The 112,413-nt window shown below is 65.0% G+C and carries 109 protein-coding genes and 1 pseudogene (1 of these 110 only partly in view); 49 read left to right on the forward strand and 61 right to left on the reverse strand.

What is annotated here, in order from left to right; translation table 11 throughout:
* Both HV786_RS20185 and HV786_RS20190 read left to right on the forward strand, forming a co-directional pair.
* Nucleotides 1-598 (forward strand): hypothetical protein (locus HV786_RS20185; protein ID WP_217472124.1); only part of this gene is annotated, 598 nt, incomplete at its 5' end.
* Nucleotides 598-1,719, forward strand: a complete 1,122-nt coding sequence (locus tag HV786_RS20190; RefSeq protein ID WP_128828951.1) for a hypothetical protein — start codon at nt 598-600, stop codon at nt 1,717-1,719. The genes HV786_RS20185 and HV786_RS20190, both read left to right, overlap by 1 nt.
* A gap of 17 nt (nt 1,720-1,736) precedes the next feature.
* Here the strand turns inward: HV786_RS20190 and HV786_RS20195 are convergent, their stop codons facing one another.
* Both HV786_RS20195 and HV786_RS20200 read right to left on the reverse strand, forming a co-directional pair.
* Nucleotides 1,737-2,180, reverse strand: a complete 444-nt coding sequence (locus HV786_RS20195; protein ID WP_056325394.1) for a MarR family winged helix-turn-helix transcriptional regulator — start codon at nt 2,178-2,180, stop codon at nt 1,737-1,739.
* A gap of 3 nt (nt 2,181-2,183) precedes the next feature.
* On the reverse strand, nt 2,184-3,782 hold the full coding sequence (locus tag HV786_RS20200) for an MDR family MFS transporter (protein WP_062839582.1): 1,599 nt from the start codon (nt 3,780-3,782) through the stop codon (nt 2,184-2,186).
* Between the two features lie 357 nt (nt 3,783-4,139).
* Between HV786_RS20200 and HV786_RS20205 the strand changes: the two genes are divergently transcribed.
* Together HV786_RS20205 and HV786_RS20210 are read left to right on the forward strand one after the other, a co-directional pair.
* Nucleotides 4,140-6,638: an AsmA family protein gene (locus HV786_RS20205; protein ID WP_128828950.1), complete on the forward strand. Its 2,499-nt coding sequence runs from the start codon at nt 4,140-4,142 to the stop codon at nt 6,636-6,638.
* Nucleotides 6,635-7,021 carry an MOSC N-terminal beta barrel domain-containing protein gene (locus tag HV786_RS20210; protein WP_128828949.1) on the forward strand — a complete coding sequence of 129 codons (387 nt, stop codon included), beginning with the start codon at nt 6,635-6,637 and terminating at the stop codon, nt 7,019-7,021. The genes HV786_RS20205 and HV786_RS20210 overlap by 4 nt, the downstream gene beginning before the upstream one ends.
* 19 nt (nt 7,022-7,040) lie before the next feature.
* Here the strand turns inward: HV786_RS20210 and HV786_RS20215 are convergent, their stop codons facing one another.
* The 4 genes from HV786_RS20215 to rsmD all read right to left on the reverse strand — a co-directional run bounded on the left by HV786_RS20215 (nt 7,041) and on the right by rsmD (nt 9,754).
* Complete coding sequence (locus tag HV786_RS20215; RefSeq protein ID WP_175211656.1) at nt 7,041-8,264, reverse strand: benzoate/H(+) symporter BenE family transporter; 1,224 nt, start codon at nt 8,262-8,264, stop codon at nt 7,041-7,043.
* Nucleotides 8,261-8,512: a YfhL family 4Fe-4S dicluster ferredoxin gene (locus HV786_RS20220; protein WP_042795127.1), complete on the reverse strand. Its 252-nt coding sequence runs from the start codon at nt 8,510-8,512 to the stop codon at nt 8,261-8,263. The genes HV786_RS20215 and HV786_RS20220 overlap by 4 nt, the downstream gene beginning before the upstream one ends.
* Before the next feature lie 114 nt (nt 8,513-8,626).
* Entirely contained in the window at nt 8,627-9,130 is a 504-nt protein-coding gene (gene coaD / locus HV786_RS20225) for a pantetheine-phosphate adenylyltransferase (RefSeq protein ID WP_056558877.1), read from the reverse strand.
* Between the two features lie 18 nt (nt 9,131-9,148).
* A complete protein-coding gene (rsmD, locus tag HV786_RS20230; protein ID WP_056325409.1) occupies nt 9,149-9,754 on the reverse strand; it encodes a 16S rRNA (guanine(966)-N(2))-methyltransferase RsmD in 606 nt (201 codons plus the stop codon).
* A 490-nt stretch (nt 9,755-10,244) separates the two neighbouring features.
* Between rsmD and ftsY the strand changes: the two genes are divergently transcribed.
* Nucleotides 10,245-11,315 carry a signal recognition particle-docking protein FtsY gene (ftsY, locus tag HV786_RS20235; RefSeq protein WP_418910213.1) on the forward strand — a complete coding sequence of 357 codons (1,071 nt, stop codon included), beginning with the start codon at nt 10,245-10,247 and terminating at the stop codon, nt 11,313-11,315.
* A 113-nt stretch (nt 11,316-11,428) separates the two neighbouring features.
* On the opposite strand, the gene HV786_RS20240 is transcribed toward ftsY, so the two are convergent.
* From HV786_RS20240 to HV786_RS20270, 7 genes are all read right to left on the reverse strand, one after another.
* Complete coding sequence (locus HV786_RS20240; protein WP_128828948.1) at nt 11,429-13,087, reverse strand: CYTH and CHAD domain-containing protein; 1,659 nt, start codon at nt 13,085-13,087, stop codon at nt 11,429-11,431.
* Nucleotides 13,088-13,333: 246 nt separating this feature from the next.
* Nucleotides 13,334-14,158 (reverse strand): phosphonate ABC transporter, permease protein PhnE, encoded by an 825-nt coding sequence (phnE, locus tag HV786_RS20245; protein WP_128828947.1) that lies wholly within the window; start codon nt 14,156-14,158, stop codon nt 13,334-13,336.
* Nucleotides 14,155-15,042: a phosphonate ABC transporter, permease protein PhnE gene (gene phnE, locus HV786_RS20250; protein WP_128828946.1), complete on the reverse strand. Its 888-nt coding sequence runs from the start codon at nt 15,040-15,042 to the stop codon at nt 14,155-14,157. Before phnE (HV786_RS20250) ends, phnE (HV786_RS20245) begins: the two co-directional genes overlap by 4 nt.
* Nucleotides 15,039-15,809 carry a phosphonate ABC transporter ATP-binding protein gene (gene phnC / locus HV786_RS20255; RefSeq protein WP_128828945.1) on the reverse strand — a complete coding sequence of 257 codons (771 nt, stop codon included), beginning with the start codon at nt 15,807-15,809 and terminating at the stop codon, nt 15,039-15,041. The genes phnE (HV786_RS20250) and phnC overlap by 4 nt, the downstream gene beginning before the upstream one ends.
* A 6-nt stretch (nt 15,810-15,815) precedes the next feature.
* Nucleotides 15,816-16,814, reverse strand: coding sequence for a phosphate/phosphite/phosphonate ABC transporter substrate-binding protein (gene phnD / locus HV786_RS20260; RefSeq protein WP_056325424.1), 999 nt, complete (start codon nt 16,812-16,814; stop codon nt 15,816-15,818).
* Between the two features lie 147 nt (nt 16,815-16,961).
* Entirely contained in the window at nt 16,962-17,774 is an 813-nt protein-coding gene (locus HV786_RS20265; protein WP_056325427.1) for an IclR family transcriptional regulator, read from the reverse strand.
* Between the two features lie 12 nt (nt 17,775-17,786).
* Nucleotides 17,787-18,605 carry an HAD-IIB family hydrolase gene (locus HV786_RS20270; RefSeq protein ID WP_062839591.1) on the reverse strand — a complete coding sequence of 273 codons (819 nt, stop codon included), beginning with the start codon at nt 18,603-18,605 and terminating at the stop codon, nt 17,787-17,789.
* Nucleotides 18,606-18,754: 149 nt separating this feature from the next.
* On the opposite strand from HV786_RS20270, the gene ribBA reads away from it, so the two are divergent.
* From ribBA to HV786_RS20300, 6 genes are all read left to right on the forward strand, one after another.
* Nucleotides 18,755-19,930, forward strand: coding sequence for a bifunctional 3,4-dihydroxy-2-butanone-4-phosphate synthase/GTP cyclohydrolase II (gene ribBA, locus HV786_RS20275; protein WP_175211660.1), 1,176 nt, complete (start codon nt 18,755-18,757; stop codon nt 19,928-19,930).
* A 10-nt stretch (nt 19,931-19,940) separates the two neighbouring features.
* The gene (ribH, locus tag HV786_RS20280; RefSeq protein WP_056325435.1) at nt 19,941-20,471 is read left to right on the forward strand and encodes a 6,7-dimethyl-8-ribityllumazine synthase; all 531 of its coding nucleotides are present in this window, start codon (nt 19,941-19,943) and stop codon (nt 20,469-20,471) included.
* Complete coding sequence (gene nusB, locus HV786_RS20285) at nt 20,440-20,949, forward strand: transcription antitermination factor NusB (protein WP_056325438.1); 510 nt, start codon at nt 20,440-20,442, stop codon at nt 20,947-20,949. Before ribH ends, nusB begins: the two co-directional genes overlap by 32 nt.
* A gap of 144 nt (nt 20,950-21,093) precedes the next feature.
* Nucleotides 21,094-22,059, forward strand: coding sequence for a thiamine-phosphate kinase (gene thiL, locus HV786_RS20290; protein ID WP_175211662.1), 966 nt, complete (start codon nt 21,094-21,096; stop codon nt 22,057-22,059).
* Between the two features lie 62 nt (nt 22,060-22,121).
* Nucleotides 22,122-22,628 (forward strand): phosphatidylglycerophosphatase A family protein, encoded by a 507-nt coding sequence (locus HV786_RS20295; protein WP_128829038.1) that lies wholly within the window; start codon nt 22,122-22,124, stop codon nt 22,626-22,628.
* Nucleotides 22,625-23,191, forward strand: coding sequence for a CinA family protein (locus HV786_RS20300; protein ID WP_056325445.1), 567 nt, complete (start codon nt 22,625-22,627; stop codon nt 23,189-23,191). Before HV786_RS20295 ends, HV786_RS20300 begins: the two co-directional genes overlap by 4 nt.
* Nucleotides 23,192-23,295: 104 nt before the next feature.
* Here the strand turns inward: HV786_RS20300 and pyrF are convergent, their stop codons facing one another.
* Genes pyrF through HV786_RS20315 form a run of 3 tightly spaced genes read right to left on the reverse strand, consistent with a single transcriptional unit; the run spans nt 23,296 to nt 25,887 of the window.
* On the reverse strand, nt 23,296-24,114 hold the full coding sequence (gene pyrF / locus HV786_RS20305) for an orotidine-5'-phosphate decarboxylase (protein ID WP_062839593.1): 819 nt from the start codon (nt 24,112-24,114) through the stop codon (nt 23,296-23,298).
* Between the two features lie 5 nt (nt 24,115-24,119).
* Complete coding sequence (locus HV786_RS20310) at nt 24,120-25,439, reverse strand: NAD(P)/FAD-dependent oxidoreductase (RefSeq protein WP_175211664.1); 1,320 nt, start codon at nt 25,437-25,439, stop codon at nt 24,120-24,122.
* A 49-nt stretch (nt 25,440-25,488) separates the two neighbouring features.
* Complete coding sequence (locus tag HV786_RS20315; protein ID WP_056325453.1) at nt 25,489-25,887, reverse strand: diacylglycerol kinase; 399 nt, start codon at nt 25,885-25,887, stop codon at nt 25,489-25,491.
* A gap of 174 nt (nt 25,888-26,061) precedes the next feature.
* Between HV786_RS20315 and HV786_RS20320 the strand changes: the two genes are divergently transcribed.
* The 9 genes from HV786_RS20320 to HV786_RS20360 all read left to right on the forward strand — a co-directional run bounded on the left by HV786_RS20320 (nt 26,062) and on the right by HV786_RS20360 (nt 35,923).
* Entirely contained in the window at nt 26,062-26,775 is a 714-nt protein-coding gene (locus tag HV786_RS20320; RefSeq protein WP_128828943.1) for a FadR/GntR family transcriptional regulator, read from the forward strand.
* Nucleotides 26,776-26,914: 139 nt separating this feature from the next.
* Nucleotides 26,915-27,889 (forward strand): sialic acid TRAP transporter substrate-binding protein SiaP, encoded by a 975-nt coding sequence (locus HV786_RS20325; RefSeq protein ID WP_128828942.1) that lies wholly within the window; start codon nt 26,915-26,917, stop codon nt 27,887-27,889.
* 80 nt (nt 27,890-27,969) lie between these two features.
* A complete protein-coding gene (locus HV786_RS20330) occupies nt 27,970-28,596 on the forward strand; it encodes a TRAP transporter small permease (protein WP_128828941.1) in 627 nt (208 codons plus the stop codon).
* A 49-nt stretch (nt 28,597-28,645) separates the two neighbouring features.
* A complete protein-coding gene (locus HV786_RS20335; RefSeq protein WP_056325462.1) occupies nt 28,646-30,055 on the forward strand; it encodes a TRAP transporter large permease in 1,410 nt (469 codons plus the stop codon).
* A 12-nt stretch (nt 30,056-30,067) separates the two neighbouring features.
* Complete coding sequence (locus HV786_RS20340) at nt 30,068-30,814, forward strand: SDR family oxidoreductase (protein WP_175211666.1); 747 nt, start codon at nt 30,068-30,070, stop codon at nt 30,812-30,814.
* Nucleotides 30,815-30,845: 31 nt separating this feature from the next.
* Nucleotides 30,846-31,712 (forward strand): fumarylacetoacetate hydrolase family protein, encoded by an 867-nt coding sequence (locus HV786_RS20345; RefSeq protein ID WP_128828939.1) that lies wholly within the window; start codon nt 30,846-30,848, stop codon nt 31,710-31,712.
* 30 nt (nt 31,713-31,742) lie between these two features.
* The gene (locus HV786_RS20350; RefSeq protein ID WP_056325471.1) at nt 31,743-33,278 is read left to right on the forward strand and encodes a UxaA family hydrolase; all 1,536 of its coding nucleotides are present in this window, start codon (nt 31,743-31,745) and stop codon (nt 33,276-33,278) included.
* 59 nt (nt 33,279-33,337) lie between these two features.
* The gene (locus HV786_RS20355; protein WP_175211668.1) at nt 33,338-34,858 is read left to right on the forward strand and encodes a mannitol dehydrogenase family protein; all 1,521 of its coding nucleotides are present in this window, start codon (nt 33,338-33,340) and stop codon (nt 34,856-34,858) included.
* 9 nt (nt 34,859-34,867) lie between these two features.
* On the forward strand, nt 34,868-35,923 hold the full coding sequence (locus HV786_RS20360; protein WP_175211670.1) for an Ldh family oxidoreductase: 1,056 nt from the start codon (nt 34,868-34,870) through the stop codon (nt 35,921-35,923).
* A gap of 23 nt (nt 35,924-35,946) precedes the next feature.
* On the opposite strand, the gene HV786_RS20365 is transcribed toward HV786_RS20360, so the two are convergent.
* The 7 genes from HV786_RS20365 to HV786_RS20395 all read right to left on the reverse strand — a co-directional run bounded on the left by HV786_RS20365 (nt 35,947) and on the right by HV786_RS20395 (nt 42,217).
* Nucleotides 35,947-36,657 (reverse strand): ABC transporter ATP-binding protein, encoded by a 711-nt coding sequence (locus tag HV786_RS20365; protein ID WP_056558800.1) that lies wholly within the window; start codon nt 36,655-36,657, stop codon nt 35,947-35,949.
* Nucleotides 36,654-37,421 (reverse strand): ABC transporter ATP-binding protein, encoded by a 768-nt coding sequence (locus tag HV786_RS20370; protein WP_128828936.1) that lies wholly within the window; start codon nt 37,419-37,421, stop codon nt 36,654-36,656. The genes HV786_RS20365 and HV786_RS20370 overlap by 4 nt, the downstream gene beginning before the upstream one ends.
* Entirely contained in the window at nt 37,418-38,401 is a 984-nt protein-coding gene (locus HV786_RS20375) for a branched-chain amino acid ABC transporter permease (protein ID WP_128828935.1), read from the reverse strand. Before HV786_RS20375 ends, HV786_RS20370 begins: the two co-directional genes overlap by 4 nt.
* A gap of 13 nt (nt 38,402-38,414) precedes the next feature.
* Nucleotides 38,415-39,335 (reverse strand): branched-chain amino acid ABC transporter permease, encoded by a 921-nt coding sequence (locus HV786_RS20380; protein WP_175211672.1) that lies wholly within the window; start codon nt 39,333-39,335, stop codon nt 38,415-38,417.
* Nucleotides 39,336-39,375: 40 nt separating this feature from the next.
* Nucleotides 39,376-40,551, reverse strand: a complete 1,176-nt coding sequence (locus HV786_RS20385; RefSeq protein ID WP_056558788.1) for an ABC transporter substrate-binding protein — start codon at nt 40,549-40,551, stop codon at nt 39,376-39,378.
* A gap of 94 nt (nt 40,552-40,645) precedes the next feature.
* A complete protein-coding gene (locus tag HV786_RS20390) occupies nt 40,646-41,653 on the reverse strand; it encodes an amidohydrolase family protein (RefSeq protein WP_128828934.1) in 1,008 nt (335 codons plus the stop codon).
* Nucleotides 41,654-42,217, reverse strand: coding sequence for a 3-hydroxyanthranilate 3,4-dioxygenase (locus HV786_RS20395; protein ID WP_128828933.1), 564 nt, complete (start codon nt 42,215-42,217; stop codon nt 41,654-41,656).
* Nucleotides 42,218-42,659: 442 nt separating this feature from the next.
* Here HV786_RS20395 and HV786_RS20400 point away from each other — a divergent pair, with 442 nt between their 5' ends.
* Nucleotides 42,660-43,526: an IS110 family RNA-guided transposase gene (locus HV786_RS20400; RefSeq protein WP_252870230.1), complete on the forward strand. Its 867-nt coding sequence runs from the start codon at nt 42,660-42,662 to the stop codon at nt 43,524-43,526.
* A 315-nt stretch (nt 43,527-43,841) separates the two neighbouring features.
* On the opposite strand, the gene HV786_RS20405 is transcribed toward HV786_RS20400, so the two are convergent.
* The 3 genes from HV786_RS20405 to HV786_RS20415 all read right to left on the reverse strand — a co-directional run bounded on the left by HV786_RS20405 (nt 43,842) and on the right by HV786_RS20415 (nt 46,845).
* Nucleotides 43,842-44,828 (reverse strand): LysR substrate-binding domain-containing protein, encoded by a 987-nt coding sequence (locus tag HV786_RS20405; protein ID WP_252870229.1) that lies wholly within the window; start codon nt 44,826-44,828, stop codon nt 43,842-43,844.
* Nucleotides 44,829-44,932: 104 nt separating this feature from the next.
* Nucleotides 44,933-45,364: a RidA family protein gene (locus tag HV786_RS20410; protein WP_175211674.1), complete on the reverse strand. Its 432-nt coding sequence runs from the start codon at nt 45,362-45,364 to the stop codon at nt 44,933-44,935.
* A gap of 23 nt (nt 45,365-45,387) precedes the next feature.
* Nucleotides 45,388-46,845 (reverse strand): 2-hydroxymuconic semialdehyde dehydrogenase, encoded by a 1,458-nt coding sequence (locus HV786_RS20415; RefSeq protein ID WP_128828930.1) that lies wholly within the window; start codon nt 46,843-46,845, stop codon nt 45,388-45,390.
* 153 nt (nt 46,846-46,998) lie between these two features.
* On the opposite strand from HV786_RS20415, the gene HV786_RS20420 reads away from it, so the two are divergent.
* Nucleotides 46,999-47,484: a MarR family winged helix-turn-helix transcriptional regulator gene (locus HV786_RS20420; protein ID WP_128828929.1), complete on the forward strand. Its 486-nt coding sequence runs from the start codon at nt 46,999-47,001 to the stop codon at nt 47,482-47,484.
* A 27-nt stretch (nt 47,485-47,511) separates the two neighbouring features.
* Here HV786_RS20420 and HV786_RS20425 read toward each other — a convergent pair whose 3' ends face one another.
* The 3 genes from HV786_RS20425 to groES all read right to left on the reverse strand — a co-directional run bounded on the left by HV786_RS20425 (nt 47,512) and on the right by groES (nt 50,659).
* Entirely contained in the window at nt 47,512-48,453 is a 942-nt protein-coding gene (locus HV786_RS20425; protein ID WP_128828928.1) for a YihY/virulence factor BrkB family protein, read from the reverse strand.
* 240 nt (nt 48,454-48,693) lie between these two features.
* Nucleotides 48,694-50,334: a chaperonin GroEL gene (gene groL, locus HV786_RS20430; RefSeq protein WP_056325479.1), complete on the reverse strand. Its 1,641-nt coding sequence runs from the start codon at nt 50,332-50,334 to the stop codon at nt 48,694-48,696.
* Nucleotides 50,335-50,371: 37 nt separating this feature from the next.
* Nucleotides 50,372-50,659 (reverse strand): co-chaperone GroES, encoded by a 288-nt coding sequence (gene groES, locus HV786_RS20435; protein WP_006221616.1) that lies wholly within the window; start codon nt 50,657-50,659, stop codon nt 50,372-50,374.
* Nucleotides 50,660-51,243: 584 nt separating this feature from the next.
* Here groES and HV786_RS20440 point away from each other — a divergent pair.
* Together HV786_RS20440 and HV786_RS20445 are read left to right on the forward strand one after the other, a co-directional pair.
* A complete protein-coding gene (locus HV786_RS20440; protein WP_175211683.1) occupies nt 51,244-52,266 on the forward strand; it encodes a TauD/TfdA dioxygenase family protein in 1,023 nt (340 codons plus the stop codon).
* A 15-nt stretch (nt 52,267-52,281) separates the two neighbouring features.
* Nucleotides 52,282-53,292 carry a tripartite tricarboxylate transporter substrate binding protein gene (locus HV786_RS20445; RefSeq protein WP_128828298.1) on the forward strand — a complete coding sequence of 337 codons (1,011 nt, stop codon included), beginning with the start codon at nt 52,282-52,284 and terminating at the stop codon, nt 53,290-53,292.
* Nucleotides 53,293-53,412: 120 nt separating this feature from the next.
* Here the strand turns inward: HV786_RS20445 and HV786_RS20450 are convergent, their stop codons facing one another.
* From HV786_RS20450 to HV786_RS20460, 3 genes are read right to left on the reverse strand one after another with little or no spacing between them, the layout of a single operon-like run.
* On the reverse strand, nt 53,413-55,179 hold the full coding sequence (locus HV786_RS20450) for an ABC transporter ATP-binding protein (protein ID WP_128828299.1): 1,767 nt from the start codon (nt 55,177-55,179) through the stop codon (nt 53,413-53,415).
* A gap of 16 nt (nt 55,180-55,195) precedes the next feature.
* Complete coding sequence (locus HV786_RS20455) at nt 55,196-56,062, reverse strand: ABC transporter permease (protein ID WP_128828300.1); 867 nt, start codon at nt 56,060-56,062, stop codon at nt 55,196-55,198.
* Nucleotides 56,063-56,117: 55 nt separating this feature from the next.
* Nucleotides 56,118-57,131: an ABC transporter permease gene (locus HV786_RS20460; protein ID WP_128828301.1), complete on the reverse strand. Its 1,014-nt coding sequence runs from the start codon at nt 57,129-57,131 to the stop codon at nt 56,118-56,120.
* A 239-nt stretch (nt 57,132-57,370) separates the two neighbouring features.
* Here HV786_RS20460 and HV786_RS20465 point away from each other — a divergent pair, with 239 nt between their 5' ends.
* From HV786_RS20465 to HV786_RS20510, 10 genes are all read left to right on the forward strand, one after another.
* Nucleotides 57,371-58,234 carry a transporter substrate-binding domain-containing protein gene (locus HV786_RS20465; RefSeq protein ID WP_420809648.1) on the forward strand — a complete coding sequence of 288 codons (864 nt, stop codon included), beginning with the start codon at nt 57,371-57,373 and terminating at the stop codon, nt 58,232-58,234.
* A gap of 2 nt (nt 58,235-58,236) precedes the next feature.
* The gene (locus HV786_RS20470; protein ID WP_128828302.1) at nt 58,237-59,115 is read left to right on the forward strand and encodes a transporter substrate-binding domain-containing protein; all 879 of its coding nucleotides are present in this window, start codon (nt 58,237-58,239) and stop codon (nt 59,113-59,115) included.
* A 38-nt stretch (nt 59,116-59,153) separates the two neighbouring features.
* A complete protein-coding gene (locus HV786_RS20475) occupies nt 59,154-60,413 on the forward strand; it encodes an aminotransferase class I/II-fold pyridoxal phosphate-dependent enzyme (protein ID WP_175211685.1) in 1,260 nt (419 codons plus the stop codon).
* A complete protein-coding gene (locus HV786_RS20480) occupies nt 60,410-61,147 on the forward strand; it encodes an amino acid ABC transporter permease (protein ID WP_128830190.1) in 738 nt (245 codons plus the stop codon). The genes HV786_RS20475 and HV786_RS20480 overlap by 4 nt, the downstream gene beginning before the upstream one ends.
* A complete protein-coding gene (locus HV786_RS20485) occupies nt 61,137-61,958 on the forward strand; it encodes an amino acid ABC transporter permease (protein WP_128830191.1) in 822 nt (273 codons plus the stop codon). The genes HV786_RS20480 and HV786_RS20485 overlap by 11 nt, the downstream gene beginning before the upstream one ends.
* On the forward strand, nt 61,945-62,766 hold the full coding sequence (locus HV786_RS20490; RefSeq protein WP_175211687.1) for an amino acid ABC transporter ATP-binding protein: 822 nt from the start codon (nt 61,945-61,947) through the stop codon (nt 62,764-62,766). The genes HV786_RS20485 and HV786_RS20490 overlap by 14 nt, the downstream gene beginning before the upstream one ends.
* 64 nt (nt 62,767-62,830) lie before the next feature.
* Nucleotides 62,831-63,481, forward strand: coding sequence for a cysteine dioxygenase family protein (locus HV786_RS20495; protein ID WP_420809649.1), 651 nt, complete (start codon nt 62,831-62,833; stop codon nt 63,479-63,481).
* Complete coding sequence (metC, locus tag HV786_RS20500; protein ID WP_128827795.1) at nt 63,478-64,698, forward strand: cystathionine beta-lyase; 1,221 nt, start codon at nt 63,478-63,480, stop codon at nt 64,696-64,698. Before HV786_RS20495 ends, metC begins: the two co-directional genes overlap by 4 nt.
* 168 nt (nt 64,699-64,866) lie before the next feature.
* A complete protein-coding gene (locus tag HV786_RS20505; protein ID WP_128827796.1) occupies nt 64,867-65,217 on the forward strand; it encodes a VOC family protein in 351 nt (116 codons plus the stop codon).
* 24 nt (nt 65,218-65,241) lie between these two features.
* Nucleotides 65,242-66,177: a CysB family HTH-type transcriptional regulator gene (locus HV786_RS20510; protein ID WP_128827797.1), complete on the forward strand. Its 936-nt coding sequence runs from the start codon at nt 65,242-65,244 to the stop codon at nt 66,175-66,177.
* A gap of 75 nt (nt 66,178-66,252) precedes the next feature.
* Here the strand turns inward: HV786_RS20510 and HV786_RS20515 are convergent, their stop codons facing one another.
* The 3 genes from HV786_RS20515 to HV786_RS20525 are packed head-to-tail and all read right to left on the reverse strand — an operon-like array spanning nt 66,253 to nt 71,782.
* Complete coding sequence (locus tag HV786_RS20515) at nt 66,253-67,869, reverse strand: ABC transporter substrate-binding protein (protein WP_128827798.1); 1,617 nt, start codon at nt 67,867-67,869, stop codon at nt 66,253-66,255.
* 44 nt (nt 67,870-67,913) lie between these two features.
* Nucleotides 67,914-69,632 (reverse strand): hydantoinase B/oxoprolinase family protein, encoded by a 1,719-nt coding sequence (locus HV786_RS20520; RefSeq protein ID WP_175211689.1) that lies wholly within the window; start codon nt 69,630-69,632, stop codon nt 67,914-67,916.
* A complete protein-coding gene (locus tag HV786_RS20525; RefSeq protein WP_175211691.1) occupies nt 69,629-71,782 on the reverse strand; it encodes a hydantoinase/oxoprolinase family protein in 2,154 nt (717 codons plus the stop codon). Before HV786_RS20525 ends, HV786_RS20520 begins: the two co-directional genes overlap by 4 nt.
* Nucleotides 71,783-72,036: 254 nt before the next feature.
* Here HV786_RS20525 and HV786_RS20530 point away from each other — a divergent pair, with 254 nt between their 5' ends.
* The 5 genes and pseudogenes from HV786_RS20530 to HV786_RS20550 all read left to right on the forward strand — a co-directional run bounded on the left by HV786_RS20530 (nt 72,037) and on the right by HV786_RS20550 (nt 77,477).
* Complete coding sequence (locus HV786_RS20530) at nt 72,037-74,307, forward strand: rhodanese-like domain-containing protein (protein WP_175211693.1); 2,271 nt, start codon at nt 72,037-72,039, stop codon at nt 74,305-74,307.
* Nucleotides 74,308-74,598: 291 nt separating this feature from the next.
* On the forward strand, nt 74,599-74,814 hold the full coding sequence (locus HV786_RS20535) for a TOBE domain-containing protein (protein ID WP_056325532.1): 216 nt from the start codon (nt 74,599-74,601) through the stop codon (nt 74,812-74,814).
* Nucleotides 74,815-75,159: 345 nt separating this feature from the next.
* Nucleotides 75,160-75,336 (forward strand): annotated as a pseudogene (locus HV786_RS20540) (aspartate aminotransferase family protein); the annotation flags it as partial.
* Between the two features lie 153 nt (nt 75,337-75,489).
* Nucleotides 75,490-76,251 carry a class I SAM-dependent methyltransferase gene (locus HV786_RS20545; RefSeq protein ID WP_128828867.1) on the forward strand — a complete coding sequence of 254 codons (762 nt, stop codon included), beginning with the start codon at nt 75,490-75,492 and terminating at the stop codon, nt 76,249-76,251.
* 242 nt (nt 76,252-76,493) lie between these two features.
* Nucleotides 76,494-77,477: a Bug family tripartite tricarboxylate transporter substrate binding protein gene (locus HV786_RS20550; RefSeq protein WP_128828868.1), complete on the forward strand. Its 984-nt coding sequence runs from the start codon at nt 76,494-76,496 to the stop codon at nt 77,475-77,477.
* Between the two features lie 27 nt (nt 77,478-77,504).
* Here the strand turns inward: HV786_RS20550 and HV786_RS20555 are convergent, their stop codons facing one another.
* From HV786_RS20555 to gabT, 10 genes are all read right to left on the reverse strand, one after another.
* Nucleotides 77,505-78,836, reverse strand: a complete 1,332-nt coding sequence (locus HV786_RS20555; protein WP_128828869.1) for an amidase — start codon at nt 78,834-78,836, stop codon at nt 77,505-77,507.
* Nucleotides 78,833-79,579, reverse strand: coding sequence for an ABC transporter ATP-binding protein (locus HV786_RS20560; protein WP_128828870.1), 747 nt, complete (start codon nt 79,577-79,579; stop codon nt 78,833-78,835). The genes HV786_RS20555 and HV786_RS20560 overlap by 4 nt, the downstream gene beginning before the upstream one ends.
* On the reverse strand, nt 79,576-80,337 hold the full coding sequence (locus HV786_RS20565; RefSeq protein ID WP_128828871.1) for an ABC transporter ATP-binding protein: 762 nt from the start codon (nt 80,335-80,337) through the stop codon (nt 79,576-79,578). Before HV786_RS20565 ends, HV786_RS20560 begins: the two co-directional genes overlap by 4 nt.
* Entirely contained in the window at nt 80,334-81,227 is an 894-nt protein-coding gene (locus HV786_RS20570; protein ID WP_128828872.1) for a branched-chain amino acid ABC transporter permease, read from the reverse strand. The genes HV786_RS20565 and HV786_RS20570 overlap by 4 nt, the downstream gene beginning before the upstream one ends.
* A 6-nt stretch (nt 81,228-81,233) precedes the next feature.
* Nucleotides 81,234-82,112 (reverse strand): branched-chain amino acid ABC transporter permease, encoded by an 879-nt coding sequence (locus HV786_RS20575; protein WP_128828873.1) that lies wholly within the window; start codon nt 82,110-82,112, stop codon nt 81,234-81,236.
* A gap of 12 nt (nt 82,113-82,124) precedes the next feature.
* On the reverse strand, nt 82,125-83,366 hold the full coding sequence (locus tag HV786_RS20580; RefSeq protein WP_128828874.1) for an ABC transporter substrate-binding protein: 1,242 nt from the start codon (nt 83,364-83,366) through the stop codon (nt 82,125-82,127).
* Nucleotides 83,367-83,473: 107 nt separating this feature from the next.
* On the reverse strand, nt 83,474-84,679 hold the full coding sequence (locus HV786_RS20585) for a CaiB/BaiF CoA transferase family protein (protein WP_056325596.1): 1,206 nt from the start codon (nt 84,677-84,679) through the stop codon (nt 83,474-83,476).
* Nucleotides 84,680-84,689: 10 nt separating this feature from the next.
* Nucleotides 84,690-85,463 carry an enoyl-CoA hydratase/isomerase family protein gene (locus HV786_RS20590; RefSeq protein ID WP_128828875.1) on the reverse strand — a complete coding sequence of 258 codons (774 nt, stop codon included), beginning with the start codon at nt 85,461-85,463 and terminating at the stop codon, nt 84,690-84,692.
* Nucleotides 85,460-86,440: an aminopeptidase gene (locus HV786_RS20595; RefSeq protein ID WP_128828876.1), complete on the reverse strand. Its 981-nt coding sequence runs from the start codon at nt 86,438-86,440 to the stop codon at nt 85,460-85,462. Before HV786_RS20595 ends, HV786_RS20590 begins: the two co-directional genes overlap by 4 nt.
* Nucleotides 86,437-87,765 carry a 4-aminobutyrate--2-oxoglutarate transaminase gene (gabT, locus tag HV786_RS20600; protein WP_128828877.1) on the reverse strand — a complete coding sequence of 443 codons (1,329 nt, stop codon included), beginning with the start codon at nt 87,763-87,765 and terminating at the stop codon, nt 86,437-86,439. Before gabT ends, HV786_RS20595 begins: the two co-directional genes overlap by 4 nt.
* A gap of 134 nt (nt 87,766-87,899) precedes the next feature.
* Here gabT and HV786_RS20605 point away from each other — a divergent pair, with 134 nt between their 5' ends.
* Nucleotides 87,900-88,640 carry a GntR family transcriptional regulator gene (locus HV786_RS20605; protein WP_252870222.1) on the forward strand — a complete coding sequence of 247 codons (741 nt, stop codon included), beginning with the start codon at nt 87,900-87,902 and terminating at the stop codon, nt 88,638-88,640.
* A 136-nt stretch (nt 88,641-88,776) separates the two neighbouring features.
* On the opposite strand, the gene HV786_RS20610 is transcribed toward HV786_RS20605, so the two are convergent.
* The 5 genes from HV786_RS20610 to HV786_RS20630 all read right to left on the reverse strand — a co-directional run bounded on the left by HV786_RS20610 (nt 88,777) and on the right by HV786_RS20630 (nt 93,856).
* A complete protein-coding gene (locus HV786_RS20610; RefSeq protein ID WP_217284694.1) occupies nt 88,777-89,781 on the reverse strand; it encodes an alpha/beta hydrolase in 1,005 nt (334 codons plus the stop codon).
* A gap of 186 nt (nt 89,782-89,967) precedes the next feature.
* Complete coding sequence (locus HV786_RS20615; protein ID WP_128828879.1) at nt 89,968-91,047, reverse strand: alpha/beta hydrolase; 1,080 nt, start codon at nt 91,045-91,047, stop codon at nt 89,968-89,970.
* A gap of 2 nt (nt 91,048-91,049) precedes the next feature.
* On the reverse strand, nt 91,050-91,835 hold the full coding sequence (locus HV786_RS20620; RefSeq protein WP_128828880.1) for a carboxymuconolactone decarboxylase family protein: 786 nt from the start codon (nt 91,833-91,835) through the stop codon (nt 91,050-91,052).
* A 219-nt stretch (nt 91,836-92,054) separates the two neighbouring features.
* Nucleotides 92,055-92,948 (reverse strand): LysR family transcriptional regulator, encoded by an 894-nt coding sequence (locus HV786_RS20625; RefSeq protein ID WP_128828881.1) that lies wholly within the window; start codon nt 92,946-92,948, stop codon nt 92,055-92,057.
* A 5-nt stretch (nt 92,949-92,953) separates the two neighbouring features.
* Nucleotides 92,954-93,856: a LysR family transcriptional regulator gene (locus HV786_RS20630; protein ID WP_128828882.1), complete on the reverse strand. Its 903-nt coding sequence runs from the start codon at nt 93,854-93,856 to the stop codon at nt 92,954-92,956.
* Between the two features lie 156 nt (nt 93,857-94,012).
* Here HV786_RS20630 and HV786_RS20635 point away from each other — a divergent pair, with 156 nt between their 5' ends.
* The 4 genes from HV786_RS20635 (at nt 94,013) to HV786_RS20650 (ending at nt 96,755) form a co-directional block, all read left to right on the forward strand.
* The gene (locus HV786_RS20635; RefSeq protein WP_128828883.1) at nt 94,013-95,002 is read left to right on the forward strand and encodes an aldo/keto reductase; all 990 of its coding nucleotides are present in this window, start codon (nt 94,013-94,015) and stop codon (nt 95,000-95,002) included.
* Between the two features lie 16 nt (nt 95,003-95,018).
* Complete coding sequence (locus HV786_RS20640) at nt 95,019-95,330, forward strand: NADPH-dependent FMN reductase family protein (RefSeq protein WP_128828884.1); 312 nt, start codon at nt 95,019-95,021, stop codon at nt 95,328-95,330.
* Between the two features lie 9 nt (nt 95,331-95,339).
* A complete protein-coding gene (locus HV786_RS20645) occupies nt 95,340-96,191 on the forward strand; it encodes an aldo/keto reductase (RefSeq protein ID WP_128828885.1) in 852 nt (283 codons plus the stop codon).
* Nucleotides 96,192-96,287: 96 nt separating this feature from the next.
* Nucleotides 96,288-96,755 (forward strand): (R)-mandelonitrile lyase, encoded by a 468-nt coding sequence (locus HV786_RS20650; RefSeq protein WP_128828913.1) that lies wholly within the window; start codon nt 96,288-96,290, stop codon nt 96,753-96,755.
* Nucleotides 96,756-97,477: 722 nt separating this feature from the next.
* Here HV786_RS20650 and HV786_RS20655 read toward each other — a convergent pair.
* Nucleotides 97,478-97,774 (reverse strand): hypothetical protein, encoded by a 297-nt coding sequence (locus tag HV786_RS20655; RefSeq protein WP_128828887.1) that lies wholly within the window; start codon nt 97,772-97,774, stop codon nt 97,478-97,480.
* A 144-nt stretch (nt 97,775-97,918) separates the two neighbouring features.
* Here HV786_RS20655 and HV786_RS20660 point away from each other — a divergent pair, with 144 nt between their 5' ends.
* Nucleotides 97,919-98,080 (forward strand): hypothetical protein, encoded by a 162-nt coding sequence (locus HV786_RS20660; protein WP_175211695.1) that lies wholly within the window; start codon nt 97,919-97,921, stop codon nt 98,078-98,080.
* Between the two features lie 332 nt (nt 98,081-98,412).
* Here the strand turns inward: HV786_RS20660 and blaOXA are convergent, their stop codons facing one another.
* The gene (gene blaOXA, locus HV786_RS20665; protein ID WP_128828888.1) at nt 98,413-99,255 is read right to left on the reverse strand and encodes a class D beta-lactamase; all 843 of its coding nucleotides are present in this window, start codon (nt 99,253-99,255) and stop codon (nt 98,413-98,415) included.
* Nucleotides 99,256-99,356: 101 nt separating this feature from the next.
* Between blaOXA and HV786_RS20670 the strand changes: the two genes are divergently transcribed.
* Nucleotides 99,357-100,958 (forward strand): hypothetical protein, encoded by a 1,602-nt coding sequence (locus HV786_RS20670; RefSeq protein ID WP_128828889.1) that lies wholly within the window; start codon nt 99,357-99,359, stop codon nt 100,956-100,958.
* A gap of 15 nt (nt 100,959-100,973) precedes the next feature.
* Here the strand turns inward: HV786_RS20670 and HV786_RS20675 are convergent, their stop codons facing one another.
* Nucleotides 100,974-101,840: a LysR family transcriptional regulator gene (locus HV786_RS20675; RefSeq protein ID WP_128828890.1), complete on the reverse strand. Its 867-nt coding sequence runs from the start codon at nt 101,838-101,840 to the stop codon at nt 100,974-100,976.
* A 147-nt stretch (nt 101,841-101,987) separates the two neighbouring features.
* On the opposite strand from HV786_RS20675, the gene argH reads away from it, so the two are divergent.
* Together argH and HV786_RS20685 are read left to right on the forward strand one after the other, a co-directional pair.
* Nucleotides 101,988-103,499 (forward strand): argininosuccinate lyase, encoded by a 1,512-nt coding sequence (gene argH, locus HV786_RS20680; RefSeq protein WP_128828891.1) that lies wholly within the window; start codon nt 101,988-101,990, stop codon nt 103,497-103,499.
* Nucleotides 103,500-103,551: 52 nt separating this feature from the next.
* A complete protein-coding gene (locus HV786_RS20685; protein ID WP_128828892.1) occupies nt 103,552-104,517 on the forward strand; it encodes a Bug family tripartite tricarboxylate transporter substrate binding protein in 966 nt (321 codons plus the stop codon).
* A 10-nt stretch (nt 104,518-104,527) separates the two neighbouring features.
* Here the strand turns inward: HV786_RS20685 and HV786_RS20690 are convergent, their stop codons facing one another.
* The 5 genes from HV786_RS20690 to HV786_RS20710 all read right to left on the reverse strand — a co-directional run bounded on the left by HV786_RS20690 (nt 104,528) and on the right by HV786_RS20710 (nt 108,863).
* Nucleotides 104,528-105,253, reverse strand: coding sequence for an anti-sigma factor (locus HV786_RS20690; protein WP_175211697.1), 726 nt, complete (start codon nt 105,251-105,253; stop codon nt 104,528-104,530).
* Complete coding sequence (locus HV786_RS20695) at nt 105,250-105,819, reverse strand: sigma-70 family RNA polymerase sigma factor (RefSeq protein WP_128827540.1); 570 nt, start codon at nt 105,817-105,819, stop codon at nt 105,250-105,252. The genes HV786_RS20690 and HV786_RS20695 overlap by 4 nt, the downstream gene beginning before the upstream one ends.
* A 108-nt stretch (nt 105,820-105,927) precedes the next feature.
* The gene (locus HV786_RS20700; RefSeq protein ID WP_128827539.1) at nt 105,928-106,473 is read right to left on the reverse strand and encodes a DUF3455 domain-containing protein; all 546 of its coding nucleotides are present in this window, start codon (nt 106,471-106,473) and stop codon (nt 105,928-105,930) included.
* Nucleotides 106,474-106,665: 192 nt separating this feature from the next.
* Entirely contained in the window at nt 106,666-107,676 is a 1,011-nt protein-coding gene (locus HV786_RS20705; protein WP_128827538.1) for a Bug family tripartite tricarboxylate transporter substrate binding protein, read from the reverse strand.
* A gap of 44 nt (nt 107,677-107,720) precedes the next feature.
* Nucleotides 107,721-108,863, reverse strand: a complete 1,143-nt coding sequence (locus HV786_RS20710) for a mandelate racemase/muconate lactonizing enzyme family protein (RefSeq protein WP_128827537.1) — start codon at nt 108,861-108,863, stop codon at nt 107,721-107,723.
* 81 nt (nt 108,864-108,944) lie between these two features.
* On the opposite strand from HV786_RS20710, the gene HV786_RS20715 reads away from it, so the two are divergent.
* A complete protein-coding gene (locus tag HV786_RS20715) occupies nt 108,945-109,877 on the forward strand; it encodes a LysR family transcriptional regulator (protein WP_128827536.1) in 933 nt (310 codons plus the stop codon).
* Here the strand turns inward: HV786_RS20715 and HV786_RS20720 are convergent.
* The 3 genes from HV786_RS20720 to HV786_RS20730 all read right to left on the reverse strand — a co-directional run.
* The gene (locus HV786_RS20720; RefSeq protein ID WP_254599500.1) at nt 109,837-110,778 is read right to left on the reverse strand and encodes a DUF3829 domain-containing protein; all 942 of its coding nucleotides are present in this window, start codon (nt 110,776-110,778) and stop codon (nt 109,837-109,839) included. The two genes, HV786_RS20715 and HV786_RS20720, sit on opposite strands and share 41 nt — an antisense overlap.
* A gap of 183 nt (nt 110,779-110,961) precedes the next feature.
* Entirely contained in the window at nt 110,962-111,834 is an 873-nt protein-coding gene (locus HV786_RS20725) for a LysR family transcriptional regulator (protein ID WP_128827534.1), read from the reverse strand.
* A 30-nt stretch (nt 111,835-111,864) separates the two neighbouring features.
* Nucleotides 111,865-112,413, reverse strand: partial view of a type 1 glutamine amidotransferase gene (locus HV786_RS20730; RefSeq protein ID WP_128827533.1) — the 3' portion only. It continues 180 nt past the right edge of the window; the window shows 549 of its 729 coding nt (coding positions 181-729); its start codon lies off the right edge, out of view; it ends in the stop codon at nt 111,865-111,867.

Raw genomic sequence — 112,413 nt, forward strand, 5'->3', positions numbered from 1 at the left:
CGCGGCGGGGATCGAAATGCTGGCCTGCGGGACGGAGCTGGTGTTGAGGCACTTTAACGCCGGAAGCACGACCGGGGTCGGGGCCACGGTGTTCTTGGGGAGGTTGCGGCTGTGGGGTGGGGCGTTGGCGACGGCGGGGAGCGTCGTGCTGCTGACTTACGAATGGGACGATGGTACTGCTGCCTTTCGGGCCGATCGCGCCGTGCTTGGGGTGGCATACAGAATTCGGTTTTGGGTTGTGGCTGCGATGTCCGTCAGTCAAGCGAGCATGGCGGTCGCGGCAGCAGGCCCAATGTTCAAGATGTTGGCCGAGCGCGCGATTGGGACCAAGCTCTCCTTCATCTGGAGCTTGTTCGTTCGGATTTCGGCGCTGTTAGCGCAACGAGCGGTAACCCTCTTCTTGAGGCGGGTCTTGCTCCGCGGAACGTTGATGACCGCGGCAGCGACGGTGCTGATTGCGATATTTGATGACGACGCTTTAGAGAAGTGGTGCAAGCGCTCTATCTATCGCGGCCCAAAGTATAGGGACGAAAAGGCTTTTGATGATATCGCAGATGAATTGGCGGGTTTGTACGGCGCGCTCTCGGAGGTTATTTGATGTACGTCGCTGAATGGACAGTCTGGTTCGGATGTCTTAAGTCCGATGCCTGGCTCACGAAGAATCTTGGTAACGGCAACACAGCGTCAGTTCCGATTGTTCAGCCGGCCTACGAAGACAGTGTTATAGAAGACCGTGCCCGCCAAGCTGCCAAGCGGTTCGACAATGCCAGATCAATGGGGCCAGTCTACGCGTGCAACGATACGTACCTCGAGATGCGCTGCGGCGGCATGGAGGATAAAAGGGGATTCATTTCGCTCCTCACAATTGTGTTCATGTATCTTGGTATCGGCTCCTGGCTAGATTTTGATGGAAGAATTGTTTGGGCGGTCGTATCGGGCTCGGGAGCTGTATACGATCGAGCGCTTTCGATTGGAGATCTGTTTATGTTCCTCGTGGGGACTGGCCTTACGGGGGGAGCGCTCTGGCTGTACTTCAAGTATGCATTTCGCTTCACGCGCCTTGAAATGCTCACATCACGGCACCTCCTGATTCGCTTCAACCGGATCACCCGTCAAGTCTTTCTTCATCGGCCGGCGAGCTGCGGGGGGATTCTGGTTTTGCCTTGGGAGGGTGTGCATACAGAGGAAATACCTGGATTGAGGCTGGTGATGGGTTGGTACCCAGGAGATAGCACGGACTTGCCTTTTCCGACCATCGTGTTTATCGGAAGGCAGAGCAGCCGTCTATCCGACCTACAGTCCGAATGGGAATTTATCCGCCGGTACATGGACGAAGGCGGTCTGCAAGCAGTCGAGAGACCGCGCATCAGCTCGCAGCTGCCTTTGCCCTGGCCAGCCTTCACGGCGCAGTTCGAGGCGCTAGGTCCGTTTCTGCGCAATAGCGGCCCGTTGACGTGGCTGGGTTGCGTGCTGATCTCTCCAGCCTTCGTCATTGTTGGCTTAGCGCATTGGGCTTCTTTGCTTCTGTGCTGGCGTCCACGTTGGCCGCGCGTTATTCGTGAGGCAGGCCAGCCGGGAAAGCCGGCGCCCGCTTTCACTACCGTCGCTGACTATCCGCCGGACGTTCAGGCACAGTTGCTGGCCAATGCGCACCGCTGGAAATTGCGGCCGGGGCGGGCCCCTGTGAATTCGTCGCGCGTGGGAAAGCGCCGTGGGTGAGAGGCGACTCGCGGCTTTTAACCGCCCCGATCCCCCGCCGCCCTGACAAAATTCTCCTCCAACACGCTCAACACCCGATTCAGCGTATCCACATCCGCCGCGGACAACCCCTTCAGCGACTCCTCAAAGAACTGCGCCCGCTTCGGCAGCGCCTCATTCACCACCGCCTGCCCTTCAGCTGTCAGCGTCGCATTCGTCAGCCGGTTGTCGTCGGCATCCACCGCCCGCGAAATCCATCCCAGCTTTTGCATCGCCTGCAATTGCCGCGTCAATGACGCCGGATCCAACCGGCAACGTTCCGCCAGATGCTTCTGCGAACATTGCCCGTTCTCATGCAACGCCAGCAATATCCGCCAGCGCGGCAGCGCGTGGCCGACCTTGCTGCTGAAGGCGCTTTGCATCACGCGGTAGGTTTGGCCCATGTGCTGGATGACTTGCAGGCCTTGTTGTTGTTTGGGCAAAAGCTACTCTCCGACGCCGGCGGGCTCCGGTTTGGATGGCCGGACCAGTTGCACCAGGGGCACGCGCCGCACGCACCAGATTGCGAAGACGGCGACGGCGAGGGCGATGAGTTGCCCTTCGTGGATGGCGCCCACCAGCGCGATGCGCGCGATTTCGATGAGCGACGTTCCGTCCTGGCCTTGATGGGCCAATTGTGCCAGGAACTCGGTCTGGGCCGCGGGGTTGACCAGCATCTGCGGGTCGTTGAGTTTGGGAAGCCATTGGGCGGAGGCGCCGCGCAGCGTGGATTCCACGCCGTTGAAGTAGCTGTGGCTGACCATGGTGCCGACAACCGCGGTGCCCAGCATGCCGCCGATCATGCGCAGGGATTGCAGCAGCGCCGTGGCGATGCCCAGGTGGCTGCGGCCGGCGGTCTGTTGGGCGAAGACGGTGAGGTTGGGCATGATGAAGCCCATGCCCAGGCCGGCCATCAGCATGTAGCCGGCAATCAAGAGGTGCGAGGTGTAGTTGTGCGTGGTGACGATGCCCAGGCACGAGAACGCCATGAGGATGAAGCCGGCGTACAGCATGCGATTGGGGTTGCGGATGCGGGTGATGATGCGGCCGTTGACGATGCTGCCGACGGTGATAAAGACCACCATGGGCGTGATGAGCAGGCCCGCCTGCTGGGGCGACAGCCCGAAGCCGCCTTGCAGGAGCAGCGGGGCGTAGAAGAGCAGGGAATACATCGTCACGCCGACCAGCAGGGCCAGGGTGAAGAGCGTGGCCAGGCCGCGGTTGCGGAACATGTCCAGGGGCAGAAGGGGATGCGGGCAGCGGCGCTCCCACCAGATCAGGGCGGCGAAGGCGGCGATGCTGCCGGCGCCCAGCAGCATGAGTGAGGGCGTGAAGCCGTCCTTGGGCAGGAGCTCGACGAGCAGTTGCAGGGCGCCCAGCGCCACGGCGATCAGGAGCGCGCCCTGCCAGTCCAGCCGGACCTTGCCGGGGCTTTGGTTGCGCAGGTGCGGCAGATAGCGGGCGACGAACCACAGGCCCAGGATGCCGATGGGCAGGTTGACGTAGAAGACGGAGCGCCAGCCGTAGTGCTCCGTCAAGGCCCCGCCTAGGGTGGGGCCGACGGCGTTGGCGATGCCGAAGGCGGCGCTGAGCATTACCTGCCAGCGCAGGCGCACGTGGGGATCGGGGAAGAGATCCGGGATACAGGCGAAGGCCGTGCCGACCAGCATGCCGCCGCCGATGCCTTGCAGTGCCCGCGCCAGCACCAGTTCGAGCATCGTGTCCGCCGCGCCGCACAGGACCGAGGCCAGCGTGAACAGCACGATGGCGGCCACGACGAAGGGTTTGCGTCCGTAGTAGTCGCCCAGCCTGCCGAAGATGGGCACGGTGATGACGGAGGTGAGGAGGTATGACGTCGCGACCCAGGCGTAGAGTTCGAAGCCCCGCAGCTCCGCCACAATGGTGGGCAGCGCGGTGCCCACCACGGTCTGGTCGATGGCGACCAGCATCATCACGAAGCACATGCCCAACATGGCCAGCAGGGTTTGCCGGAAGGGCAGGATCTGGCCGGGCGAGTGTGGAGAAGTGGGGGCGGGGGCGGTCATTGTTGGACGCATCAATAATTGATCGATCAACCATTCTAGTCCTACAATCCGCCGGACAGGAAGCCGTCAGCTTGGCCGATCCCGCTGACCGGCCTGATTTGTTACGATAGCGGTTATCTGCACGCTGGGTTACCGGCGTCTTCAGCAGGCCTTCCTCGGTAGCACCTTCCTTTGGCGCCCATGCCGCAGGCTCGGCAGGCGCGAGGACACGTCCTGAAAGGCAAGCCCTTCGTGGCAAGCCCTGGAATGCAGACAGTTCAATAGGCCGGCGGACTTGCGCCGGCAACGCACCTTCCCCCGCGCTTGGCGCGGTGGTCGGCATCAAGGATTTCCAGTCGAGGTACCGACGGGGCAGCAATGAAAACGTGGTTCAAGCGCATTTTGATAGGCCTGGTAGTGTTGGTTGTCGTGGCCGTCGTCGGCCTGGCCATCTTCTTGCTGACATTCGACCCCAACGCGTACAAGTACAAGCTGGAAGAGCTTGTTCAGGAACGCTATCAGCGCACGTTGACGATCGACGGCGAGATCGAGCTTTCGCTCTTCCCGCGGATCGGCCTGTCGGTGCAGGGCGTGTCCCTGTCCGAACCCAATAGCACGGACACCTTTGCCTCCATCGAAAGCACGCGGCTGGCCGTGGCTGTGTGGCCGCTGCTGTCCAACAGCTTCGTTGTGGACCACGTTGCCATCAGCGGCCTGAAGGCGCGCGTGGTGCGCGACAAGCAGGGCCAGTTCAATTTCAGCAATCTGGTGGGCGGTACGCCGCCCGTCACCGATGCCCCCGGCAATCCGGCCGAGGCCCTGGTGGGCGCGGCCCAGACCGCCGCTCAGGCGATCACCGGCGGCCCCGTGCCGTCGTCGCGCAACAACATGCAGATCGACATCGCCGGCCTGGACCTGAAGGACGGCGAAGTGCAGATGCAGGACGCGATCACCGGCATGGCGGTCGCGGTGACCCGTATCAACGCCAACACCGGCCGCGTCACGTTCAACCAGCCTTTCGATGTGCGGATGTCGGCCCGAGTCGAAGGCGGCTATCCTCGCGTTGACGCCAACCTGACCGGCCAGGCGTTGCTGACGCTGGACCCCTCGGCCAAGCGCTATGCCGCGCAAAAGCTTGATTTGCGCATGGACGGCAAGTTGCCCGGCGCGGAGGCCAAGAGCCTCGTGATGCGCGGCAACCTGGCCTTCAATGGTCAGAAATCCGCACTGGACGTGGCCAGCCTGGAACTCCTGTTCCAGGGCGACGTGACCGAACCTTCGGCCAAGGCGACCAATGTGGAAGCCAGCGTGGCAATTCCCAAACTGGCGATCGACCCGCACAAGAGCCAGCTCCAGATCGAAAAACTGGCCGTGCGCGCCAAGGGCGGCGTGGCCGATGGTCCGTTTGAACTGGCGGTCGATGCGCCGGCGCTCAATATCTCGCCCGCGTCCGCCACCGGCGAGGCCCTGACCGGCCGCGTGCGCATCAGCGGCCTGGACGCCAGCTTCGGCCTGAACGGCATCAGCGGCAATGCCGGCGAACTGGACATCAAGGAAGCCAAGCTGGACAGCACGTCCAAGAAGGGCGAACGGGTGGTGAAGCTGAATTTTGCGTCGCCGCTCAGCCTGAATCTCTTGATGCGCAGTGGCGCCATGTCGGCGCTGCGTGGCGACGTGAACATCACCGATCCGGGCCTGCCCAAGGGCAGCCTCCAGATCCCTGTGATCGGCAGCCTGACGGTGGACCTGCTCAAGGACCAGGCCACCAGCAAGATCAACGCGGTGCTGGAAGGCGGCAAGTTCGACCTGAGCGCCGACATCACCAAACTGTCTGACACGCCGCAGATGAAGTTTGCGCTGGCCGTGGACACGCTGGACCTGGACAAGCTGGTGCCGCCGGTAGTGGCCGCGCCGCCCAAGCCGCCTGCGGACGGCAAGAAAGACGACAGCAAGCCCGCGCCGGCGCCCGCACCGGCCGCGCCCCCCGACGACACGATCAACCTGTCCGCGCTGGTGGGTCCCAGCGTGAACGGCACGCTGAAAGTGGGCAAGCTGGTCGTGCGCGGCCTGAAGGCCGACGAAGTGTCTGCGGCGGTCAAGCTGGACAAGGGCAAGCTCGACATCTCCAACCTCGCGGCAGGACTTTACGGCGGCAAGCTGGCCGGCGCCCTGTCGGTGGACGCGGCGCAGGGCAATCAGATCGCGACCAAGATGACGCTGGCCGATATTGCCATCGAGCCGCTGCTGATGGACCTGGCCAAACGGAACGTGCTGAGCGGCACGGGCAATCTGATGCTGGACCTGAAAACCGGGGGCGCCAACGTCTATGCCATGAAGAGCGGACTGGCGGGCGCGTTGCAAGTGCGCCTGCGCGATGGCGCGGTCAAGGGCATCGACCTGACGCAGACGCTGCGCGACCTGAAGGCCCGGTTCTCGCCGGACGCGCAGAACGAGACCGTGGCTGCCGACACCAGCAAGCAGACGCAGTTCTCCGAAATGGATGCGGACCTGGCCATCGCCAAGGGCGTGGCAACGGTCAAGCGCCTGAGCTTCGTGTCGCCGCTGCTGCGCGTCACACAGGGCGAGCCGGCCACCATCGACTTCGTCAAGAGCGAGCTGGATCTGGTGGCGCGCGCACGTGTCATCAACCCGGCGGCCAATCCCGACGGCAAGGAACTGATCGACCTGAAGGATGTGACCATTCCCGTCCATTTCAAGGGTCCGTTCGACAACCCCTCGTACACGCTGCTCTGGAAGGACGCCATCGGCGGCATCCTGAAGCGCAGCCTGGAGAACAAGCTCAAGGAAGCGGTCTCCGGCAAGGGCAAGAGCGGCGCCGCGGTGGACAAGGCCTTGAAGGGACTGTTGGGCAAATGAGCGACGACCAATTCCAGCCCATCGCCGAATGCGGCGTGACGGCGCAGGAGCAGGCGGCTGCCTACCATCGCCAGTGGCTGGTCGCCAATGATTCCGGGCAGTGGCTGAACCGCGAGCTGTGCCCCAGGCTGGCCGACGTGTCGGTGGAACTGCGCCTGGGCTACCTGGTGCTGAAGGCGCCGGGCATGCTGCGCATGGATATCCCGCTGGACGTGATCGAAGACGACGACAGCGTGCGCTACAGCATGCTGGTGGGCGAGCAGACGATCGACGTCGTCGACGAAGGCGAGCTGGCCGCGGCCTGGATTTCGAACTTCGTGCAGGTGCCTTGCCGCATCATGAAGGTCCACCCGGACACACCCGTGACCAACTGGCCGGCCTGAAGGCGGCCAGCGCCGGTTTTCAAGCGCCCGCGCGGGTGCGCTTGTACTCAAAGGCGGTGTGGGCCACGAGGCCCGCCGCCAGGCCCCAGAAGGCCGAACCAATTCCCCAGAAACTGAATCCCGAGGCCGTCGCCAGCAGCGTGATGAGCGCGGCCTCGCGTCTTTGCGGGTTAGCCATGGCAGCGGCCATGCCGCCCATGATGGTGCCCAGCAGCGCCAAGCCGGCCAACGCTGCCAGCAGGGCGGCAGGTAGCGCCTGGAAGAAGACGGCGACCGCGCCCGCAACGATGCTGAGCGCGACGTAGCTGACCCCGTAAGTGGCGGCGGCGATGTAGCGCTTGCCCGGATCGGGATGCGCTTCGGGCCCCGTGCAGATGGCCGCGCTGATCGCACCCATGGTGACGCTGTGCGCGCCGAAGGGGGCGGCCACGAGGCCCAGCAGGCCGGTGGCAGCTACCAGGCGTGACGCCGGGGGACGATAGCCTGCGGCTTGCAGGATGGCCAGGCCGGGCAGGTTTTGCGAGGCCATGGCGACGACAAAGAGGGGAATGCCCAGGCTGACCGCCGCCTGCGCGCTGAAGGCGGGCGTCGTCCACACGAATTCGGTCAGGCGCCAGTCCAGCTGGTCGACCTGCATGAGGCCCATCGCGGCCGCCATGGCCACTGCCACGGCCATCACCACCAGCACGGCGTAACGCGGCGCCCAGCGGCGGCACAACAGGTAGGCGGCGCACATGGCCAGCACCAGCGCGGGCTGTTTGTTGATGTTGCTGAAGATGCCCATGCCGAAATTGAGCAGCACGCCAGCCAGCATGGCAGCGGCGACCTCGCCCGGAATGCGGCGCAGGATGGGATCGATCCAGCCGAACAGTCCGCATGCAAGCGTCAGGCCGGCTGCCAGCACGAAGGCGCCCACGGCTTCATTGAACGGAACGCCGGCCAGCGCGGTGACCAGCAGCGCCGCGCCGGGCGTGGACCACGCCATGACCACGGGCAGGCCCGTGCGCAGGCTGTAGAACGCGCCGCCCAGGCCCAGTACGAGGCTCAGCGAGCCGATCCATGAGCCAATACGCGCCGCGTCCAGGCCGGCTGCGTGGCCCGCCTGCACCATCAGCACGGCGGTGCCGCCGAAACTGACCAGGACGGCGACCAGTCCCGCAGCGACCGCGGACGCGGAGAGATCGCGTCGGGCGTGGTGTGGGGAGGGGGAAAGATTGATGCTTGGCGGCGCCGTGTCGCTCATGCGGCACCGGTCAGGCGTCGATATTTGGCCATGAGCTGCTCCTGGCCTTCATTCCATTGCGGGTGCAGCTCGATGCATTCCACCGGACAGACCACCTTGCACTGCGGCTCGTCGTGATGGCCGACGCATTCCGTGCACCGGTCGGGGTCGATGACGTAGTAGTCCTCGCCCATGGAAATCGCTTCGTTCGGGCACTGGGGCTCGCAAACGTCGCAATTGATACATTCTTCGGTGATGGTCAGGGCCATGATGGGCTACGGAAAGGCGAGGGGCCCGGCCATTGTAGCGCCGGGCGGCCGCGGCCCGGAAAGCGCGAAAAGGGCGCCTTCGCGCCCCTTTGGGGATGGTGCGGGCGGGGCGCCTCAGCCCGGCCAGGACTGTTCGCGGCGTTCCTTGGCCTTTTCCTGGAGCCAGCGCTCGACGGAGGGGAACACGAACTTGCTGACGTCGCCGCCCAGTTGCGCGATTTCGCGGACGATGGTGCCCGAGATGAACTGGTACTGGTCGGACGGCGTCATGAACAGCGTCTCGACGTCAGGCAGCAGATGGCGGTTCATGCCGGCCATCTGGAATTCGTATTCGAAGTCGGACACCGCGCGCAGTCCGCGCACGATGACGCGGCCATTCTGTTCGCGAACGAAGTCCTTCAACAGGCCGCCGAAGCTTTGCACTTCCACGTTGGGATAGTGCCCCAGCACTTCGCGCGCGATGTCCACGCGCTCGTCGATGCTGAAGAAGGGCTTCTTGTTGCGGCTAATGGCGATTCCCACCACGACTTTGTCGAAAAGCGTGGCTGCACGGCGAACCAGGTCCTCGTGGCCCCTGGTCAGCGGGTCGAAAGTGCCGGGATAAACAGCGATGATCATGCGAGCTCCGTACCGTTATTAGTGGTCTACACCATCCTCCGAAGCCGGATTATTGATCGATTTGCGCATCGCAGCAAATTCCAAAAGATGGAAGTGGACCGCGCCGGCCTTGTCCTGCCGCAGAATCTGGAATCCTTCGGGGGCTTCGATGGCGGATTCCGCCTCGACATAGACTAGCCCGTGATCGGTCAAAATGCCTGGCAGGATCGGCCACAGGCGCGGCAGCCAGCCCTGTCCAAAGGGCGGATCCAGCAGGATGAGGTCGAACCGCGAGGCATCCATCCGTTCGGCGACCTGCATCGCGTCGCCCACATGGATGCGTATCATGTCGGCTTTGAGCTTGTCGCGCAGTGTCCGCAGCGCGGACGCGGCGGTCTTGTCCCGCTCGACCATCTGCACATGCGCCACGCCGCGCGAGGCCGCCTCGAAGCCCAGGGCGCCGCTGCCGGCAAAAAGATCCAGCACCTGCTTGTCGGCGAACTCGCCGCCCCACAGGTGCGTAAGCCAGTTGAACAGCGTCTCGCGGACCCGGTCGGGCGTGGGACGCAGCGTCTCCACGTCGGGCACGGCGATGGGGGTGCGCCTGTATTGGCCCCCGACGATACGAATATACTTGTTACCCATGTTTAGCCGCTTCTTCAAGAAAAAATCCCCTCCGCCCGCCACGCCGGCTCAGCCCGCGTCGCCGCCGGAGGTTGCCGACGCGCCAGTCGCGCCCGCGGAGCCGTCTTCTGCCCCGTTCAGCCCGTCGCCGGCGTCGTCTTCGCCTGAGCTTCGGCCGGAACCTGCGGCGCCGGTCGCCGCGCCGGTCAGCGCGCCTGTGACGGCGCCTGTGACGGCGCCTGTGACGGCGCCTGTGACCCCGCCTGTAACCCCGCCCGCGGCGCCGCCAGCTCCGGCTGTGCCTGCGCCTACGTCTACGCCAGCGCCGTCCGTCTCATCCGCGCCTGCGCCAGTGGCGACGCCCGCCCAGCCTGCGCCGTCCCCGGCACCGGCCGCGCCGTCCCTCACGCGCACCGCGCCGGCTTCCGCGCCGGTCGCTGCGCCTGCGGCAGCAGCTTCCGCCGCGCCAGCTGTCGAGCCATTCCACGCACCGCAGCCGCCCGCACCCGTCATCGCGCCCGCGCCTGCACCCGTGGTCCCGGCGCCTGCGCCGGTATCAACGCCTGCGCCTGCGTCTGTACCCGCGCCAGTATCAACGCCTGCGCCTGTCGCAGCACCCGCACCCGTCGTTGCAGCCGTCCCGGAACCCGCACCCGCCGAGGCGCCCAAGAAAGCCTCCTGGCTGTCGCGCCTGAAGCAAGGCCTGTCGCGCACCGGTCAGAGCATTGGCGGCATCTTCGTCGGCGTGAAGGTCGACGAGAACCTGTTCGAAGAACTCGAATCGGCGCTCATTATGGCCGATGCGGGCCTTGAGGCCACCGAGAAGCTCCTGACCGCGCTGCGCGCGCGCGTCAAGAAGGAACGCATCGAGGACCCGGCCAAGGTGAAGACGGCCCTGCGGCAGTTGCTGGCCGATCATCTGCGCCCGCTGGAGCGCGCGTTTGACCTGAAGCGCACGCAGCCGCTGGTGGTGATGATTGCCGGCGTGAACGGCGCGGGCAAGACGACTTCCATCGGCAAGCTGGCGCATACGTTCCAGCGCCAGGGCGCCAGCGTGCTGCTGGCCGCCGGCGACACCTTCCGCGCCGCCGCGCGCGAGCAACTGGTGGAATGGGGCAGCCGCAACAACGTCAGCGTGATTTCGCAGGACGGCGGCGATCCGGCCGCGGTGGCGTTCGACTCGGTCAATGCCGGCCGCGCACGCGGCATGGGCGTGGTGATGGTGGATACCGCCGGCCGCCTGCCCACGCAGCTGCACCTGATGGAAGAACTGAAGAAGATCCGCCGCGTCATCGGCAAGGCGGATGCGTCCGCGCCGCATGAGGTGCTGCTGGTGGTGGATGGCAACACGGGTCAGAATGCGCTGGCGCAGATCCGCGCGTTTGACGCTGCCATCAACTTGACTGGTCTGGTCGTGACCAAGCTGGACGGCACGGCCAAGGGCGGCACGCTGGCTGCCGTTGCCGCTGGCAGCCAGGGCGTGCGTCCGGTGCCGGTGTATTGGATTGGCGTGGGCGAAAGCCTGGAAGACCTGCAGCCCTTCGTGGCGGACGAGTTCGCGGCAGCATTGCTGGCGGATTGAGGCCGTTCATTCGGCGGGCTGAAACGCCCCTCTGAAGTCCCTGGCGGGACGACGCGCAAGCGCCGTCCCGCAGTCGTTTGCGCGTCAGCCACAAGGCCGGCGCGCGATACGTGTCACTTCCAGAACGGCTTGCTGCGGGCCAGATCATCGAAGGCCTGCTGCGCCTCGATGACCAGTTCGTCCAGGCGCGCGCTGATCCAGCCCAGCGCAAACCAGGCCTGCGGATGCGTTGCCGTACACGACTGGTAGTAGTCCTTGGCCATCGCCAGGTCGTTGATCTCGCCCAACACGTCCTGCACGCGGGAAAGCAGCTTGCGATAGCCGCGCAGCTTGCTGGCGGGCAGCAGCGATTCGGCGAAAGACAGGCCATAGCGCAGGCGTTTGCCGCGCTTGCGCAGCTCGTGGCGGGTGGGGATGTCCAGCGAGGCGAAGTGCGTGCCTTGCTCGGCCACCTTGCTGTGCCATCGGTGCAGGCGGCGGGCGAGGAGCTTGTGCAGACGCTGCGGCTGCGGCTCGGTCGTCAGCATCGGGATGATGGTGGGCTTGACGACGGGACCGGCCATGCCGCCTTCAAGCCGGATGGCAGGTTCGGGCGCGGCGTCGCTGGGCGTGCCGTTGGCGATCGTCTGGCCGTCCGCTTCTGGCTGGACCGCCGGCACGTCGAGCGACCATTCCAGCAGTTCCAGCAGCCAGGCCTGAAACGGCTGGCCGCCCGCAATGGTCTGCGCGTCCGCCTCGGGCGGTGCGGCTTCGATCGGGATCACGGGCATGCCGGCGCGCAGCAGGGCGGGGGCGACGGTTTCGTTCAGCACGTCCTGGTCGCGGTTGGCGCCGAACGCCGCAAAGTGGGTGCGCACGCCTTGCAGCAGAGAACCGGGCACCGGCGCGATCCAGCCATCGAACAGCTTCCAGGCCGACCGCAGCCGGCGCACGCCCACGCGCAATTGATGCACGTGTTCGGAATTGCCCGCGCGGTACACGCCTTCGGTGTCGACTTCGGCTAGCACCGCGGCATTGTGGCAGATCTGATCCAGGCATTCGGCCGCGATCGCGCCCATGGCCCGAGACGGCGTCATGTCGTTGCGCAGCTTCACGGCGGCGGCGCCGCGCGGCGCCCAGAACTGGGCGATGGCCTGCGCACGCCGCGCTTCGTGATCATCGCCGGCGGCGGCGTCCACCTCGGCCAGACGCTGTGCAAGCTGGGCCAGGGTGTCGCCGCGTTCGGACTTGCTGCGCGGATCCAGGATCAGCGCATGCCGCTGCTGCCAGCCCCGCGCGGCGGCGAAGATGGCGGCGGGGCGCCCCGACACCAGTTCGAATTCCAGTTCGGATATCGGCAATTCCAGCGCGCCCGCGCGCAGGATGCCGGTGTCGTAGGCCAGTTCCACCGTACCGTGACGCGTGCGGATCTTGCGCAAGAGGCGCTGCACGTCGGTTTCGTAGCGCAGGCCCAGTTCGCCTTTGATGGAAGACAGCGGGCCTTCGACCTCGGTGCCGGCATAGACCGACAGGTCAAGCACCGGACCGGGACGAGGGTGGTTCATCTCGATGCGCGAGATCGCGTCGGCGCCGGGCATCTTCAGCGTCTGCACCCAATCGGGCCCTTCCTGCCGCAGCCGGATGGCGATGCGCGCCCGCGCAAGCTCGCGCTCCGGCGTGTCGAAATACATGGCATGCAGGCGAAGGCGCGTGGCCTCTCGCTGCTTGACTTCACGCAACACGGCCTGGCGCGAAGCCGTGGGCACGTGCAGTTTCAATTCCTGTTCCGACATGGCAGCGGGTGTCCAACGGCAAAAGCCGAGATCTTAATCAAGGCGCGGGTGCGATTTGATGACCGGTCATATTTTGTTCACATGGAGGATAGACGTGATCGCGCCGCAAAAACAAGGCGGCTGATCAAGGACGCTGACGCGCTTTTGCGTTGCTTGCGAACAGAAAGGAACCGCCCATAGAAAACGCCGCCCCACAGGGGGCGGCGAAGGAGCGCTGTCAGGGGAAACCGACAAGCGTAAAACGGGCTACAGGATGCGTTTGCGCGCCTGCGTGATGATGACTTCGGCCAAGACGACGACTACGAAGATGGCGGCCAGCACCAGGGCAACGCGGTCCCACTGGAACAGGTTCAGCGCGGTGTCCAGCGCCATGCCGATGCCGCCGGCGCCAACCAGGCCCAGCACCGCGGATTCGCGCACGTTGATGTCCCAGCGCAGCAGCACGATGGACCAGAACGCCGGGCGAATTTGCGGCCAGTAGGCGTACCAGATCACCGATGCCTTGCTGGCGCCCGTGGCCGTGACGGCTTCGATGGGGCCGCGCTGCGCTTCCTCGATGGCTTCGCCAACCAGCTTGCCGACGAACCCGATCGAGCGGAAGGCGATGGCCAGCGTGCCGGCCAGTGCGCCCGGTCCGAAGATGGCGATGAACAGCAGCGCCCAGACCAGCGAATTGACCGACCGGCTGGACACCAGGATCAGGCGGGCCAGCATGTTGATGGTCTTGTTGGGCGTGAGGTTGTTGGCCGCCAGCAGGCCCACCGGCACGGCCATGAACACCGACAGGATGGTGCCAAGGGTGGCGATGTGCAGCGTTTCGATCAGCGCCGCGTGCACGCCATCCGGGTAGTAGGCCCAGTCGATCGGCCACATGCGTCGAAAGAGATCGGCCATCTGCTCCGGCGCGTCATACAGGAACTCCGGAATGATCTCCACGCCGCGGATCGCTTGCACGACGGCGGCCACCAGCAGCAGGTACAGCGCAAAGCGCAGCAGGCGCTGGCCCATGCTGTAACGCTGCCAGACACGCGGCTGGCCAGCGGGATTCAAGGGGGAAACGTGGGCGTTCATTCTTCCACCTCCGCCTTGCGCGCCGCCGCCGGCTTGCTGGTGCCCAGGCCCCGCGCGCCAGCAAAGCGGCTTTGCAGGATGCGGTCGAAACCCAGGTTGTCCAGGAACACCGCCCGCACGAAGCCAGCCAGGATTTCGCCCAGCATGATGATCGCGATCAGGGTCAGCAGGATCGCGCTGACGAAGTCGTAATCGAAACGCTGGAAGGCCGAGAACAACGTGCCGCCCACGCCGCCCGCGCCCACGATCCCCACCATGGTGGAGTTGCGCAGGTTGGAGTCGAATTGGTAGGTGGCAAAGCCGATGAAGCGGGCGAACACCTGCGGCAGCACGCCAAAGACGATGACGTTGGAGAACGACGCGCCGGTGGCGCGCACGGCCTCGACCTGCTTGAGCGAGATTTCCTCGATGGCTTCGGTGAAGAGCTTGCCGATGAAGCCGATGGACGCGACAGTCAGCGCCAGGATGCCTGCCAGCGCGCCAAAGCCCACGGCCTTGACGAACAGGATGGCGACGATGACCGGGTGCAGCGCGCGGCACAAAGCGACGATCGACCGCGCGGGCCACGAGATCCACGCGGGCATCAGGTTGCGCGCGCCCAAAAGGCCGACGGGCAGGGCAAGAAAGATGCCCAGCATCGACGCCAGGACCGCGATTTCAAGACTTTCCGCGATGCCCTTCCACAAGGTGGCGGGCTTCTCGAAATTGGGCGGGAACATGCGCGCGAGAAACGTCGAGGCGTGCCCCATGCCGGCCTCGAAACGCGACCAGCTGAAGTCGAGCTGTGCGGCCGCGTAGACGGTGTAGAGCACCAGCAGCAGCAAGCCCAGCTTGGCGCGTCCGGACATGGCGAAGGGGCGAATGGCGCCCCGGGGTTGCGTCATTCCAGCCAAGACTCGCCTCCGTAGATGGTCTTGAGCATGGTGGCGTCCAGGCCCTGTCCGTTGCCGTCATAGACCACGTGGCCGCCCGACATGCCGACGATGCGCGTGGCATAGCGGCGGGCCAGTTCGACGTCGTGGATGTTGACGATGACGGGGATGCCCGTGGCGCTGCCCTGCGCGGACAGCAGCTCCATGATCTCGACGGAGGTCTTGGGATCGAGCGACGACGTCGGTTCGTCGGCCAGCAGCACCTGCGGGCGCTGCATCAGCGCGCGGGCGATGCCCACGCGTTGGCGCTGGCCGCCCGACAGCGCATCGGCGCGCTGGTCGGCAAACCCGGCAAGGCCTACGGTATCGAGCAGCTTGTAGGCGTGCTCGATATCCTCGGGCTCGAAGCGGCGCATCCAGGCCTTCATGGCCGAGGTATAGCCCAGCCGGCCGGTCAGCAGGTTTTCCATCACCGTCAGGCGTTCGACCAGGTTGTATTCCTGGAACACCATGCCGATGCGGCGGCGCGCGCGGCGCAGCGACGCGCCGCGCACTTGCGCCAGATCGACGGTGCCGTCTTCTGACTGCAGGATGATCTCGCCCTTGGTGGGTTCGATCAGCCGGTTGATGCAGCGCAGGAGCGTGCTTTTACCGGTGCCCGACGGCCCGATGATGGCGGTGAGCCCCTGTCCGGCGATCTGCAGGTCGATGCCGTTCAGTACCGGCCGGCCGGCCCGGTATTCCTTGACCAGGCCGGAAATGCGTAGCGACGTCGTCATGCTGGATTACTTCTTGCTCTTGGCGGATTCGCGGTCGTAGGCCGCGCGGTTGAAGCTTTCGCCACCGGACTCGGCGACCTGGCGGACGATGGCCCAGTCCTTCTGGTAGGTCACCGGATAGAAGCGGTCAGCGTTGTCAAAGGCCTTGGACATCTCCGGCGGGAAGCGGTAGTCGTAGAAGCACTTGAGCATCTGGTCGCGGAACTTCGGCTCCAGGTCGTGCGCGTAGGCGAACGACGAGGTCGGGAATTTCTCGCTGGTGTAGATGATGCGGAAATCGGCTTCCTTGACCTGACCGCGTTCGACCATGCGCTTGAAGACGTCGGATGCCACGGCCGCGGCGTCGTAGTCGCCGGAGTTCACGCCCATGACCGATTGGTCGTGCTTGCCCGAGAAGATGACCTTGTAGTCCTTGTCGGGCGTCAGGCCTTCCTTGGGGAACAGGGCAACGGGCGCCATGTGGCCGGAGTTCGACGAGGGGGCGGTGTGCGCGAGCTTCTTGCCCTTCAGGTCGGTCAGCTTCTGGTAGGGGCTGTCCTTCTTGACGATGACGATCAGGTTGTAGCCCTGGAAGCCGTCGGCGTAGCCCTTGACCGCGAACGGCACGGCGCCCGCGATGTTCACGGCGAAAGCGGTGGGGCCGGTCGAGAAGCCGCCGACATGCAGGCGGCCCGAGCGCATGGCTTCGATTTCAGCCGCATTGCTCTGCACTTGATAGAACACGACGCGCTTGCCCGTGCACTCGGACAGGTGCTTGGTGAAAGGCTTGAAGATGTCTTCGTACACGGCCGGGTCTTCCACGGGCGTGTATGTGAACACCAGCGTGGAGGGCGTCTTGAGCTTGGACGGATCGGTCGGCGTGTCGGCCACCAGGTCCTTGTTCGAGTCGCAGTACATCTGGTCCAGGTCGCCGCGGTTGGAGCAGGTGTCGGCGGCCTGGGCGGCCGACGCTCCAAACGCGAATGCGGCCAGCGCGGCCGCCTGCATAAGACGCAAGGCTTGCATCGTGTGTCTCCTCGTGTAGGTATTAATTGAATGTTTGCTGAATTCAAACACACAACCGGGGACGGCACACTCGGGAAAGTCCCTGCCTTTCTTTTCGTCTTTTGTTCGGTTTGTTCGCTTTGTTTTCGTTTTTGCGCGAAAGTGCGCTCAGCCGCGAAAGCCCAGTTTGCGGGAGATTTCCTGCGCGCAGGCCAGCAACGGCCGCGCGATCGCGCCGTCCCACGACACGTCGAACAGGCCCGTGGGGCCCAGGCTGGTCAGCGCCAGCACGATGCTGCCCGTGTTGTCGAAGACCGGCACCGACAGCGCGTCCACGCCCGGCAGCGGATTGCCCAGCGCGCGGGCCATGCCGTGCACGCGGATATCGGCCAGTTGCGCGTCGATGTTGGCGCGGGAGGCTTTGCGTGGCGGCGGCACGCTGGCGATGACGGCGGTGTCGCCTTCCTCGCGCGCGATGTAGTGTTCGCTGACCTTCGGGGGCAGCCAGGCCGCGAACACCAGCCCCGTGGCGGTGTGCAGCATGGACATCACCGTGCCCTTGCGCATGTTCACGTGGACCGGGTAGCTGGCTTCGGTCATGTGGATCATGGTGGGACCGTGCGAGCCCAGCACCGCGATGCCCAGCGTGTGGCCGATCTCGGATTGCAGCTTGGCGATCTCGGGCATGGCCACGCGCACGGGATCCAGGCGCTGCAGGCTGACCAGCCCCATCTGCAGGGCGAAGGGGCCCAGTTCGTACTGGCCGGTGGTGGCGTCCTGCTGCACCAGTCCGACGCGGATGAAGCTGACCAGATAGGGGTGCGCCTTGGCGGACGTCATGCCCGCGCCCGCCGCGAGGTCGCGCAGGGTCAGCGGCTTGCCGGCGTCGACCAGGGCGGCCAGCAGCGGCACGCCCACTTCGATGGACTGGATGCTGCGGCGGCCGTCATTGGCGGGCGCCGCGGTCTTGGAAGTTGCCACGGTGTGCTGACCTCAGGCCGGCTGGACTTGGGAGGGCTGGCGCGCGGCGAGCAGCCGGTCGGCCATTTCGACGAAACCGCCGCCGCCATGGAAGGCGGCCACGAAGGCGGGGCGGTGCGTCAGGCGGTGCAACTGGGCCTGGATGTTGGCCACGCCGACCGAGATCGGGAAGTAGGCGAACATCGGCTCGTCGTTGGGCGAATCGCCAATGAACAGCGTGCTGTCCAGCGCGTCCGCCACGTCCTGGCCGAACTCGCGCTGGAACATGGTGCGCGTCATCGTGAGCTTGTCGTAGTCGCCGAACCAGCCATTGACGTGGATGGAGCTGACCTTGGCCTGCGCGCCGGCGTCCTGGAAGATCTGGACGATGCGGCTGATGGCGGCGTCGGGCAGGGCGGGCACGTCTTCGCAGAAATCGATGGCCAGATCGGCTACGCGATAGTCCTGGTCGCTGGCGACGGCGCTGCCGGGCACCTCGGCCAGGACGCGGTCGCGGATGGCGTCCAGCCGCTTGCGGCTTTCCTGGCGCGAAGCCGCGTCGGTCCAGTAATGCGTGGTCATGCGGCGGGCCTTGCGGTCGTAGGCGTAGTAGAACGCGCCGTTCTCGCCGACCACGGCGCGCACGGGCCACATGCGCGCGATGTGGTCGCACCAGCCGGCCGGGCGGCCGGTAATGGGCACGACCTGGATGCCGGCCTGTTCCAGGCGTTCAAGCGCGGCGTACGCGTCGGCCGGCAGGCGGCCTTCGGTGGTCAGCGTGTCGTCGATGTCGGTCAGGACGACGCGGACGGCTGCCGCGACGTTCAAAGGCATGGCCGCAAGGGCTTGCATGAGGTTTTTCCTTCGTTTTTCTGGGGGGATCTCCGGGCGAAAGTTTAACCGGACGGCCCCATTCGGACGGGCCGTCCAGACACTAATAGGGGTTCGGCCCAGAGGGGCGGTAAAATCCGGGCTTTCCCGCCTGGTTTACGCGTCACGCCATGTCCGTCCAGTTGTCCTCCCTGCCCGGCTCCGAGCCGGAATCCTTCGGCATCGCTTCGGTTGCCGAGATCATCGCCGAGCTGCGCGCCGGCCGCATCGTCATCCTGGTTGACGAAGAAGACCGCGAAAACGAGGGCGACCTCGTCATGGCCGCCGAATTCGTCACGCCCGAAGCCATCAACTTCATGGTCACGCACGGCCGCGGCCTGGTCTGCCTGACCCTGACCGAGGAACGCTGCCGCCAGCTCGAGCTGCCCATGATGGCCGCCCGCAACGGCACGCGTTACGGCACCAATTTCACGCAGTCGATCGAAGCCGCCGAGGGCGTCGAGACCGGCATCTCGGCCGCCGACCGTGCCCGCACCATCCAGGTGGCGGTGGCGCGCGACGCCAAGCCGGCCGATCTGGTCCAGCCCGGCCATATCTTCCCGGTGCGCGCCGTTCCCGGCGGCGTGCTGGTGCGCGCTGGCCACACCGAGGCCGGCTGCGACCTGACCGCCATGGCGGGCCTGACGCCCGCCGCCGTGATCTGCGAAATCCTCAAGCCCGACGGCACCATGGCCCGCCTGCCGGACCTGGTCGAATTCGCGCGCCAGCATGGCCTGAAGATCGGCACCATCGCCGACCTGATCCAGTACCGCAGCGAACACGAATCCATCGTCAAGCGCGTGGGCAAGCGCACCATGCAGACGGCCTGGGGCACGTTCGAGGCCGTGGCCTACGAAGACGCCGCCACCGGCTCCGCCCACTTGGCGCTGGTGCATGGTAATGTGACTCCCGATGCCGAGACGCTGGTGCGCGTGCACGAGCCCGCGTCCGTGCTGGATGTGCTGGATACCGGCGCAAGTCCGCATAGCTGGGGCGTGGCCCAGGCGCTCGAGGCCATCGCCGCCGCGCCGGCCGGCGTGCTGGTGCTGATGAACTGCCAGTCTTCCACGGAACACCTGTTTGGCCAGATTGCAGGCTGGAACGACCCGAAGGCCCAGGCCAATTCCGCCAACGCCGACCGCTTCGGCCTGCGCACCTACGGGATCGGCGCCCAGATTCTGCGCGACCTGAACGTGGGTCAAATGAGGCTCCTGGCCCGGCCGCGCAAGATGCCCAGCATGGCGGGCTTCTCGCTCACCATTACGGGTTACGATTGCGACCCGCAGAACACTCCCGCAACACACTGAAGGCCGACACATGAACCCTTACATCCTTACCCCCGACCTGAACGGCGAAGGGCTGCACATCGGCATCGTACGCGCCCGCTTCAACGAAGAAGTCGGCCAGGCCGAACTCGAAGCGTGCCTGAAGGAACTGGCCGAACTGGGCGTGGACGAGCGCGACGTGATGGTCGCCACCGTGCCCGGCGCGCTGGAACTGGGCGTGGCCCTGTCCCACATGGCCGAGACGTTTGAATTCGACGCTCTGATCGCGCTGGGCGCGGTCATCCGCGGCGAAACCTATCACTTTGAAGTGGTCAGCAATGAAATGGCCACGGCAATCACCCGCATCTCCCTCGAAACCGGCATCCCCGTCGCGAACGGCGTGCTGACCGTCGACACCGACGAGCAGGCGCAAGCCCGCGCCGCCGGCAAGGGTCGCGATTGCGCCCAGGTGGCCGTCGAAATGGCCAACCTGGTGGCAGCGCTGGAACCCGAGGAAGAAGACGAAGACGAAGACGACGAGGACGAAGATTTTGACGACGAAGAAGACGACGACCAGCGCTGATAGCGCGGCGCAGGCCCGCGCCAATGCGCGCAGCGCGCGCCGCCGTGCGCGCGAATTCGCGCTGCAGGGCGTGTACGCGTGGCTGCTGCGCGGCGGCGAAGGCACGCAGGACGCCGGCGAGATCGACGCCCATCTGCGCGACACCGAGGACTTTTCCGAGGCCGATGCGCAGTGGTTCAAGACCTTGCTGCACGGCGTGCTGCGCGAAGCGCCCGCGCTGCGCGAACGCTTCACGCCTTACGTCGACCGTCCGCTGGCCGAGTTGTCGCCCGTTGAGCACGGCATTCTGCTGATCGGCAGCTTCGAGCTGATCCATCACGTCGAAGTGCCGTACAAGGTCGCCATCAACGAAGCCGTGGAACTGGCCAAGTCTTTCGGCGGCACCGATGGCTTCAAGTTCGTCAACGGCGTGCTCGACAAGCTGGCTGCCGATGTCCGCGCGCACGAGGTCCAGGCCGCGGCGCAGCAACGGCGATAGCTAGACCCCGCAGCGCTTTGCGCTTCCCCCCGAGGGGAGCGCCGCTGCGGACCGGCGGAGCCCGGATCCGCGCGGCCCCGATCTGGGCCGCACGGCGGCCATGCAGACAATGGCGACCATCGGGCGCCGCTTAGTGGAGGCGCGGTGGCGTCCGAATTTGATCTGATTGCGCGCTATTTCACGCGTGCCGCGCCTGCTGGCCTCTTGGGCGTTGGCGACGACTGCGCGCTCTTTCCTGTTCCTCCCGGTGAGCAGGTGGCCACCAGCACGGACTTGCTGCTGGAAGGCCGGCATTTCTTTCCCGACGTAGACCCGAAATCGCTGGGCCACAAGGCGCTGGCGGTGAACCTGTCCGACCTCGCGGCCATGGGCGCGCGCCCGATAGGCTGCGTGCTCGGGCTGGCCTTGCCGCGCCTGGACGAGCCTTGGCTGGCTGCGTTTGCGGAAGGCTTTCATGCGCTGGCCGCGGCCCACGGGTGCCCCCTTGTCGGCGGCGACACCACGCGCAGCGCGCATGACCTGGCGATCAGCGTGACCGTGTTTGGCGCCGTGCCTCCCGGCCAGGCACTGCGCCGCGATGGCGCGCGAAGCGGCGACGACATCTGGGTGTCCGGCGAACTGGGTGCGGCCGACGTGGCCTACCGGCTGCTCGACGGGCAATATCCGGCTAATGCCGCACTGCTGGCCGCCACGCGCGGCGCGTTGGAGTGGCCCGAGCCGCAAGTGGGGCTGGGCACGGCGCTGCGCGGCATCGCGAATGCAGCCATCGACCTGTCCGACGGCCTGGTGCAGGACCTGGGCCACATCCTGGCCGCCAGCCGCGTCGGCGCCCGCCTGCGGTTCGCGGACCTGCCGATGGCGCCCGCCCTGGCGAGCCTGGAAGCGGCGCTGCTGCAACGCGCCCTGCTGGGCGGGGGCGATGTCTATCAACTGTGTTTCACCGCGCCGCCGTCCCGGCGCGACGCCGTGCTGGCGGCAGCCCGCACCGCCGGCGCCCGCGTGACCCGGGTGGGCGAGATTCTGCCGCAGCCGGGCATCGCGGTTCTCGACGCGCAAGGCCAGCCGCTTGCCGACCTGCCCGCCGGCTTCGATCACTTCCCCGCGGACTGATCCGCGGCTTCCTTTTTGCAGACCCTTTCCCCATGTCTTCCGCTGATCAGCACTCCACCTCCATGCGCGACCGCCGCCGCGCCGCGTACCCGGCGCTCTCCTGGGTCTGCCGCGATCCGGGCCGGCTGATTGCGTTTGGCTTCGGTAGCGGACTGATCCGTCCGGCCTCGGGCACGTGGGGCACGCTGCTTGCTTGGGCGATCTGGGTGGCGGCGGCGCCTGCGGCGTCGGACCTGGCCATCGGCGTGTTCCTGGCGGTGGCATTTCTGTACGGATGCTGGGCCTGCCATCGCGTCGGCCGAGAACTCCAGCAGCCGGATCATGTCGGAATGGTCTGGGACGAGATGGTGGCGTTCTGGCTGGTGCTGTGGCTTACGCCGGCTGGTTGGTTGTCGCAGGCGCTGGCGTTCGTGCTGTTCCGCACGTTCGACATCGTCAAGCCGCCACCCATCAAGTTCTTCGACGCCCATATCAAGGGCGGTTTCGGAGTCATGTGGGACGATATCGTGGCCGCCGGCTATGCCTTGCTGGTAATGGCGCTGGTGGCCCGCACAGGAGTCTTGGAATGAACGATCAGCATGAAGGCGCGCGGACCAACATGACGGCCGCGCAGTTGTCGGAAGCGACGATACTCGGCCTGTCCGAGCGGCTGGGCGATGTGCTGCGCCAGCAGGGGTGGATGCTTGGCACCGCCGAATCCTGCACGGGCGGCCTGCTGGCAGGCGCCGTCACCGCGGTGGCCGGTTCCAGCGAATGGTTCGAGCGCGGCTTCGTCACTTACAGCAACGACGCCAAGGTTACCGAACTGGAGGTGTCGCCCGAAACGCTGCATCACTTTGGCGCAGTCAGCGAGCCCGTGGCGCTGGAGATGGCAAACGGGGTGCTGCTTGCCGTGCCAAACGCGCATGTGGCCATGTCGACCACCGGCATCGCCGGACCGGGCGGCGCCACACCGGGCAAGCCGGTGGGCATGGTGTGCTTTGGCTTTGCCATGCGGGTGGGCGACGGCATCAGCAGTCGCGCGGTGACGCACGTGTTCCAGGGCGACCGGGGGCAGGTGCGGCAGGCGGCGGTGGAGTTCGCGCTGCGGGCCGTGCTGGAATTCGCAGGCGCGCCGATCAACCGGCGATGAATCCCGACGCGAAACGCCCGCGCTGAACTGGCGGGCGTTGAAATGAAAAAAGCCGCTGCACCGTGCATTCGCACATGGTGCAGCGGCTTTTGCGCAATGTGGCGTCAGCGCACCGCGTTGATCGCGTCGCGCAGGCCCTTGGCGGCCTCGGCGGCGGCTTGGCGCCAGTCGTCGCCGCCGCTGGCGTAGATGATGGCGCGCGACGAGTTGATCATCATGCCGTTGCGCGCCGCGTTGGCGCCGGCGTTGACCGTTGCCGTGATGTCGCCGCCCTGGGCGCCGATGCCCGGCACCAGCAGGGGCAGGGCGTCGCCGATGCGCTGGCGCACCGCAGCCAGTTCGTTGGGGAACGTGGCGCCGACCACCAGGCCGCACTGGCCATTGGCATTCCACTTGTCCGCCACCAGCCCCGCCACGTGCAGGTACAGGGGCTCGCCGTTGTCCATCTTCAGGAATTGCAGGTCCGAGCCGCCGGGATTGGAGGTGCGGCACAGCACGATCACGCCGCGGTCGCGCCACGCCAGGTAGGGCTCGACCGAGTCCAGGCCCATGTAGGGGCTGACGGTGAGGGCGTGGGCCTGGTAGCGCTCGTAGGCTTCGCGGGCGTAGTTTTCGGCGGTGGAGCCGATGTCGCCGCGCTTGGCGTCCAGCACGATGGGCAGGTCGGGATGGTTGTCGCGGATGTGCTGGCACAGTGCTTCCAGCTGGTCTTCGGCGCGGTGCGCGGCAAAGTACGCGATCTGCGGCTTGAAGCTGCAGGCGTACGGCGCCGTGGCGTCGACGATGTCGCGGCAGAACTGGAAGATGGCGTCCGGCTTGTCCTGCAATTCGCGCGGGAAGCGCTGCGGGTCGGGATCCAGCCCGACTTGCAGGAGCGAGTTGCTGGTGGTCCAGGCGTGTTCGAGTTTTTGCAGGAAATTCATGGGATTCAGTGCAGTTTGACCCGCGGGCGCGTGCGCCGCATGAGCAGGCGAGCCAGGGCGAGGGAGACGGTACGCGAGGCGCCCAGCACCGCGCGGTGGTGCATCAGGTGCAGGCTCATGTACATCAGGCGCGCCAGTGTACCGCTTACGAACAGTCCCCGTCCGGCAAGCTTGCCCATCAGGCTGCCCACCCCGGCGTCCTGGCCCAGCGACACCAGCGATCCGTGGTCCTGGTAGACATAGGGCTCGGTGGGCTCGGGGTTGTTGCGCAGCCGGGCCGTCAGCTTCTTGGTCAGGTAATCGGCCTGCTGGTGCGCGGCCTGGGCCCGGGCGGGCACGGTGCGGCCGTCGCGCCACGGCGCCGCGCAGCAGTCGCCCAGCGCCAGGATGTGCGGATCGGGCGTTTCAAGCCGCTCGTTGACTTCGACCTGCCCCAGCTTGTTCAGCGGCAATCCCAGGTCGGCCAAGAGCGCCGGCCCCTTGATGCCGGCGGCCCACATGCACAACTGCGCGGGAAACTCGCGGCCATCGGCGGTGCGTACCGTGTTGTCCGTCACTTCGGACACGCGGCAGGACGTCTCGACGCGGATGCCCAGTTCGGTCAGGCGCTTGGTCGCCGCCACCGAGATCTTTTCGGGCAGCGCGGACAGGATGCGCGGCGCGCCTTCGACCAGCGTGATGGCCAGGTCGCGGTCGGCGCGGAAGTTCGGCAGGCCATAGGCGCTGACGACGTGGCTGGCTTCGGTCAGTTCCACCGCCAGTTCGACGCCAGTGGCGCCGCCGCCCACGATCACCAGGTCCAGCCGCGCGGAAGGATTGCGCACCTTGGCCTGATCCACCAAGGCCATTGCCTTGAGCATGGTCAGGCGGAATTGCTCGGCGTTTTCGGTGGTGTCCAGCGTGACCGCATGTTCGGCCGCGCCCGGCGTGTTGAAGAAGTTGGAGGTGCTGCCCAGCGCCAGCACCAGCGTGTCGTACGCCAGTTCGCGGCGGGGCAGGACTTCCTGGCCCTGGGCGTCATTGACGGCGTCCACAGTGATGAGACGGCGTTCGCGGTCGACGCTTTCAAGCCGGCCCTGGGCGAACGAGAACCCGTCCATGTGGGCCAGCATCAGGTACGACAGGCCTTCCTGGTGAATATCCAGCGTGCCCGCCGCCGCTTCATGCAGCGAAGGCTTCCAGATGTGAAAAGGGCGACTGTCGACCAGGGTGATGTATTGGCGGCCGTGGATCCGGCCCAATTTGGCGGCCAGTTCAAGGCCGCCTGCGCCACCGCCGACGATGACGATGCGCTTGGAGGGTGCTGACGTCGATTGAGGCATCATGGCTCCCAGTATAAATAGAGTCGCATCCCCGTCGCGATGCGAACCCGTATCAGTGCATGACGAAACGGCTGATGGCCACTCCCACCCAGACCGTTCCGGCAAATATCAGCAGCAGCATCACCGCCGCGCTGCCCAGGTCCTTGGCCCGCCCCAAGAGGGGGTGGCGTTCGACCGACAGCGCATCGGCAAGCGCTTCGATGGCGGAATTAAGCAGTTCCGCCGCCAGCACCATGACCACCACGCCCACCAGGAAGAACACCTCGACCGTGGTGCGGCCCAGAAAGAATGCCGCTGGAATCATCAGCACGGCCAGCGCCAGTTCCTGGCGGAAGGCCGCCTCGTATTTGACGGCCGCCTTCAGGCCCTGCCAGGAATAGCGCAGCGCATTGAGGATACGGCGCGCGCCGCCGGTGCTCTTGAAGGGCGAGTGTTGCGGATCGTGGGTCATGGAATCGGAAGAAAGCCGTGGTGGCGGCTTTTTAACAGATAAGGGTTGCCCGCGTGGCACACCGCGTGCCTATGGGCAAACCCTAATTGTGACCCAACGGCAGCAGGCGCAGGATTCTGGTCAATTGGTAAGGCCACTTTACCGTTTCGTCCTGTCATCGAGCTGTCTTCTTTCATGCCGATTCAGACCATTGAACCTCGCCGCCTGTATCGCCAGATCGCCGATCAGCTTCGTCTGCTGATCGAGGCCGGCGAATTTCCGGCCGGTGCGCGCCTGCCGCCCGAGCGCGACCTTGCGCTGAAGCTGGGCGTGTCGCGGCCATCGGTGCGCGAGGCGTTGATCGCCCTTGAGGTCGAAGGCTGGGTGGAAGTGCGCATGGGCTCGGGTGTGTATGTGCAAAGCCCGGGCGGCGCGCCGCGCGCCAGCCTTACCGCGGAAAGCCCGCTTGAAACCATCCGCGCGCGCCGCACCATCGAGAGCGAGCTGGCCGCGCAGGCGGCGCTCAATCCCGTGCCCGCGTTGGTGGAAGGCCTGCGCGAAGCCGTCGACGCGATGGAAGACGAGGCGCGGGCCGGCAGTGTGCCCATCCGCGGCGACCGGCTGTTCCATCTGCGTGTGGCGGAAATGGCCAATAACGCCGTGCTGGTGCGCGTGGTGGGCGAACTCTTTGACGAACGCCACAACCCGCTCTCCGTGAAGCTGGGCGATTACTTCGAAAATTCCGACAGCTGGGCCGTCGCCATCACCGAACACCGCCGCGTCATCGACGCCATCGCGGCCGGTGACGAACAGGGCGCGCGGGCCGCCATGCGTGAACATCTTTCCTGCTCGTACGACCGCCTGATGGCCAGCTGGCCCGGTGCGGCCGACGCCTTGCGCGCTGAATAGCAACAGGCCGCCGGTCCCTCCCGGGGCGCCGGCGGCAACTCGCAGTCGCAGTTGGTAGGTGCAGCTCCAGTAGGTGAACTCCATATGTAAAACATGACGCGAGGCCGCCGAGCCCGCCACCTCAAAGAGAGGAGACAACATGAAGCCAGGCAACGCCATCAAAGTGCTCTTTGCCGCCGTCGCGATCGCCGTCAGCGGCTCCGCGCTGGCGCAGACCAAACTGAAGTGGGCGCACGTCTACGAGACGTCCGAACCGTTCCATACCTCGTCGGTGTGGGCCGCTCAGGAAATCGAGAAGCGCACCAACGGCCGCTATCACATCGACGTCTATCCGGCCTCGCAACTGGGCAAGGAAAACGACATCAACCAGGGGCTGACGCTAGGCACGGTCGACATGATCATCTCCGGGTCCAGCTTCGCGGCCAAGAGCTTTCCGCGCATCGGCGTCACGTACTATCCCTACACCTTCCGCAGCCCGGAGCACCTGATCGCCTACACCAAGAGCGACATCTACAAGGAGCTCACCCAGGGCTACGACGAAAAGAGCGGCAACCACATCGTCGCGACCACCTACTACGGCACGCGCCAGACCACATCCAACAAGCCGTTCACCAAGTGCAGCGAGATGAAAGGCCTGAAGATTCGCGTGCCGGACGTGGCCGCGTATCTGGCCATGCCGCGCGCCTGTGGCGCCAACACCGCGCCCATTGCCTTCGCCGAGGTCTATCTGGCCTTGCAGAACGGCACGGTCGAAGCCCAGGAAAACCCGCTGACCACCATCGAGGCCAAGAAGTTCTACGAAGTGCAGAAGAACATCATCCTCACTGGCCACATCGTCGATCACCTGAACACGGTGATCTCCGGCAAGCTCTGGAAGAGCCTGTCCGACGAGGACAAGAAGATCTTCGCCGAGGTCGCGCAGCAGGCCGCGGAAAAGGCGTCGGCCGAAGTGGCCGCGTCCGAGAAGAAGATGGTCGACGTCTTCAAACAGCGTGGCCTGTCGGTGGCCGAGGTCAACATCGACGACTTCCGCAACACCGTGCTGGAGAAGGTGCCGTTCAAGCAATACGGCTACGAGAAGTCGGACTGGGAAAAGATCCAGGCGGTGAAGTGAACGCCGGCGCGGCGGGCCGCCACGTCGGTCCGCCGCGCCCGATCTGATCGCCACACCGATCCCGCACGAGGGGAGATTCCATGCACTCCAACGCGAAGGCCGCGCCGATGGCGGCCGTCAGCCATCCGCCGGACAAGCCGCCCGGCGCCCATCACGTTTCCTCGGTGGACGAGATCGTCCAGAGCTTCGAGGAAGCCGATCATCACGTGGTCAGCCTGGCCGGCTACCAGCCGGAAGACTGGATTTGCCTGGCCATGTTCTGGGCGATGGCGCTGCTGGTGTTCCTGCAGTTCTTTTCCCGCTACGTCCTGAACGACTCGTACGCCTGGACCGAGGAGCTGGCGGTGTATTGCCTGATCGGCGTGGTGTTCTTGGGATCCGCGATGTGCGTGCGCGCGTGCCGCCATATCCAGGTGGACTTCCTGTACCGCTACCTGCCCAAGCCTGCCGGCCGCGTGCTGTCCACGCTGATCGATATCCTGCGCACCGCGTTCTTCGGCTATGCCGTGTGGCTGACGTACCGCTACATCGTGCTGGTGGGCGACGAGCCCATGACGACGCTGTTCTGGAACAAGGCGTACGTCTATTGGGTGGCGCTGGCGGGCTTCGTCATGATGTTCTTGCGGTCTCTGCAGGTGTCCGTGCAGAACTGGCGGCAGGGCTACTCCATCCTGGAGAACCCCGCGGCCTATGAGTCGCTGGACTGAAGCGCTGGACTGAATTCCCGAATCCGCAGTGCCTTTGCCAGGAGCGAACATGGGCACCCTGATTGGAACCTTTCTGCTGTTGATGATCATGGGGCTGCCGGTGGCGGTCTCGATGGCGGGCGCATCCCTGCTGTACATCCTGATTTCCGGCAGCGTGCCGGACGTCGTGATCGCCCAGCGCATGATTGCGGGCGTCGAGTCGTTTCCGCTGCTGGCCGTGCCGTTTTTCATCCTGGCCGGCAACCTGATGAACATCGCGGGCATCACGGGCCGCATCTACAACTTCGCAGTCGCGCTGGTGGGCTGGATGCGCGGCGGGTTGGGGCAGGTGAACATCATCGGCTCGGTGGTGTTTGCCGGCATGTCCGGCACCGCCATCGCCGACGCCGCGGGCCTGGGCACCATCGAGATCAAGGCCATGAAGGACCACGGCTACCAGACCGAGTTCGCGGTCGGGGTGACGGCCGCGTCGGCCACGCTGGGCCCCATCATTCCGCCGTCGCTGCCGTTCGTCATCTACGGCATGATGGCCAACGTGTCGATCGGTTCGCTGTTCCTGGCGGGCCTGATTCCCGGCCTGGTGCTGACCATCCTGATGATGCTTACCGTGGCGTACTACGCGCGCCGCAACAACTGGGGCGGCGACGTTGCCTTCAACTGGAAACGGCTTGGCGGCGCGGGGCTGGAAGTGCTGATCGTGCTGGCGTTTCCGATGTCGATCTGGCTGATGACGCTGGCGGGCGTGTCGCCCAACGTCGCCACCGGCATCTCGTTCGCGGCCTTGCTGCTGCTGGACTGGAAGTTCAACTTTTCGGCCGTGATGGCGTTGATGGCGCCGGTGATCCTGATCGGCGGCATGACGCTGGGCTGGTTCACGCCCACGGAAGCCGCAGTGGCGGCCGTGATCTGGGCGCTATTTTTGGGACTGGTGCGCTATCGCTCCATGACGTTGCGCACACTGGCCAAGGCGTCGTTCGACACCATCGAGACCACCGCGTCGGTCCTGTTCATCGTGACGGCAGCCTCGGTGTTCGCCTGGCTGCTGACAACGACGCAGGCCGCGCAGGCGCTCACCGACGCCATCCTGAGCGTGACGCAGAACAAGTGGGTGTTCCTGCTGATGGCGAACGTGCTGATCCTGATCGTCGGCTGCTTCATCGACACCATCGCGGCCATCACCATCCTCGTGCCCATCCTGCTGCCGATCGTCCTGAAGCTGGGCATCGACCCGATCCACTTCGGGCTCATCATGACGCTGAACCTGATGATCGGCCTTCTGCATCCGCCAATGGGCATGGTGCTCTTCGTGCTGGCGCGGGTGGCCAAGCTGTCGGTCGAGCGCACCACGATGGCCATCCTGCCGTGGCTCGTGCCGCTGTTCGTGGCGCTGATCGCCATTACCTACATTCCTTCGATCACCCTGTGGCTGCCCACCGTAATGGGCATGACCGGCAAATAAGGACGCACGCCCATGTCAGCAAGACTGCAAGGCAAGACCGCCATCGTCACCGCCGCAGGGCAGGGCATTGGCCGCGCCGTGGCCCTGGCCTACGCGCACGAGGGCGCCGACGTGCTGGCCGTGGACCTGAACGGCGCCGCGCTGGAATCGCTGTCCGGCTGCCGCACGCACGTGCTGGACGTGACCGACGCCCGCGCCGTGCGTGCGCTGGCTCAGGAAGCGGGCGGCGTCGACGTGCTGTTCAATGGCGCGGGTTTCGTGCATGCCGGCACCATCCTGGATTGCGACGAAGACGCCTGGGATTTCTCGTTCAACCTGAACGTGCGATCCATGTACCTGCTGATCCGAGCCTGCCTGCCGGCCATGCTCGCGCGCGGCGCGGGGTCCATCGTCAACATGGCTTCCGTGGCGGGCAGCATCAAGGGCGCGCCCAACCGCTGCGCCTACGGCGCCACCAAGGCGGCCGTCATCGGCCTGACCAAGGCGGTCGCCGCCGACTATGTGGGGCAGGGCATCCGCTGCAACGCGATCTGCCCCGGCACGGTGGAGTCGCCGTCCCTGCGCCAGCGCATCGACGCGCAGGCGCTGGCCAGCGGCCAGTCCGTCGCGGCGGTCGAAGCCGCCTTCACCGCGCGCCAGCCAATGGGCCGGATCGGCCGCGCCGAAGAGATCGCCGCGCTGGCGGTGTATCTTGCCAGCGACGAATCCGCCTTCACCACCGGCACCGCGCAGGTGATAGACGGCGGCTGGTCCAATTGAATTCTTCTTTTCCAGTAACCAGGAAACCGCTATGAAACTGATGCGCTATGGCGCCAAGGGCTCGGAAAAGCCCGCCTTGATCGACGCAGAGGGCCAGGTCCGCGACCTGTCGTCCGTCATTTCCGACATCACCGCCGAGTCGCTCGTGCCTGCCAAGCTGGCGCAGTTGCGCGCGCTGGATCCGGCGTCGCTGCCGCTTGTCGCGCAGCCCGGCCGCGTGGCGCCGCCGTGGCGCGGCATGGGCAAGTTCATTTGCATCGGCCTGAATTACGCCGACCATGCCGCCGAGTCCGGGCTGCCCGTGCCGGCCGAACCGGTCGTCTTCATGAAGACGACGTCCGCCGTGGTGGGCTGCAACGATCCGGTCGTGCTGCCGCAGGAATCGGTCAAGACCGACTGGGAAGTCGAGCTGGGCGTGGTGATCGGCGAGAAGGCCCGCTATGTCAGCGAGGCCGACGCCATGAAGCACGTGGCCGGTTACTGCGTGGTGAACGACGTGTCCGAGCGCGAATACCAGATCGAACGCGGGGGCACGTGGGACAAGGGCAAGGGCTGCGATACCTTCGGCCCCATCGGTCCTTGGCTGGTCACGGCCGACGAAGTCCCCAATCCGCAGGACCTGGAGATGTGGCTTGAGGTCAACGGCAAGCGCTACCAGAACGGCAGCACCCGCACGATGGTGTTCGGCGTGGCGCAACTGGTGTCGTACGTCAGCCGCTTCATGACGCTGTATCCGGGGGACCTCATCAGCACCGGCACGCCGCCCGGCGTGGGCATGGGCCAGAAGCCCGCGCCTGTCTACCTGAAGGCGGGCGACGAGATGAAACTGGGCATCGCGGGCCTGGGCGAACAGCGCCAGCGCGTCCATGCCTGGGATCCCGCCCTGATCGACGGCTGATCCGCACCCCCCTTGCATTCCGGAGTTCTCATGTCGCAGACCGATACGGCAGTCATCCGCATTCACCCGGCGGACAACGTGGTGATCGCTAGACGCCAGCTTGTCAGCGGCACGCGCCTGGAGGGCGAGGGGGTGACCATCGTGGGGCTGGTGCCGCCCGGCCACAAGGTGGCCGTGCGTGCCATCGCGGCCGGCGAACCGGTGCGCCGCTACAACCAGATCATCGGTGTGGCGCGGCAGGACATTGCGCCCGGCCAGCACGTCCATACCCAGAATCTTGAGTTCTCGGATTTCGAACGCGACTATGCCGTGGGGCAAGATGCGCGGCCCACCGACTACGTGGGGGCGCCCGCCATGTTCGACGGCATCGTGCGTGCCGACGGCCGCATCGCCACCCGCAACTACATCGGCATCCTGACCAGCGTGAACTGTTCGGCGACGGTGGCGCGCGCCATCGCCGATCACTTCCGCCGCGACATCCGGCCCGAGGCCCTGGCAGCCTGTCCGAACGTGGACGGCGTGGTGGCGCTGACGCATGGCGCGGGCTGCGCCACCGGCAGCGACGGCGAACCATTGCGCGTGCTGCGGCGCACGCTGGGCGGCTACGCCCGGCATGCCAACTTCGGCGGGCTGATGGTCGTGGGGCTTGGCTGCGAGACCAACCAGATCGGCGGGCTGATGGAGCAGGAGCATTTGCGCGAAAGCGGCATGCTGCACACCTTCAACATCCAGGACACCGGCGGCACGCGCAAGACCGTGGCGCGCGGCATCGAACTGGTCGAGCGCATGCTGGACCAGGCCAATCGCGTCCAGCGCCAGCCCGTGCCCGCCAGCCACCTGACCGTGGGGTTGCAATGCGGCGGGTCGGATGGCTATTCCGGCATCAGCGCCAATCCTGCGCTGGGCGCCGCGGTGGACCTGCTGGTGCGCCACGGCGGCACGGCCATCCTGTCCGAGACACCGGAAATCTACGGCGGCGAGCACCTGCTGACGCGCCGCGCGCAATCGCCGGCCGTGGCGGACAAGCTGCTGGCGCGCGTGCGCTGGTGGGAAGACTACTGCGCCCGCAACGACGCCGAGATGGACAACAACCCCTCGGCCGGCAACAAGGCGGGCGGCCTGACCACCATCCTGGAAAAATCGCTGGGCGCCATCGCCAAGAGCGGCACGACCAATCTCACCGACGTCTACGAGTACGCCGAGCCCGTGCATACACGTGGGCTGGTCTTCATGGACACCCCGGGCTACGACCCGGTCTCGGCCACCGGGCAGGTGGCCGGGGGCGCCAACCTGATCTGCTTTACCACTGGCCGCGGGTCCGCGTATGGCTGCGCGCCCGCCCCGTCGCTCAAGCTGTCCACCAACACGGCGCTATGGCAGCGCCAGTCCGACGATATCGACATCAATTGCGGTGAAGTCGTCGACGGCGCGCAGAGCGTGGCGCAGATGGGCGAGCGCATTTTCCAGCTCATGCTGCAGACGGCGTCGGGCCGGCGCACCCGCAGCGAGACGCACGGCTACGGACAAAATGAATTCGTCCCGTGGCAACTGGGCGCGGTGATGTAGCGAAGACGGCTCGGGGCATGCTATACCCTGGCGTCTCCCCTTTTAGGCATAGCGCACCCATGCTTGAACGTTTGAATTCGGAGTCATTGCCGCGTCTGCCCGCCGACGTTGAAAAGCCCAGCTACGACCGTAGCCGGCTGACGCCGGGCATCGTCCATCTGGGGCTGGGCGCCTTTCACCGGGCGCATCAGGCGTTTGTCACCGATCAGGCGATGCAAGCCAGCGGCGACCTCACCTGGGGCATCCTGGGCGTCTCGCTGCGCCACCCCGCCACCCGCGATGCGCTAACGCCCCAGGACGGGCTTTACACGCTGGCCGTGCGCGACGCCGGTCCGGACGGTCAGGACCGCGAACACCTGCGTATCGTGGGATCCGTGCTGCGCGTGATGGTGGCCGAGGAAGACCCCAACGCCGTCCTCGAACGCATCGCGTATCCGCAGACCCGCATCGTCAGCCTGACCGTGACGGAAAAGGGCTACAGCCACGAACCGGCCACGGGACATCTGCGCTGGGACGATCCGGACATCGTGCACGATCTGGAAAACCCCATCCGGCCCCGCAGCACCATCGGCATCCTGGTCTACGGCCTGGCGCTGCGGCGCGAACGCGACCTGCCGCCGATCACGCTGTTGTCTTGCGACAACCTGCGCGGCAACGGCGACACGCTGCGCAGCCTGGTGCTGGCCTTTGCGCTGCGCGTTGACGTGACCCTGGCCGACTGGATCGACCGCCACTGCACGTTTCCGAACTCCATGGTCGACCGCATCGTGCCGGCCACCGAAGACCAGGACCGCCGGCGGATCGCCGAACGCCTGGGCGTCGAGGATGCCTGGCCCGTGCTGGGCGAGCCCTATCTGAACTGGGTGATCGAAGACCGGTTCGCCGCCGGCCGCCCCGCCTGGGACGCGTACGGGGGCGCCACCTTCGTGCGCAATGCGGCGCCCTACGATCGTCTGAAGCTGCGCATGGTCAGCGGGCCGCATTCGGCGCTGGCCTATCTGGGCGCGACGCTGGGACTGCATACGGTGGCCGATGCCGCCAACACGCCCGCGCTGCGGGCGTTCGTCGACGCCATGATGCGCGAAGAGATCGCCCCGACCCTGCGCGGCATTCCCGACACGGGGCTGGTGGAATACCGTCTGCGGTTTCTGGAACGGATCTCCAACCCGGCGCTGCCGCATCCGCTGTCGCAGATCGCCATGGACGGATCGCAGAAGCTGCCCCAGCGCCTGCTGGACACCATTCGCGACCGGCTGCGTGCCGGCCACGGCATCGATCGTCTGTGCCTGGCGGTCGCCGCATGGCTGAACTACCTGCGCGGCGAGGACGAGCAGGGCAGCGCCTACCCCATCCAGGACCCCATCGCCGCGCGCCTTGACCGCCTATTGGCGCGCGCCGAGGTGGCCGCGCATGCCGCCATGCCGTCGCAGGCGGCTCAGCGGCGCGCGACGGTGCTGGCGCGCTTTAAACCGGTGTTCGGCGACCTGGGCAATTCGGCCGAGTTCGTGGGCGCCCTGACCAAGCATCTGGAAGCGCTGCGCGAGCACGGTGTGATCCATGCCGTGCAGGCGGCCACCTAGGAGACAAGCATGGACGCCGAAAGCCGCGTGACCGCCGACGAATGGGAACGCTGGGCCGAGGCGTGCCTGCTTGCGCAGGATTTTCCGGCCGATGACGCGCGCTGTCTGGCGCAAAGCCTGGCGCAGACCAGCCTGTGGGGCATCGATTCGCACGGCATCGCGCGGCTGCCGCATTACCTGAATCGCGTGGCGTACGGCTCGATCCTCGCCAGGCCCGACGTCCGCATCGTGCGCACGGGGCCGGGCACGGCACAGGTCCACGGGGGCCGGGGGCAGGGCATCGTGGTGGCGCATCGGGCCAATGCGCTGGCCGTCGAGCTGGCCCGCGACGCCGGCGTGGCGGCGGTCGGCGTCAGCGACTCCTCGCATTGCGGGGCGATTGGGCTCTACAGCCGCGCGGCAGCCAGGCAGGGTTTGATCGGCATCGCCTTCACGCATTCGGACTCGGTCGCCGCGCCCTTTGGCGGGCGCGAAGCCTTCTTCGGCACCAATCCCCTATCGCTGGCATTTCCGCGCGCGGACGGGTCGCCGTTGTGCCTGGACATGGCCACGACCTCCATTCCTTGGAACCGCGTCATGAACGCGCGGCGCGATGGCTTGGCGTTGCCGGCGGGCGTGGCGCTGGACGAGAACGGAGCGGACTGCACCCACGCGCAGGCCGCGCGCGCATTGCGGCCGCTAGGTGGCGAGGAATACGGCTACAAGGGGTATGGCCTTGCGATGATGGTCGAGCTGCTGTGCGGACCGCTCAACGGCAATCCATTCGGCCCGCATATCTCGTCGATGTACGAGGCGCTGGACCAGCCGCGCGAGCTGGGCGCGTTCTTCATTGTCATCGACCCGGCGCGCTTTGCCGGTGGGGCGGCGCTGGCCGCGGTGGTGGCGGGGATGGCGGTCGAGCTGTCACAGGCGCCGGGCGCGCCCCGCATGCCTGGCGATCCGGAGGCGGTGCATGAGCGGGAACGGCAGCGGCTTGGCCTGCCCGTGCCGCCCGCGCTGTGGGACGAGATGGCGGACTGGAGCCGCCGGCTGGGCGTGGCGCTGCCGGCGACTCGTCAGGCGTAGCTGCGCAATCCTTGGGCCTGCTCCTACACCCCCAGGTACTGCAGCAGCCGCGCCTCGTCGTCCAGGAATTCCCGCGACGTACCCGTCCACGCAACGCGACCCTTTTCCACGATGGCGTGGCGGTCGGCAGTGGCCAGCAGCGGCTCCAGGTTCTTATCGATGCACAGCACGGCCAAACCGGTCTGCTTCAGCGTATCCAGCGCGGCCCAGATTTCTTCGCGCACCACGGGCGCGAGCCCTTCGGTGGCCTCATCCAGAATCAGCAGCCGGGGATTGGTGAGCAGTGCGCGGCCGATGGCCAGCATCTGCTGTTCTCCGCCCGACAAGTGGCTGCCCAGGTGCTTGGCGCGTTCGGACAGGCGCGGGAACAGCGCGTACACGCGTTCCAGCGTCCAGGGCTGCGCCGCGCCTTGCCGGTTGTGCGCGGTGGCCACCAGGTTCTCGCGCACGGACAGATTGGGAAAGACATGGCGGCCTTCAGGCACCAGCCCGATGCCGCACTGCGCTACCTTGTAGGACGGTAGGCGGCTGATGTCCGCGCCGTCGAAGCTGATGGCGCCGCGCGAGGCGGGGTTCAGGCCCATCACCGCCTTGACGGTGGTGGACTTGCCCATGCCGTTGCGTCCCAGCAGGGTCACAAATTCGCCGGGCGCGATGTCCAGGTCGATGCCGAAGAGCGCCTGGCTGGCGCCGTAGTGCGCGGTGACACCGCGCAGCGAGAGCAGGGCGGTCATGCGCGCGCCTCCCGGGTGCGGCCGCGCTCGCTGCCCAGATAGCATTCACGGACCTGGGGATCGTCGCGGATCTGGTCCGCAGTGCCGCACGCGAGCGCGCGGCCGTACACCAGCACGGTGATGCGGTCGGACAGGGCAAAGACGGCCTGCATGTCGTGCTCCACCAGCAATATCGAGTAGCGGCCGCGCAGCGACAGCAGCAACCGGGTCATGGCCTCGGACTCGTGCTGGCTCATGCCCGCCATGGGTTCGTCCAGCAGCAGCAGCGACGGCTGGCATGCCAGCACCATCGCCAGTTCGAGCTGGCGCAGTTCGCCGTGGGCAAGGTCGCTGGCCGGCGTGTTCTCACGCGCCGACAGGCCGGCCAGGGCCAGCGCCTCGCGGGCGGGGGCGGTCAACGCCGGTGTGGACAGCACGGGCCGCCAGAACCGGAAGCTGTGGCCGCGCCGCGCCTGCACCGCCATCGCCACATTCTCCAGCGCGGTGAAGGGCTTGAAGACCGAGGTGATCTGATAAGAGCGCGCCAGCCCGTGGCGCACGCGCTTTTCCACCGGCATGCGCGTGACGTCTTTGCCATCGAGCAGCACGCGTCCGGCGTCGGGCCGCAGTTCGCCGCTCAGTTGCCCGATCAGCGTGGTCTTGCCGGCGCCGTTGGGGCCGATCACGGCGTGCAGCTCGCCGCTGGCCACGTCCAGCGATAGCTTGTCGGTGACCGTCAGCCCGCCGTAGCGCTTTTCCAGGTTTTCGATGCGCAGGGCGCTCATTGCGGCTCTCCGGAGGGATGGCGCGCCGCCCGGCGAGGCACGCACCACGGTGTTGCCGACAGACTGCCGTAGACGCCGCGCCGCGAGGCGAGCACCACGCCGACGATCAACAGGCCCATGACCAGCATCCAGTGATCGGTGATGAGCTTCAAGCCTTCTTCCAGCAGCAGAAACGCCAGCGCGCCGGCCACCGGACCGAACAGCGTGCCCAGGCCGCCCAGCGCGACCATCACAATAAGTTCGCCGGACGTGGTCCACGCCAGGTAGGACGGCGAGACGTACATGGTGAGGTTCGCCAGCAGCACGCCCGCCACGCCGCAGATGACGGCGGAAATCACATAGGCGGCAAGCCGGTAGCGCAGCGTGGGAAAGCCCAGCGCGCGCATGCGGCGCTCGTTGGCCTGGCAGCCGCGCAGGGCCATGCCGAAGGGCGCGTGGATCAGCCGGTGCATCAGCCACAGCACCAGCAGCAGCAAGCCGAAGGCCGTGCAATACAGCGCGAGCGGCGTGTCCAGCCGGAAGAGGCCAAAGTCGCTGCCGGCAAAGAGCGACATGCCGTCGTCGCCGCCAAAGCCTTCCAGCCCCGTCGCCAGAAAATAGAACATCTGCGCAAAGGCCAGCGTGATCATGATGAACGCGATGCCGTTGGTGCGCATGACCACATAGCCGCTGACCAGCCCGACGGCCGCGCACGCGCCGATGGCGCCGGCCAAATGCAGCCAGCCGCTTTCGATGCCGTAGTGCGACAGCACGCCGACGGAATACGCGCCCAGGCCCAGATACAGCGCATGGCCAAAGCTCACCATGCCGCCGTAGCCCAGCAGCAGATTCAGCGCCAGCGCCGCGATGCCGTAAACCAGCACGCGGCCGAACAGCGCAAGCAGAAACGGTTCGCCCTGCCACTGCGCGTACACGGGCACCAGGGCGAACAAGAACAGCAGCGCGGCGGCGGCCAGCGTGCGGGGAGATAGCGTGAACATGGCGTCGGCGTCCTTATCCGTGCCTGACAGGAAAGAGGCCCTGCGGCCGCATCGCCAGCACCAGCGCCATGACGATGTAGATCAGCATCGACGCGATGGCGGGGCCTGCGGCATTGGCCGCAGCCGGGGGCAGGGCGGCGCGCAGCAGCGTCGGCAGCAGCGCGCGTCCCAGCGTGTCGATCAGCCCGACCATCAACGCGGCCAGGAATGCGCCGCGCACGGAGCCGATGCCGCCGATCACGATGACCACCAGCGTCAGGATCAGGATGGGTTCGCCCATGCCGGTCTGCGCGGACAGGATGGGGCCGGCCATCAGCCCGGCCAGGCCCGCCAGCACGGCGCCCAGCACGAACAGCAGCGTGTTCAGGCGCGCGATGTTCACACCCAGCGCGCCGACCATCATGCGGTCGGTGGACCCGGCGCGGATCAGCATGCCGAGCCGAGTGCGATGGATGAGCAGGTAACACCCCGCCGCGACCACCAGCCCGACCACGATGATGAGAAACCGGTACAGCGGATACGTGACGCCCAGGATGTCGATGGTGCCGGACAGCCAGGACGGCAGCCCCATGCTGATCGGCGCGGGTCCCCACAGAATGCGGGTGAGCTCGTTGAAAAACAGGATGAAACCGAACGTGGCCAGCACCTGGTCCAGGTGATCGCGCGGATATAGCCGCGCCAGCGCGATCCGGTCCAGCAGCAGCCCCAGCACGGCCATGCCCGCGACGACCGCAGCGGCGGCCAGCAGGAACGAGCCGGTGTGCCGGAACACGGTGGCCGCGATGAACGCACCCATCATGTACAGCGACCCGTGCGCCAGGTTGATGAAATTCATGATGCCGAACACCAGTGTCAGACCGGCGGCCAGCAGAAACAGCAGGATGCCGAGTTGCAGGCCGTTCAAGGCCTGCACCAGCAGCAGCGTCGTGGACATGGCTACACCCCCTTGCTGGCGGCCGGCTGGGCCGCCCGCTTCACTTCATGACGCACTGGGCGGCGTACTGGTCGGAGACCTTGGACAGGTCGGGGAAGATGGGGCCCTTGTTGACAAACGCGACCTTGCCGTCGGCGTTCTCGGCCACGTCTGCCCGGAAGAATCCGGCCACGGGGAAGTGGTTGGGCTGATAGCGGAACTCGCCGCGCACCGATTGGAAGTCGGCGGCTTCCAGGGCCTTGCGCAACGCGTCCTTGTCGTCGGTCTTGCCGCCCGTCTTCTTGAGCGCCGAGCCGATCAACTGGGCGGCGTCATAGGACTGCGCGGCGTAGCTGGACGGCTCGCGGCCGTATTTCTGGCGGAACGCTTCAGCGAAGGCCTTGTTGGCGGCGTTGTCCAGGTCGGGCGAATACGGCACGTTGGTCACGGCGCCCAGCGCGTCCTTTTGCAACGCGGGCAACGTGGCGCCGTCGATGGTGTCCACCGACAGCAGCGGGATCTTGCCGAAGAGCCCTGCCTGGCGATACTGCTTGATGAAGTTCACCCCCATGCCGCCGGGAAAGAACACGTAGGCGGCGTCGGGCTTGGCGTCGGCCAGCGCGGCCAGTTCGACGGAATAGTCGGGCTGGTTGACCTGCGTGAATACTTCGTTGACGACATCGCCCTTGTAGAAGCGCTTGAAGCCGGCCATGGCGTCCTTGCCGGCCTGGTAATTGGGGGCCAGCAGATAGACCTTCTTGAAGCCCATCTGGTTGGCCATTTCGCCGCTGCCTTCGTGGCGCTGGGTGTTGTTCCAGGACGTGGAGAAGAAATACGGCGAACAGTCCTTGCCGGCGAGGTTGGTGGGACCGGCGTTGGAGCCAACCAGGAAGACGCCGGCGCTGGTCACGGGCCGCACGACGGCGAGCATGACATTGGAGTAGACGACGCCGGTGATGATGGGCACCTTGTCGCTTTGCACGAGCTTGCGCGCGGCCTGGACGCCGACTTCAGGCTTGAACTGGTCGTCTTCCTTGATGACCTGCACGGCCACGCCGCCGAGCTTGCCGCCTCCTTGTTCGACGGCGAGCATGAAGCCGTCGAGCTGGTCCTGGCCGAGCACGGAGCCGGGGCCGGTCAGCGTGGTCAGCAGGCCGATCTTGACGTCGGCTTGCGCGGCCGCGTTCAGCGACAGCCCGAGCACCGCGGCGGCGGCCAGCGTATGGATGCGTTTCATGGTGATTCCCCTTGCTATGCCGTGTGTCACGGTCGTGGATGTGATGCGCGCGGTGGCGTGGATTCGCTGGCGCGTTGGTTCACTGCAGCGCGTGTCATTGCTGCGCCTGCAAGCCAAAGAAGGTCATCGTGTTGCGGAACAAAATCTTCTGCTGCACGCCGGGCACGAGGTCGGCGTGCGTGACGAGCTTGCCGACTTCTTGCTCGCCCAAGGGATAGGGATAGTCGGAGCCGAGCAGGACGCGGTCTTCGCCCATGACGTCAATGAGCAGACGCAGGGAGCGGGGGTCGAAGACGGCGCTGTCGGTGTAGAAGCGGTCGGTGTACGAGGAGGGCGGATGCGGGCAGTCTTCGCGGACGATGTCGCGATGGCGCCAGGCGTTGTCGACTCTGCCGAGCAGGTACGCAAAGCTGCCGCCGCCGTGAGCGAAGCACAGCTTTAGGCTGCGGGGAATGCGTTCGAAGGCGCCGGACAGGATCAGGGACAGAATGCCGAGCTGGGTTTCTGCGGGCATGGCGACGAGCCACGGCAGCATCCATTTCTTCATGCGGCCGTCGGTCATCATGTCCCACGGATGGACGAGGACGGGAATGTCGTCGTTGGCGCAGTGGACGAGGAACTGGACAAGCGTGTCGTCGTCAAGGTCGCGCGGGCCGACGTGGTTGCCGATCTGCACGCCCAGGTGGCCGGCCGCGCGTGACCGCGATGCTTCGCGGCAGGCGAGGTCGAGGTCTTGCAGGGGGACCTGGGCCAGGGATTTGAGGCGCGTGGGCGCGTGGGCGCAATGTTCGAGCGCAAGATCGTTCATGCGCGCGGCCCAATCGGCGGCAGCCTGCGCGGGGTAGGTGTAGCCGAACATGATGGGCGTGGCGCACAGGATCTGGACATCGACGCCGTGACGGTCCATCTGTTCGATGCGCAGCGCGGGGTCCCAGAGGGTGGCATCGACGGGGCGGAACGGATGGTCGCCTGCCATGATCTGGCCGGTGGAACCGTTGTCGTCCGGACGCAGCCAGGGCGCGTTGGCGGGGTCAAGCGCGGCGGCTTCCTGCCGGGTGATCGGCGGGAAGAAGTGCGCGTGCATGTCGATTTTCTGGATCATCTAATTGGATGCCTGGGCGGGTGTGGGCTGCGCGGTCGGGGCTTGGCCCTTGCCCGGATGGATTTCGCCGCAGCCGGGGCAGGTGCGTTTTTCCTGGCTTTCGTAGAAGGCCTGGAAGAGGGGAGGCAGGTCGGTGACGATGCTTTTGAGCTGGACTTCGACGCGATGCACGAGGTGGCCGCAATGTGGGCAGTACCACTCGAATCCGTCGAGCAGGCCTTGGTGGCGCTGGCGTTCGATGACGAGACAGGCGCTGTCGGTTTCGGGGCGCTGGGGGGAGTGGCGGACGTGCGGGGGCAAGAGGAAGATGTCGCCTTCCTTCAGGTCGACGCGTTCGGGTTTGCCGTCGATCCACAGGGAGAGCCAGGCGTTGCCGCGGACTTGATAGAAGAATTCCTCAAGCGGATCGTCGTGATAGTCGGTGCGGTGATTGGGACCGCCGACGACGGTGACGATGAAGTCGCTGTCCTGCCAGATTTGCTGGTTGCCGACGGGGGGCTTCAGCAGATGAGCGTGGTCTTGGATCCAGCGCTGGAAATTCAACGGCGGGCCGTAGGCAGGCATGAGGAACTCCGTGGGTGTCGCTTGATGAGGGAGAGTCTAGGCGGGCGAGTGGGGGGCTGCACAATAGAAATTGTGGGGGTGGATATGCGGGTTATCTATCGCGGGGTTTCCCTTGTTTTCTTTTGGGGGGGGGCTGGTTCTTAAGGCGCCGGGCGCGTCGTCGGCCTGGGGTGCGCGGGGCTACGATTGCGGTCCGGAGCCTTCGCTCCGGACTGGCCTAGGCGGCCCCCCCATCCTCATTCTTGTATGGTGTGGATGCGTCTTTCGAAGAAGAAAGGCGCTGAGGTAAGGGACGTCCTCAACCATCAGCCGGTTGCACCCGGACTGCCACTACGAGAGCATCCCACCTCGCCTCACGTGTCGATAAGGAATCTAGCGGCCGAGACCGCCGATTGATCGCAAGGTAACGCCCGAGGCGTGGCTACCCCAGCGGACTTGCGTCTTGCCCAACAATCGCTCCAGCATCGTGGGCTGGTTAAAGCGTCTGCCGGCCACTAGTGTGATCGCCATGGAAGCGACAGGAGGCTATCAAGAGCTCCTGGCCCGTACGGCGCATGAGCGCGGATTTGAGGTTTATGTCCTTAATCCGACCCACGTCCATCATTACGCCATCTCTTTGGGGAACCGCGGCAAGACAGATCGACTGGATGCCGCCGTCATCGCGCAATACATCGCGCAGCATCACAAAAAACTGCATCGTTACGAACCGATATCTCCAGAATTGCAGGAAGTCAGAGCACTTCAGGCGCTGAGATCGACGGTGGTCCGTGTGGGCTCATTTTTGCGATTGTCGGCTCAGCGACATGGTCGCGTAAGCAGCCATCAGAAGAAGGCTCTCGCAAGTTTGACGGCGTGGTCAGAGCAGCTCGAACGGGAAATGATTGCCAAGATCAAGGCCCAGAGTGACTGGGCCAAGACATACGGTCTGCTCACCGGCATATGCGGCATAGGACCGATAACCGGCGTTGCCCTGACGAGCTTGTTCAGCCGGATCGACTTTGCCAGCAGCGATGCGGCGGTCGCCTTCTGTGGCCTGGATCCGAGGCCGAACGAATCCGGAAGAAAAGTTGGCCGGCGCCGGCTAAGCAAGCAGGGCGATAAAGCCGCGAGGACATTGCTCTACAACGCGGCCAGCTCAGCGGCGCGCACGGAACAATTCAAGGATTACTACGCCATGCTCAGGGCTCGAGGGCTGGCCTCGACTGCGGCCTTGGTCATAATCGCCCGCAAACTCTTGCGGATCGCGTACGCGGTATGGCGAATAGGCCAACCCTTTGATCCAGAGAAATTGCGACCGGCAATTGCTTGACCAAGACCATAGAATCTCGTCCGCCTTCGGCTCCCTTCGGTTTCCCTCGGGCGCATCTACACGCCCCGCGCACCCCAGGCCGACGCCGCACCCGGCTGCGATGAATTCAGCTTGGCGGCCTGGTGGGGCTTACGCAGCGTCTTGCGTCGTCGTGATGACGCTTCGCGTGTGGTTGCGCTTAGGAGTGCATCGGTGTCGCATACGTAAGGTGTCTGACACCCCAGCATTGCCCTGCCGCACTGAGCCGACGCCTCCCCGGTGTCTGACACCGGCCTACGAAGCTCGGTCTTCATCAGCCATCGCGCGGCTCCAGTCTTAGACGCCGGTCGACGGATCTTCCGCGGGCGCTAGCCGCTCCCTCGTAATCTGCTTCAAGTAATCCACCAGCCGCTGACATGCAGGCGTCAGTGGACGATCAGCTCTGATCGAATACCCCACGTCGCCAAACGCGCCAAACACATTCGTAGGCAATCGGGCCAGGATGCCCATCGAAAGAAACTGCGCCGCAGCGTCATAGGGGATGAGCGCCAGCGCGTCGCTATGCATCAGCACGCCGATGTTGGTCAGCAAGGACAGCGACTCGACATGCCGGACAGGCAAACGCAATCCGGCGTCAAAGAACGTGCGTTCTATCGACGCTCGCAGCGGCGACGTCGGCGCGGGCAGGATCCAGATGTGATCCATCAGGTTCGCCAACGCGACGTCGGTTGCACAAGCCATCGGGTGACGGGCGCCGACGACCAAACACAGGTCTTCGTGGTAGAGCTTGTGATGATCGACAGCGACGCCGGAGATCGAAGCCATGTCGGCGCCGGGCAGGCGGCCGACGACGATATCCACGTCGCCGGTGGCGAGCGCGGGCAGCAATTGCGCGGAGGGGCCTTCGCGGACGGTGACCTGGATGCCGGGGTGTTCGGTCATGAGGCGAGCGATGGCTTCGGGCAGGAGTTTGGCGGAGGCGGCAATCAAGGTGCCGACGACGACGTGACCGCTGGCGCCGCCAAGAACAGCGTCGATGTCGTCGGCCATGTAGCGCACTTCGGCCATCATGGCGTGTACGCGCCTGCCCAGCACGAGGGCAAGTTCGGTGGGTGTGACGCCGCGGTTGGAGCGTTCGAACAGCGTTGAGCCGAAGAAGGCTTCGAGGTCGTGGATGGCCTTGGTGACGGTGGGTTGCGTCAGGTGCAGTTCGCTGGCGGCGCGCGATAGCGAGCGGCGCGCCAGGACGCGTTCGAAGATCTGAAGCTGGTGCAGCTTGAGCTTGTGGCTCAGCGCGTTGGGCGTTATGCGGAAGTTCGACATCCGTGCGGCCGCCCCGGCGCGTGGCCGCGGACGATGGTCCTGTTCCCTGGGTGAGTCCGACATGCCGCCGCCCATGGTGCGCTGTCCGGATCGCCGGGGATCGGCTAGCGGGCGGCGGGCTTGTAGGCTACGGCCTTTATTTCGATCAGCAAATGCGGGTGCGGCAACTGGTGCACCGCACCCGTGGTGCGCGCCGGACCGTCGGCGTCGAAGAACTCGCCGTAGACCTGATTGTATCCACCGAAGTCGTTCATGTTGACCAGGAAAGTGCTGATCTCGACGACGTCGGCAAGCGTGGCGCCGGCGGTGGCGAGGATGTCGCGGATGTTCTCGATTACGGCGCGGGTTTGTTCTCGGATGTCTAGCGTGGTGGTGCCCATGGCGTCGACTTCGGCCCCAGCGATTCGGTTGTCGGGCAGGCGCGAGCTGGTGCCGGAGACGTACAGGAAGTCGCCGGCGCGTTTGATGTGGGGATACTTGCCGCGGGGCGTGGCCTTGCTGGGGACAACGGTGGCGCTGGCGGTGGGCTGGTTCATCGTGCGGTCCTTGTGTATAGGTGTCAGAGCTTGATGCAAACGTTGGTGGGTTCGGTGTAGAAGTGCAGCGAGTGGCGTCCGCCTTCGCGACCGATGCCGGACAGGCCGCTGCCGCCGAACGGCGTGCGCAAGTCGCGCAGGAACCAGCAGTTGACCCACGCAAGGCCGACCTGCATGGCCTGGGCGACGCGGTGGCCGCGCGTGAGGTTCTGGGTCCAGACGGCGGCAGCGAGGCCGTAGCGGGTGTCGTTGGCCAGGCGGATAGCTTCGTCCTCGGTGTCGAAGGGGGCGATGTGGCAGACGGGGCCGAAGACTTCTTCCTTGATGCAGCGGGCGCCTTCGGGCAGGCCGGTCCAGATGGTGGGCTGCACGTAGGCGCCTTCGTCGCGCGCGTCGCCGAAGACGGGTATGCCGCCGCCGGTGACGACGGTGGCGCCTTCCTCACGGGCGAGGGCGAAGTACGACAGCACTTTTTCGCGGTGCTCGCGCGAGACGAGCGGTCCCATCTCGGTGTCGGGGTCCAGCGGCCAGCCGATTCGCAGGGCGCGCGCGCGTTCCGCCAGCGCGGCGACGAAGCGGTCGTAGATCGGGCGCTCGACGTAGACGCGCTCGGTGCACAGGCAGACCTGCCCGCAGTTGGCGAAGACCGAACGCGTGACGCCGTCTACCGCCGCGTCGAAGTCGGCATCGGCGAAGACCAGCGCGGCGTTCTTGCCGCCGAGTTCGAAGGACAGGGGTTTTACGCCGGGCGCCACGGCGCGCATGATGGCGGCGCCGGTGGAGGATTCGCCGGTGAAGGTGATGCCGTCGATGTCGGGATGCGTGGTCATGAATTCGCCGGCCGAATTTGGGCCGAAGCCGTGCGTCAGGTTCAGGACGCCGGGCGGCAAGCCGGCGTCGTGCGCGACTTCCGCCAGCAGGGTGGCGGTGGACGGCGTGACTTCGGACGGCTTCATGATGACCGTATTGCCAAAGGCCAGCGCGGGCGCGACTTTCCAGGTCAGCAGCAAGAGCGGCAGGTTCCAGGGCGAAATCACGCCGACCACGCCGAGCGGCTTGCGGTAGGCGTAGTTCAACGCCTGGCGGCCGTCGGGCGTGTCGGTCATGTAGCTTTCCATGTCCAGCGTGCGCGCCAGTTCCGCGAAGGTGCGGAAATTGGCCGCGCCGCGCGGGATGTCGATCTTGCCGGCCCAGCCGATGGGCTTGCCGGTGTCGCCGATCTCGGCCTGCAGGAAGTCGTCGAACCGGCGCTCGATGCCGTCTGCCAGCGACAGCAAGTAATCGGTGCGCGCCGCCACGGGCAGCGCCGCCCAGGCGGGCAGGGCGCGCCGCGCCGCGATGACCGCGCGGTCGACTTGATCGCGGCTGGCTTCATGGACCTCCGCGATCAGTTGCCCATCCACCGGGCTATGTTTGTCAAAGGTGGACGCGCCGTCTTCGAAGCGGCCGTCCAGGTAGTTGCGCAGTTGGCGAGTCGGCATCGGCGTCGTTCCCGTGAAGTCAGTTAGGGCGGTTCAGATAAATACGTATACGTACTATATTGGCGGATATTAGGCAGTGGGCGAATCCAAGTCAATGCGCATTTGCGAGAACGGCTGCGCCTACAATCGCCAGGCACATTCCATGGACGCCAGATGACCGCCGCTTCCCGATTCGCCCGCCCGGCTTCCGCCCGGACCCTGAAGGAATTCGACCTGACGCACGTGGCGTCCCACCTGCTGCGCCGCGCCCATTTCCGGGCCGAGGCGCTGTTCACACAGGCGTTTCCGGACGAGGATCTGACCCCGCGCCAGAAGGCGTTGCTGGTCACGGTCTATCAGAATCCCGGCGCGACGCAGAACCGCATCGCCGAGTTGATCGCGCTGGACCGCAATTCTTTTGCGGAAATGATCGCGCGTATGACGAAGAAGGGGTACGTGCGCCGCACGCGGTCGGTGGAGGATGGACGCGCCTATGCGCTGGAAATCACGCCGGAAGGGGCGGCGCTGCTCGCACGCATTCTGCCGCGAGACGCTGAGGTCGAGGCGCAGGTGCTGGCTCCCATCCCGGAGGAATTGCGGCCTGTGTTCCTTCAGTGCCTGCGTCTGATGGCAGGTTTGGAAACCCCGCCCGCGCCTTGACGCTGCCGCCGCCGGTATTGAAGCGGGTCAGCTCTCGCTTTTGGGTACTGCCGCAGGCGGGGGCGTTTGAGCAGACGGTTGCGAAGGCCGTTCCACCTTTCCAAAGCGCAACGCAAATTGGCGCGTAAAAACGGCGCCAAAGAAGAAGATCTGCGCGGAATACCAGATCCACAGCAGCAGCGCGATCAGCGAACCCGCCGCGCCGTAAGCGGACACCGCGGCGCCGCGGCTCAAATACAGCCCGATGCCCCACTTGCCCAGCAGGAACAGGGCGGCCGTCACGACGGCGCCCGGGATGACGTCCGGCCACGAGATCCTGGCGCTGGGCAGCAGCTTGAAGATCACGGCAAACAGCGCTGCCACCACGGAAAACGAAAACAGGTTGGACGCCCACTCCGCCACAATCGAGAAGGTCGAGCTGGCCCAGAGCGAGCCATAGATGCCCCGCGCAGCCGCCAAGCCTGCGTTCACGGTCAGGGACACCAGCAGGAACAGCGCCAGCACCAGCACCAGCCCGAACGACAGCAGGCGGCTTCGCACCAGGCCCTTTATGCCGCTTTTCTGATTGGCCCGCACTTCCCACAATTCATCCAGGCTGGCCTGCAATTCCGCAAAGGCGGTGGTGGCGCTGAAGATCAGCACGCCGATCGAGACCATGGCCGCTATCCAGCCGCTGCCGGATTCGTGTGCGCTGGCAAGTACCGTCTGGATCACCTCGGCGCCGCGCTCGCCGATCAAGTCGCGCAACTGCGCAAACAACTCGGACCGCACGGCCTCTTCGCCAAAGAACGCGCCCGCCACCGCGATCACCAGCAGCAGCATCGGGGCCAGCGAAAACACCATGTACAACGCCAGCGCTGCGCCCTTGCTGGAGGCGCGATGGCTCGACCATTGCTTGGCGGAGTCCATCAGCAAACCGCCGATCTGTGAGGGTCGCAGTACTTGCAGAACGGTTCTGGGCAATCGCATGGGGCAATGTCTCGGTAGGGCGAGCCTTCATTGTAGGGACGCGTACAAGCCCAGATACGGCCAGATTGTTGGCAAACGTTTTCAAACGCCGGAAAATTTGCCGCTACTGAAACAACACGCAAAGTTTCGGGCACCGTTTCCGGGCCTCAAAAAGAAAAACCCCCGGGGCGAAGGACCGGGGGTTTTTGGATACTGCATTCCCCGGCCGAAGCCGGGGAGGCCTTGCAAGAACAGCGGGACTTAGAAGTCCATGCCGCCCATGCCGCCCATGCCGCCGGGCATGGCCGGAGCAGCGGGCTTGTCTTCAGCCAGTTCAACAACGGCGGCTTCGGCCGTCAGCAGCAGGCTGGCGACGGAGGCAGCGTTTTGCAGGGCGGTGCGGGTCACCTTGGTGGGATCCAGCACGCCTTGCTCGACCAGGTCGGTGTACTCGCCGGTCGCGGCGTTGTAGCCGTAGTTGCCCTTGCCGTTCAGCACGTTGCTGACCACGACGCTGGCTTCTTCGCCGGCATTCGTGACGATGGTGCGCAGGGGCTCTTCCACAGCGCGCAGGATCAGCTTGATGCCGGCGTTCTGGTCAGGCGTGTCGCCCTTCAGGTCAGCGATGGCTTGCTTGGCGCGCAGCAGCGCAACGCCGCCACCAGCCACAACGCCTTCTTCCACTGCAGCGCGGGTGGCGTGCAGGGCGTCTTCGACGCGAGCCTTCTTTTCCTTCATTTCGACTTCGGTGGCAGCGCCAACGCGAATCACGGCAACGCCGCCGGCCAGCTTGGCCACGCGTTCTTGCAGCTTTTCACGGTCGTAGTCGGACGTGGCTTCTTCGATCTGCACGCGCACTTGCTTGACGCGGGCTTCGATGGACTTGCTGTCGCCAGCGCCGTCGATGACCGTGGTGTTTTCCTTGCCCACTTCGATGCGCTTGGCTTGGCCCAGCTCAGCCAGCGTGGCCTTTTCCAGCGACATGCCGGTTTCTTCGGAGATCACCGTGCCGCCCGTCAGGATGGCGATGTCTTCCAGCATGGCCTTGCGGCGGTCGCCGAATCCAGGCGCCTTGACGGCGGTGGTCTTCAGGATGCCACGGATGTTGTTCACAACCAGGGTGGCCAGCGCTTCGCCTTCGACGTCTTCCGCGATGATCAGCAGGGGACGGCTCGACTTGGCGACTTGTTCCAGCACGGGCAGCAGGTCGCGGATGTTGCTGATCTTCTTGTCGAAGATCAGGACATACGGGTCTTCCAGGACGGCGACTTGCTTGTCCGGGTTGTTGATGAAGTAGGGCGACAGGTAGCCGCGGTCGAATTGCATGCCTTCGACGACGTCCAGCTCGTTTTCCAGCGACTTGCCGTCTTCGACGGTGATGACGCCTTCCTTGCCAACCTTGTCCATCGCGTCAGCGATGATCTGGCCGATGGAGGAATCGCTGTTGGCCGAGATGGAACCGACTTGGGCGATTTCCTTGCTGGTCGTGACCGGCTTGGATTGCTTTTGCAGTTCGGCGACGGCAGCGGCGACAGCCTTGTCGATGCCGCGCTTCAGGTCGATCGGGTTGAAACCGGCGGCAACGTACTTCAGGCCTTCCTGAACGATGGCCTGGGCCAGCACGGTGGCGGTCGTGGTGCCGTCACCGGCGTTGTCGGAGGTCTTGGACGCGACGTCCTTGACGAGTTGGGCGCCGATGTTTTCGAACTTGTCCTTCAGTTCGATTTCCTTGGCGACGGACACGCCGTCCTTGGTCACGGTCGGGGCGCCGAACGAGCGCTCCAGCACGACGTTGCGACCCTTGGGGCCCAGGGTGGTCTTGACAGCGTTGGCGAGAACGTTCACGCCACGGACGATGCGCACGCGGGCGTCATCACCGAACAATACTTGCTTGGCAGCCATGTTTTAGCTTCCTTCGAAAATTCGTTTGAGGCGGGGTTTACTGGACCACGGCGAGGATTTCGTCCTCGCGGATGACGAGCAGTTCTTCGCCATCAACCTTCACGGACTGGCCGGCGTACTTGCCGAACAGAACCTTGTCACCAGCCTTCAGGTCAACCGGCAGGATCTTGCCATCTTCGGTCTTCTTGCCGGGGCCGACGGCCACGACTTCACCTTGGTCGGGCTTTTCGGCGGCGCTGTCGGGGATGACGATGCCGGAGGCAGTCTTGCGCTCGTTTTCGAGGCGTTTGACGATCACGCGATCGCCCAGGGGACGCAAGGCCATGAGGAACTCCTGTTAACTAAAAGTAAGTGAATGGTCGGTTTGCCCCGGGAGGTGTTAGCACTCACCGGTGTCGAGTGCTAATTATAGGGATGATGTTCTGAGGTTCAAGGGGGGAAGGGGCGCTGTTACATATTGGGGCGGGCCGGGATCCGCTGCGTCAAAAGAAGCTTGCCATTCCTCGTTCTGGTGTTCCAAAGGGCAACCACCAGTCCTACAAGGCGGCTCTGGCGCCGCCAAGCTTCCTGCGCACGTAGCCCGAAAGGCACGCCGCGGACAGGCCTGGGATCAGAAGACCGAGCTGGCGGTGCAGCTCGCGTGCGCCATCGCCTACGCGGCGGTGACGATCAGATCGGCGTCCTGCAGTTGAGCCGTGGCGGCACCCGTGGCGAACCGCGCGGCGGGCGGCAGTGATATGGGCTGCATATCGATATCCGGTTTCCGAGAATGCGGCGTTGTGCTGCGTGAATGCTGGCTTTGCGCGTTGTGACCCCGCGAGGTCATGACGACATTGCGCATCGGTATTTTGTCCGGTGCGCGGCCCGATCCTATCCTGCCCGCATGACAACTCACCATTGAGGTGCAGCATGGGCAGTCACAACAGTCGCACACAGGAAGCAGCGGTACGCCCCGCGCTTCTGGACATAAGGCCGCTTTCGGTCTTCACCGGCGCGGAAATATATGGGGTGGATCTGCGCGAGCCGCTCACGCCGGCGCTCGTGGCGGCCATCCGCGCCGCGCTCGACCGCTGGAAGGTCGTGTTCTTTCGCGACCAACATATCGATCACGCGCAGCACCTGGAGTTCGCGCGTCATTTCGGCCAGCCGACCAGCGCGCACCCGTACGATGCCAACCCACCGGAAGGGTATCCCCAGATCCGCACGATTTCATCGGCATCGACCAGCGGCCGTCGAGGCGAGCGCTGGCACACCGACGTGACCGGCGTGGTCAATCCGCCGTCCGCCTCCATCCTGCGCGCGGGTGACCAGGTGCCGCCTTATGGCGGTGACACGCTGTTCACGAACCTCGTCGCGGCCTACCGCCATCTGTCGCCCGCCCTCCAGGCGCTGGCCGATGGGCTGTGGGCACGCCATCAGTTCGGGGGCTACAACGGCGACTTCGACAACGAGACGGTGTACGCGCAACGCGTCCGTGCCGAGCCGCGTGTGGCGGATCATCCGGTGGTACGGGTGCTGCCCGAGACCGGCGAGCGCGCGCTGTTCGTGAACCCCGGCTTCACGCGCCGCATCCTGGGCCTGAGCGAAGTCGAGTCGCGGCACGTGCTGAATCTGTTCTTCGAGGCGATCACGCAGCCCGAGTACGTTGCCCGCTTTCGTTGGGCGCCGGGCAGCATCGCCTTTTGGGACAACCGCGCTACTGCGCACCAGGGCCCCGGCGATTTCGCCTATCTCGATCGCGAACGTGTGCTCTATCGCATCACGCTGGCAGGCGAAGTGCCGGTCGGCGTGGACGGCCGCGAGTCGGTCGCCGTGGCGGGCGGGCGCTTTGCGGCGCACGACGACAGCGGCGCGCCTGCGGCCGACGGCCTTGCCAGGCAAGGCTTGAGTCAGGGCGTCGGCCAGGACGCGATCCAACCCGAATTGGTTTGAAGCAGGAGAAGTCTCATGAACCGCAAGACCTTTTTGAAGAGCGGCCTGGGCGCCGCGATCGCCGTTGCCGCCGGGCTCGCGCTTTGGTCCGGATCGGGCGCCGCGCCCGTGGCCACCGAGGAAGCCGCGCGCTATCCGAACCGCCCCGTCAAGATCATCGTGCCGGTGGCGGCGGGCGGCAGCGCGGACAAGCTGGCGCGCACGGTGGCGCAGCGCCTGGGAGAGAGATGGCAGCAGAGCGTCGTGGTCGAGAACCAGCCAGGCGCCAGCAGCGCGATCGGCAACGCAGCGGTTGCGCATGCCAAGCCAGACGGCTATACCTTGCTGCTCAGCGGCGACGCCCTGTCGCTCAATGCGCTGCAAGACACGCGGGCCTACGATCCCGAGCGCGATCTCGTGGGCGTCACCAAGGCCGTGACCAATCCCCAGTTGCTGGTGGTACGGCCCGGGCTGGGCGTGAAGACGTTCCAGGAGTTCGCGGAACTCGTGCGAAAGCGCCCCGGCGAGATCACGCTGGCGTTGCCGGGCGGCACGGGCAGCCTGCAGCACCTGGCCGTTGAATTGCTCAACGAGCGGATCGGCGCCAAGACCAACCAGATTCCGTATCCGGGCGGGGGGCCGGCGTCGCTCGATGTGCTGGGCGGACACGTGGACGCGATGCTGATCACACTGGCCGCCGCGACCGAGAACGTGCGAAGCGGAAAACTCGTGGCCCTGGCGGTCACGACGACATACCGGTCCAAGGCGCTACCCGACGTGCCGACCTTGCAGGAAGCTGGGTTGAAGGACTACGAGGTGGAGAGCTGGCAGGGCCTGTCCGCGCCGGCCGGCACGCCCAAGGCGGTGATCGACCGCATCAACCGCGACGTCGTGGCGGTGCTGCGCGAGCCGAAGACCGCAGCCTTGCTCGAGAACCTGGGCTTCACGCTGGCCGCGACGCCGCCGCAGGACGTCGACCGGACTGTGTCAGAGGATATCGCGACCTATCGGCGTGTGCTGTCCGGCACGGGCGTGGCTTTGAAATAAGGGCCGAGGCGTTCACGCCGCGGTACGCCCACAACAGCGCGCCGCGTTGGCCACGACGCCGCTTACGGCCTTGTTTGTACTGAAGACCGTGGGCCGCGTGGTCATCGCCCTCTCGAGGGCTCAGGCGCGTAGACGCTGAGGCGTGGTGTCGGACAGGATGCCAGTCCCGTCGCCGCCGGGTACCGATGCCAGCAGCTCGCGCGTGTAGGGGTGGCTTGGCGATTGCCACAGCGCGTCGGGCGTGCCGCGGTCGACGATGCGGCCGGCCTGCATTACCAGCACGCGGTCGCAGAAGTACCTGATCACCGACAGATCGTGCGAGATGAAGAGATAGCTCAACCCTAGCTCGGCCTTGAGATCGGACAGCAGGTTGAGGATCTGTGCCTGGACCGAGACGTCCAGCGCGGAGACGGGCTCGTCCAGTACGAGCAGGCGTGGGCGGGCGATCAGCGCTCGCGCGATGCCGATGCGCTGGCGCTGTCCGCCCGAGAACTGATTGGGGTAGCGCCGCGCGGCGTCGGCGGGCAGTCCGACCTGGCGCAGTATCGCTTCGGTGCGCGCGGCACGCTCGTGTCGGTCGCGCACGCCATGCGCTTGCTGCACCGCCCCGAGGATACTGCCGACGGTGTGCCGGGGGTTGAGCGATGCATACGGATCCTGGAACACCATCTGCACGTGGCGGCGCCACGGTTTGAGCGCGCGCTCGCTCAGGGCCAACAGGTCGGTGCCATCGAATCGGACCGTGCCGGCATGTGCCGGCGTCAGGCGCAGCAGCGTGCGCGACAGCGTGGATTTGCCGCAGCCAGATTCGCCCACGAGTCCGAGCGTTTCGCCAGGCAGGATGTCGAAATCCACGCCGTCGACGGCCGTGACCGCACCGCGCGGACCGGGATAGCGGGTCTGCAGGTCGTGCACCGCGAGCAGGGGCGGGGCATCGGCCGGGATGGTTCGCGAGATGCGCACGGGCTCGGGCCGCACGACCTCGAAATGACGTGCGATGCCTTGCGCATCCCGCTGCACGCGGATCTCAGGAAGGCGGCCGCCGCCGCGCGCGAGCTCGGTGCGTGCAGACGCGCCCGCATGCAGGGACGCGGCCAGCAGGCCGCGGGTGTAGGGGTGCGCCGGCGCCGCGTAGAGGCGTTCGACAGGCGCGCGTTCCACGGCGATACCGTCGTGCATCACGATGACCTGATCGGCGCGCTCGCGCACCACGCCCAGGTCGTGCGTGATCAGGAGCAGCGCCATGCCGAGTTCCTGTCGAAGGCTGTCGAGCAGGGATAGGACCTGCGCCTGCACCGTCACGTCGAGCGCAGTCGTGGGCTCGTCGGCCACGAGCAGCCGGGGGCCGCACGCGATTGCCATCGCGATCATGACGCGCTGGCGCTGTCCGCCCGACAACTGGTGCGGATAGTCGTGCACGCGCTGGGCCGCGCGCGGGATGCGCACGCGTTCCAGCAGCGCGATGACCCGTGCGTCGAGTTGCGCCTTGGGCACGTCCTCGTGGCACCGGATGGCCTCGGCAATCTGCTGCCCGATGGTGTGTACGGGGTTCAGCGAGGTCATGGGCTCCTGGAAGATCATGGCGATCTCGCGCCCGCGCAATCGCCGGAACGCGGGCTCCGGCAGGGCCGTGAGCTCCTCGCCGTCGAGGCGCACCGATCCCGCCACTGCGGCGCCCGGCGCGAGCAGTCGCATCAGTGCGAGCGCCGTGGTGGATTTGCCGCAGCCGGACTCGCCGACCAGCGCCAGGGTCTGTCCGGCGGCAAGATCGAAATCCAGGCCGCGCACGGCGTGGTGGACGCCGCCCGGTACGGAAAATCGCACGTTCAGGTCGCGCACGGAAAGCAGGGGCGTGGACGACGCCAGGGGGGAGGAAAGCGTGGACATGCGGGCAGAACTCCGATCAGCGCGCCAGCCGGGGATTGAAGGCGTCGTTCGCCGCGTCGCCCAGCAGATTGAGTGCGAGCACGGTTGCGACGATGGACAGCCCCGGCAGCGCTGCGAGGTACCAAGCGGTGCGCAGCATCTCGCGCGCATCGCCGATCATGCTGCCCCATGAGACCACGTTGGGATCGCCCAGGCTCATGAACGACAGCGCCGACTCCATAAGGATGGCGTTGGCCACCAGCACAGAGGTGGTCACGATGATTGGGGGCAGCGCATTGGGCAGGATTTCTGCCAGGACGATGCGCAGATGCCCATAGCCCTGGGCTCGCGCCGCCTGCACGAATTCGGCATGGACCAGGGAACGGAACTCCGCGCGGACGAGGCGCGCGACGACGGGCCATGACGAGACACCGATCGCCAGCGCGATCACGCCCACGGAGGGCTGGGCAATAGCCACGATCACGATCACGAGCAGGAATGATGGAATGGTCTGGAACAGTTCCGTGAGCCGCACAAGCACGCGATCTGCCCAGCCACCGAAATAGCCCGCCGCGGCGCCGACGCTGACGCCGATCGTCAGCGACAGGGCGGCCGCGGCCAGGCCCACGAGCAGCGAGACGCGCGCCCCATGGGCCAGACCGGCCGCCACGTCACGTCCCATCGTGTCCGTGCCGAGCGGGAACTCGGGGTCTTGACTGGGCCACAACAGCGGCGTGCCCACCATGTCCAGCGGGTCGTGGGGAAAGAGCCAGGGCGCGCCCAGCGCCGCTGCCGCGATCACGGCGAGAAGCACGAGGCCGGCCAGCGCGGCAGGGTTGGCAAGAAATCGGCCGAGCGTGCTGGCACGCCAGGCGGCGGGATGGGGCAGGGAGGACGTCGTCATGCGGGGGCGGGGTGGGGCAAGGATCGGAGAATCGGCGAAGGGCGGAGCGCGCGGCTCAACGCGCCCGCACGCGGGGGTCGAGCGCGGCCTGGGCCAGGTCGACGACGATGTTCGCCACGATCACCAGCAGCGACGACAGGATCAGGATGCCCATCAGCACCACGTAATCGCGCGCCATCACGGACTCGTAGGCGAGCCGGCCGAGGCCGGGCCAACTGAACACGGTCTCCACCACGACCGCGCCGCCGAGCAGGGTGCCGAAGTTCAGGCCCGCGACGGTGAGTACGGGCATGAGCGCATTGCGCAACACATGGCGCAGCGTGACTCGCAGCGGCGCGGCACCTTTCGCGCGGGCGGTGCGCACGAAGTCCTGGCGGCTCACTTCGAGCATGGCGGCGCGGGTGAGGCGCGAAAAGATGGCGACGTAGAAGCCGGCAAGCGCCAGCGTCGGCAGGACCAGGTGGCGCGCCACGTCCAGCACGTGCGCGAGTCCGGTCTCATCGGTGCCCAGGGTGCTGACGCCGCCGGGCGGCAGCCAGCCCAGATGCACCGACAGCAGGATGATGGCCATGAGGCCGAGCCAGAACCCGGGCGTCGAGTACAGCAGCAGCGCGGCGAGCGACAGGACCCGATCCGGCCAACGACCCACGAACGAGGCCATCACCGTGCCGAGCATGACGCCGGCGATCAGCGCGGCGGCCAGCGCCGTGCTCATGAGCAACGCCGTGTTGCCGATGCGGCTCGCGATCAGGTCCACGACGGGGGTGTTGTAGCGAGGCGAGAGGCCGAGATCGAGCCGCACGAGGTGCTGCAGATAGTTGCCGAGCTGTTGCAGCACGGGCAGGTCCAGCCCGAAGTGCCGGCGTGTGGCGGCCATGCTGTCGGCCGTGGCCGAGCCGGACTCCGCCGCGATGACGTCCGCCGCGTCCCCGGGCACGGCCTGCATCAGGAAGAAGCTCAGGAGGATCACCCCGGCCACCGTGGGAAGCGCATGCAGCAGGGCGCGCGCGGCGGTGCGCCCCAGGGCGGGCAGGCGCGAGAAGCGGGAAGGGGAAGCGGTCGATGACATGGCGGTCGTGAAGCGAGGATGGGCCGATCGTAGCGGCGGCCCGCGTTCACCGGCTACGAAGCAAAGCGCATATGCAAAGTCGGAATCGCAACAGGGGCGAGCGGCGGCGGGTTGGGTGGCCCAGTCTCATATCCATAGTTGAAAGGCTTCTTTGCCAGCAGGCATGGCGACACGCACGATGACTGCACTTTCCGGCTGGCGAAACGCCGCCTTTCTCTACTCATCAAGGTGATGGTCCTATGGCACGACAAGAACTCCAACGCCGCGTCTCGCGCCATGCGCGCCGCTTTGCCCTGCGTGCGGGCGCCGCTCTCGGCCTGCTCGTCTGCATGGGGCTTGCCCACGCCGACGCCACGCAGGACAAGATCCGTGAACGCGGCAAGGTGACGATCGGTGTCCTGGCCAACGGGGGCGTGTTCGGCTCGCTCGATCCCGCCACGCAGCAACTGGTGGGATGGAACCCCGAACTGGCGCGCAAGCTGGGCGAAGACCTCGGCGTGCCAGTGGAACTGGTGCAGGTGCAGACGCCGACCCGTGTGCAGTTCCTGATCTCTGGCAAAGTCGATCTCCTGATCGCGTCGATGGAGCTCAATCCCGAGCGCGCAGATATCCTCGGGTACGCGCCCACGCCGTTCTATCGCGTGGGCGGCGCGGCTGCGACGCGCAAGAACAGCGGCGTGGCGCGGTGGGAAGACCTGCGCGGCAAGCCCGTATGCGTGTCGCAGGGATCGAGCTACGCCAAGCCGCTGGCCGCCGAATACGGCGCCGACGTGAAGGGCTACAAGACTTCCTCGGATTCGCTGCTGGCGCTCAAAGGTGGCCTGTGCGTGGCGGCGGTGCACGACTCCACGCTCATCCATCCGCTACTGAAGAACAACCCTGAGTGGACCGACTTCCATGCGCCCATCGCGACGGATGTGTTGCCGGCGAACTCGGTGGTCTGGACCCGCAAGGGCGAGGCGGACACCATCGCCGCCGTCGACAAGGTGATCCAGGGCTGGCATCGCAGCGGCTGGCTCATCCAGACCGAACAGCGCCTGGGCATCACGCCGCCGCAGCCCTTGCTGCAAGAGCTGCACGACAAGGCCGTCAAGGGGAGCTGAGCATGGGGCTGCGTTCTATCCCCTCGAACCGTATGGTGGCCGTGGTGGCCGCCGCGGCAGCCGCACTCTGCATGGCGGCGCCCGCGCACGCCGATGCCACTCTGGAAAAAGTGCGCCAGCGCGGCAAGCTCGTCGTGGGCGTGGACGGGGCGAGCCCCCCTTTCGGCGTGCTGGATCCGGCCACCGGCAAGGTGGGCGGTTTTCAGGCCGAACTCGGCGCGGACATCGCGCGGCGGCTCGGCGTGACGCTGGAGACGGTGCCCGTCACCGCCTCGACACGGGTGCAGTTCCTGCAGGCGGGCAAGGTCGACCTGCTGATCGCCAACATTCAGTGGACGCAGGAGCGCAGCGAGATCCTGAGCTATGCGCCCACACCCTACAACCTCGTGGGCGGCGCGGCCATGGTCTCGAAGAAGAGCGGAATCAAGCGCTGGGAAGACCTGCGCGGCAAGGTGGCCTGCGTGTCTCAAGGCAGCAACTTCGCCAAGCCCTTGCAGGAGACGTACGGCGCGGTGGTGAAGGGATTGCGCAACATTCCCGAATCGCTGCTGGCCCTGAAGGGCGGCACCTGCGACGCCTCCGTGCATATCCAGCCGGCGCTCTATGAAACGCTGCACGGCAAGAGCGCCTCGGAGTGGACGGCGTTCGAGCTTGCCACGCCGGACCAGCTCATTCCGTCGCCCACCGTCATCTGGACGCGCCGCGGGGAAGCCGACACGCGCGCCTTCGTCGACGGCGTGATCCGCGACTGGCACCGCACCGGCCTGCTCGTCACACAAGCCGAGAAGTGGAACGTCCCGGCTGACTATCTGCGCCAGGCGCGCGAGAAAGCGCAGCGCGGCGAATTCGAGGCCGCCCCGCCCGAATCCGCCAAGCCCTGATTCCGCATCGATCCCCGCACCTGTCCCGGAGCCATTCCATGACTGCCAGCCTGTTTCCTGCCTTGCTGTCGCAACGTGCCCGCGCTGCCGACGTGTCGCCCATCGCGGCGGCCAGCGCCCAGGCCGCGCGCCTGCGGGCCGAGGGGCGCTCCATCGTCACGCTCACGTCGGGCGAGCCTGATTTCGACACGCCGCCCGAGCTCAAGCAGGCAGCGGTGGCCGCATTGCAGGCCGGCCAGACCAAGTACACGCCCACCGCCGGTACGTCGGCGCTGCGCGAGGCGGTCGCGCGCGGCTATGGCGCGCGTCACGATCTGCGCTACGAAGCCGGCGACGTGCTGGTCTCCAACGGCGGCAAGCAGGTGATTTACCTTGCGTTCAACGCCACGCTGGACCCGGGCGACGAAGTCATCGTGCCCGCGCCTTACTGGCCCACCTTTCCGGACAGCGTGCGCATCAATGCCGGCACGCCCGTGATCGTGCCGACCCGCGCGCAAGAGGGCTTCAAGCTCACGCCAGCCGGGCTGCGCCAGGCCCTGTCGCCCCGCACGCGCTGGCTGGTCCTCAACTCGCCCGCCAATCCGACGGGCGCGGTCTATAGCGCGGCCGAGCTCGCAGCGCTGGCGGCGGTGTTGCGCCAGCATCCGGACGTGCTGGTACTGTGGGACGAGCTTTACGAAGAGGTCTGGTTCGGTGAGCCCCCCGCGCACTGGCTAACCGTGGCGCCCGACTTCCAGGGGCGCACGCTGCTGGTCAATGGGGTGTCGAAGGCGTACGCCATGACCGGCTGGCGGATCGGTTGGGGAACGGGCCCGGCCGGCCTTATCGCCGCGCTGGAGGCGGTGCAGTCTCAAGTGTCGTCCGGACCGAGTTCGGTAGGCCAGGCCGTTGCGCTTGCCGCCCTGGCGGGTGCGGCGGATGCGTTCGTGGCAGAGGCGCGCGCGGCCTATGGACGCCGGGCGCGCCTGGTGGCGCAGGGCCTGTCGGCGGTGCCCGGCCTGGACGTGCACGCGCCGGCTGGCGCCTTCTTTGCCTGGATCGGCGTGCAGGGCGTGATCGGCGCGACCCGTCCCGACGGCAAGGTCATCGCCGACGACGGCGATTTCACCGGTTGGCTGCTGGATTCCGAGGGCGTGGCCGTGGTGCGCGGCGCTGCGTATGGGCTATCGCCCTATATCCGCCTGTCCTTCGCCACATCGGACGCGCAACTCGAGCTGGCGGTGGAGCGGATCGCGCGGGCCGTGAAGGCGCTGCGGCCGGCGACGGTCGTACGCCAGGTTGCGCCGGAGGCCGCATGACCGAGTCACTGCTCGAAGGGTGGGTGGCGTTCGCCCGCCCATTCGGACTGAACTACGCATTCGTGCTGGATGCGGGTGAACGCGTGGCGTTTGTCCGCGGCCTGTGGGTCACCCTGCAGCTATGCGCTGCGTCGATACCCGTGAGCCTCGTGTTCGGCGTGTTGATCGCCGCCGGTCTCACGAGCGGACGGGCGTGGCTCACACGGCCCCTCACGGCCTTCGTCGAACTCACGCGCAACACGCCAACGCTGGTTCAGCTCTACTGCGCGTTCCTCGTGCTCAACATGCTGATCTCGCAGAAGCTCGAGGGCGGCAATCCGATCACCCCCTTTATGTGGGTGGTTCTGGTGGTGGCGCTGCATAAGGCCGTTTTTCATGCCGAGGCCCTGCGCGCGGGCATCGAAGCGGTTCCAGGCGTAACGCTGGAAGCCGCGCGGTCGCTGGCGTTCTCGCGCGGGGAGATCCTGTGGCGCGTGCAACTGCCGCTCGCCTTGCGTTTTGCCTTGCCTGCCCTGGTGAACAATCTGGTGGACCTGGTCAAGATGACCGCCATCGCGTCGGCGATCGCCGTGGGCGATGTGACGTACGAGTCGATCATGATCTGGTCGCAACGCGACAACGTGCTGGAACTCCTGCTTCTGATCCTGCTGTATTTCGGTCTCCTGACCTGGGTCGTGAGCGTGGCGGGCCGCTGGCTCGAGAACCGGCTGAGGATGCCCGGCTATGGACAATGACCTGACGCTGGCGCCGCTGGGGCGCTCCGGGTGGACGGCAGGGGCCGCGGCCCTGCTGCGTGCCGTGGCGCGGGACCCCTGGTTCATCACGCTGCTGATCCTCGCTGTGCCAGCCCTTTACTGGACGGCCTCGGGAACCACGCCGGTGGCCGTGGAGCGGCTCTGGTATTGGTGGCCCGCGCTGATGCGCGGACTGGGGATGAACGTGCAGATCAGCCTGCTCGCGATGACGCTGGGCACGATGCTCGGGCTGGTGGTTGGCGCCATCTCGCTCTCGCCGCTGCGTGCGCTGACGCGTGCCTATGTTCTGGCGTTCCGCAACGCGCCGATTCTCGTGCTCGTTTACTTCACCACCTACGTCTTTCCGTTCGAAGTGCCGGTGGCGGGCTGGGTGCTGCCGTTTCCGGACTGGATCAAGGTGGTTATCGGCTTGGCGCTGCCCGCGTCGGCGAATGTGGCGGAGATATTCCGCGGCGCGGTGCAGTCCATTCCGGCCGCGCAATGGGAGGCGGCGCACTCGCTGGGTTTCGCGCGCACGCAGATATTCCGCATGGTGATCCTGCCGCAGTGCCTGCGCCGCATGCTGGCGCCGTGGATGAACCTGTACGCAAGCATCACCATGAGTACGGCGCTCGCATCGCTCGTGGGCGTGCACGACCTCGTCGACACCGCGACCGTGGCCAGCAATACCGTCGCGCGCACCGACTTCACGATTCTCATCTATTTCACGCTGTTGGCGCTGTTTTTCGCCTACTGCTATCCCATTTCGCGCCTGACGCGCTACCTGGAGCGGCGCCATGCCCGACACTGATTCCCTCGTCCACCTGTCCAACGTGCACCTGGCGTTCGGCGACACGCCCGTCCTGAACGGCATCGACATCTCGGTGCGGCGTGGCGAGGCGGTGTCGATCATCGGCCCGTCCGGGTCGGGAAAGTCCACGATCCTGCGCTGCATCACCGGATTGCTGCGACCGCAACAAGGCGGGATCCGCGTAGGGGATGTCGACGTACAGGCCCTGCGGCGCGAACGCGACCTGATTGCGCTGCGCAAGCGCGTGGGATTCGTATTCCAGCAGTACAACCTGTTTCCCCATATGAGCGTGCTGGAAAACCTGGTGGCCGCGCCGATCAAGGTGGGCGGGGTGCCCCGTGCGCGGGCGCTGGCGCGCGCGCGCGCGCTGCTCGCCCGCGTGCACATGGAACACAAGGCGGGCGCCTACCCCGGCGAGCTCTCGGGCGGCCAGCAGCAGCGCGTGGCGATTGCCCGCGCGCTCGCGCTTGAGCCGGAGCTGATGCTGTTCGACGAGGTGACCTCGGCGCTGGATCCCGAGATGGTGGGGGAGGTGCTGACCGTCATCCGCGACCTGGTGAGCGAGGGGTTGACCTGCGTGCTGGTGACGCACGAGATGCGCTTTGCCGAGGAGGTGAGCGACACCGTGTATTTCACCGAGGCGGGCCGCATCGTCGAGTCCGGCCCGCCCGCGCAGCTCTTCGGCGCGCCGCGCAACGAGCGCACCAGCGCATTCCTGCAACGGGCGGCGGGCGGCGTGCCGGCCCGCCGCCGCAGCGACCCTTTCGATTCCCTGTTTTCCTTCGACCCGATGCGTCTGGCGGTATGACGGCCCGGCGCCGCGCACCCAGACGTTCTCTCACGACGTCCCATTCGAACACCACGAGGAGTCCATGATGACCCTAGCCCGATCCCCCGCGCAGTCCCCCACGGCCCGCCGCGCCAGCGTCGATGCCGCGCTGGCGGACATCCGCCTGATCCTCGCCGCGCGCGCCGCCGGCGGTGAGGCGCTAGACCGCGCCACGCTGGCGCAGGTCTCCCGGCGACTGGAGGCGCTGGCGACCGAACGCCATCTCTTTCCGTCCGAGGCGTTTCCCGCGCCGGCGCCTGGCGCCCGGGAGTCGTCGACGCGCTACCGTCTCAATCCCGACGATGGCGATGACGATCTCGCGCTCTATCTCAACGCGATCAACCCTGGCAAAACCACGGTGCCGCACAACCACACCACCTGGGCAGTGATCGTGGCGCTGTCCGGCGCCGAACTCAATCGCGTCTACCGGCGCACTGACGATGGCGCGACGGCAGGGGTGGCCCGGCTGGAGCAGGTCCGGGAGGTGCTGGTGGAACCGGGCCAGGCCATCGCCTTCCTGCCCGACGACATCCACAGCATCCACGTGGTTGATGGCGGCCCCACGCTGCACTTCCATCTCTACGGGCGGCCGCTAGAGACGCTCGACGGCCGCATCGGAATCCAGCCGGAAACCGGCGAGATCATCAACTACAACGCCAGTCAGTTGACGCCCAGCGTCGAGGTGCGAGCATGAGCCACGATCCCATATCGCATGACGACGCCGACCTGCGCACGCGCCTGATCCACGTCGGCTCGCCGGCGCTGCGCGACGGGGCCGGCCCCGTGAACGTGCCGGTGGTTCGCACGAGCACCGTCCGGTTCGCGGATAGCGCGGCGCAGCAAGCCTTGCAGGCGCGGCGCGGCGCGGGTGAGCGCGTGGCGACCTATGGCCGGCATGGCCTGGATACGCACGCCGCTCTGGAATCCGCGATCACGACGCTCGAGGGAGGCTATCGCACGCTGCTCGCGCCGTCCGGCCTGTCCGCCATCTCGCTGGTGTTTCTTGCGCTGCTCAAACCCGGCGATCACGTGCTGGTGAGCGACAGCGTCTATGCGCCGGTGCGCAAGGTGGACCAGGTGCTGCTTCAGCGGCAGGGCATCAGGGTGGAGTACTTCACCCCGGGGCGTGATGCGCTGCCCGACCTGCTGCGGCCCCAGACGCGCCTGTTGTATGTCGAATCGCCGGGCTCGCTGCTTTATGAAGTGCTCGACCTGCCGGCGCTGGCGGCCCAGGCACGCGAGCGCGGCGTCGTGGTGGCGATCGACAACACGTGGGGCGCGGGCCTGTACCACCAGCCCCTGGCGTTGGGGGCCAACATCTCGATCCAGGCCGCCACCAAGTATCTGGCCGGGCATTCGGACGTGATGATGGGCTCTGTCACCGCCGATACGCCCGACCTCTTCGACCGCCTCGCGGCCACGCACGATGGCCTGGGGCTGTCCGTGGGAGCCGATGACGCGTATCTCACGTTGCGCGGCATCCGCACGCTCGATGTGCGGCTGGCGCGGCACCAAGCCAATGCCACGGCGGTGGCCGCTTACCTGTCGGCCCATCCGGACGTTTTCCAGGTGTACTACCCGCCGCTGCCGCAGGACCCAGGCCACGCGCTCTGGAAGCGCGATTTCAGCGGCGGCAACGGCCTCTTGACGTTCGCGTTCGCGCAGAACGATCCGCGGGCGGCCGGCGTCTTCGTCGATGCGTTGCGCTACTTCTCGATCGGCGCATCGTGGGGGGGGTACGAGAGCCTGGCGCTTGAGGCCGCACCGCAGCGCCTGGCCGAGCATACGGGCTGGCCGGGCGGGCGCAGCGCCGTGCGCCTGCATGTGGGGCTGGAGCATCCGGACGACCTTATCTCCGATCTGGAGCAGGGCTTCGCCGCCGTGCGCGATCGGCTGCGGCTGAGCGCCTGAGCGACGACCGGGGCGGCGCTGGCAGCCGCGCCGACCCCGGCTTCGAGCTATATGCAAAGGCCGATTCATCCTTAAGTCTCGCGCTCATGTAGACCGGATTACATCCTCTTTGTTTTTCATTGGCCTGCGTGCCTATCATGTGCCTGGTTCATCAGCGGGAATCCAGGCATGTCCTTCATTTTGTCCATCGAATCCGTCCAACTTTCGTTTCTCGATCGGCAGGCCGGCGCGATCCGTGACTTCTATCGGCACATCCTCGGGCTGAACGAGGTGGCGGGCGAGAGCGGCGCACGTCTCACGTTCGCGCTGGGCAACGCGACCCTGTCGTTGTCGCCCGTGGCCAGCCTCGCGGCGGGCGTCAAGGCTGATTACCTTGCCCTGCGCACCGACGCCTTCGAGGCGGTACGCGACCGACTGCACGCGGCCGGCCATCACCCGGTGTGCTCGGCCGACAATGCGCCTGAGCGCGTGATGTACGTGAAGGATCCCAGCGGCAACCAGCTTGCCCTGCTGGGTTGAGACGAGCACCGACGGACGACCCCCATGAACTTTCAGCAACTGCGCTCCGTGCGCGAAGCGGTGCGCCGCGACTTCAACCTCACCGATGTGTCGGAGAGCCTGCATACCTCGCAGCCCGGCGTGAGCCGGCAGATCCGTGAACTCGAGGAAGAGGTGGGCGTCGACATCTTCGTGCGATCCGGCAAGCGCCTGATCGGCCTCACGCCGCCCGGCGAGCTGATCCTGCCGCTCGTCGAGCAGATCCTGCAGGCTGCCGACAACATCCGCCATGCTGGCGCGGAGTATGCCGGTGCGACGACGGGGGTGCTGTCCATCGCGGCGACACACTCGCAGGCGCGCTACGCGCTCCCGCCCGTCATCAAGGAATTCCGCGCGCGTTATCCGGAAGTGGTATTGCACCTGCACCAGGGCTCGCCCAAGCAGGTCTCCGAGATGCTGCTCGAAGGCGAGGCGGACATCGGTGTGGCCACGGAGGCGGTGGCCGATTACTCGGGCCTGGTGAACCTGCCTTGCTATCGCTGGACGCACAGCGTCATCGTGCCGCCGCACCACCCGCTGGCCGGCACCGTCGCGCCCACGCTATCGCAGCTCGCCGCCTATCCGATCATCACCTACGGACATGGCTACACGGGCCGCGCGCATATCGACGAGGCGTTCGCGCGCGCCGGCATTACGCCGGATATCGTCATGACGGCCATGGACGCCGACGTGATCAAGACCTACGTCGAGCTCGAAATGGGCGTGGGGATCGTGGCCTCGGTTGCGTGGGATGCGGAGCGCGATACACGCATCACGGCCATCGACGCGCGGCATCTTTTCGAGATCAACCTGACGCGGCTGGCCGTGCGCCGTGGCGCGTGGCTGCGCGGTTACGCCTATCACTTCATCGAGCTTTTTGTGCCCACGCTGACGCAGCCCATCGTCGAAGCGGCGCTGCGCGGCGAGGACATCGGCGAGTGACGACGCGCGCAACCCTGGCGCCGCCGAAGCGGCGGCACGCGCGTCCATCAGGCTAATCCCGTCGAGCCAATCTTCTTAGCGCCCGGCCGGCGGATCGAGATACACGTCCGCCAGATTCGACTCCACCCCGTCGGCGGTGAGCGAATGATCGTGAACGCGCTGGTTTGCGATCGTGATGAACTCCGGCTGATAAAGGTTCAGATCGGGCACTTCGCGAGCCACGATCTCCTGGAACTCCTTGAACAGCGCCACGCGCCGAGCTGGGTCGTTTTCCACTGCCGCAGCCTCAAGCAGGGCATCGACCTTCGGGTTGCTGTAATGCGTGCCGTTGGAGAAAGGCACACCCTTGATGAAGTTCTTTGACCAGTACAAGCGCTGCACGCCCACCGTCGGGTCGAACAGGTTGCTCGCGCCGTTTGTGGTGAACGCGAAGTCGCGGTCGGTGTAGACGCGCTTGATGAACGCCGAGGCGTCCTGGGCGCGCACGTTGACGGCGATACCCACGCGGCCAAGCGTGGTGCGCAGATAGTCCGCCAGCCGCGCACCGTCGGCGCCGATGGGATTGAAGTCGAGCGGGACGGAGAAGCGCACATTGTTTGCGCCGCGCGGGTAGCCTGCTTCGTCGAGCAGGGCGTTGGCGCGCTTCAGGTCGAAGGGATACGGTGTCGGGGCGGGGTCGTTGTAGGCCTTCAGTCCCGGGGCGATTGGCGAGTAGGCCACCTGCCCGACGCCATAGTTCACTACCTTCAGGATCACGTTGCGGTCGATGGCGTGCGCGATCGCCTGGCGCACCTTTTCGTTCTTGAAATAGGGGTTGTCGAGATTGAACTCGAGGCGCGTCACGTTGAACGAATAACTGTTGCCCTTGGTCTCGAAGCGCAGGCTGGGCACCTTGCGCAGGCGTTCCAGGTCGGCGAGCGGCACCGGTGTGCGGTAGCCAAGGTCGACCGTGCCGGTTTCAAAGGCGATTGCCGCAGCGGCCGGATCGGCGACCACGCGCACGATCAGGCGGTCCACGTAAGGCTTGGGCTTGTCCCAGTAGTCGGGGTTGCGCTCGTACACGATGTGGCTGCCGCGCACCCATTCCTTGAACTTGAATGGGCCCGTGCCGATCGGGGCCGCCGTCGCCGGGTTGGAGAGCGGGTCGGTTCCCTCGTAGATATGTCGGGGAACGATCGGCGTTTCGGTGGCCACGAAGGCGCGGATCAGATAGGGCGCCGGCTTGGACAGGCGCAGGACCACGGTGTGTTCGTCCGGCGTCTCGATCGCCGTGACGTTGGCGAAAGTGTTGCGTCCGCGCGGGTGGATCTTCTTGAGCAGGTTGAGCGAATAGGCGACGTCCGCCGAGGTGAACGGCTTGCCGTCGTGCCAGCGCACGCCCTGGCGCAGCGTGAACGTGTACACCGTGCCGTCGGGGCTGATCGTCCAGGCCGTGGCGAGCTGCGGTTGCGGCGTAAGGTCGTAGTCGTATTTGAGCAAGCCTTCCGTAACCTTGGCGCTGACGCTCAGGATGGGCGTGGCGACGTTGCCGACGGTCACGAGCGCGGTGGGTTCGGACGGCAGCAACAGGGTCAGGGTGCCGCCCTTGGGCTTGGCGGCGGCTTGGGCTGCGGCGTTGCTGGGCAACGCGAAGGGAGCGGCCAGCGCGGTGGCGAGGGCGGCGTGCAGAAGCGTACGGCGGGTCAGGGTCATGGCAATGGCTTGTGATTGAGTAGGAAAGAGGTGCCGGCAGGGTTTCAGGAGGCGCGATAGCGGTCGCGCGATTGTTCTGGGCTCACCAGGCCTAGCCGCAGGTCTTCCCGCAGCAGCGCGGGCGCGCGGTCGGCCGGATCGCCCAGGCCGCCGCCGCCCGGGGTGTGGACCACCAGGGTCTCGCCGGCAGGGATGAGCTGGCGTCCTTTGGCCCGCAGGACCGCGCCCGAGGCAAGGCCGAGGTGGCCGGGCGCGCCGTCTTGGCCGCCCAGCGCGCCGCGTGCGGGATGCACGACGCGGTCGAAGGCCGCGGCGATGATCATGCCCGCCTGCGGATCGGCGTGGCGCACGGCGATGGTCTGTCCCAGCCCGCCTCGCAACGCGCCCGGACCGCCCGAGTCGGCGCGGTACTCCTTGCGCTCAAACACCAGCGGATTGGCGGCCTCAAGGATTTCGACCGAGACGTTGCGCACGCCGCTCGGGTAGGACGTGACGGACAGTCCGTCCTTGCCCGGGCGGGCGCCGGTGCCGCCTGTCGAGAAACTCACGGCATTGAAGCGCTGGCCCCGGATGAGCGCCTCGTTCTGCTCGGCGCTGGCGCCCGCGAGCGGTTCACCGCCCACCAGGTGCAAGTTCCACAGCGACGAGCTGCCTTCCGCGGGCACCTGATCGGGCCGCGCCTGGCGCAGCGCGCCAAACACCACGTCGGGCAGCATCTGCCCGATGATGTGGCGTGCCGTTACGGCGGCGGGGAAGCGGGCATTGAGAATGGAGCCTTCGGGCGCGCTCACCTGCACCACGGACAGCGAGCCTGCATTGTTTGGCACGTCGGCGCCGATCAGGCAGCGGATGCCAAAGGAGGTGTAGGCGTCGGTGTAGGCCTTCACCACGTTGATGCCGCGCGCGACCTGGCCGGACGTGCCGTCGAAGTCAACCAGGATGCGCTCGGGCTCGACCGTGACGCGCGCGGCGAGCTCGATGGGCGCGTCATAGCCGTCGATGGTGAGCCGGTTTGTCCAGCTACCCTGCGGCCAGGCGGCGATTGCATGCAGCATCGCGAGACGCGATTGCTCGATGATCGTGTTGCCCAGCGCGTCGAGATCGTCGAGTTCGAACTCGCGCAGCAGGTCCTTCAAGCGGCGGCCGCCGACCTCGTTGCACGCCACCAGCGCATACAGGTCGCCCTCGACCTGCTCGGGCTCGCGCACGTTGGCACGAATGATGGCGAACACGCCGGGATCGGCCTGGTGCGCGTGGAAGAGCTTCACGATCGGCAGGAACAGACCCTCGTGATAGACCTCCAGGCCATCGGCGCTGCTGCCGATTCCGCCGATGTCGATCACGTGCAGCGTCGACGCGAAGAGCGCCACCAGGCGGCCCGCATGGAAGACGGGCGAGACCATGGTCATGTCGAACAGATGGCCGGTGCCTTTCCAGGGATCGTTGGTGAGCAGCACGTCGCCATCGCGCAGCGTGTCGGCGGGAAAGACGCGAAGGAAATGCTTCACCGATTCCGCCATGGCGTTGACGTGGCCGGGCGTGCCGGTCACGGCTTGCGCGATCATGCGGCCGTCGGGGAGAAACACGCCCGCGGACAGGTCGCCGGCCTCGCGCGTGGCCGTGCCGAAGGCCGAGCGGATCAATACCTGCGCCTGTTCCTCGACGACCGAGAGGAGGCGGTTCCAGGCGAGCTGGTGGCGGATGCGTGCACGCGCGGCGGTGGCGCGCGCCTGCGCGCTGGCGGGGGAAGAGGTCGACGTCATGCCGTGGTCTCCAGGAGCGGGGAAGGCGTGGCGGGAACGCGTTGCTGATCGTGCAGCACCAGCGAACCCTGCGGGCTGCGATGGGCCACGAAGCCATCGGGAACGTGGGTGGTGGTCTCGTCCTCGACGACGAGGGCCGGGCCGCGCACCAACTGGTCGGCCGCCAGGGCGCCGCGCTCGTAGACCGGCACGTCGCGCCAGCTTGCGGTAGCGAGGTCATAAAGCGAGCGCTGCCCGGCTGGGGTGGCCGGTTGGGGCCCGGCCGCGTCGATCACGTCCGCGGTGATGTCGCGGCGGGCGCCGGCCTGCGCGGCGACCGACCAGCTCACCGTCTCGGCGGGCACGTGCGGCAGGCTGCGGCCGTAGATCTGCGCGTAACGCAGCGCGAACTGTTCTCCCAGCGCCTGCGCGGCGGCCGCGTCGAAGGGGCCGGGCGCAAGATCGATCGCGATCTCATGCCCCTGGCCGGCATAGCGCATATAGACCTGGCGCTTGATCGAGATCGGCTCGTCCGGCGCGGCACGCTTCACCACGGCCTGGACCTGCGCGGTGAGATCCTCGAGCAGACCGGTGGCCAGCGCCAGGTCGATGCGATCCAGCCGCTGATGCAGGCTGCGCACGGCCTGGTAGGCGATGGGCGCCCACAGGAAACCCACCGCCGAACCCACGCCGGCCGATTGGGGGACGATGACCGTGCCGATGCCCAGCTTGCGCGCGAGCAGCGCTGCGTGTAGCGGCGCGGCGCCGCCGAACGCGATCAGGGTGTGTTCGTCTGCCGTCTTGCCCAGCTCGGAGGCGTGCACGCGGGCGGCATTGGCCATGTTCTCGGTCACGACCTCAAGCACGGCCTGAGCCGCCTCCGGATCGGTGAGCTGGGCCGGGCTGGCAAGATGGGCCTGCACGGCGAGCCGCGCGAGCGCGGGATCGAGCGAAACCTTGCCTACGGCGAAGCGCTCCGGCGTGATGGTGCCGAGTACCGCGTGGGCGTCGGTCACGGTGGCATGCTGGCCGCCCAGCCCGTAGGCCGCGGGCCCGGGCGTCGAGCCCGCGCTGTCGGGCCCGACCTGGATTACGCCCAGGTGATTGACCCGGGCGATCGAGCCGCCGCCCGCGCCGATCTCGATCATCTCGATGACGGGAATGCGGATGGGCAGGCCCGAGCCCTTGAGGTGGCGATGCACGCGGCCGAACTCGAAGCTGCGGCTGATCTGCGGCTGGTAGTCGTCGATGTAGCAGATCTTGGCGGTGGTTCCGCCCATGTCGAACGAGAGCGCGCGTGCCGCGCCGACCTGCTCGGCGATGTGCTGGGCCAGGATGGCGCCGCCCGCGGGCCCCGACTCCACGAGCCGCACGGGCTCGTCCACGCCGGTTTGCAGCGTGGCGATGGCGCCGCCCGAGGTCATCAGGAACGGCTCGGCCCGCAGCCCGCGTTCACGCGCGGCCGCTTCGAAGCGGCGCAGATAACCCGACACCTGGGGCTGCACGTAGGCGTTCGCGCATACCGTGGACAGGCGCGGATATTCGCGGATCTCGGCGCACACGTCGGAAGACAAGGAGATCCAGAGCGCGGGCAGCTCGGCGCGGAGCAGGTCGCGGATGCGGCGCTCGTGCGCGGGATGCGCGTAGCTGTGCAGCAGGCACACCGCGACGCTCTCGATACGGTCCTCGCGCAGGCGGTCCGCCAGCGCGCGCACACCGTCCTCGTCGAGCGGCGTGAGCACGCGGCCCTGGGCGTCGACCCGTTCGGTGACGCCGTGGCGCCAGTCGCGCGGCACGAGCGGTTGCGGCTTGTCCAGGAAGATATCGTATTGGGCGTAGCGGTCCTCCAGGCCGATCTCGACCAGATCGCGGAAACCGGCGGTGGTGACGAGGGCCGTGCGCGCGCCCTTGCGCTCGATGAGCGCATTGGTGGCGAGCGTGGTGCCCAGCACCAGGCGATCCACGTCCGGCCAGCTCAGTTGCGCTGCGATCAGCAGTTCGTCGATGCCGGCCAGGACGGCCTGTTCGGGCGCGGCAGGCGTCGTGAGCAGCTTGGCCGAGCGCCGCGTCTCGCCCTGCTCGAGGACGATGTCGGTGAATGTGCCGCCGACGTCGACGGCTACCCTGACGGTGGCGCGCCGCGCGGCGGGCGTTTGAGGTGTTGCGGGCATGGGGACAATCCTGTTCGTGGTCTGGGAGACGCCGCGCGCCTCGGACGCGACGATGGAGAAGGCCACGATGGTAGGGAGCGGGGTCCGTGCGGGGAAGGTCGTTTTTCGTATGTCCTTATGCGTCGCAGCGGGGCTTGCAGGGCGCATATGGATAGTCGGATTTCTGCGTTGCGCCGCCCGCGGAGGGCGCCGTAGTCTGGCTGGCATCCGGCTCGCGGCGATTGCCCGGGCCTCGTACCGAACCCGGAACCGCCATGACGCAACTGCCGCCTACCGCCGACCTTTCCCTCCAGACCCAGCGTACGCAAGCCGTCGCCGCGTTCATCCGCGATGTGCGAGCCATCCTGCCCGATCCGCGACGCGCCACGCCGGCGCAGCTGGAGTCGGCGGCGGGCCTGCTGCGCGCCCTGGCCACGCGCACCGAGCTGTTCGATGCGGAAACCTTCGCATTGCATCCGGAGCGGCCGGCCACGATCTATCGCCTGGCCGAGGACGTGGACGGCGCCTATGCGCTATACCTCTCGCTCGGCGAAGCCGGCAAGGCGCAGCCGCCGCACGACCATACGACGTGGGCAATCATCGCCGGCGTGCGCGGTGAGGAGCGCAACGAGGTGTATGCGCGCAGCCGAAGCTCGGACCCCTTGCGCGACACGCTCACGCACGTGCGCCGCGTTGACGTCGCGCAGGGCTCGTCCATCGTGCTGCAGCCCGACGACGTTCACACCATCGAACTCATCGGCGCGTCGTCCGGCGCGCATCTGCACTTCTACGGTCTGGCCCTGGACCGGCTGGCCGGACGTGTGGTGTTCGAAAGCACGGCCGGGGGCACGTACCGGACCTTCGGTCCGCCCGCGGCGATTCTCCATGCGCGTGTGGCGCCGGCAGAACTGGAGCGTGCCCTGCGCGGCCCCTCCGAAATCGCGCTGCTCGACGTGCGCGAGGCGGGCCGATACGCCGAACGCCATCTCCTCGAGGCGGCCAACGCGCCGCTCTGGCGCATTGAGCAACGCATCGACCGTCTCGTGCCGCGCCGCTCGACCCGCATCGTGCTGGTCGATGAGGATGAGTCGCTCGCTCACGAAGCCGCCGGCAAGCTGGTGCGGCTGGGCTACGCCGATGTGGCCGTGCTGGCTGGCGGCACGCGCGCCTGGGAGGCGTCGGGTCGCGAGGTCTTCTGGGGCACCAATGTGCCCAGCAAGGCATTTGGCGAAGTGATCGAGCATGAAAAGCACACGCCATGGATCGACGTTGATGAGCTGTCCGCCCGCGTGGCGGCCGGCGAGGACATCGTCGTGGTCGACAGCCGCACCACGGAGGAATTCCACAACTTCACGCTGCCGTTCTCGCATAGCCTGCCCGGTGCGGAGCTGGTCTACCGCATCGGCGAACTCGCGCCCAATCCCGACACGTTCGTGGTGGTGAATTGCGCGGGACGCACCCGCTCGATCGTGGGCGCGCAGACGTTGATTGACGCGGGCATCCCGAACAAGGTGGCGTCGCTGCGCAATGGCACGATGGAATGGCTGCTGTCGGGGCGCGAGCTGGCCTATGGCCGCCATGCGGCATTACCCGAGCCTGGGCCACAGACCCTGGCCCATGCGCGCGAGCGCGCGCGGGCCGTGGCCGCAGCGGCGGGCGTGGAGCACATCGACGCCGCGCGGCTCGCCAGGTTCGAGGCCGATGCCGCCGCTGGCGAGCGCAGCCTCTATCGCTTCGACGTGCGCACGCGCGAGGAGTACGAAGCCGGCCATCTTCCCGGCTGGCGCTGGGCTCCGGGCGGGCAACTGGTGCAGGCCACCGACGAATATGTCGGCACCCGGCGCGCGCGCGTGGTGCTGGCCGATCACGACGGGGTGCGCGCACTGACCACCGCGGCCTGGCTTCGCCAGTTGGGCGTCCTCGAGGTGTACCTGTATGCCACGCCGCTGGCGCCGCACGCCGGCGAGCCTGGCGAACCGGTGCTCCCGGTCATTCTGGAGAGCGGGCCGGAGCGCGTGCGCGTGATGCGCCATCGCGATCCCGCGCCGGTGGTCCGCGCCGCCGTGCTCGAAGGCTGGCTGGCCGAGCGCGGCCCCACGCGAGTGTACGACGTGGATCGCCGCCAGGCTTATGTGCGCCGCCACATCCCGGGCGCGCGCTTCGCCGCGCCGGACCGGCTGCCGGCGCTCGTTGCCGAGGATGGCGCGAACGCGGCGCGCGTGGTCATCGTGTCGGAGGACGGCGTGCTCGCGCAGACCGTGGCCGCCGAACTGCAATGGCGGCTTCGCCGTGAGACACAGGCGCCTGAGGTTTACGCACTGCAGGGCGGCACTGGGGCCTGGCAGGCGGCCGGGCTGCCACTGGAGCGCGGGGACGAAGGTGTGCTGACGGGCGACGACGACCAGGACATCAGCCCGTACCTCCTGGACGATCTGGCGGCGCGCGACGCCGGGTTTCGTGCCTATCTCGACTGGGAACTGCAACTCGTGGCGCAGCTCGAACGCGCCGCCGCGCAGGATTTCCGCCTCATCGGGGTCGACCGATGAGTGGCGCGGGCGGCCAGGGCGGCGTGCGCGCCGCGTGGGCTGGACTGCGGCGCCGGCTGCGGCGCATCTGCCGGCGGGAGTGGGTGAAATGGGCACGGCAGCCGGTGTCGTGCTGGGTAGCCGCGCCGTTTGCTGTCGGACCCGCCCCAGCCTTCCCGCGCGGTGACCGGCCGCGCTCGGCCACGGATATGTGCAACGCGCTGATTGTCAGGGACGCCGCGCCAGCGCGCTGTCCTGCCCGCGGCGCCGCCTGAGCGGCGTCGTATTACCTATCTCATACTGGAGTCATGCATGGCCATTCAATCCATCAACGCCCGCAATCAGTTCCGCGGCAAGATCCGCGAAATCGTATTGGGATCCGTGGTGTCGGAAGTCGACATCGACACACCCGCGGGCATCGTGACCTCGGTCATTACGACGCGCTCGGTCAAGGAACTGGATCTGCAGGTCGGCACCGAAGTGCTCGCCTTTGTAAAGGCCACGGAGGTGTCCGTGGCCAAGCTCTGAAACGCCCACCGGGCTTGAGGGGACGAACGGGCTGGTGGTTGCATGCGCAACGGCCAGCCCGTTCCTCCTTATATGGTGCGTTTACCAGCCACGGCGCCAGATCGCCAAGCACCTCGATCAGCGTCGAGCGGCCCGCGCCGCAAATAATCCTGTCTGACTGTTGGAAAGGAGCAGGGCGGCAGAGCTCATGCACTCTAAGTTTCCAGCGTACTTTCAAGTTAAACGGACCGCTGGGAAAAAAATCTCATCTTGAATGAACCAAGCGCTTCAATCTCGCTGAAGCAAGAAGTTCTAACTCATTGATTTTTAGTGGGTCGCGTTTCCAGTGTCACTGAACTTCGACATTCAGGCTGCGAAGGCAGCTACATGTACAACGAATCGTGCACGCCATATCTGGATCTGCAAATGCGGTATTCGGCCGTCAACTTTGGCTATCGAAACGCCCGCCCGGAAGACACCATGCGGCGCCAATTCGATACGTTGCCGCAAATTGCCAGCCAGTACCTGCACCCGACCAAAATTTGCTGTTTTCTCGAGGCGATCATACGAAAATTGTATGGCATCGCGCAGCCCGACTTTAGTTTCCGCCGTTGCGCCCCAAGTTCTTTAACGTGAATGAACATCGACATCTCGCTGGTAAGGTAGGCGTGCCTGCTTTGGCACGGAAGGATAAACATGCAGAACACGTACGGAAAACTCGCTTCCTGGATCTATCATCTGGATAAACCCATCGGTCATTCCTTCGGGGATCTGGAATTCTATCGGCAGCGTCTGACTGGGTGTGATGGCCCCATCTTGGAACCCGCAGTTGGCAATGGCCGGATCCTGATACCGCTGCTTGAAATGGGGTTCGCTATAGAAGGTTTCGACGCGTCGCAAGACATGCTCCAGCACTGCAGGCAGGAGTGCCGGAAACGAGACCTTGCCGCCACGCTGACATGTCAGACGTTCGAGCAGTTCAGCTACGACCGGCGCTTCGCGGCGATCATCATGCCGGCCGGATCATTCCAATTGATTACCGAGACCGCCTCGGCGGTGGCTGTACTTAAGCGGTTTTGGGAACATCTGCAGCCCGGTGGAAGGCTGATCTTGGACATCGATCCCATCGAAAGCGTCATCTCAGAAGCGATGCCCGCGCGCAGGTGGCCAGTCGAAGGCGGCGATCTTCTCACGATGACCAGTCATCGAGCCGAGATTGATTACGTCAAGCAGACAACGCTTTCCCATCTGCACTACGAACACTGGCGAGATGGGGCATTGCTGGTGTCTGAGCTTGATCTATTCCATCTGCGTTGGTGGGGGGTTGACGAATTGACCTTTGCATTGCGGGAAGCGGGTTTTGCAGACGTGGTGGTGTCAGGCGACTACCAGCACGGACGCCAACCCCGCCAGGGCGATCAGATCATCAGCTTCGAAGCAAATCGTCCGACCATTTGAACATGTGACCCAACACTGAGGATGAGGCAGAGGATCCCGGCGTCGCGCCAACGGACGGCGGCGGCTCGGATATCGGGTCGGCAAGGTAGGGTTATCCGGGATTCTTTATGCTTAAACTTTTGTGAAGAATGAGCGGCAAATGCAGGGCCGCCGCGATGGTGCATCGAGGCGGCTGACCGCGGTGCGGCATGTGACGCGCCGTGCGCGGTTTTGCGGGGTGGCCCCCCAACAAGGAGAATTGCATGCTGCTGCGTAGACGTTGTCTGGCCGTGATGATGCTGGCGTTGGCGGGTTGGGCGACGGGCAGCCATGCACAAACACCGTCTGCGGCGTGGCCCACCAAGCCCGTGCGTCTGGTCGTGGGGCTGGCGCCCGGCGGGCTGGTCGACGTGCTGGCCCGCACCGTGCAGCCGCACTTGGCCGAGGCCTTGAAGCAGACCGTCATCGTGGAAAATCGTGGCGGTGCGGGCGGCAACCTGGCGGGAGCCGAAGTGGTCCGCAACGGCCGCGACAACCATACCTTCCTGCTCAATCCGTCGACGACGGAATCGGTCAACCCGCTGATGTTCGCCAACATGCCGTTCGACCCGCAGCGGGACTTGCGGCCGGTTGCCCTGCTGGCCAACAGCCAGTTGTTCCTGTTTGTCCGGGCTTCGCTTGGCGTCAATACGCTCGAAGAGTTCGTGGAATACGCGCGCAAGCGGTCCGATCCGCTGAATTACGGTTCGGCCGGCAATGGCACGACACCGCATCTGGCCGGCGAGCTGCTCAAGCAGGCGACTGGCATGCAGGCCACCCATGCACCGTATCGCGGCGTGGCGCCGGCGATACAGGACCTGGCCGCGGGCCAGATCGACTTCGCGTTTGGACCCGCCACGGTATTTCCCATGGTGCAGGCGGGCAAATTGAAGGTGCTGGCGGTGGCAAGCCGGCAACGCGCGGCCGTGGCGCCCGACATCCGGACCTTTACCGAGGCCGGCATTGACGGTGTGTTCGCGGACAGCCTGTTCGGCGTGTATGCGGCCGCGGGCACTCGCGATGATGTGGTCGATCGCATGAATGCCGAAATCAACAAAGTGCTGGCGCGGCCGGAGATCAAGGCGCGCTTCCTGGATGCGGGCGCGGAGGCGATTCCGCTGAGCGTGGCCGATTACGCCACGCGCGTGCAGGACGAAAAGAAGCTGTTCGCGCCGTTGGTGAAATCGTTGGGGCTGAAGGAGCAGTAGATAAAACAGCGACAGCAGCCCCGCCTGCTACGTTTCCCCGGCCCGGTTTCCGAGAATGGATTCCACGCGGCGCGCATGCTGCAGCAGTTTGGGATCCTCCTTCTGGAATCCCACGAGCTGCACGGCAAGGGGCAATCCTTCCGGGCTGCGTCCGACCGGCAGTGAAATCGAGGGGTTGTGCAGCAATGACCACGCGCGGATGAACACCGAGCTGCCCGTGCTTTCGGCGGGCGTGGCCACGCCCAACGTGGCAGGCATGATAATGGCGTCCACGTCGCGGGCAATGTCATAGAACGCCCGCCGGCATTTGTCCGCTGCGTCCAGTGCGGATGCATAGTCGGCGTCGGTGTAAGTGTCGCCCAGGGCCAGGTAGGCAAGCAGCTCAGGGTCGCATAATGCGGCGTGATCGCGGCGGATATGCGCGTATTCGCGCGCCAGGTCATAGGCCATGATGACATCCTGAATGTCGCCGATGTCTTCATAGGCCGCAGGCATGGACAAGACCTGCAACGAAACGCCTGCGGCCGTCAGGCGGCTCAGGCAGTCCTCGAAGACGGCTTGCGCTGCGGGTTCGGCTTCGGGCCAGGCGCGGGGGCGCCACACGCCAAGGCGCAGCGCGTTTCCGCTTTCCAGCGACGGTGCAAAACGCGGATCGCCCACGAACGCATGCATGAAGAGCTGCGCATCTTCCACGGACCTGCAAAGCGGACCAATCACATCGAGCGGCCGCGAATAACTTCTGATGCCGACATACGGGATGGCGTCAAGGGTGGGCTTGAATCCGACGGCGCCGCAGAAGGATGCGGGTCGCAAGATGGAGCCGGCGGTCTGGGTGCCGATGGACAACGGGGCCATGAAGTCTGCCACGGCCGCGCCCGAACCCGCAGAGGAGGCAGCCGGGCTACGGGTCAGGTCATGGGGGTTGCGGCACGGACCGGGCAGCATGATCGCGTGGCGTGACACGGTGTTCTTGCCCAGCAGCACGAACCCTTGTTCGCGCGCGCGCGTCACCACCGGCGCGTCCTGCTTAGGTTGACGCCCAGTGAAGATCTCGGGTTCGCCCAGTTCGGTGGGCATGTCCGCGGTGTCGATGGTGTCTTTAATGCCGATCGGCGCACCCTCGTAGCGAGAGCGGCGGCCGCGCCGGTCGATGGCGCGCGCTTGCGCCAACGCGGCTTCGCCCGCCACGTGCACCCACGCCTTGACTTCCTGGTTGCGCTGCGCAATTCGTTCCAGGCAAGCCTGCGCCCAGGCTTCGGCGCTGAGCGTGCCCTTGTCCAGGGCGCGCAGCCCCTCTGCCAGGGTGAGATGGGCGCGCTCCGAGGGGGCAGGGCGTCCGGGCGCCTTGGTTGCGGTCATACGGGTTCTCCTTGGGAGTCGTGACGGTGCCCGATGTAGAGTTCCGCCATTTCTTCATTTGCGAGCAGGTTGGGGCCGGTATCGGTCAGGACAATGCGGCCGGAATCCAGGATGTAGCCGCGGTCACTGAAAGCCAGCGCCTGGCGGGCCCGCTGTTCGACCATCAGCACGGCGATATCCAACTGGGGCAGGCGTTGCACTTCCTCGAACACCTGGGAAGTCAATGCGGGCGACAATGCCGCGGACGGCTCGTCGAGCAGCACCATGCGAGGGGAAGGCATCAACGCGCGAGCAAACGCCAATTGCTGGCGTTCGCCGCCGGAAAGATTTGCGGCGTGGGTGCGGCGCCGCTGCGCCAACGCTGGGAAGAGTTCAAACATTTCCTCAGTGCGTCGACGGGCATCGCTTACGTGTTCGACGACCTGGAGGTTCTCCAGCACGGTCAGCTCGCCGAACACGTTCTGCACTTGCGGAACATAAGAGATGCCCAGGCGCACGCGATCTTCCACGGCGGACCGGCGCAGGTCGTTCCCGTCGAAGGTGATCGATCCCGACAGCCGCGGCAGCAGGCCCATTACGGCTTTGATGACCGTGGACTTTCCAGCCCCGTTCGTGCCAGCGATCGTGACGATCTCGCGCGGCTTCACGTGGAGGTCGATGCCACTGACGATATCGACGTCTCCATAGCCTGCGGCCATGTTTTCTATGGTCAGGATCGGTGCGGCGTCATTGGTTACGTTCATATCACACCCCCCATGTAAGCCTCGCGAACCGCATCCTGGGAGAGCACGTCCCGAGGCTTGCCCTCTGCAATGACCTTGCCGCGGTCCATCACATACATGCGCGGCACGATGCGCGAAAGTTCTTCGAGGTTGTGCTCGATAATCAGCACGCTCATGCCGCGTTGGTTCAACGCCACGATGCGTTCTGACAACTCGCCGATCAACACCGGATTGACGCCAGCGAAAGGCTCGTCAAGCATGATGCAGCGGGGCTCCAGCATGAGCAGCCGTCCCAGCTCCAGCAGCTTCTTTTGTCCGCCGGAAAGTTTTCCCGCCTGGGTATCCGCGACCCGCGATAGATTGAGAAATTGCAGCAAGTCGCGGGCACGATCGGCCACCTGTTCCTCTTCTCTTTGCACTTTCCCCGGATTGAAGAAGATGGACAGCAACTTCTCGCCCTGCGCGTCTGGTGCAGCCGCCATCATGTTGGCCATGACGGTGAGCTGCGAGAATTCCCGCGGCACCTGGAATGTGCGCGCCAGGCCTTGGCGCACGCGGGTGTGCACGGCCATGTGAGATATGTCGCGGCCGTCGAACTGAACGACGCCTGCCCGGCTGGGCACATACCCCGTGATCACCGAGAAGAGCGTGCTCTTTCCCGCGCCATTCGTGCCGATCAGGCCCAGAAGTTCGCCCTGGTTCAGGTCCAGGCTGACATTGTCCAAGGCGAGCATTCCGCCGAACCCGGCGCTAACGTTTCTTACAGTCAAAAGGCTCATGTCGACTTCCCCGCCTTTGTTCCCAAGATCCCTTGCGGCCGATACAGCACGATAAGAATCAACGCCATGCCGATGACCCAAATTCGCACACTGGCCATCTGCACTTCGGAGATTCCGCCCACGAAGTCTCGGACGAAGCGAGACCCTTCGAGAAAGCCGACCATGATGACGGTGCCCAAGGCGACCCCCAGCAGGCGGTTGGCGCCTCCGACAAAAATGGCGATCCAGATATAGAACGTAATGAGCGGAACGAACTGCTCGGGGCTCAGGAACGTGAGGTAGTGCGCTTGAAATGCGCCCGCCAGGCCGGCCAGGCCCGCGCCCAGCATGAGCGAACGGGTCTTGAAGCGAGCCGGGTCTTTGCCCAGCGCCCTTACCGCGACTTCGTTGTCGCGAACCGCTTCAATGACCCGCCCGAACGGGCTTTTGACGACGCGCGTGACCAACCAGAACACCGCCCCGTTGACGACGAGCAAGGTCAACATGATGGCCAGATCAATCTGGGCGGCGGGGATCCAACCCTCATACATACGGGGTATGCCCGGCAGACCGTGCATGCCTCGAGTCAGCCATTCCTCGCTCTGGAGCATCATCCGGACGGACTCCGAGAAGCCAAGCGTCACGATGGCCAGATAATCGCTTCCCAGCCGTAAGGCGACGATCCCCAGCGGCCAAGCCGCCAGTGCGGTGAGCAGCGTTGCGCCCACCATCGCCAAGGGGATGGGTACGCCCTGAAGCGCGAGCAGCGCAGAGGTGTAGGAACCGATGGCAAAGAAGCCGACATGCCCGAAGTTGACCAGGCCGGTAAAGCCATAGTGCAGCGACAGACCCAGAGCCATCAGCATGTAGATAAGAATGCCGATGGAGATTGCAATCAAATAGGATTCCATCTCTCTTTACCTCGCCATGATCGGGCGGCCAAACAGACCCTGCGGCCGGAACAACAACAGCACCAGCAAGACCAGGAAGGCGATGACAATCTTGTAGGAGGGGCCAACGTAAAGGGTGGCTATTTCCTGCGAGATCCCGAATATCAGGGAACCGACGACGGCCCCGATGGGATTGCCAATGCCGCCCAGGATCACTGCCGCAAACATCGGCATCAGTAGCTCAAATCCGAGTTCGGGGACGACCACCGCCTTGATGGCCAGCAGAACCCCGCCCAGCCCGCAGAAGAAGCCGCTCAACAGCCACAGATAGAGCATGACGCGACGTGAGCGGATGCCGCTGGCGGCGGCGAGGTCGGGATTGTCGGCCACCGCCCGCATGCGCCGTCCCAGTGGCGTGGCATGCAAGATCACAAATGCGATCCCCAACGCACCGATGGCCGTAAGCAGGATGTAGACGTCCATTGGCAGGATGCGAATGCCATGCCAGTTCCACGCACGCATGATCCGGCCCATTTCCAGGTTGTATTGGTCCTGGCCCGCGAAAAAGGTGATCGTCGTGCGTACGACGAACGCCACGCCCAGCGAGGCGATAAGACGCGCCACGTTGGAGCGTTTAGCGAGCGCGCGGAAGACCCACAGATAGAAAAATACGGCTATCAGCGCGGTCACCACGCTGGCGCTCACCACGGCAAGCACGAGTGAGCTGCCGATCCACGCCTGGGTGGCGACGGCTGTATACGCGCCAAGCGTCATGTAGTCGCCCGTCGCCGCGTTGGGAAAGCGAGATATGCCAAACACCATGGTGATCGCCAGGATTGGCAGTGACAACAAGGTGCCTAGCACGGTGCCATTGATGACGGCGTTCAAGATTGGGATGAGTTCCATCGTTGCTCCGCTTCAACGCGTACCCGGCACGGTCTCTTTCAGTACCAGTTTGCCGTTTTCGATTTCCGATACGCCGAAATCTGGCACGGTCTCGCCATGCGCGCCGAACTCCAGGTTTGACGATGCACCGTCGTAGTCCACCGCCTTGCCGGCACGGATGAGATCACGGCCCTGCGCAAACGAAGAGATCTTTTCTCCGCCATGCCGAGTGACCGCCTTGACCTGGCCGTTGATGGCGGCGATGTCGGCTGTTGGTCCGGCGGCTTCGATGGCCAGGGCCAGGGCAATGACCATGTCGTAGCTCTGGGCCGCAAACACATCGGGCTCGTGCTTGACCTTGGCACGGAACCGCTCGGAGAAGCTCTTGTACGCCGGGTTTCCGCTTGCAGCCACGTTGGAAATCGAGATGATGCCCTCGGTGACCTCCTTTCCCAGCGCCTTGACCAGCGCTTCGTTGGCGGTCCAACCCGGCATGATGAATTTGCAGTCCTGACCGGTCTGGTACCACTCGCGCAGCAAAATCGTTGCGTCGGGGCGATACGAACCCATTGCGATCACATCCGGATTCGTTGCAAGGACCCGGTTCAATTCGGTTCGATAGGTGGTCTGATTGGGTTCGTAGATCACCATGCTGCTGACCTTGCCGCCGTCTTTCTCCCACGTTTCTTTGAAATAGTTGGCCAGCCCAACAAAGGTGGAGTTGTTGAAGGCCATGACTGCCGGGCGCTTGAAGCCGCGCTGGCGTGCCACTTCAGCAAAGGCGCGTCCAAAAACCGCGTTCGATGCCTGGAACATCCAGGCAAGGCCTTTGCGGTTCTCCGTCAGCATTTCCGGGGCGCCGCAGGTGTTCATCATGATGAGACCGGCGTTGTTGGTGATGGGCATGACAGCCAGACCCACCGAGGAGGGCCAAATTCCGACCACCGCCTGGACCTGATTCACCTCGATCAGCTTTTTCGCTGCGAGGACTGCAGCGTCGGGCTTGGTCTGATCATCTTCGGCGAAAAGCTGCAGCTGGCGCCCGGCGGCGCCGCCAGCGGCGTTCACCTCGTCGACAGCCAATCGAATGGCTTCGAGCATCGGCACCCCATACGGGCCGCCCACGCCGGTGATGGAATTGAGCGCGCCGAGGCGAAATGGCTGCCCCGCAGGCGCGGCGCGCAGGCTCCAGGGTGCCAGGCTTGCGCCAGCCAGCACCAGGCCAACCGATAAAAAGTCGCGGCGGGACGTGTTCTTGGGTTGCTGCGTTTTCATATTCGTTCCTTGATTTCGCGTGAGACGCGATTCTTCACTTCGAATATGCCGGCTGACTGCCCGGCCCCTTGACTGCTTTTTTTTGTGCTGTGGAGATATCTGCTTCTTTACTGGACGATGCCGTGTTCGCGCCATTGCGCGATAGTTTCTGGCGACGCGCCAAAGCGAAGCAGGACTTCATCGGTGTGCTCGCCGTGCAGGGGCGCAGCCCGCCGGATCTGGCCCGGCGTACGAGAAAATTTAGTGGGTATGCCGACCGTTTTCATGCGGCCAAGCTTTGGGTGGTCCAGTTCTTGAACCATGCCGCGAGCCGCATAATGCGGATCCTGCATCGCCTGGTGGAAATCGTTGATGGGGCCGCACGGCACTTGGGCCTTTTCGCATCGGGCGATCCAGCTAGCCGCGTCGGCGCGCGCGAATTCGGCTTCCAGCAGTGGCTCCAGTTCGGCGATGTTGTCCAGACGGTCGCTATTGGTCAGGAATCTCGGGTCGTGGATCAGCTCCGGGCGACCCAGGACGTCGGTGCAGAGCTTTTCCCAGGTGCGTTGGTTCGCGGCGCCAATGACGATGTAGCCGTCGCCGGTGCTAAAGGCTTGATAGGGCGCGGACACGCGGTGGCGGCTTCCGGTAGCCTTGGGTACCGTGCCTTCCGAGAAGTAGGCCGCGGCCTCCCAGATAAACCAGGGCAGTCCACATTCCGCGAGCGAGATGTCGATGTGCTGGCCTTCGCCGGTGCGCTGCTGGTGAATGCAGGCGGCAAGGATGGCGTAGGTAGCGGTCAGTCCGGCGCCTACGTCATAGATGGCGATACCCGACTTGAGGGGGCGTCCGTCTGGCTCGCCGGTCATGCTCATGATGCCAGTCATGCCTTGCGCCACCAGGTCAAATCCCCCCTTGCCGGCATACGGTCCGGTCTGCCCATAGCCCGAGATCGAGCAATAGACCAAGCGGGGATTGATGGCGCTGAGCGTTTCGTAGTCAAGTCCCAGCGCGGAGGCGACGCCCACCCGGTAGTTCTCGATCAGCACATCGGCCCACCGCACCATTTCCAGCACGGTTTCGCGAAGTTCCGGTCGCTTGAGGTTGAGTGAAATGCCCAGCTTGTTGCGGTTGATCTGGGCAAAACAGCTCGATTCTCCGTTTACATAGGGCCCCATCTCTCGGGAATCGTCGCCCGCGCCAGGCTTTTCGATCTTGATGACTTCGGCGCCCAGGTCGGCCAGAACCATGGTGCAGTATGGCCCGGCCATGATTTGGGACAGGTCCAGAATTTTGATGCCTTCCAGCGGCATCGCGGCAGTGTTCTGCTTCATGTCTTTCCTTTCAGCGACCTGCAAAGACAGGCTTTTCCTTGTTCAGGAAGGCGCGCTGCCCGTTGCGGTAATCCTCGGTGTCAAAGCAGGCATAGGCCTGAGCCAGTTCGTGTTCGGCCAGTTCGCCGCCCGCTTGCAAGCGACGCACGAATTGTTTGTGCCAGCGGTTGACCAGGGGAGCGCCCGCCGCGATACGTCGTGCGGCCTCATAGGCCTCATCGCCTACCTTGTCGTCGTCCACCACTCTTGTGACGAGGCCCTTGTTCAGCGCCTCGTCTGCGCCAAAAACGGCGCCTTCGAGCAGGATTTCCAGCGTGCGCGTGCCACCGATAACAGCCAGCAGATCAGCCAGTTCCCGGTAGTCCAGGGTCAATCCGATGCGGTTGATCGGCACGCCAAAGCGGGAGCCCCGGCCCGCAATGCGGATATCGCACATGGCCGCGATCTCCAGCCCGCCGCCCACGCACGCGCCTTCGATGCACGCGACCGTGGGATGCGGCGTGAGCTTGAGCCGGTCGGTCATGGCCAGCGTGAACTCGGCGTACTCTCGCGCCTGTTCCGCGCCGCTGCGGGTTTCGTCGAACCCGCCGATATCGCTACCGGCACAAAAGGCGCCTGCCGCGCCGCGCACCACGATGCAACGGACACTGTCATCGGCGTTTAGCGTGTCGAATGCATCACCGAACTCACGGTACATGTCGAGCGTGAAGGCATTGCGCTTGGCAGGCCTGTCCATCAAGACGGTCACGATTCCGTTCTGGCCGCGGTCCATTCGAATGCTCATCGCGCGTCCCCAAGGTGCAGCGTGGTGCCGTCGAGCACCAGTTTGCCGTCCAGCCAGAGTTGCGCATCGGTCACGATGGTGTCGTAGTGGGCGGCCGCCTTGACCGTTCCGCCGATGTAGGCGCTGGTGCCGAGCGCCAGCTGGATGGACCCGTACACGCTCTCATCGGAAAGCATGGTTCCGTCCAGCTGGCAGCAGGGGTTCATGCCGACACCCAATTCGCCCAGGTTGTAGACCAGCGGGTCGTTGAACCCGGCAAGCAGATCGCGGAATTTGGCAGCTTCGGCCCCGCCCTCGATGGACACGGCCATGCCGCGCTCAAATGTGATGCGAACCGATTGGTCTCGGATCAGTGACACGCCAGGGATACTGGCGTTCACCACGATGACGCCTTCGGCAGTGCCTTCAACGGGGGCCAGACTGGATTCGAGGCAATAGCCCGCCGAGATGTCTTCCGTATTTGCAAATCCATGCAGCGCACGGCCACGACGACCCGCAATGCTCATTGTGATATCGGTACCCGCGGCGCTGGTAACCCGTGCCGTGTCGGCGTGGGTGAGCGCATCAGCCAGCCCCTGGATTTGCGGACGCAGGGCTTGAAAGTCGGCGTTCCAGCCCTCGGCCATGAAGAAATCCGGCAAATCCGATTCGGGCAAGACAATGACCCCGACGCCGGCGCGAGTGGCTTTTTGCCGCGCTTCGGTATGGGCGGCGTTGGCGCGCGTAAGCGCAATCACCAGGTCCGCGCCGCACATGGCGTCGGCCACGATGGGCGAAAACGGGCGCCCATGCTGGCGACTGCCAGGTATCTGGAGCATGTGGGGAATGGCGCCGCACTCGTTGATGGCGATGGCCAGCGGCTGGACATTCTGCTCGGTGAAGTAGTCATACAGCACCAGCACATTCATGCCGGGGCGCGCGTCTCCCAACAGATGCACGACCTTACGCGCGTTGTCCAACTTCAATAACGTATTCATGCGCGCACCTCGGCGATGATGGATTTTTCAAGGATGTCCAAACCCCGCTGCAGTTGCTCGGCACTCATGTTCAGCGGGCCCAGAAAGCGCAGCACGTTTCCATGAAAACCTGCCTTCACGAGGATCAGACCGGCTTCGTAAGCGCGCCGCACGATGCGCGCGGTGGCCTGGCCGTCCGGACGGTGGGTGGCTTTGTCCGTGACGATTTCCACGGCGCGCATCGCGCCCAGCCCGCGCGCATCCCCCACGATGGGAATGTCGCGTTTCCATGCCTCGAATCGTTCGGCCAACTGACGGCCCAGCGCCTGCGCGCGGCCCGCATAGTCGTCGCGTTCCATGACGGCAATTGCGGCCAGCGCCGCTGCGCAGGCCAGGGGATTGCCCGCGTAGGTTCCGCCCAGGCCGCCCACATCGGGCGCGTCCATGAGTTCGGCGCGGCCGACCACGGCGGCGATCGGCATGCCGCCGCCCATGGATTTGGCCAGGGTGTAGAGATCGGCGGTAATTCCGCTGTGCTCGATGGCGAACCAGCGGCCCGTGCGGCAAAAACCGGACTGGATCTCGTCGGCGATCAGGACGATGCCGTGGCTTGTGCAGAATTCGCGCAGCCGGCGCATGAAGCTGGCCGGCGCAGCATGAAAACCTCCCTCGCCTTGCACCGGTTCGATGATGACCGCGGCAACTTGCCTTGCGCCGATTTCGGTTTCGACCATGCGTTCGAAACGCTCAAAGGCCTGGCGGGCCGCGGTTTCTTCATCGGCGCCAGTGCGATAAACGTAGGGGAAGGGCGCCCTGTATACCTCGCTGGCAAGGGGGCCAAAGCCGGTTTTATAGGCGGGCGCCTTTGCGGTGAGGGCAAGGGCCATGTTGGTGCGCCCATGGAACGCGCCCTCAAAAGCCACCACCGCCTGACGCCCCGTTGCGCGTCGGGCGATCTTTATCGCGTTCTCGACGGCCTCTGAGCCGGTGCTTTGCAGCATCACCTTCTTGGGCCAGTCGCCGGGCAGCCTTTTGACCAACATTTCGGCGAGGTCGATGTAGCCGGGATACATGACGATGTTGAAGCAGGTATGCAGATAGTCGTCTGCCTGGCGCTTGACCGCGGCAACGACCTCCGGGTGCGCGTGGCCCACGTTCAACGTGCCGATGCCCCCTGCGAAATCCAGGAAGGTATTGCCGTCGAGGTCGACCACTTCGGACCCGCTCGCGCGGGCCGCAAAGATGGGCGCGCCATTGGCGACTCCGCGAGCGACAAGCGCGTCCCGCTTTATTTGGTATTGCTGGCAAATCGGGCCCGGCAGGGATGCAAGCACGGCTGAGGACAAGGCACTCTCCTTCGGAAATCGGCGTCGGGTGATGCGATGTGGGGTATCTTGCGCTGGCACAAATCATTGTGTCAATAAGAAAATACGAGCATGAGCGCAAGATTGTGCACAATCGTGAGTGCGATAAGAGTGCTATGATCGACGGCGTCAAAACCTTGCCTCGACCTGCCCAAAACATGGCCACTTCTCCGAAGAAACCAAAAGCGCAATCCGCCCCTGCAAAAGAGCGCAAAAGCATGCCGTCCACCCAGGCAGTCGTGTTGGATGTACGACAGCGCATTGCTTCCCAAGCGTTGCTGCCGGGTTCGCGCCTGCCGGAAGAAGATCTCGTGAAGAACTACGGAATCCCGCGCGCCAAGGCCCGTGAGGTGCTGGCTACGCTGGAAGACCGCGGCCTGATCGAACGTGTTCCGAATAAGGGCGCGGTGGTGGTTCCCGTTGACATGGAAACCACCTATCGCCTCTACCAGGTTCGCGAGACGCTAGACAGCCTGTCCGTTCGCCTGGCCATGGAGAATGCTTCGGCAACCGACTACGAAGCGCTTCAGCAGATGCTCGGTCCGCAGTTTGAAGAGACGTTGAGGGACGGCGACATCGAGTCGCATGTCGATACCATCGTGCGGTTCCGTAATCGCGTGAACGAAATCGCCAACAACCCCGTGCTCAGCGATCTGATTGAACGAATTTACGAACGCATGCAAGTGACGATGCGGCGCGTGGCGTTGTTGCCTGGGCGCGCCGAGATGGGGATCAAGCAATACCGGACGCTGCTTGACGCCATGATTCGCAACGATGTGGACGAGGCGGATCGCTGTGTGCGCGAGCTGAACCAAAGCGCGCGCGAGTACATTCGCCGATACAAAGATTATCTGTAGGAAGTCGATGGGCGTTTGGCGCCCGGGCCAGGCAGCGCGGCTGGAGATCCCGGCGCGCGATAGGAAGCATTTGAAAATCGCCTCAGATCGCTCGCGCGTGGATGAATCGGATCTCCTCACCTCGTGCTGTCAATGATCACAGGGTTCGAGCGTAGAACGGCTTGAGCTGGCCGAGCGCGGCGTCCACATACTTGGGAACCCAGTAGGTCTCGATGTGGGTCGCGCCTTCGATCAGGAACAGTTGCTTGTCGTTGGTTCCCGTGGCCTTCGGGAAGGCTTCTTCGGTCATATACAGGCTGTCCGCTTTGCTGCCGGCGATCATCAGCAGAGGCTGGTCTATCAATTCGATCTGCTCGGTTGCATCCCAGCGCATCAGATCCAACAGGCTGCTGGTCGTGTACTTGAAGGTCGAGCCGGGGTGGGCGTGCGTCCTCCAGTAGTACTCGTAGCCCTGCCGGTACATTTCGAACGGCAGCGCGGCAATCTGAGCATCTGTCATGTCGGCGTCGCCGGAGTACGGGATCTTTCCTCCTGCTTTTTCCTGGGCGCGTGCTTCGGACGCCTGCTTCAGTCGCTGTTGAATGGTGTTCAGTTGAGAATCGGCGAAGCCATTCCGACGAACCCGGCCGGAGTTGAACATGCTGAGGGTCGCGATCGACTTGAAACGCTTGTCGGACTTTGCCGCGGACAACGAGTAGCCGCCTCCGCCGCAAATGCCGAGTAGCCCCAGGCGCGTGGCATCAACACCCGGGTACTGAGTGATGAAGTCCGCTGCACCGTGGATGTCCTCTATGCGGAATTGCGGCTTGTCCGTGCTGCGGGGCTCGCCGCCACTGCCGCCCTGATAGGCGGCATCCATCGCGATCGTAATGTAGCCAAGTTCGGCCAGGTGCTGGGCATACAGGCCAGCGACCTGCTCCTTCACGCCGCCATTGGGATGGGCCACGACGATCGCGGGATATTTCTTCTGCGCATCGTAGTTCGACGGGGTGTAGACGTTGGCAACGATAGCCAGGTCGTTCAGCTTGTACTTGACCGGATGAATATTGACCTTGCCCGGTTCATTCTTCGAGAGGGCGCCGGCGTAGACCAGCGTAAAGGGATTCTTCTTGTAGTCGGCTGCGGCGGCGGCGGCGCTCATTATTGGCACTCCTATGATTGCACTGGTGACAGCGAACGCGGATGCGCCGAGAAAATCGCGTCGGGTTCTGCTGATAAATGGATCTTTCATCTCAATTCCTGTTGTTGATTGCGGCGGCTGGTGTTGCGGTAGCTGGGCCGATTTCCCAATGTCTAGGCGATGCATCAGGCTGCACTTGCGCGCTTGTCAATCCAGACCTTTCGCGGCAAGAAACCGTGACACCAGATCGGCGATCTGGATGTTGTTGAGGTCGGACATCAGAAAATGCGTGTTGCCCCGAATGCCGACTTCCGGCTGGTGCACGAGCTGCGCGTCGCCACCATGTTTGTTGATGGCAGCGACCCAAAGGCGGGCCATGGCCAGGCGCACCCGCCAGTTGTCCTGTCCGCGCTCCGTGGTCGGCTCGGTCGGAAAGTTGTCGCCGTAATAGATGATGATCGGGATACGCGTGAGCTTCTCGAAGTCTGCCAGCGGCACGCCCTCGGGCGTAAGCGTCCCTGCCGCGCTTGGCATCGCGGCGGGAAGCTCCCCTTCAGGGAAGATGAAGCCGCTACCGGGTTCCAACGCGACGATTCCCTTGACGTTCTTGCTTTTGATCGCGGTCAACCACCCCGGTCCGCCTGCCTGAGAATGCGATATCAGGATGCCGGGCCCCGTTTTTTCGAACAGTGCCGCCATGGCGTCCGAGATCACCCCGGCATCGAAGGGACCGGTATTGGGCGTGACCGAACGGAAGAACTGATCCAGCGTTTCAGGCTTGCGGTCGAACTGCACGTTGTCGAAGTAACTTGGCCATTTGCCGATCCGGAATTGATCGAAGAACAGTTGATCAAAGGGGATGGGCTCGACCGTGGTTGCCACGGTGCTATTGCCGGCGCGACCGCGGCGAGGCTGATCGACCAGATAAACCGGAAAGCCACGACGCAGAAAGAGGGTCTGAAAACCTTCACGGCCGTCTGACGTCGTTTCCCAGCTACGCGCCGATTGGTAAGCACCATGCAGCATGACCAGGGGCAGCGGTCTGGGTTTCTGCGGGACTTGATAGAAGGCGTAGAGGTGGTCGCCGTGGAATGTCTGCCCTTCGGCGGTTGGCTTGTTGTTGTCGTACAGCCCAGGCTTCTGCACGACGCGTCCGCCGACAGCGAAGCTGCCTTGCTCCTGGATGACAAGCGGACCGCTGGCATTGCGTGGGCTGCCGGGAAGGGCTGTGCAAGCCGTCATCGAGCTCAGCGCGATGCACGCGAGCAGGGTTTTGGTGAGGTTCATGTTCAGCGCCCCGCGGTCGCGGCAAGGGCCTGAGTCAAGGCCGCATCCGCACGCTCCGCGGCCTGTTTGCCGCCGCGCTCAGCCAGAATCTGGGTCAACTGGCGCAACTGCGCTGCCGTCAAGCCCACACGCATGCTGGCTCGCATGTGCGAGCGCAACTGCGCGTCCACGCCGGGCGTAGCCGCCAGCGCCCCGACAGTGGCCAATTCGCGGCTCTGCCAGTCGAGGTTGTCGCGTTCGAAGATGTCGCCGAACAAATGGGCTTGCAGGAATTGATTGATGATGGGGGTAAATTCCATGACGGGGCCGGTGACTGGTGCGCCTGAGATGCGGGTCTGATTGGCCTTGCCTACCGCTATCAGTTCGTCCCCGGTGGGAATGGCGCGGCTGGGTTCGCGTCCCGGTGCGTCTTGAATCCCGCGTTGCTTGCGTGCCTCGACCACCTTCAGGAGTTCGCCAAGCGCGTTAAGGCTTTTAGGAAAGCCGACATATGCATACAGCTGCACCAGGATTTCCTTGGCCTCGCTGATGGTCATGCCGGCGTCAAGCCCTTGGTTCAAGGCCGTGTTCAATTGGGGCATATCGCTTGCGGCCATGAAGGCGGCGATCAGGGGCACGGCCTGCTGTTTTGCGGACAAGGTATCCGAGGTGGCTTGTGCAGGCATCGCTTGCGTTGCCTCAGTTTTTGCAGTGGCATGACCGTGTGCGAGCGTTAGCCCGCAAGTCAGAGCCATCACAACGCGCAACGTGCTGATCGCAGGCGTGTAAGCAGGCTTTTTTTGAATCATCGGTGACAGCTCCATCCCGTTGCTCGGTTTGGCCGGCATGCATATCGGCCAGGGTGGCGGCATGGTGTCGGCGAAAGGCAAAACGCCGGATGAGGGCTTGGGTTTGCCTTTCCTTTCTGGGAGCTGAAAATGCTACGTGATGCGGACGCTTCGATTAAGCCCCTGATTCCGCATTCACTACTGAGGTGAACTCATAAATAGCGCGGAGCCGCGATCTGGCTATGCGCGATGCCGCAAGGCATCGACAATGACGGCCAAAGCGCCGGACGACTGGCGTCGGCTTGGGTAGTACAGGTGGTACCCCGGATACGGGCTGCACCAGTCCTGCAGCACACGAATTAGCCGCCCCGCGGCGATATCCTCCAACACCATATCCTCCGGAACGTAGGCCAACCCACAGCCTGCCAAGGCTGCCCGGGCAATGGAGGAGCTGTTGTTGAACACCCATTGGCCGCTGACGGGGTACTTGGCCTCTTCGCCATCCCGGTCAAGATCCCAAGGAAGGAAGCCTCCGTGCGTCGGAAGTCGCAGCCGGATGCAATCGTGTCGAGTCAGTTCCTGGGGCGAGCGGGGGGTGGACCGTGAGGCGAAGTACTCGGGCGAGCCCACCACCGCCATGCGCAGGTCCGGGCTGATGCGTACAGCGATCATGTCCTTGGCGACTTGGTCTCCCACTCGAACGCCGGCGTCAAAGCGTTGGGAGACGATGTCCGCCATCGTGTAGTCGATGCTGATCTCGACGTTGATGTCGGGATAGTCGCGCATGACCTTGGACAGCTTGGGCCAGAGAACGCTGGTTGCTGCATGTTCGGCGGACGTGATGCGGATGGTTCCCACCGGCTTGTCGCGTAGATCCTTGACGGCCGCCACCTCGGCATCGATGTCGTCGAAACGGGGCGCCACACTGTTGAACAGGCGTTCGCCCGATTCGGTGGTCGCAATATTGCGAGTGGTGCGCGTCAGCAGCCGGACGCCCAACCGGGTTTCGAGGCCGCGAACGGCATGGCTCAAGGCAGAGGGCGATACGCCAAGCAGGGCGGATGCCCGAGTGAAACTGCCTTCACGCACGACATGAACAAAGGCGAGAACATCGCTGAAAGTCTCCAGGGCCATATCAGTCACACCTCATTCTCGGGGTGACGCAATGCGTCGATCAGCACGGTCATTGCTCGGGACAGATGCCGGCGGCTGGGGTAATAGAGATGGTATCCGGGAAGCGTCGGACACCAATCGGCGAGGACCGTTCGCAGGCGGCCCTTCGCGATGTGGGGGGCAGCCATCTCTTCGGTCAGGTATCCAAGGCCAAAGCCGGCCAGCGCCGCCTGAAGGATGGGCTTGGTCCGGTTGAAGACAAGCGGCCCATCGACTCGAACGCTGATCTGCTGTTTGCCCTTCTTGAACTCCCATGCGTAGAGTTCCCCGTGGCTCATCAGCCGCAGATTGATGCAGTCGTGGTCGGCCAGGTCCTGCGGTTTCAAGGGAAGGGAGCGCTTGGCGAAGTAGGCGGGTGAGCCGACGATCACGAAACGCAAGTCGGGGCTGATGCGCACCGTGGTCATGTCCCGGGCTAGATCGCCGCCGAGGCGCACGCCCATGTCGTAGCGCTCCGCGACGAGATCGACGAAGCGTGATTCCGCGTTGATCTCGACCTTGATCAGGGGGTAGTCGGGAAGCACTTTCGCAAGCCTGGGCCAGAGCACGGTGTCGGCAGCGTTCTCGCTGGCCGTGATGCGGATCGTGCCGGCCGGCTTGTCCCGCAGTTCTCCAACGGCCAACAGCTCGGCCTCGATTTCCTGGAAACGGGGAGCGATGTTCTGCATCAATCGTTCCCCAGCCTCCGTGGGCGAAACGCTCCGGGTGGTGCGCGTCAACAGGCGAACGCCCATCTTGGTCTCAAGGGCCCGAATCAGATGACTCAATGCCGATTGGGAGACGCCGAGTTGCGCCGCGGCACGCGTGAAGCTCTGTTCACGCGCGACCGCAATGAACGCCAACAGGTCGTTGTAGCTGTGTTTCGCCATCTATGAGTTCACCTCATAAGTATTTGCGGATTTTACTCTCTAGTGCTGGCTAGACGTGATGGCTACATTGGCTTATGTAGCGATGCCGCCAGCTATCCCGCCGTATGGCGAACGCTGGCGGGTCACTGGACGGGCGCGTTTGATGGAGTAAGACATATGCATAAGCGGAAACTTGGAAATAGCACGTTGGAAGTTTCAGCCCTCGGTTTAGGGTGCATGGGCCTGAGTCACGGTTATGGGCCAGCCACGGACACCCGGCAAGCGATATCGCTGATTCGGGCCGCGGTCGATCGCGGGGTGACCTTCTTCGACACGGCGGAGGTGTACGGGCCCTACCTCAACGAGGAGGTCGTGGGCGAAGCGCTGGCCCCCGTGCGCGACCAGGTCGTAATCGCCACCAAGTTCGGTTTTACCTTCGGCGACGACAACAAGCAGCAGATCCTCAACAGTCGCCCCGAGCACATCCGTTGGGCCGTCGAAGGTTCGCTCAAGCGTCTGAAGACCGACGTGATCGATTTGCTCTACCAGCATCGCGTCGACCCCGACGTGCCCATTGAGGAAGTCGCTGGCACAGTCAAGGACTTGATCGCCGAAGGCAAGGTCAAGCACTTCGGCCTGTCGGAAGCGGGCGTACAGACGATCCGCCGTGCGCACGCTGTGCAGCCGGTCACTGCCTTGCAGAGCGAGTATTCGCTGTGGTGGCGCGAGCCGGAACAGGAAGTCTTGCCGACCTTGGAAGAGCTCGGCATCGGTTTCGTCCCCTTCAGTCCATTGGGCAAGGGCTTCCTGACGGGCGCCATCAAGGAAGGCGCGACTTTCGGCAGCGACGATTTTCGCAGCAAAGTACCGCGCTTCTCGCCGGAGGCGATCCGGGCGAACCAGGCCTTGGTTGACCTGCTCGGCCAGATTGCCAGGGACAAGGGCGTAACGGCGGCGCAGATCGCACTTGCCTGGCTGCTGGCGCAAAAGCCCTGGATCGTGCCTATCCCTGGAACCACCAAGCTGCATCGCCTGGAAGAGAACCTGGGCGCCGCCTCCGTCGAACTGTCCGCCACCGATCTGGGCAGGATCGCGCAGGCCTTGGCGGACGTGAAAATTCAAGGCGACCGTTATCCGGCCGCGTTGCAGGCCCGCGTGGGTCGATGACATCAAGGAGGGGTGGATGACTGTCGACCATGATTCGACTCGACGCACGGTGATGGCTGCGCTTGTGACACTTCCGCTGGGAACCGCAGCGACGGCATCGAACGCTCAGGGCGGTGAGATGCGGCAGTTGTCCGCGCACGACCTGTCCGGAAAGGCCCTGATCCCCTTCATTACCCACGGCGGCTACGGGCCAGGGAACAGCAAGTCAGTGCTGGCAAGCGATGCGCCGAAGGCGCGGTTGCTGGATGGTCTCGTCATTGAAATGGACCAGGAGCGGCGGACGATGGAACGTGTGTCGAGCTGGCTTAGCGGCGTCCCGCAAACATAGGAGCTAACCATGCAACAAGTTACTTTGAACAATGGCGTCGTGATGCCCATTCTCGGCTATGGCGTTTTCCAGATTCCTGACCCGCAAGAATGCGAGCGCTGCGTGGTCGAGACCATCGACACCGGCTATCGGCTGATCGATACCGCGGCGTCGTACCTCAACGAGGAAGCGGTGGGCAGGGGCATCAAGAACGCCAGCGTGCCGCGGGCTGATCTCTTCGTGACGACGAAACTCTGGGTGCAAGACACTGGATATGAGCGCACCCAGCAAGCTATAGACAAATCGCTGCGCCGTTTGCAGATGGACTATCTCGACCTCTACCTCATCCACCAGCCATTCGGTGACGTGCATGGGTCGTGGCGCGCAATGGAAGACGCCGTGAAGGCCGGCAAGGTTCGAGCTATCGGCGTCAGCAACTTCCATCCCGACCGGTTGATGGACATCATCGGCTTCAACGATGTCGTGCCGGCGGTGAACCAGGTGGAGGTCAATCCGTTCCTTCAGCAGGAGACAAGCGTGGCCTTCATGCGTGAGAACAATGTGCAGGCTGAGGCGTGGGCCCCGTTCGCCGAAGGTCGCAACAACCTGTTCCAGAACGAAGCGCTGGTGGACATCGGCCGCAAGCACGGCAAATCGGTGGGGCAGGTCGTGCTGCGCTGGGTGACGCAGCGCGGGATTGTGGCGCTGGCCAAGTCGGTGCGCAAGGAACGGATGGAAGAGAACCTGCGAGTGCTCGACTTCACCCTGGATGAAGCTGACATGGCCCGCATCGCCCAGCTCGAGACCGGCGAAAGCAGCTTTTTCTCGCACCGGGATCCGGCCATGGTGAAGTGGATGAGCGAGCGTCAGCTCGACATTTGACGGGCCGTGGTCAGCCCTGTTCTGAAGAAAATGAATGGAACAAGGCAATCAACCAATCACCATGAAGCAATCAAAGAGATTTCAGAAAGGATGAACATGAGACTCCCCGCAGCAGCCCTTGCCTTGTCGCTGGGCGCGTCAGCCGTCTATGCGGCCGAACAGGAGCCGATCACCGTCACGCGGGTCGGTTCCAACCCAAGCAGCGCGGGTGCGGAGCAAAACTTCACCGGATCCGTGTTTGTGGATTCGCGCTTTCAAGCCGCTGCGCCCGCGCGCGTGGGGGGAGGCGTTGTTACCTTTGCGCCAGGCGCACGAACAGCTTGGCATACACATCCGTTGGGCCAGACGCTCATCATTACTTCAGGTGTGGGGCGAGTACAGAAATGGGGCGATACCGTGCAGGAGATCCGCCCGGGCGATGTCGTTTGGATTCCACCGGGCGTGAAGCACTGGCACGGAGCCAGTCCGTCAGTCGGCATGAGCCACATTGCAATCGCTGAATCCCTAGATGGGAAGTCGGTGGATTGGATGGAAAAGGTCAGCACGGACCAGTACGGGCAATGAATTTGATCGACTTAAGCATTGGCTGGTGGAAAACTGGGACCTGCTCGAAAGAAGGGGACTCGACCTGATGCCTTGGGCTTTGTGGTTGGATCGCCCGGGATGCGAGGGCGCCGGCGCTGGGAGTAAAAGCAGTCGCTGAAACGACAGTTGTGGGCGACCGCTACCTCATCGGCCGCGGAGTAAACGCTTAGTACACGCGATCCATTCGTTAGGCGTCTGACGCAACAAAGTCGGCTCGCCTCGGAGAAGACATTCGATGTCAGCGATTAGATCCGTCCAGACAGATATCGGGCCGATTTCTCCCACGACGGCCCGCATACGCTGCGTTTGGCGCGTTAGGGTATCTCGATCTTTGGCATCCAAGAATTGAGCCCGGGCGCCGAGCTCATGATGACGGCCAACAATAGATTTTCCGACCACGACAAACCTCGTACGGGAATTGCGGCTGTCATAGCATCGGCCGTTGCCGGCCTCGCAGAAATCCGGCCACTTGCTGTTTTAAAGCGGAGGCGTCATACGTCGACGTGCTGAGCGCAGTTTGCAGGATCGTTCGTCGTACGTCCGTGGGCAAACGGTTCCAAGTGCTAATGACGGACGCCCCAAGGCAAGCGATTACCCGTCTTTCCTCCTCATCCAGCACGCTGGGATCCAGCACCTCCGTGGAAATGGGCAAATGAATGCCGCCTTCGTTAAGCCATCGTTCGATATCAGAATCGCTGAGGTCATGGTTCATGATGGTCCACCCATGGCGGAGGTTGGCCGGTCAGCTGAGCTATACGCTCTCTCAGCACAGTTTTGTCGAACGACGCTCGCGCCATCTCAGCGTTAAGTACACGTTGCCGGGCATCCTTCGGGAGGTCCTCCCACAGACTTAAAACAGACGCACCAAGAAAGGCCAAGATGCGTTTCTCTCGGTCTTCCAGCTCATCGAGCGGCAGATTTTTTAAGAGCGCATAGATTTGTGCACCCCCTTCGTTGTCCCACCTTTCCGTGGCACTTACATCTTTTCGCTGAGACATGGTTGCCTCCAGAGTTGACGTCTCAAGCCAGTGTAGGCTAGTACGCCGCACACCGCTTGTTTCCAATGAGGTGTAGGTGTGGCTCGAGACTAGGCGTACTTTGAGTACGTGGCATCTTCCACAACGACCCAAGAGGTACCTATCATGACATTCCCCACTCGCTTCAGCGCCGCTGGCCCTCCTGCGCCATCCACCCAGCAGGATCAACCTAACAAGCAGCAAGAGCAGCAGACGCAGCAACAAAAAGAAGAGGCCGCGCGCAAACAGGCCCAGGGCGATCCGTCTAAACAGCGAACGCCGCAGTAGCACTAAGTCATCCCGATTCAGCGTGACCGGGCGGTGTGGCGACCCGACGCATTGCGGGATGGAGAATTCGATGGATTCCCTGCATTTTCCAGGGCGCTCGTCGATGGACGAATTCGGCCATGTAAAGCTGTTGACCGGCTTGGCAAGCGCATTGTCCCAACGGTCGCCACGACGGCCCACTGACGGCTCGTGGCTAGTTGCGGCCGTTGATCAACGGCCGCATCCGGCCCGAAGGACTCGAGGCCAACGCTGCGGGAAAAACGGGTGAGCCGTGCCCGATCCTTCCCCTAACTGGAAACGCCAGACCTCTCAGATTTGGCGGGCTGCGGAGATCACTTGGGGACGGCGTCCAGCAACCCCAGATCCCCAAACACCGCGCGCACGATCTTCATGCGCGCAGCGGCATCCTGTTTTTTCTTGACGTCCACGTTAAGCGCGAAATAGAAAACCTTGCCCTCGCGCTCCAGATAGCCCACCAGCCAGCCCGTCTGCGCCGCGCCTGGTTCGCCAAGTCCGGCCCAACCCGTCTTGCCGCTCAAACGGTAGTCAGGTGTCTCTTCCAGGACGAGTATGTCTTTGGTCATCTGCACGGTCCGCTCGGACAGGCCGAATTGATTGACATAGAACCGGCGCAAGAATTCCACCTGCTCGTTCGCGGAGATTCTGAGCGCACCGGTTAGCCAGAATTGATCGATGCCACCAGAAATGTCTCGATTTCCGTAGTTGAATCGGTCGACATAGGCCTGCATACGTTCGGCGCCGATGCGCCTGGCGATTTCCTGGTAATACCAGACGGCGGAGTTTTGTAGCGCCGATTCAAGCGTATGGTTTTGCGCCCATGCCGCCGGCCACCATGGCTGGCGAGGGTTGCGCTTGCTGTCCCACTCGATTTCGAAGTCCTTGCCTTTCGCGACGCCTGTTTCCAGCGCGATGAGCGAGTTGGGAATCTTGTAGGTGGATGCAGGCAGATACCGCTTATCGGCCCTGGCCTCGTCGTAGCGCTGAAACGCTCCGGTTTGTCCGTCAAGCAGGACAAACGTGCCCTCAACTTGCTCCTCCCGGAATATCGCACCGATATCGACCTGCGGTAATTCGGCATGCGCGCCCGCGGACGCGAGCAACGTCATCAGCAGCGGCAAGGCGACCTTGGCAAACCGACGAAATTTCGAATTCATGTTATCTCCGTGATTGTCATGCGGGATGCATGTGGCCGCCAGAATATGCGTGGGGTTCATGAGCGCCAATCAAGGTGCCGTAACGCCTGTAACATGGCGGAATGACTCAGAACATCCATATCGATTTGGGCCGTCCACTGCTTGTGGACGGCAAGCCTGCGCGGTATCAGTCGGTTTGGCTGCTGCTAAGGGTCTGGTACGCGCAGCAGACCGGTGAGGGGGCTGTGCCCGGGTCGTCATTGCAGGCCCGATATCCGGGCAACGCCAATTTGCGCATGTTTGTTTCCCGCGCGTTTCGGGATTTCGCAATGTGGGGCGTGGAGGTGGGGTGGGGAAACGCCATTGACTTGCCGCCTGCGCTGCTCAATGCGTCACGGCGCAGCCAGGGACCATTCTGGATGACGCAGGCGCAGGCAGATAGGGTGCTGTGCCGCCATGGTGCGGCGCCGGCAAGCCTGGACCTCGTGGCGAACTTTCTGGGATTGAGTGGGCATGTGCCCCCGCGCGCAGATCTGCTGCAATACGTGACCCAGGAGGGGGATTACTGGAATCACCTGACCCAGGCCATGCGGCTGGCGCGAGATGGCATGGCGACGACGGGTATGAATTGGGCGGCGAGTTATCGGGCCGCCGACCGAACGGCGCTGGACGACTTTCAGCGAGCGTTGGCCATACTGAAAGAGAGTCTGGCATGGCGTCGTCACGGTAACGTAAGGCGCAGCGAGGCCGCGTTGAACAGGCTGGGAAAAATTCTCCAGTCAGAAGCCGTCGGTCCATCCATGCCGACCTTGTCGGCAATGGCGTCGGTTGCCACAGCCTGGAATAGCTATGCGCGCGGGGATATCCGGCAATCTCATGCCGGGCTGGACCGTCTGGTGGCGGACCAGTTTCTGGCGCCGGTCATTCGCTACAACCCCCGTGTGCGATTTGAGTATCTGAATCTGCGTGCCCTGCTGCACAAAGGCAGCGCTCTCGAAGACAAAAGCGCGGATCGAGTCATGAGAATGAACGAGGCGGAGAAGGCGATTAGCGCCTTGTCGGAAGCGCTGCAGGCCGCTTACGAGGCGGACTCTGTCGAGGCTGCTCAGGATGTGGCGGCAAACATCGGATGGACGTTGTGGTTGTTCTGGCAGCAGAGATTGCTTGCTGTCATCAACGACCAGGACGTTCATTCGGTACAAGGAACATCGCTACGCTGGCTGGGGCTGTCGGAATGGATATGCGACCGCTTTGGCGTCGGCGGCAGTTCTGCCTGGAATACGGTATTCGTGCTCCGCATCGCGCGTGGGGGCTGCGACGACAGAAGCGGGGACCTGAAGCGATTTCAATCGCAATCGCCCCTTCCAGTGGACAAAATGCTGGAGGCGGTCAAGCCGTTTGAAGCCGCCTTTTCGCGCGCCAAGGGCTACGCAGACTGGTCGAATGTCGCGGCCTTTACGCTTGAGGAAAATGATGCGGGCCGGGTTTTCTATGGGGCTCATCAGGTGGCCAACCTGCTGCTTGAATTTGTCTGGTTTCGCACGCACAGCAAGGGGCTGACTCGTGAAGTGTTTGCGGCGGTGGAGCGGCTGGCACACATCGTCCAAGGGTTGGGTCCCGGCCAACGACGCTTTTTCAGGGAAAGCCTCAAGGCTTTGCCGGAGCCGCTCCAGATCGCAGCAAAGGATGCGGCGGCTTCACGCAGGGTCAAGAAGCCGGCGTGATTGACGTTCCTCGCGTTACTCCTCGCGCAGGCACCCCAGAAATGCCGCCGTCAAACTCGACTCGGCCTGTTGCTGCGCGGCAAGGATATAGCGAGAGAACACGATCGTCGGCGAAAACGGCAAGCTGGTGACGCCGGGAATCTTCAAGGTGCGCATCACAAGAGGATTGACCACGCTTACCCCAAGCCCCATCGCCACCATGCGGCAGATCGTGGCTGCGTAGGGCGTATCCAGGATGAGCTTGCGGCGATCGGGAACAAATGCGGCGTCGATCGCCGCGCGCGTGCCGTCGCCCTGGGTAAGCGAGACGAACGGCTCATCAACAAGGTCCCCGGCATTTACCCGCCGCTTGCGCGCGAGACGATGCCCATTGGGAACGATGCACACCCCTTCATCCTCCGCCCAGAGGTTGACGGCGACACCGGGCGTATCGGCCAGATACGAGACCAGGCCCACGTCGCAATAGCGCGTTGCGGTCCATTTGGCGACGGTGGGCGAGTCGCCCGTGTGAATCGATACCGGCACGTCGGGGAAGTGTTGCCGGAACTTGCGCATCACTTCCGGCATGACGCTCATGGCGATGGATGGCACGGCGCCGATACGCAACGTGCCGGGGCCCACTTGCCGAATCAGACGCGCAGCATCTGCCAACGCATCCATGCCGAGAAACGCGCGTTGCACCTCCCGGTAGAACGCTTCGGCTTCCGGCGTGGGAATCAGTCCGCCCGGCCGGCGTTCAAACAATCGAAATCCGGTAGCGGCTTCCAGTTGCCCGATTACCCGGCTGATATTGGACTGCGAGGTGTGGAGTTCACCCGCAGCCAGCGTCATGGAGCGCGTCAGCATCACCACGCGAAACGTCTCGATGTGTTTGAACTTCATCCGTGAATCCCCCGTATGTGAGTCGCAGCATATCAAAACTGCATGCGTAAGCCGAATACTGTCATTTGACGTAATGTCGATCGATTTTCATACTCCAGCCATACATCGGATCGGGCGCCTTGCACGGGCAACAGGAGCAGGAAGATCATGGAATCGAAGGTCAGTCGCAGATTGCAGCAAGCTACCGCGCAGGAAGTCTGCGACCACATTTATCTGCCGCGGTTGAATCGCGAGTTCGTTAGTGGCTTTGACTACCTGTCGGATATCAATCAAGCCCATTTGCTGATGCTATTGCGCGCGGGCCTGATGCCGCGAGAGCCGGCCATCAGCCTGGCTCGCGCGCTGCAGCGAATGGAGCGCGATGGCGCCGCTGCGGTGCCGCTGGACCCGCAGCGGGAAGACGCGTACTTCAATTACGAAGCCCACCTCATGGGCCTGGCGGGATCGGACGTGGGCGGCCGCCTGCATGTGGCGCGCAGTCGCAATGACATCCTTGCCACGCATGACCGGTTGCGAGCGCGCGACGCTGGATTGAACGTCCTTGACGGGCTCAATGCCGTGCGAGAAGTGGCGATATCTCGCGCCGAGCAGTACGCCGGCGTGGTCATGCCCGGCTACACGCATCTGCAATCCGCGCAACCCATCACCTATGGCCACTACCTGGCCGCCGCGGCCGATGCCATCGCCCGCGATGCGGCCCGCATCGAACAGGCGTTGGCGCATATCGATGCATGCCCGCTGGGCGCTGGTGCGCTGGCGGGAACAACGTTTCCCATCCAGCGCGAAGAGACGGCGCGTCTGCTGGGCTTTGACCGCTGCGTCGACAATTCATTGGATGCCGTGGCGTCGCGGGACTTTGCCTGGGAACTGATGTCGGCGATGACCATCGCCTCATTGACCTGGGGCAGAATCGCGCAGGACTTCTATGTGTGGGCTACCCCTGAGTTCGGGCTTGTCAATTTTCCCGATCGCGTGGCCGGCACGTCCAGCATCATGCCGCAGAAGAAAAACCCGGTGGTGGTCGAGTATCTGAAAGGTAAAACCAGCCACCTGATCGCCCTGTTCACCGCGTCGATGACCGCGGTGAAGGGCACGCACTTCACGCATAGCGGCGATGGCAACAGGGAGAGCATGCGCAGCTTCTGGGAATCGGCCGACGAGTGCGTTCGCTGCCTGGCGCTTTTCCGGCTGGTGCTGGACGCCGCAGAACCCGTCGAAAAGACCATGCTGCACAGGGCAAAGACCGATTTCTCCACGGCGACCGATCTGGCGGATGCGCTGGTGCGTGAATCGGGGCTGTCGTTCCGGGAAGCGCATCACGCGGTGGGCGCCGTGGTGTACCAAGCCATTGAAGCCAAGCTGTGTGCCGATGAAATTACCGTCGAGATGGTGAACGCCGCGGCGTCGGAACAGACGGGACGCGATATCCATCTTGACGCGGCAACCGTTCAACGTTGTCTGGATCCACAGGCGAGCGTGCAGGCCCGTTCCGCCTATGGCGGCCCCGCGCCTGCGCAATTGTCGAAGCGCATTGAAGACCTGCGCCGCGCGCTGGCTGGCTCCCGGTCCCTGGCGGCGTCCCGGCGCGAGGCGATTGCCGCGGCAAGGTCCACGTTGAAGAAAGAGATCGCGGTGCTGGCAATGGCGCCGCTGGACTAAGGCCAAGTCGGGATCACGGCTTTCCTATTCTTATTACACAAGGGGTTCCACCATGAAGCTTGCCATCACGATTGCCGCCGCCTCGGCGCTGGCATTTTCTTCCGCTGCGATTGCGGATGCCTATCCGACAAAGCCGATTCGGCTGATCATTCCATTTGCCGTGGGCGGCAGCACGGACAACCTGGGCCGCGTGCTGGCGGCGCGTTTGTCGGAGAAGCTTGGCCAGCAAGTGGTGGCCGACAACCGTCCGGGCGCGGGGGGCAACATTGGCACGGACCTCGTCGCCAAAGCACCCGCCGATGGGTACACGCTGTTGTTCGCCACCGAGGGCACGTTGGGGATCAATCCTTCCCTCTACAAGAAGCTGCCGTTCGATCCGGAGAAGGACTTTACCCCTATCGCGCAATTTGCCAGTGTGCCCAACATCCTGGTCGTCAATCCCAAGGTGCAGGCCAAGACAGTGGAAGAACTTGCGGCCTATGCCAAGCGCAAGCCGGCCAGTCTGAACATGGGCTCGGCTGGCAACGGTACGACCAATCATCTGTCGGGTGAGTTGTTCCAGTCGATGACGGGCGCGTCCTTCACGCATGTGCCGTACAAAGGAAGCGGCCCCGCGATGGCGGATCTGTTGGCCGATCAGATCCAGCTGATGTTTGACAATCTGCCCGGCTCGTTGCCGCACGTGAAGGCCGGCAGCCTGCGAGCGTTGGCCGTGACCAGCGCCAAACGCTCGCCGCTGCTGCCGGATGTGCCGACCATGGCCGAGGCGGGCGTGCCCGGCTATGACGTGGAAGTGTGGTTCGGCGTAGCCGCGCCCAAAGGCCTGCCGGCGCAGACTTTGGCCACGCTCTCCAAGGCCATCACCGAGATCTCCCAGGAGCCGGCGACGATAGAGAAAATCCTGAACATTGGCGCCACGCCGCTTACGTCCACGCCTGCTGAGTTCGGCAGCCGGATCCAGGAGGCCCGGCTCAAATGGGCGCCGATCGTGGCGCATTCTGGCGCCAAGATCGACTAGGACCCCTTGGCTACATCACCTTCACCGCCCGGCCGATGAACTGGATCGGACCGGTCGGCTTGCCGGTGGGCGAGCCATTGGGCGGTTCCAGCGTCAGTTCAAACAACTGGTTCGCTTCCAGCGGGGGCAGCTTGTCCAGGGCGATGCGCACCGGCTCGCCGGGTTTGATCAGGCCCAGTGACACCGGGCCGGCCCAGCCGTCCGCCTTGGTCCAGAATTCCAGCGCACGATCGGCTGGGACCTGCATGGCCGCGATCGGCACCAGTTGCACCTCGCGTTGACCCGCGCTGGCCTGCACCACCCAGCCCGGCGTCTGCGATTGAGGCGCGACCAGCACCACCATGTACTGCACGGGACCTGGAGTTTGCGCTGGCCGTAGCGCCAGCGTGCCGGCCAGGACCAATGCGGCGGCCAGGCCGCTGGCGGCTGCGCCGCGCCAGAAGAAGAGGCTATCCCACCAGCCTGGACGCGCGGGCTGGCCGGCTTGCCGCGCCGCGTGCTGGCGGTCCAGCGTCTTGGCGATGCGTGGCCACAGGCCGGGCGAGGGCTCGACCGGTTCGGTCAGGCTGGTCAGCGGCAGCAGGCGCGCTTCCCATCGGTCGACGGCGGCGCGCAAGGCGGCGTCGTGCGGCAGGCGGGCGTTGACCTCCTGGCGGCGCGCGCCGGACAAGGTGCCGAGCACGTACTCGCCAGCCAATTCGTCCAGGTTTTCGGGGGGGACTGTCGGGGCGCTCATGCCAGGCATTCCTTCAGCGCTTTCAGGCTGCGTTTGATCCAGGCTTTGACGGTGCCCAGGGGCGCGCCCAGGCGCTGTGCGATTTCGCTGTGCGACAGGCCGTCCACGTAGGCGTGCAGCACACAGTTGCGGCGCACGGGTTCCAGTTGTTCCAGGCAGGGGCCGATGCGGCCGGCGCTGTCGCGCCAGTCGAAGGCGTCGCGTGTGTCGTGCCAGGCGTCGATCGCGTCGCGCGCATCCAGCGCGGCGGCGGTGTCGTCGTCAACGGCGGTTTCATGGCGGCTGTCTCGCACGGCGTTCAGTGCCAGATTGCGCGCCACGCTGTAAAGCCAGCCACGGGCCGAGCCGCGTGTGGCGTCAAAGCTGCCGGCCCGGTTCCAGATATTGACGAAGGCATCGTGCACGATGTCTTCAGCCCGGGCGCGGTCACGGACAATGCGCTGGGCAACGCCCAGCAGCCGCGGGCCTTCGTGGCGGTACAGGGCTTCCAGCGCCGAGCGGCGCCCTGCGGCGCACTGCTCGAGGGCTGCTTCGTAATCGAAATCCGGAACAGGTCGGTTTGGCATGCGCGCGGGGCAAGGGGTGATGGGCTCGGACCGGGCAGGCGAGCCCCGGCATCGGCGGCGGATCCGGGCACATGTTACCGGACTCCTGCCGCCTTGGCCCACCGGGTGTCAGTTAGCCTTCCAGAAGATGTAGTCGGCCTGGTACGACACTTGACTGCGTTGGCCGGCCTTGGTGCAGGGCGTCTGGGGCGCCACGCCGCCCTTGAGCGCCGTGCGCTGGATGTAAGCGACGCCGGTCATGGCGCCAGCGCCCATGGCGGGATTGGCCTTGACCAGTTGATAGGGCAGGTTGCCCGTGCCGGCCGGCGCCACGGCGACCTGCGTGCCGGTCAGCTTGGAGCCGTCCGCGGCCTCCCAGGTGGCGGGCGGGCCGTAATAGGTGCCGACCTGCTTGCCTTGGCGGTCTTTCAGAACCGCCTTCGGACCGGCGAACACCCATTCCATCTGATCCTTGGCGTCTGCCTTCGCGCGGCATTCATAGGTGATCTCGCCCGTGCCGACGGTTTCCCAGGCCACTTTGTGGCCGGCGGGCACCTGGACGGCGGCGGGCAGGGCGTCTTGCGAGGCGGCAATGGCCGGGGCTTGCAGCATGGCGCTAGCGGCCAGCAGGGCAACGGTGAAAAGGCCGGTGGCGGGGGTGGGGCGAGTCGTCATGAGCGGTCTCCTGCGCAATGGGAATTTGCGGATACGGCGCACGGAATGTGCGCCGTTGCAGGTACTACACGCGGGAGACGCGATTGGATGCAGGGCGGCGGAAATTTTTTTTCGGCTGGCATTGGGCACAGGGTTTTGGCATCTGGATCAGGCTTGGCAACAACCCCAACGCGTGCCGGCGCCAGGCCGAAATCAATCCATCTTCAACCCGGCGGTTTTGGCAACCGCCGCCCACTTTTGAACCTCGCTTGCAATAAACGCCGTGAAATCCTGCGGGCTGCGAAGGGTGACGGCGTTGCCGGTCGCCTTGAGCGGCTTGATCACGTCCGGGTCAGTCAACGCGGCCCGCGTGGCTTCTGATAGCCGGTCGCGAATCGCATCGGGCAAGCCTGCGGGCGCCGACAGTCCCGTCCATGAGACGGCATCGAAGTCGGGGTATCCCGATTCTGCGACGGTGGGCAGGTCCGGAAACAAGAGGCTGCGTTGGGCCCCGGTCGAAGCCAGTACGCGAAGCTTGCCTGCCCGCACATGCGGCTCCAGCGTATCGGCCACCATGACCAGGATGGGGACTTGCCCGCCGATGACGTCGGTGACGGCCTGAGATGCGCCCTTGTACGGGATGTGCTGCACCTTGAGGTCCGCCCGTTGCTTGAGCAGTTCGAAGGCAAGGTTGCCTGACGAGCCGGCGCCCGGACTGGCGTAGTTGAACTTGTCGGGCGATTTGCGCAGCAGGCTGACCAGTTCGGCCAATGTGGTGGCAGGGAATTCCGGGTTGACGGCGATGACGTTAGGACTGGATGTGATGCTGCTGATATGGGTGAAATCCTTGATTGGATCGTATGGCATGGCGTCATAAAGGGCGGCGTTGGCGGCGTGGGTGCCCACCCCGGACATCAGCAGCGTGTAGCCATCAGGTTTGGCGCGTGCAACGACTGCCGATCCAATGTTGCCGCTGGCGCCCGCGCGATTTTCGACGATGACGGTCTGACCGAGCTGCGTGGACAAGGCACGGGCCAGAATCCGTCCCGTGACATCGGTGGTGCCGCCTGGCGGAAAGGGCACGATCAAGGTGATGGGTTTGGCAGGCCACGGCTCGGCGGCATGGGCTGCCGGGGCACACACGCCTGACAAGGCCAGTGCCACGAGCAGGGTGGAAAAGCGGCGCCGCGAGGGGCGTGGTCGATAAGTGTTTTGGCTGCGCATGTTGTCTCCTGATTTGGTTTTGATGTGTCGCGGCAGGGGGCGTCCTAAGTTTCGATGCGCCAGTGCTGGACCGTCCAGGGTTCGAACTGTTCCGGCGTGAAGTCCATGCCCAGGCCGGGGCCATCGGGTAGGGCTGCCAAGCCATTGCCCTGGATGGGGTGGCCCGTCAAGGCGATGAGCGGGTTGCCGGTCACGTCGTACTCCACGAAGGGATAGCTGGACCACGCGCCGCCTCGCGCGGGCATCTGTGTCGCGGCGACCTGCAACGACGCGAGAAAATTGATTGCCGTGCCAAAGGCGTGGGGCATGACGGCGACATCGCGGCTTTCCGCCAGGGCCGCGGCTTTTCGATAGCCGGTAAAGCCCCCGCATACCCCCAGGTCCGGTTGCAGGACGCCTATTGCGCCCGTGCGCAGCAGGCCGTCGAAACCCGCCAGGCTTCCGATGGCTTCGCCGCCTGCAATGGCGCAGGCGGTCGCTTGCGCGGTGGCGGCGTAGCCCTCCAGGTTCTCCGGCCCCACCGGCTCTTCGATCCACAAGGGGCGCGCCGGTTCGATAAGCCGTGCCGCCAATCGCGCCGCCGCCGTGCTGTAGCCCTGGTTGATGTCGAGCATGAAGTCGGCATCCGGGCCGATCAACGCGCGGACCTGTTGAGCCATCGCGGCGTCCGCCTGAGGTGAGATCCCGGCTCGGGGTTTGACTGCTTTGAAACCCTGGCGCAGAAGCGCTTCGATCTCTCGCGGATAGTGCCGATACGGCGCATCGCCCTCGGCGATGAAAGGGCCGCTGGCGTAGCAGGGCACTTCATGGCGCACCGCGCCGCCCAGCAGTTGGGCAATGCTCACGCCCTGCGCGCGGGCGGCAATGTCATGCAACGCCATGTCGATCGCGGAAATCGCCATCATGGCCGGGCCACGCTTGTCATAGCCGATGCGTGGCACGAGGTCTGCGTAGACCGCGCCGTAATCAAGGGGGGATCGCCCGCAGACGAGCGCGCCGAATTGCTGCCGGATCAATGCCGCGGCCGCCCACGGCGACGAAAAGACTTCGCCCCAACCGCGCAGGCCGCTGTCAGTGATGATTTCCAGGGCGAGAAATTCCCGCTTGCGCATGAATGTACGGGCATTGCCGAGCGGCACGGCAGGCGTGTACGCCAGGTGATAGCCGTTGATGTGGGTGACTTTCAAAGTAGTGGCCAACGAATGGATGTCGGGCCAGTTTGAAGCTCGGGTAGCATACGGTCAAATACATATACAGTGGCTTTTCATATGAAAAACCTGATACGACCGAGAGAGATGGAATTGGTCGCGGCGATCTGTCGCACGGGCTCCGTGACGCAGGCCGCCGAGGCTTGCGGCTTAACGCAGCCCGGTGCTAGCGCGATGCTCAAGGAACTGGAAGTCCGGATCGGGGCGGCGTTGTTTTCACGTCGGCATCGGCATCTGGAATTGACGGCGGCGGGCCAGGCCGTCTTGCCCGAAATCACCCACGCGCTGGCCGCGCTGGATGCGGTCGACAAATTGGCTCAAAGCCTGGGCAACCGCCGCGGCGAGCACCTCATCATCGGGACTGTGTCCGCAACGGGCGCAAGCGTTTTGCCGGCGGTATTGAAGGAACTGCAAGACGCCGATCCGATGCTGTCCGTCGTGCTGCGTGTCGGCACCGCCGCGGAAGTGGTGCAAATGGCAATCGAACAGCGCATCGATCTGGGCGTCATTCTTGGCTCTGGCGCGCATCAGCATGCCAACTTTGAACAGATCGGGGAGCTTGGCCTGGTCTGCGTGGTGCGTCCTGACCACGCATGGGCCGCGCTGCCGGAGATCACCGTGGACATGCTGAGCTCGGAACGATACATCGGCCACAGCCGCCATCTGCCGGTCGGCGCGCTGACGGCGCAGGTGTTGGAGCAAGCCCGTCATCCATACCGTCCCGCGATCGAGGTGATGCAGTTCTCGGCGGCATGCGCACTGACTGACGCAGGCTGCGGCCCCGCCGTGCTGGAGAGCGTGACGGGAGAGTACGCCCGCCGCCTAGGCCTGGTGCCCATCCCTTTGCACGCAGGAAGCACGCTGTCGCTGAACCTGGTTTGGCCTCAGGGGAAAGGCATGAGCGGGGGCGCGCGCTTCGTTAAAAACGCGCTATCGCGTAGCCTGGCGGCGATCAGCAGCGCCCGGTATTCAAGTCTGAAATCAGGTTGTTGAAATCCTGGCGCAGGCTGTTGGCGTCGTTTTCGATCGTCGGGCGCATCATCTTGAACGCGCCGGTGCGGGCGGCGTCTTCCTTGTAGCGGCCATTGTTGGTGTGCTCAAGAATCTGGCGGCCGGAGGCGAGGAAGCTGTTGACGTTCATCATCATGCCGCTGCAGCCCTTGGGGTCGGCTTCGCGCGTTTTCTTGTCAAAGCCCAGCGCCATTTCGTTCATCTTGTCCAGCTGCTGCTTGAAGGCTTCCTGATCGGCGCCCAGCCCCTGGCCGTCGAACACGCCCGAGGCCTTGTCCATCGTGGCCTTGCCGTAATACACCATGCCGGCGCGGTAGTAGGCGACCGTGTCTTTCTTGGCCTTTTCGAAGGCTTCCTTGGTGTTGGCGGTGTCCTTGATCGAGATGCCGCGGTAGAAATTGTTTTCTGCTTTTGCGGCTTCGGTCAGCGCGGCGACATAGGCCGGGCTTTTCTCGCGGGCCAGCGCGCCGTTGTCCGACAGGAAGGTCTTGGCTGCCGAATAGTTTTGCAGTTCGGTGCTCAGCGGCGCCAGCTTGCCCAGCGCGTCCGAGAACGCCTTGGCCGATGCGTCGATCTCGGTGATGGGCGTCGGCATCGCCAGCGCGCGGTCGAGTTTTTCTTTGGTGCGCAGGATTGCCGTGTCGTTGCTGATGACAAAGTCCTTGAGCGGCTTGCCGCTCTTGAGGGCCGGGACGGCATGGGTCTCGTAGCGGTCCAGCGCCTGCGCAAACGTGGTAGAGAGGCTGTTCGCGGTGTCCACGTACAGGTTGTACTTGATGATCTCTGCCTGAGCGGTGGTCGCCTCGGGCGCCTTGGCCTCCTGTTTGGCGCTATCGTCGCCGCACGCGGCAAGCGCCAGCGTGAAGATCAGAACTGCGGACATGCGCAAGGGGCGCGGCATAAACATCTTTGTTTCCTGTTGGGGGTAATTGTGAAGGGGACGGATGATATTCCCTTCGATTTCCCAACAGGCTACAAAGTCATTCAAAGCTGTCACAAGAGTTTGCAGGGTTTGGTCATCGTCCGGATTCAACGCCGCCACCTCAGCGCAAATGCACCTGCGCCTTCAGCGGCTGAATCGTTCGGCCGCTTCCACGATGCGTTGCGCGAGCAGCGCGGCCACGGGCTGGCGGATGTCGGACGGACGTTCGACCACTCCGATCTCGCGAAAGAAGGTGGCGTCGCCCAGCGTCTTGACGACGACTCCCCGTGGCAGCGATAGCGCTTTGCTTAGCGGAAGCAGCGCAACGCCCACGCCCTTGCGCACGAGTTGCGCGATGGCCTGCAGTTCATCCAGTTCAATCGCTTCCTTGGGCGTGATGCGCGAGTGCCGCAGGAACTGATCGACGAGTCTGCCGCCGAAGGAACCGCGGTCGTACCGAATGAAGGGCTCGTTTTCTAGCAGATCGAGCCACTCGCGCTGCCCGTGCTTGCGGGGGGCCAGCAGCACGAACGGCTCGCTGAACAGCACGCGCCAGCGCAAGTCGGCGGGCAGGGCGAAGGGGGGCTTGATCATCACCGCAATGTCCACCTCGCCCGAGTCGACCTGTCCCAGCAGGTTCAGCGACAGGCCCGGGACCAGCCGGATGCGATAGCCGGGGTTGATGCTCCAGAACTCGGTCAGGGCATCGGTCAGAAACGTTGTTTGCGCCGACGCGATGGAGCCGACCCGGATCAGGCCGGTCTTGGGGCTGCTTACGTTCTTGCCGAACTTGGCGTAGACGGACATCACCTCTTCGGCAATGGCCAAGGCTTCGCGGCCATTGCTGTTCAGGTTTGCAGAACGTCCCGTGCGGTCAAAGAGCGGATAGCCCAGTTCTTCTTCCAGGCGCTGGATCTGCGCGCTGACGGCGGACTGCGTCAGACCGATGTGAGCCGCCGCATTGGCGAACGTGCCGTAACGCACAACGGCCATGAAAGTCTGGAGTTCTCGCCGCATGGTGGCCCTTGGTCGCTGGGGTTGCCCGGATCAGCGCAGGTTGTCGGGACGCTGAATCGTCTGGACGAAGGCGCGTGCGATCCGCGCGCCCGCCGAATCGGCGTCGTCCGCGTGCAGGGCGCGGTCGGCATCGGCCTGGGATTCAAGCCAGCCGGGCGCGATGCGATCGACGCGTTCCTTGTTGCTGCTGGTCCAGCGCTGCACCACATCGCCGCTGGCTTCGAAGTGAAACTGCATGCCGTACGCGGCGCGGCCCACGCGAAAGCATTGATTCTTGACCAGGCGGCTCTCGGCAAGCAGCGCGGCGGAATCCGGCAGCGTGTAGGTGTCCACATGCCATTGAAAGCTGACGAAACCCGGCTGCAACTCGGCAAACAACGGGTCCTTGCGCCCATCTTCCGTCACCGTAAGCGGCGTCCAGGAAAACTCCCGGGCCACCCCGAGCAGGTTGTCGGCCCCGTAAGCGCGGGCCAGCACCTGCGCCCCGAGGCAGATGCCCAGCACGGATTTGCCGGCGTCGCCAAACTCGCGCATCAGCGCCGCCAGTTTGGGCAGGTAGGGATGGAGTTCGTCGTCCCG

Origin of the sequence: Achromobacter mucicolens (genome assembly GCF_902859725.1) — a bacterium.
GTDB lineage: Bacteria > Pseudomonadota > Gammaproteobacteria > Burkholderiales > Burkholderiaceae_B > Achromobacter > Achromobacter mucicolens.

Coding starts and splice junctions, on each gene's coding strand:
- HV786_RS20580 (WP_128828874.1), bottom strand. CDS start 83,366: ATGAAAACGCAGCAACCCAAGAACACGTCCCGCCGCGACTTTTTATCG.
- HV786_RS20700 (WP_128827539.1), bottom strand. CDS start 106,473: ATGACGACTCGCCCCACCCCCGCCACCGGCCTTTTCACCGTTGCCCTG.
- HV786_RS20310 (WP_175211664.1), bottom strand. CDS start 25,439: ATGATGCCTCAATCGACGTCAGCACCCTCCAAGCGCATCGTCATCGTC.
- groES (WP_006221616.1), bottom strand. CDS start 50,659: ATGGCCTTGCGTCCCCTGGGCGATCGCGTGATCGTCAAACGCCTCGAA.
- HV786_RS20525 (WP_175211691.1), bottom strand. CDS start 71,782: ATGCCCGCAACACCTCAAACGCCCGCCGCGCGGCGCGCCACCGTCAGG.
- HV786_RS20390 (WP_128828934.1), bottom strand. CDS start 41,653: ATGATCCAGAAAATCGACATGCACGCGCACTTCTTCCCGCCGATCACC.
- HV786_RS20410 (WP_175211674.1), bottom strand. CDS start 45,364: ATGAACCAGCCCACCGCCAGCGCCACCGTTGTCCCCAGCAAGGCCACG.
- HV786_RS20205 (WP_128828950.1), top strand. CDS start 4,140: ATGAAAACGTGGTTCAAGCGCATTTTGATAGGCCTGGTAGTGTTGGTT.
- HV786_RS20585 (WP_056325596.1), bottom strand. CDS start 84,679: ATGAAGCAGAACACTGCCGCGATGCCGCTGGAAGGCATCAAAATTCTG.
- HV786_RS20405 (WP_252870229.1), bottom strand. CDS start 44,828: ATGTCGAACTTCCGCATAACGCCCAACGCGCTGAGCCACAAGCTCAAG.
- argH (WP_128828891.1), top strand. CDS start 101,988: ATGGAATCGAAGGTCAGTCGCAGATTGCAGCAAGCTACCGCGCAGGAA.
- blaOXA (WP_128828888.1), bottom strand. CDS start 99,255: ATGAATTCGAAATTTCGTCGGTTTGCCAAGGTCGCCTTGCCGCTGCTG.
- HV786_RS20355 (WP_175211668.1), top strand. CDS start 33,338: ATGCTTGAACGTTTGAATTCGGAGTCATTGCCGCGTCTGCCCGCCGAC.
- HV786_RS20495 (WP_420809649.1), top strand. CDS start 62,831: ATGATGACCCTAGCCCGATCCCCCGCGCAGTCCCCCACGGCCCGCCGC.
- HV786_RS20615 (WP_128828879.1), bottom strand. CDS start 91,047: ATGAACCTCACCAAAACCCTGCTCGCGTGCATCGCGCTGAGCTCGATG.
- HV786_RS20425 (WP_128828928.1), bottom strand. CDS start 48,453: ATGCGATTGCCCAGAACCGTTCTGCAAGTACTGCGACCCTCACAGATC.
- HV786_RS20670 (WP_128828889.1), top strand. CDS start 99,357: ATGACTCAGAACATCCATATCGATTTGGGCCGTCCACTGCTTGTGGAC.
- HV786_RS20715 (WP_128827536.1), top strand. CDS start 108,945: ATGAAAAACCTGATACGACCGAGAGAGATGGAATTGGTCGCGGCGATC.
- coaD (WP_056558877.1), bottom strand. CDS start 9,130: ATGATCATCGCTGTTTATCCCGGCACTTTCGACCCGCTGACCAGGGGC.
- HV786_RS20720 (WP_254599500.1), bottom strand. CDS start 110,778: ATGTCCGCAGTTCTGATCTTCACGCTGGCGCTTGCCGCGTGCGGCGAC.
- phnD (WP_056325424.1), bottom strand. CDS start 16,814: ATGCAAGCCTTGCGTCTTATGCAGGCGGCCGCGCTGGCCGCATTCGCG.
- HV786_RS20640 (WP_128828884.1), top strand. CDS start 95,019: ATGACTGTCGACCATGATTCGACTCGACGCACGGTGATGGCTGCGCTT.
- HV786_RS20565 (WP_128828871.1), bottom strand. CDS start 80,337: ATGAGCCTTTTGACTGTAAGAAACGTTAGCGCCGGGTTCGGCGGAATG.
- HV786_RS20690 (WP_175211697.1), bottom strand. CDS start 105,253: ATGAGCGCCCCGACAGTCCCCCCCGAAAACCTGGACGAATTGGCTGGC.
- HV786_RS20605 (WP_252870222.1), top strand. CDS start 87,900: ATGATCGACGGCGTCAAAACCTTGCCTCGACCTGCCCAAAACATGGCC.
- HV786_RS20315 (WP_056325453.1), bottom strand. CDS start 25,887: ATGACCCACGATCCGCAACACTCGCCCTTCAAGAGCACCGGCGGCGCG.
- HV786_RS20470 (WP_128828302.1), top strand. CDS start 58,237: ATGGGGCTGCGTTCTATCCCCTCGAACCGTATGGTGGCCGTGGTGGCC.
- HV786_RS20210 (WP_128828949.1), top strand. CDS start 6,635: ATGAGCGACGACCAATTCCAGCCCATCGCCGAATGCGGCGTGACGGCG.
- ribH (WP_056325435.1), top strand. CDS start 19,941: ATGAACCCTTACATCCTTACCCCCGACCTGAACGGCGAAGGGCTGCAC.
- HV786_RS20385 (WP_056558788.1), bottom strand. CDS start 40,551: ATGAAACGCATCCATACGCTGGCCGCCGCCGCGGTGCTCGGGCTGTCG.
- HV786_RS20325 (WP_128828942.1), top strand. CDS start 26,915: ATGAAGCCAGGCAACGCCATCAAAGTGCTCTTTGCCGCCGTCGCGATC.
- HV786_RS20380 (WP_175211672.1), bottom strand. CDS start 39,335: ATGTCCACGACGCTGCTGCTGGTGCAGGCCTTGAACGGCCTGCAACTC.
- HV786_RS20450 (WP_128828299.1), bottom strand. CDS start 55,179: ATGTCCACGCTTTCCTCCCCCCTGGCGTCGTCCACGCCCCTGCTTTCC.
- HV786_RS20220 (WP_042795127.1), bottom strand. CDS start 8,512: ATGGCCCTGACCATCACCGAAGAATGTATCAATTGCGACGTTTGCGAG.
- HV786_RS20320 (WP_128828943.1), top strand. CDS start 26,062: ATGCCGATTCAGACCATTGAACCTCGCCGCCTGTATCGCCAGATCGCC.
- HV786_RS20440 (WP_175211683.1), top strand. CDS start 51,244: ATGGGCAGTCACAACAGTCGCACACAGGAAGCAGCGGTACGCCCCGCG.
- HV786_RS20505 (WP_128827796.1), top strand. CDS start 64,867: ATGTCCTTCATTTTGTCCATCGAATCCGTCCAACTTTCGTTTCTCGAT.
- HV786_RS20630 (WP_128828882.1), bottom strand. CDS start 93,856: ATGGCGAAACACAGCTACAACGACCTGTTGGCGTTCATTGCGGTCGCG.
- HV786_RS20300 (WP_056325445.1), top strand. CDS start 22,625: ATGAACGATCAGCATGAAGGCGCGCGGACCAACATGACGGCCGCGCAG.
- HV786_RS20270 (WP_062839591.1), bottom strand. CDS start 18,605: ATGCAAGCCCTTGCGGCCATGCCTTTGAACGTCGCGGCAGCCGTCCGC.
- HV786_RS20295 (WP_128829038.1), top strand. CDS start 22,122: ATGCGCGACCGCCGCCGCGCCGCGTACCCGGCGCTCTCCTGGGTCTGC.
- HV786_RS20415 (WP_128828930.1), bottom strand. CDS start 46,845: ATGCCGACTCGCCAACTGCGCAACTACCTGGACGGCCGCTTCGAAGAC.
- HV786_RS20445 (WP_128828298.1), top strand. CDS start 52,282: ATGAACCGCAAGACCTTTTTGAAGAGCGGCCTGGGCGCCGCGATCGCC.
- groL (WP_056325479.1), bottom strand. CDS start 50,334: ATGGCTGCCAAGCAAGTATTGTTCGGTGATGACGCCCGCGTGCGCATC.
- HV786_RS20335 (WP_056325462.1), top strand. CDS start 28,646: ATGGGCACCCTGATTGGAACCTTTCTGCTGTTGATGATCATGGGGCTG.
- HV786_RS20465 (WP_420809648.1), top strand. CDS start 57,371: ATGGCACGACAAGAACTCCAACGCCGCGTCTCGCGCCATGCGCGCCGC.
- HV786_RS20460 (WP_128828301.1), bottom strand. CDS start 57,131: ATGTCATCGACCGCTTCCCCTTCCCGCTTCTCGCGCCTGCCCGCCCTG.
- HV786_RS20530 (WP_175211693.1), top strand. CDS start 72,037: ATGACGCAACTGCCGCCTACCGCCGACCTTTCCCTCCAGACCCAGCGT.
- HV786_RS20620 (WP_128828880.1), bottom strand. CDS start 91,835: ATGATTCAAAAAAAGCCTGCTTACACGCCTGCGATCAGCACGTTGCGC.
- HV786_RS20480 (WP_128830190.1), top strand. CDS start 60,410: ATGACCGAGTCACTGCTCGAAGGGTGGGTGGCGTTCGCCCGCCCATTC.
- HV786_RS20635 (WP_128828883.1), top strand. CDS start 94,013: ATGCATAAGCGGAAACTTGGAAATAGCACGTTGGAAGTTTCAGCCCTC.
- HV786_RS20570 (WP_128828872.1), bottom strand. CDS start 81,227: ATGGAATCCTATTTGATTGCAATCTCCATCGGCATTCTTATCTACATG.
- HV786_RS20725 (WP_128827534.1), bottom strand. CDS start 111,834: ATGCGGCGAGAACTCCAGACTTTCATGGCCGTTGTGCGTTACGGCACG.
- HV786_RS20515 (WP_128827798.1), bottom strand. CDS start 67,869: ATGACCCTGACCCGCCGTACGCTTCTGCACGCCGCCCTCGCCACCGCG.
- HV786_RS20590 (WP_128828875.1), bottom strand. CDS start 85,463: ATGAGCATTCGAATGGACCGCGGCCAGAACGGAATCGTGACCGTCTTG.
- HV786_RS20695 (WP_128827540.1), bottom strand. CDS start 105,819: ATGCCAAACCGACCTGTTCCGGATTTCGATTACGAAGCAGCCCTCGAG.
- HV786_RS20350 (WP_056325471.1), top strand. CDS start 31,743: ATGTCGCAGACCGATACGGCAGTCATCCGCATTCACCCGGCGGACAAC.
- HV786_RS20365 (WP_056558800.1), bottom strand. CDS start 36,657: ATGACCGCCCTGCTCTCGCTGCGCGGTGTCACCGCGCACTACGGCGCC.
- HV786_RS20610 (WP_217284694.1), bottom strand. CDS start 89,781: ATGAGCGCCGCCGCCGCCGCAGCCGACTACAAGAAGAATCCCTTTACG.
- HV786_RS20655 (WP_128828887.1), bottom strand. CDS start 97,774: ATGTCTCAGCGAAAAGATGTAAGTGCCACGGAAAGGTGGGACAACGAA.
- HV786_RS20240 (WP_128828948.1), bottom strand. CDS start 13,087: ATGTCGGAACAGGAATTGAAACTGCACGTGCCCACGGCTTCGCGCCAG.
- HV786_RS20340 (WP_175211666.1), top strand. CDS start 30,068: ATGTCAGCAAGACTGCAAGGCAAGACCGCCATCGTCACCGCCGCAGGG.
- HV786_RS20360 (WP_175211670.1), top strand. CDS start 34,868: ATGGACGCCGAAAGCCGCGTGACCGCCGACGAATGGGAACGCTGGGCC.
- HV786_RS20575 (WP_128828873.1), bottom strand. CDS start 82,112: ATGGAACTCATCCCAATCTTGAACGCCGTCATCAATGGCACCGTGCTA.
- HV786_RS20200 (WP_062839582.1), bottom strand. CDS start 3,782: ATGACCGCCCCCGCCCCCACTTCTCCACACTCGCCCGGCCAGATCCTG.
- HV786_RS20420 (WP_128828929.1), top strand. CDS start 46,999: ATGACCGCCGCTTCCCGATTCGCCCGCCCGGCTTCCGCCCGGACCCTG.
- rsmD (WP_056325409.1), bottom strand. CDS start 9,754: ATGGGTAACAAGTATATTCGTATCGTCGGGGGCCAATACAGGCGCACC.
- ribBA (WP_175211660.1), top strand. CDS start 18,755: ATGTCCGTCCAGTTGTCCTCCCTGCCCGGCTCCGAGCCGGAATCCTTC.
- HV786_RS20395 (WP_128828933.1), bottom strand. CDS start 42,217: ATGCCTGCCTACGGCCCGCCGTTGAATTTCCAGCGCTGGATCCAAGAC.
- HV786_RS20555 (WP_128828869.1), bottom strand. CDS start 78,836: ATGACCGCAACCAAGGCGCCCGGACGCCCTGCCCCCTCGGAGCGCGCC.
- HV786_RS20330 (WP_128828941.1), top strand. CDS start 27,970: ATGCACTCCAACGCGAAGGCCGCGCCGATGGCGGCCGTCAGCCATCCG.
- HV786_RS20660 (WP_175211695.1), top strand. CDS start 97,919: ATGACATTCCCCACTCGCTTCAGCGCCGCTGGCCCTCCTGCGCCATCC.
- HV786_RS20550 (WP_128828868.1), top strand. CDS start 76,494: ATGCTGCTGCGTAGACGTTGTCTGGCCGTGATGATGCTGGCGTTGGCG.
- HV786_RS20485 (WP_128830191.1), top strand. CDS start 61,137: ATGGACAATGACCTGACGCTGGCGCCGCTGGGGCGCTCCGGGTGGACG.
- HV786_RS20455 (WP_128828300.1), bottom strand. CDS start 56,062: ATGACGACGTCCTCCCTGCCCCATCCCGCCGCCTGGCGTGCCAGCACG.
- HV786_RS20705 (WP_128827538.1), bottom strand. CDS start 107,676: ATGCGCAGCCAAAACACTTATCGACCACGCCCCTCGCGGCGCCGCTTT.
- phnE (WP_128828946.1), bottom strand. CDS start 15,042: ATGACGCAACCCCGGGGCGCCATTCGCCCCTTCGCCATGTCCGGACGC.
- HV786_RS20545 (WP_128828867.1), top strand. CDS start 75,490: ATGCAGAACACGTACGGAAAACTCGCTTCCTGGATCTATCATCTGGAT.
- pyrF (WP_062839593.1), bottom strand. CDS start 24,114: ATGAATTTCCTGCAAAAACTCGAACACGCCTGGACCACCAGCAACTCG.
- HV786_RS20625 (WP_128828881.1), bottom strand. CDS start 92,948: ATGGCCCTGGAGACTTTCAGCGATGTTCTCGCCTTTGTTCATGTCGTG.
- HV786_RS20475 (WP_175211685.1), top strand. CDS start 59,154: ATGACTGCCAGCCTGTTTCCTGCCTTGCTGTCGCAACGTGCCCGCGCT.
- HV786_RS20375 (WP_128828935.1), bottom strand. CDS start 38,401: ATGTTCACGCTATCTCCCCGCACGCTGGCCGCCGCCGCGCTGCTGTTC.
- HV786_RS20535 (WP_056325532.1), top strand. CDS start 74,599: ATGGCCATTCAATCCATCAACGCCCGCAATCAGTTCCGCGGCAAGATC.
- HV786_RS20650 (WP_128828913.1), top strand. CDS start 96,288: ATGAGACTCCCCGCAGCAGCCCTTGCCTTGTCGCTGGGCGCGTCAGCC.
- metC (WP_128827795.1), top strand. CDS start 63,478: ATGAGCCACGATCCCATATCGCATGACGACGCCGACCTGCGCACGCGC.
- HV786_RS20685 (WP_128828892.1), top strand. CDS start 103,552: ATGAAGCTTGCCATCACGATTGCCGCCGCCTCGGCGCTGGCATTTTCT.
- phnE (WP_128828947.1), bottom strand. CDS start 14,158: ATGAACGCCCACGTTTCCCCCTTGAATCCCGCTGGCCAGCCGCGTGTC.
- HV786_RS20560 (WP_128828870.1), bottom strand. CDS start 79,579: ATGAACGTAACCAATGACGCCGCACCGATCCTGACCATAGAAAACATG.
- phnC (WP_128828945.1), bottom strand. CDS start 15,809: ATGACGACGTCGCTACGCATTTCCGGCCTGGTCAAGGAATACCGGGCC.
- HV786_RS20490 (WP_175211687.1), top strand. CDS start 61,945: ATGCCCGACACTGATTCCCTCGTCCACCTGTCCAACGTGCACCTGGCG.
- HV786_RS20190 (WP_128828951.1), top strand. CDS start 598: ATGTACGTCGCTGAATGGACAGTCTGGTTCGGATGTCTTAAGTCCGAT.
- HV786_RS20215 (WP_175211656.1), bottom strand. CDS start 8,264: ATGAGCGACACGGCGCCGCCAAGCATCAATCTTTCCCCCTCCCCACAC.
- HV786_RS20370 (WP_128828936.1), bottom strand. CDS start 37,421: ATGAGCGCCCTGCGCATCGAAAACCTGGAAAAGCGCTACGGCGGGCTG.
- HV786_RS20510 (WP_128827797.1), top strand. CDS start 65,242: ATGAACTTTCAGCAACTGCGCTCCGTGCGCGAAGCGGTGCGCCGCGAC.
- HV786_RS20595 (WP_128828876.1), bottom strand. CDS start 86,440: ATGAATACGTTATTGAAGTTGGACAACGCGCGTAAGGTCGTGCATCTG.
- HV786_RS20520 (WP_175211689.1), bottom strand. CDS start 69,632: ATGACGTCGACCTCTTCCCCCGCCAGCGCGCAGGCGCGCGCCACCGCC.
- HV786_RS20645 (WP_128828885.1), top strand. CDS start 95,340: ATGCAACAAGTTACTTTGAACAATGGCGTCGTGATGCCCATTCTCGGC.
- HV786_RS20345 (WP_128828939.1), top strand. CDS start 30,846: ATGAAACTGATGCGCTATGGCGCCAAGGGCTCGGAAAAGCCCGCCTTG.
- HV786_RS20675 (WP_128828890.1), bottom strand. CDS start 101,840: ATGAAGTTCAAACACATCGAGACGTTTCGCGTGGTGATGCTGACGCGC.